The organism is Chloroherpetonaceae bacterium (assembly GCA_033763895.1).
In the GTDB taxonomy this organism is placed as follows: Bacteria; Bacteroidota; Chlorobiia; order Chlorobiales; family Thermochlorobacteraceae; genus JANRJQ01.
Map to the genome: position 1 here is coordinate 288,358 of JANRJQ010000007.1, position 115,343 is coordinate 403,700.

Below are 115,343 nucleotides of genomic sequence, written 5' to 3' on the forward strand. Positions count from 1 at the left end.
ACGATGAAACTTAAATACTATTTGAATCAACATCCGGCCATTAAGCAATGGGTTCACCGACTTCTGGTGAAACCCAATGAGGCAAGGCCGAGCCTTATTTCGCGGCTGATTGTGAATCCTCTTTTCCATCGCATTTCAAGAGAAGCAACTATTCGAAGCTCAGTGCGCCGAGATCTTTTCCCATTCAATCCATTCAGCATCGGGAGAAAATCCATCATCGAAGATTTTGCCACCGTTAATAACGGGGTTGGAGAGGTTCGTATTGGTGAAGGTTCTCGCGTGGGAATCGGGAATGTTCTCATAGGCCCAGTTGAAATAGGGAATAATTGCATCCTAGCACAGCATGTGGTGATTTCAGGCTTGAATCACGGGTATGAATCGCCTGAGATTCCCATCAAATTGCAAGCAGTAAAAACGAATAAAATCACAATCGAGGATGATTGCTGGATTGGAGCGAATGTGAGTATTGCAGCAGGGGTTACCATTGGCAAACACTCTGTTGTTGGAGCGGGAAGCACTGTTACGAAATCAATTCCACCGCTTCATGTTGCAGTTGGAAATCCCGCAAGGCTTATTAAACGCTATGATGACTCACGAAAGGAGTGGGTGAAATTATGATCACTAACACGATTCCTTCCTCACTTGAAGCGCCGAAGGTCTCGGTGATTATTGTCAATTACCGAACCCCAAAGTTGCTGCTTGAAGCCATACGAAGCGTCATGAATACCGTTCGCAATCGTTTTGAAATTATTGCTGTTGATAATGCGAGCGGCGATAATACGGCTACCCTTGTTCGGGAGCAGTTTCCATTGGTTCACATGATACAAAGCTCGGTGAATGTGGGATTCGCGGCAGGCAATAATCTTGCAATGCCTTTTGCGAGGGGAGAATACATTTTTTTCTTAAACCCTGATACCATTGTGCATGAAGGGAGTATTGACACGCTTATCGCGTATTTGGACTCTCATCTAAAAGTTGGGCTCGTTTCGCCGAAATTATTGAATGCGGATGGAAGCTTGCAGCGCTCAATCAATAGATTTTATTCTTTTTTTGGAACACTCTTCGATAACCGAATCGCTTCTCAATTCTTAAAAACCGATGCATTTGAAGATCATGATACCATAAGGGAAATCGATTGGGCAAAAGGCGCTGCGTTAATGATTCGGCATTCAATCCTTAAAGAAATTGGAAGCTTTGATGAACAATTTTGGATTTATGCCGAGGAAATCGATCTCTGCTATCGAATCAAAAAGGCCGGATGGGCAAATGTTTACCTCCCTTCAGCAGTAATCACGCACCTTGAAAAGCAAAGCTCCAAACAGCACCGTGCTGAAATGTTCATTCAAAATTATAAAAGCTTTTATCTCTTTCTCCGGAAGCATTACTCCACACTTGACTTTACACTTTATCGGCTACGCTCGATCATCGGAATTTTCTTTTGGCTTACAATTTATTGGATTCAGTCGCTGAGGGGTAATGACAGTGCTCGAAAATCGCTCGATACATACCGCACCTTGTTTCAATGGCATCTGAATCTTTCTCAAAATCTTTCTCAAAAAACACTTGCACCTCGATGAACAACGATTTCTTTATCATTCTTTTTGCTGCGCTCTTTGGGCTTGTCTTTTATACCTATCTCGGTTATGGCCTTCTACTGTATGTTGTTGTAAGAGTGAAGCGGCTTGCGAAGTACCTTTATTATCAATTCTCTCCAAGAATGAATGCGCCGACTTCTGGGAATTTGATGTCTGATAGGCTTGCTTATACGCCACGCATGACAATGATTATCGCTGCTTATAATGAAAGCTCGGTAATTGAAGAGAAGCTCAGAAATACTTTTGCACTTCGATATCCGCTTTCCAATCTTTCTGTCATTGTTGTTACAGATGGCTCTACTGATGAAACACCAAAATTGGTGAAACGATATGCGGGAGCAACGCTCTTGCATCAAGACCGTCGTGAAGGGAAAAGCGCCGCATTAAACCGTGCAATGAGCTTTGTGACAACGTCTATTGTCGTTTTCAGCGATGCGAATTCGATGCTGAATGACGATGCGTTGCTTGAGCTTGCACAAGCTTATGAAGACCCCGGAGTCGGCGCAGTTTCGGGGGAAAAGCGAATAGCCAGTAGCGAGAAATCGGGGGCAAGCAGTGCCGGTGAAGGGATTTATTGGAAGTATGAATCACTTCTTAAAAAGTGGGATGCTGAGCTCTACTCATTGGTTGGCGCTGCGGGCGAACTCTTTTCAATTCGCACAGAGCTTTTTCATCCGATTCCGAATGACACTTTGCTCGATGATTTTATGATCTCAATGCAGATTGCCAAATGTGGTTACAAAATTGCGTATGTACCGAAAGCGTATGCACTTGAAACAGCCTCAGAGAACATTCGTGAAGAATTTAAACGAAAGGTGAGAATCTCAACGGGTGGGGTTCAATCAATTCTTCGTTTGGCAGACTTTCTAAACCCATTCGAAGCCCCAAAACTATGGTGGCAGTTCATTTCTCATCGGATGCTTCGATGGAGTTTAACGCCCTTTGCACTTTTTCTTCTCTTTCCGATGAATCTTTATCTCATGTTAAGTGAAGGATTAATTTTTAAGGCGCTTTTGATTTTGCAATGTGGCTTTTATCTCTTGGGTTTGTTAGGCTATCTCTTTGAAAAGAGGAAGCTTCGGTTTAAGCCGTTTTTCATCCCATTTTACTTCCTTGTGATGAACTATGCGGTGGTGCTTGGTTGGTTTCGATATTTTCGTAAATCTCAAAGCGTTTTGTGGGAGCGCTCGGCGCGTGAAGTATTGCTCACTTAATGTGAATTTCTCTGCTAACTTTGCTTCATTGAATATTTATTCGATAAGAAAAGATAAAAGACGATCTGAAACAGGTCGTCTTTTTTGTAACTTATAAGAACGATCAATCAATCTTCTATGGCTATTCGCTGTATCGTCATTGATGACGACGACATCTTTCGCAAGGTTCTTGTTAAGGCCATTCAAAAGCTCGACGCTTTGAATTTGGTTCAGGAATTTGATAATCCGCTTGATGCCATCAATTTTCTTTCGAAAGAGAAAGTAGAATTGATTTTTAGCGATGTCGAAATGCCTGAAATGTCGGGGCTTGATTTTATTAGCAGCCTTTCATACAAACCGAAGATTATTCTCATCACCGCCCACGAAAACTATGCCGTCAAAGCCTTTGACTACGAAGTCACCGACTATCTTGTCAAACCCTTTCAATACCCACGATTTCTTAAAGCCATTGATCGAGTCAAGGCAGAATTAGAGTCTGAAAAGGAACAGGCGTCAAACCCAAGTGACTCGCAATATCTTTTTGTTAAAAAGAAAGATGCAATGATTAAAGTCGATTTTCGTGACATCTTATGGATTGAAGCGGATACCGATTATATGGTGATTCAAACAGAATCGGAAAGTTTTATGATGCTTTCAACAATGAAAGCGTTGGAATCAAAGTTGAGCGCTGAATTTATGCGGGTTCATCGCTCGTTTATTGTCAGGCTTGATAAAATCAATGCAATTCAAGATTCTACCATTATTATCAACCGCAAGGTTATCCCAATCTCTGATTCTTACTGGCCTCTTTTAAAGGCGCGTTTGAAAATGACTTAAGCCGCCGTTTGCATTTTCCCCTTATTTTTCTTCTCTTGCAAAACCCCAATTCGTTGAATACTTCTATCACTTAGCGAGGTCATCACGAAGTGCTTCTTCTTCATTCCACCGTCAATTTCTTACACCAAATCTTTTTTATCGGCTGACTTCGTCTTTAATCGATGATTCATGCCCACTTATCGAATTCCCCGAATTACATCTCACCGATGAAAATATGTTTGCGATGTCTTGTTAATCTTTAATTCGCAACTTATGATACTTCTCAAAAAACAACTGATTGCTTTACTCATCCTCTTATGGATTGTTGGGTGCTCATCTCAAACAGAACCTGAGATGACTGCTTCAAATAAAACAACGGAAGAGTTAACGATTCCGGCCACTTTCAATTTCGAAACGGTTTCAACCGTCAATCTTCACATCAGTGCCAAGAATGGTACGGGATCGCCCTTAAAGCAAGTGAAGCTTTCTTTACTGATGATTGGGGAAGAGGGCGAGCCACTTCATCTCGGCTCCGGATCAACAGATGCAAACGGTAAGTTTGATACTAAAATCACCGTACCAAATTGGGTTCAGGAAATTTATGTTCAGACCGAATATCTTGGTTTACCAAATTATTCAGCTTTTGAAATTCGTGGCGGCGTCTGTGAAGGTGATATTGCTGAAAATGCCATTGAAAATCCATTTGTGAGTGAAAAAGTTACTTTGCATTCTTCCTTTGAAGCGACGCCAACGGCAACCCTCACCGCGCTTACCTATCGATTTTTAGGGACTTGGAATGGGCAAGGCGTACCAAACTATCTTTTGGGAAGAGATAATGTTTCACAAGATCTTTTGGATGACATCAACGCATCGTTACCTGAAACTCGGCCGGTTCCGACTTTCAATCCACAATATCTTCGAGATATTGATATGAACACGCGTTTGCAAGATAGCGCGGAGGTATTTGTCACATTCGTTCATGAAGGCGCCGGCTGGGTGAATGCCCTTGGATTTTTCACTTATGAACTCAGCAATCCGCCCCAATCGTTAAATGACATCGATTCGCTTACGCTAGTATTTCCCAATGTTTCTTATATCGGTAGCGGTGGTGGGCTTCGCTCCGGAGATAAAGTAAAATTAGGCAACTTCAAAGCCGGCACCGGAATCGGTTGGTTTTTGGTACCTAACGCGTGGCAAACCAATACAAGAAGTGTTCTCAATGCAGGCAGTGTCCAAACCAAATACTCGGTAAAAGACTTTAATGCTTTTACCACCGCTCAGTTTCGCCAGCATGTTATTCTTTTGAAAGATGAATCACGCCAACTTTTACTCTTGGGCTTTGAGGATACTTCTCGACCCGGCGGCGATAATGATTTCAATGATGCCATTTTTTATGTAACTGCGAATCCATACACCGCCGTCATCACTGAGGATTTGGATTCGGTTCAAGAGGCCATTGATTCTGACGGCGATGGGGTATTTGATTATATGGATGAATATCCTACTGATGCGGCGCGCGCCTTCAATGTATATGCTCCCGCAAAAAATGCTTTTGCGTCACTTGGCTTTGAAGACTTGTATCCTGTTAAAGGTGACTACGATTTCAACGACCTTGTGGTGGATTACAATCATCACCTTGTGACCAATGCTCAAAACCGCGTCGTTGAAATGAAATCAACCATCATTACAAGAGCAATTGGCGGGATATTCAAAAACGGGTTCGGATTTCAGCTTGGTGTTTCCCCTTCAAGTATTTCAAACATCACAGGGCAAAACATAACTGAGAATTTCATTGCGAGAAACGAAAATGGAACTGAAGCGGGCCAATCAAAAGCGGTGATTATTGCTTATGATAATGCCTTTCGAAAACTTGCGCCACCCGCGGGCTTTTACACAGTTAATGCACAGGAAGGGTCACCATTCATTACACCGGATACAACAAAGCTTAGAATTTCCTTTAGCACACCACAAATTGTTTCGGAGTTGGGAAGTTCGCCTTTCAACCCATTTATTTTTGTCAATAAACAGCGCGGCTATGAAGTTCATTTGCCCAATATGCAACCGACAGACTTAATGAATACGAGCCTTTTCGGCACGGGTAACGACAACACCCTTTTGCCATCACGCAGTTACAAAACATCTCGAGGCTTGCCTTGGGCAATTCATATTCCCGTGAAGTTTGAATACCCGATAGAAAAAAGAGATATCACACGGAGTTATTTACGATTTTCAATTTGGGCTGAATCGGGAGGTTCATTGTTTCAAGATTGGTATTTATCAAAGGCTGGCTATAGGCAAGCGGCAAATCTGTATCGATAAGATTATTTCAAAAGGAGAAGAAAGGCAGTTTTAGGACTGCCTTTCTTATTTTGAATGGAGTCTATTATTTAAGAGCAAATAACAAGCGCTTAAACGGTTCTTAAACTTGATGAGATTTTGATCTAATTTTTGGGAATCTATGAAGTTTTCATTTTCACAAATTTCTTCTATTTCAGAAAGTACATTTTTTTGTTCAGGAAACCCCATCAAGTGAAAGTTTGGCTTGATTTTGTGAGCAATACTCTTTAGCATTTGATAATTTTTTTCTTCATAGCTCTTGATTAAAGCATCCACTTGAGCCGGCATTTGTGTGAGAAACAGATCAATCATTTCATTGATGAATTCAACATCACCACCTGCAAAAGTTTCAAGATTTTCAAGATTGAGTTTTTCGTGATTCTCTCCCTCTTCAATAGAGGAAGTTGTTTTTTTTGGGGCATCTCGTTTATGTGATTCAATACCCGTCAGTGAGGAAATTTTATAAAAGAGATCATCAGGATTGAAGGGTTTTGAAATGTATTCATTCATCCCAACAGCGAAACATTTTTCTCGTTCCTCGGTCAGAACACCGGCTGTCATTGCAAGAATCGGCACATTGGCTTTTCTCGGATTTTTCAACTGTCGAATGCTTCGAGTTGTGGCGTAGCCATCCATCCCCGGCATTTGTACATCCATTAAAATGAGGTCGTATTCACCGGCTTCAACTCTAATAATCGCCTCCTCGCCGTTTGAAGCAATATCGGGGTTGATTTTCCATTTCTTTAAAGTATGTGAAGCCACAACTTGATTGATGTAGTTATCTTCAACTAAAAGAATCTTCAGGCCTTCCAAACTGCCATTGGGGAAGTCGTGATTTGAAAATGGGCTTGAAAGTCCTTTGGTAATCGGGAGATTCAGGGTGACCGTAAAAACCGACCCTTCACCAATCTTACTTTCAACTTCAATTTTTCCTTCATGAAGCTCAACCAAATTCTTGACAATGGATAAACCCAGCCCTGTTCCGCCAAATCGTTTGGCTGTATCAAGATTACCTTGAGAAAAGCTTTCAAAAATTGAATCCAAATGCTGTTCATCAATGCCGATTCCGGAATCACGAATCTTAAACTGAATCGATGCCCGCTCATTTTTGCTTTGTAGTAACACCGCCTCTAATGTGACTTTCCCCTTTTCTGTAAACTTTATTGCATTGCTCAAAAGGTTGGTGAGAATTTGATAAATGCGCGTGGAATCGCCGATGAGATACTCAGGAATATTTTGATCGATATTGCAATTGAATCCCAAATTCTTTTCTATCGCCTTAGGCTTCAATAGATTTGTAATGTTATCAATAAGGCTATGCAATTGAAATGGTTGAGAGAGAATTTCCATTTTACCTGCTTCTATTTTTGATAAGTCAAGGATATCGTTGATAATCACCAAGAGATTATCCGACGATTGCTTAATGGTTTTCAGAAAGTGCCTTTGTTCATTTGATAGTGGGGTTTCAAGCAAAAGATTCGAGAGACCGACGATCGCATTCATCGGAGTGCGAATTTCATGACTCATATTTGCCAAAAACATTTCCTTCGCACGCTTGGATTGCTCTGCCACTTGAATGGCATTCTTAAGATCTTTTTCAGCCTCCTTTAGGGCAGTAATATCAAGCCCAAATCCAAGTAAATCTGTTACTTCTCCGTGTTCATTAATTACAGGGGTAATTTGACGATAGTAATGAAGTGTTCTTCCATCTTTGGTAGTGATTTCTTCTTCAAAAGAGACATTCTTTTTAGCTCGGGTTGCTTCCAATTGCAAGGCGGTTCTTTTGGTGCCAATGGCCAAGTCAAGCCCGCGATATTGGCAATACTCCTCGTTTGTTTTTCCAATAATCCATTGGCGTGTCTCTTTATTAGCCACAGCGCTTGGTGTAACAAATCTGTATCGATTATTGACATCAAATACCGCCAATTGAGCTGGCATTGTATTGAGCACCTGCTCATAAAAGTTTTTCAATTCATTCAATTCCTTTTCAAAGCGGTTGTTTCGAATCGCAGTTCCAAGAATATTGGATACTGCTTTGAGAATTGAATCTTCAGAACCAAACCATTGACGCTCATCATTACAGACATCAAACCCGATAAACCCCCAAAACTCCTTGTCAATAAATATGGGGGCAATCATAATCGATTTCACCCCCCTATGATTCAAAATCTCAGCCTCAGGTTTTGGAAAAAACTTCGCGACTCCGCCAATGGTATTCCCTTGCGAAAGCTCAGTGTACCAACGGCTAAAAGTTGGGAAATAGTCATATTCCTCCGGAATCGTTGAATCATTCGCGAGTTTTAAGTCACTATTATTCCACTCATATCGGCGGCGCATCAATTTATTTTCGCTATTTGAACCTGTTACATTTTCATAAATGTAAACACGATCGACATTGGCACCCTTACCAATCACGCTAAGCGAGAATTGGATAGCTTTATCCAAGTCTTTATCCTTTAAAATTCTTTCAGCGGCTTTTGCAACCCCATTAAGGATTGAATTTTGAAGTCTCAGCGCTTTTTCTACTTTTAGTCTTAGAGTAACATCACGGTAAATCCAAAGGTGTCCTTCATATTCACCATCAATGATAATTGGAATAAAATCACGCTCAACCACGCGTCCATCAGCGAAATCAACAATTTGATTAATAACTTGTTCTTTTTTCTCGACAATGGCTTTTACGTTATGAACAAACTGTTCCGGGTACAGAAAGAGATGTTTAGAATTTTCAGCAGCATCGGTGCAGTCTAATCCCACAATTTGCTCCGGCTTTAATGGGATTGAAAAGAGCTCGCAAAACATTTCATTGGCAAGCACAATATTGCGGGTTTTATTTTCAACCAATACTGCTGCATTAAAATTGGCGACATGCGTTTTGTAAAGCGTTTCGCTTCTTGAAAGCGCGGCTTGTGCCAATTTTCTCTCACGAACCTCAGAAACCAACTTTGCATGTGAAATCGAGGCCTCTAAAGAGACCGAAAATTTCTTTACAACACTGAGTAGCTTTTTCGGGAGCAATAATGAAATGTCATTGAACGCGTAGCGAAGTTTGAGAATCCCAATTCGATCAAGTTTGAAAACAAGCAAAGACCCTTTATCCAAGGTTCGATCTAAGAAAAGCGATTTGCGGCTTGCCTCTTCATTTGAATAAGCAAAAAAATCAGCGTCGCCTAATTCTTGAACCAAAGGATGTGTGTAAGGCAGGGTATCAATCTCGGAAAGTGGTAACGGGGCAGAATAAACTTTAATGAGTGAACTTTTTGAAATACTAAGTTTATCTCCGCCCAAATATTTTGAATCAATCCATACAGAGGCAGAAATAAATGCTTGCCGTGAGAGCAATGCAGAGATAAATGAGGAACAATTTTCTTCAAGATCAAGGGAGTTACCAATCGAAAGTGATACCTCGTAAAGGGTTGATATTTCTTGAACGATGGGTGTGGATTCGCGAGGATCATTTATCATAACGTGTTCCAATGACAATGGTTTTATTGTAAAAATCAATAAGCCCGTCTCCGTGAGAGGCAATTTCACCTAATGTTAATACACCCTCAATGTAATCGGATTTTACGGTCTGTTCTAAAACTTTCGAAATCGCAGAAATTTCTTCTTTATACTTTCCTTCCAAAAATAACGCTCTCGAAATGCAGTCAATAACCAAAGAATCCGCCGGCGTACCTTTTTGGCGAAGGCTTGCTCTTGCAGCATGCGACGCCGCCTGAACCAATGATTCTTCGTTTCCATTGAGCAATCTCAAAGCGGCATTTTGAGGCACTTCTCCAACGCAAATTAACTCATCATGTTTTCCAACCATAATCGGGTCGCGAACCAAGTCCTCACCCACTTCCCGGCAAAGCGCCAAAGGATAGTGCTTGGCGATTCCAAAGAAGTTTTCTTTTTCAACCATTATTCTCTCTACTTTCGAAACGAAGTGTTTGTAAACTTCAAATGCAGGAAGCCAATTCAACTCTTCAATCACATTTTTGTACGATTTCGTTACCAGCATAAGATCGCTTATCGGATGCCAACCGTGGCGAACACCGATTTCCATTTCTAACGACGAGAATACAATGATGGCCGCGTTTTCAAAAAGTCCTTCGTTCGTGAAAAGGCAAGGCTTTCGTTTAAGGGATAACGACCCGGCGCCGCCGCCCATCACTTTTAGGGGTAAATCCATTGCAGATTGAAAATTACGAAGAAATGATGTGATAGAATCCGCTAAGCCGTCAACAAAACAAAAAGCGCTGTGCTCAATCGATTTTGATTGAATTTTTCTCTGAATTGAATGAACATTGGCATTCGCAAGATCTTCAACTACAATCGGCTTGTGATGAGTCGCTATTCGCTTAATGATAACGCCCAGATCTTGCTTCTCTCCATCACCAATGACCGCGGGAAAAAGCCCTCCAAAAAAGGGTATCTGCCTCTGATTCAGTGTTTGAATTAAATCGTGGAGGTTTAGCTCTACGCCTTCTGCTACGCCAATAAATACCGTTTCGCTTTTCTGTAATCGAAGTGATAGAATGGCTTCAAGGATTGATTCTTTTGTTGCGCTTGTGATGTACATAGTATTGAATGAATTTTTTCAAGCTATAATTCATCATCGCAAGAATGAATCGAGAATCGACGAAACAGCCTTTTTCATCGATGAATTTCCCTTTTTTCTGGTTCAATGCAACTTCTCAATTTCTGAATACCCTTCATTCAGTTTGATTTGTTCGTACTCAATATTTCTCACCTTCTTTCTTTGAAATAAGCTCGATGCTGTAAATCTCTGATTGATTAAACGAGCATCTCAATCGATTCATCGAGAGTTATTGCCTAATCATCGAAGAGGAACTGCTATCGCTCATAATGCCGCGTACTTTGCATCGTTCTTAACAATGATTTCAAAGAATCAAAATCGTAAACACTAAATCATAAAAACAATGCAATACAATATTCTATTAATCGACGATGAACCAATGATGCTTCGTGTCTTGAAGCAATACTTTCGCAAAAGCTTCAATGTCTTCAGCTGCACCGATGGCATTGAGGCGCTTCAATACCTTCACCAAGTTGAAACTTTTATAAAAGAGGCCTCTCATTACAAAGAAGAACCAAAAAATGGAAGCAATTCTCTTCCCAACGTGATTCCTGATGTCATCGTCGCAGATTTGATGATGCCAAATCTTGATGGGTATGAATTTATTAAAGCCTTGCGCGCACATCCACGATTTAAAAACGTTCCGCTCATTATGCTCTCAAGCCGCGATACCAGCGCCGACCGAATTAAGTGCCTTAAAGCCGGTGCTGATGATTATGTGATTAAACCCTTTAATCCGGAAGAATTGCAAACCCGAATTCAAAATCTTTTGAAACGCACGAAGCATGTCGCTGCCTAATCATTTAATATTTCATTCATGTCAACTGTAAAAAATTATATGACCACAGAATCAAATATTGGTCTTCTCTTTTTGCAGAGAGGGGACGCGCTTCACCAAGAGCAACTTGAAGTTACTGAGGTAAAAACCCCTCTCTTAAAGCGTGGGTTTGATGTTTTGGTTTCAGGAACCGCCTTGCTCGTACTTTCGCCTCTTTTTTTGATTGTTGCAGCAATCATCAAATTAAGTTCTGATGGACCTGTGTTTTACTTTTCAAAGCGCGTAGGGAGAGGTTGGGAGATATTTGAGCTCATCAAATTTCGAACAATGTTTACCAATGCTGAAACTCAGCTCGCGTCACTGAAGCATCTCAACTTATACAGCGAACAAAATTCTAACAACGAACCATCGAATGCCTTCAAAGATGAATCCTTAGAAATTGACTCTCAAGGAATGATATTTATCCAACCCGATGGCACAATGATTGATGAAAAGGACTTAACCGCCGTGCGGAAGCAAGCTCAAAAGGAAGTTTTTTTCAAGTTAAAAGATGATCCGAGAATCACACCGCTTGGTCGTTTCCTTCGCAATACAAGCATTGATGAACTGCCGCAGCTCATCAATATTTTCCGAGGCGATATGTCGCTTGTTGGCAATCGGCCGCTTCCCATCTATGAAGCGGAAAAACTCACCACTGATGATACCATTCTACGGTTTTACGCGCCTGCCGGGCTTACCGGCCTTTGGCAAGTGACCAAACGCGGAAAAGGCGATATGAGCGAAGAAGAAAGAATTGCTTTAGACAATCATTATGCAAAGCACGGCAGTTTTTGGTTTGATATCAAACTCATATTCAAAACCATTCCTGCATTGTTTCAAAAGGAGAATGTGTAATGCGCTTGCAACTTCAATTTCGATTCACCCTTTGGATCATGCTCGTTCTTACTGCTTCGTTTGAATTGCAATCTCAAACGAGACCGTATCAAGAGATTGTCTCAAAATCAGATAGAATGACCGTTGATTCCTTGGTCATTGCGGCGTATAAGAATTCATACCTCTTGGAGGGGCTTCGTGAGGGAATCACTGTCGCGGAAGAAAAGACTTTTCAAGAAAGCATGCATTGGCTTTCAAATCTTCGCTTTGGCGTTCAGTTTCTCAATCTCCCCACAAACCCCGATTACAACGGAGGAAGCATCATTCCAACGCTTGGGGTCAATATTAGCCTCGATCTCGAAGGACTTGTCACCCTACCGAGCAGAATTTCTGGGGCAGAAGCCGGAAAGCGTGTCATTGAAAATGAACTCTTAAAGCAAAAGCGCATTCTTCGCACTTGGGTTGAAAGCAAGTATTTCGACTACCTGCAAAGTCTTGAACTCCTAAAATTGCAATACGCCATTTTGGAATCGCAAGAAGAGCAAATGAAATTAGTCAAAGCACGCTTTGAAGGTGGCGAATCGAAAATTGAAGATTATCTCCTAATTCAAAACGCCATTGCACAAACCAAACAAGCCATCGTTCGAGCGGAAATTGAGGCAAAGCGCATTGAGCGAGAATTGGCGATTGCCACCAATGAAAAAGAAAATTTAAACGGATTAATGGAGCGTTAAAATGACCGAATTTATTTCAATTGTTCGAACGCTTCTGAAGAAGTGGAAACTCTGGGTGGCAATTCCTATCCTTTCAGCTGCTGTTATGTATGGGCTAACCTTCAATGAAAAGAAGGTTTATCAATCCGACGCCTTGATGCAACTAAATTTGCAACAAAGTAAAAGTTTGAGCCTCACCGAAGACGCTTTGCAACAGCATGAGATCAATCTTCGATTTGAAAACTTGATTGAGCTTCTCAAAAGCCAACGAACTTTGGAAGAAGTTCGCGTGAATTCACTGCGCGATTTCTATCTCGCGAAACATCAATTTTTTAATTGGGAACTCGCGCCCTTCCCAATTTCTGATTCACTGGAAGTGATTGCCTTACTTGATTCCATTTCTTTTGAAAGCCGCGAAAGCGCTCAGCAAGGGGTGAATTCCGAGAAGTGGCAAAAGCTATCTCGCTTCTTGGATCAAGAAGGCGTTTCAGGCGAAGACCTTCAAAAAGCGACAAGCATTGGTCGAATTCGAAACAGCGCTTTCATTCGCGTTTCTTTCGAAGCCGATTCCCCGAAAAAAGCCGTGTACTTCGCGGGGTTAATGATTGATGCAATGATTTCTCAATATGCCTTTCTTTCACGCTCACGCTCTTCATTCGACCGTGAAATGTATGAACGCTTGGTTCGTGAAGCAAAAACGGTGGTTGACCAAAAAATCAAAGGGCTTGAGCGATATAAGGTTCAAAACAATGTGATCAATTTGGGTGAGCATACAAAAGCGATTGTTGGAAAACTCGTTGAACTTGAAATCGAACGAACTCATCTGAGAGAAACCGAAGCATCGAAATCACGGGCATTAGAGAAACTCCGCGAGGCCTTTCAATCGCGAGGGTCTTTGCCCATAAACATTACATCAAACGCTCGGCTTGTGAAGTTAAAAGAAGAACTCACACTCTTGAACCAACGGAGAATTCAAAACCGTGTGTCACTCGAATCCATAGTCGATACAACCATTGAAATTCAAATTGCCAACTTAAAATCAAAAATTGAATCTGAAATCAAAACCCTCATTCGCGATCAACCCTATGATATCCGCGAATCCCGCCAAGATTTACTTTACCGATACACGTCCAATGAACTTGAACTCTCTGCGGTTACTGAAAGCTTGCCAATTCTTGAAAGAGAGATTGAGCGAATGTCAAAATATGCGAATCGCTTTGCGCCTCTCGAATCAAATATTGGAACAATGGAAAAGGAGATTTATGTCGCGCAGGAAAGCTATCTCGTGTTACTTAATAAATTGAACTTAGCCAAGTCGGTTGAGCTTGGGCAATCAGGAACTGATATAACCATTATCGACCCGCCCAAATATCCTAGTAGTGCAGAGCCATCAAAACGCCTAATGCTCATTTTACTTGCCGGTGTTGCCACTTTTATTTTGGTGGTCGTCACATTGGTCCTCATCGAACTCTTGGATAAATCCGTTCAAAGTGTTGAACACTATGAGGCGCGCTCACCTTTTCAAGTCATTTGCGCCATTCCTTCTTCTGAAAGCACAGAGTCATCTTCTATCGCCCCTGTTCAAGTGGCACAAATTAAAAACGAGCAGTTGAAGCGGCTTCGCAAACACTTCATTCAAAATCAAAATGAAGAAAAAGTCACTTTGTGGTTTTCAACGCATCAAAGCGAAGGCGTTTTTGACATTGCCCGTGATACCCAATCTTTATTGACAAAAGCGGGATATCGATGTTTAATCCTTCATGCCGGTTATGAACCCTCAAATACTAACGATGTAACGATTAAAAAGTATTCAGAGATTATCAATGGCGAATCTCTTTCAAGTATCATCTCAGAAAGCATTCTCACTTTTGACCCCAGCGAAGGCTCTCCTTTTGAACAGCGCACGCCAAATATGTGGCAAGCCGATTTCAATATTCTTAAAACCCAATTTGATTTCATCTTCATTTTGCCTCCCGCACTGGTTGAATCAACTGATTGGAGCGAGTGGGCACAAGTAACCGATGCCGCACTTCACATCTTTAAAGCCAATCGGTTATTCTCCGCTGCCGATTTGCGGCTCACCGGAGAGCTCAGCCGAATGATTAAAGTTGGTGGCGCCGTTGTTTTTAGCCCATTCATCGAGAAAATGGAGTCACTCATCGGAGAGGCTCCCAAAAAGCGCAGCCGCTTGCGAATCTTTGCCAAACAGATTCTTCAACATTCATTTGGAAAAGCAGCATAAATGATTCTTCTCGATTTTCTCGGACAAATTGTTTTCACCGTATTGTCAGTAATAGGGTTCATACTAACTTTTTTTTCGATTCTACTGTTGGTGCTCTCCCTTTCAAGCCGTATTGAATTAAAACGACGCATGACCCTGCTATACCCCAACCCAAGGCTTGTAATTTTGATTGCGGCTTATAAACCAAATTCGTTTTTACTTACCGTGCTTCATCGGTTGATGGAAGCGCGGGCTTTGCTTCGTCACCCGAATCTTCAATCGGAAATCGTGGTGCTCTTTCAAGACACCGCTCCGGAACTTGTTGCGAAAGCCAAAGCGCTCCCTATAACGGTGCTTGAAGCGTCCTTCCAACATCTTTCTGGCAACCCGTATCATCATGCTTTGCGATATGCTGTTTCGCAAATCGATGAAATGGACTTTCACCCGTCGCACCTGCTTTTGCTGGATAAAGACAACCTACCGGAAATCAATTATTTTGAAAAACTATTACCACACCTTCATACTTCCGCCGATTTGATTCAGGGCAAACGGCTTCCTCTCAACGTAAGCAATGCTTCAGAGCAATTCGATTTTATTTCGGAGCATCTCAATGATAGGATGTTTCGTTTGGGTTTGCTTCGGCTTGGCGGTGAATTAGAAATCAGCGGAAGCGGAGTTACCTTTCGCTATGAACGGTTTCGCGAAGCCATTCAAACCCTTGATTCCCGCTCACCCGGAATGGATAAAAGCTTAATGATTGAGCTTTATAAAAAACGCTTTGTTTCGATTTTTGCTCCCGAGTTGGTTGTGTATGAAGAAAAGAGCGCCGAGCCTACCATACTCGAAAAGCAACGCATTCGATGGCTTGGCGCTCAATATTTTAATGCCTTCTGTCATGCCCTCGATTTAATTCTCTCATCTCTTCGCGAGAAATGGATTGCCCCGCTTTTGTATTTGATTGTTTTGCTTCGGCCGCCTCGTTCCGTTCATGCTCTCATTGCTTGGGCCGTCACAGGCGTTGAAATCATCTATTTCTTCATTTATAGCACTTTTCCGAATCACCTTATTTTGGGAGTACCTTTTGGGATTTTCAATTCACTGTGTTTAATCGTTTCTGCCTTGCTGATTTCGGAGTCGCCGTTGGTTCGAAAATCGATGTTACAAATGGCATTGCATTTGCCTGATTTCGGGCTAAGAATTTTCCGCTCAACGCTTCAAGGGTTAAAGCGAGAAAATCAAGGGAAATTCATCCACACCGTTCATCACTTTCATGACACCACATTAAGAACGGAGCATCAGTGATTCACCGCGAAACCAGCCCAGACGCAATCTCGCAAAGGCCACACGTCGCTCAGCCAACGCTCGGCGAGCGACTTTTAAACGGCGTTTATACCAAGCTCATTCTTCCCCGACTTGAATCGCCTTTAGGCATATTTATACTTGCGCTAATGGGTATTGGCATTGCCTTGCTTGGCGTTAAAATGGGAAGTGTTATTCTCATTCTTTTTATCACAGCCTCGATTGGGTTCCCGATTGTTTTCTCAACCCTCTTTTTCCAACAGGTTGGAATTTACCTCTTGCTTTTCTTTGCCTTTTTCTTGGGCACTCTTTTAATGGCACTCCCATCCATTCAGATTGGCTTGATTCAAGACGTATTGATTCTCTTTATGTTTTCGGGGCTTTTGATTCGCACTTATCGAAATGGAGAGTGGCGGACTTTCAAAACGCCCCTCAATCTTCCCATCGTTCTATGGATTGGGTATAATCTCGCTCAAATTGCCAACCCTCAAGCGGCTTCGCGGGAAGCGTGGTTTTATGTTATGCGTCCTGCGGTGGGCTATGTTCTTTTCTTTTTTATTGTTTATCACGCCTTAAGCAACAAGGCATCGGTGGTTACGCTTCTGAATGTTGTACTCGGATTCGGGGTTCTTTCTGCAATGTGGGGCATTGTTCAGTACTACGCAGGATATTTTGATTTTGAAATGACTTACATCGTCTCACACGAAGCCGTTCATCTTGTCTTTAACGACGGGCGTTGGCGAAGCTTCGGGACAATGGCATCACCCTCTCAATACGGAATCTTGATGGCGTGTTTTCTTGTCGTTTCGGGTGTGCTTGCCGTAACCGCGCAAAAGCGAATGATGCAATTCCTTTATGCCACCGCTGCCGTCTTATTCTTATTTGCGTTGCTTTACTCAGGAACACGCTCGGCCTTTGTGATTCTCCCGCTTTCCTTTATGATGATGACGATTCTCGCGCGCTCTGTTAAAATGCTTGTCACAGCGGCAATCTTTGGTCTCTTTCTTTTTGGGCTGATTCAAATGCCCACCAACAATTATCAATTGCTTCGGCTTCAATCGGCCTTTAACGGCTCAAATGATCCTTCGTATCTCGTGCGGAAAAAAAATCGGGAAATGATCATGCCTTGGATTGCATCTCATCCGATTGGCGGCGGCTTAGGCTCTACCGGCGTATGGGGACAACGATTTTCACCAAACACATTTCTTGCCAATTTCCCACCCGATTCAGGCTTGATTCGCGTGGCGGTCGAATTAGGTTGGATTGGGCTTCTATTCTATCTCTTTCTTTGGGGGAATATTTTAGTTCGCGGCGTGACTTCTTATTGGAAACTACAGGAGCAACCCTTAAAGCCAATTTCGATGGCGCTTCTTTCCATTCTCTTTTCGATTCTGGTGGTTGAATACGCTCAAGACATTGTTGGGAAAATGCCGTCATCGTTGCTCTTTTGGGTTTTTCTTGCGTTGCTTTTCAGAAGCACCAGCCTAAATGAAGCGACTTGAAACAATAAACAAGTGAACCCACACACTACACGACCACCCACCGAAAAAATCATCAAAGATGTCTTGTTTTACAAAGAACTGCGCGAAACCAAATTGCGCTACTCTTTTCCTTCAATTCTCTCTTTTAAGCGATTGGCAAGAATGGTATTCTTCTCTCGAATCATTTGATAAACGGTTTGCGCAGAGTCCTTTTGACCCAAGTTCACATAAGCAGCACCCAAACTAAAAAGCGATTCATACATTTCCGGATTCAATTCCACGGCTTTTTTATAAACAAGTTTTGCCCCTTCAAAGTCACCGGTTTTCATGAGCACATTGCCCAAGTTTTGTTGGGCTTCGGCGTTTTGAGGCTGCATTTGGGCTAATCGCGTGAGAGCAGGTAAGGCATCGGCATACCGTTCTAATCGAAACGCAGTTAGAGAGAGCAGTTGAAGTGCCGCGGTATCATCGGGGCTGATTTTGAGAAGCTCTTTCCAAGAGGAAATGGCTTTATCATAATTTTTTACGCTTGAGTAAGCAAGGCCCAATCTGAAGCGGGCTTTAACATTATTCGGTTCAAAACGAACGAGTTGCTCAAGGGCTGTGATATCTTCAGCGGCTTTGTTTTCGCCGCATCCCGCAGTTAAGAGTGCTGCAAGCCCAATGAAGAAAAGCGAGGAAATGATGTTGGTCTTCATAAAATATTTTGATTTAACTGCCTGCAATTTACAAAAGCGATTTCACACGCAGCGCAAGTTCGCGGTCGGTCATTTCTAAAAGTCGATACTCCCTTTCGAGTGCCTCTTTATTCCCCATTCGAAAATGAATAAAGGCAAGCGCCATTCTTGCCTCGGCAAAGTTGGGGTCAAGCTTTAAGGCAGATTCCGCGGCTTCAATGGCCTTGGTGCTTTCGCCCAAGTCATCGAGCGCATTGGCTAAATAAAAATAGCCATCGGGCTTTGAGGGATTCACATCCACGGCTTTTTGAAAAGCACTCGCCGCTTCTTTTAATTTTCCTGCGTTAAGCAGCGCGCCGCCTAAGCCAAAGTAAAGCTCTTCACTTTTTTCGCCGCGTTTTTCAGCTTCTTGAAATGCCGCAACCGCTTCATTAAACCGCGAAAATTCTAGCAGACGCTCCCCAAGTTGCAGATAGGCCTTTTCTTCTTCCGCCATCGAAACCAATCGACTTCTGAATTCCGGCTCAAATGCACTTGTGATGCTTGGGCTCATTTGCAAAAGATAGTCTTGAAGTGAATTCATTGTTTCAAATTAATTATCGTGATTCTAGTGATTGTCGTTTTCCCCTCCCCCGCCGCGCGATTCCCGCAATAGCGCACTAAAGAAAATGGCGTTCATCAAAATTTTATTCGTACCAAGCCAAAAGGCACGGAAACAGAGATTCTCCGGAAACACCACCACGCTTCCATTCCGCCGTGCGGTTACAATTCCCGTAGCGGCACCGCTCGCAAGCGGCATTTGTTCAGGATGCATGTAACCGCTTTGAAGCGGCTTTTGGGCATAAGTAAACGCGGGCATTGCCGTTTGCTTAGGCTTTTCTAAAAAAGTACGTGTGGTTCGAAAAAGAAATTGACGCGGCTCTTCATATCCAAACGCGAGCGGATTTGTCAGGTCAAGCCCAACTTCAAAAATGCTGCCGGCGAGAACCTTTGCGCCTTCGTAATTCGCCACATCCCGAAATGGAACATTGCCGGGCTTTACCGTATCGCTTTTTAACTTTTTTATCACTGCCGATGAAAGCCCCTTTTCAATAGCCCAATCTGCTGCCGATTCCAGCGCAATCATCGTTCCGCCGGCCTCAACCCAATCGCGAATCTTCTTCACCGACTCCGCATCAAGCTCTGAATACGTGCCTCCCGTCATCAAGAGAATATTGTAACGATTCAAATTCATCGCGCGTATACGCCGCCCCTCCGAGAGCGTCACGGCCATATTCATCCGCGAATCCAAGAGATGCCAAACATCGCCCGCATCGGTTGGTGAAACACCCGCCCCTGTAATGAGCAATATTTTTGGCATTTCAAGCGGCAAAAATTTCTCACTCCCAAGTGCCGGACCTTCAAGGTTTAAGCCGGTTGTAAGTGGCACAACCGTTATCGCATCTTGCTCTGCAATCTCAGCCAGCCGCCGTTTAATCGTTTCTTGGCTTAGGCTTTGATTTCCTAACGGAATGACAATCGTGCCTTGTGCAAAGCGCTGGCGCTCTCCGGTGGAAAAAGGCTCACGAGCGACATACGCGCGAATCCCAGATTTCATCAAGCGATACAGCGCTTTGGGTGCATAATAATGTTTCCATTCAAAGGCAAAGGCATAAATGCTTCCGGTGGCACTTGGCATTTCCCCTTTCGGAAAAGAGGTTGTGGGAACTGCTTCAACTTCCGGGGCTTGTTTCAAAGGCGCAAATTGAAATCCAAACGCCCGCGCCATCGACCACGCCGAAATGTCATAAAATAGGCTATCGGTAAAACTGGTTTGTTCTTGAAACATCGCTTGCAAAAGCTTGGTTTCGCGCTGAACAAGCGGCAGGTAAAGACTTTCTTCCTTCTTAAAGACTAACCCCGATTGCGCCAAATCTTTCTTTAGCGATTTGAATTCAATACCGTGCGCTGCAAGGATCTCTTGAAAATGAAAGAGCCTTGCACGGTCGCCGCCCGCACTGATGAGATACCCTTTGGTTGCATCGCGCAGGGCTTCTTCATACGCCGTTGCAAAAGCGTTTTGCTGATACTGAAGTAGCTCCGTTCGAAGTGCCACACCTGCGCGAAGCGTTGAAAGCGAAGTGGTTACTTGATTGCGAATTGTGAATGGAAAAGTTACCGTTCCGTTACTGCTTTCTTGGGCATGACCGCGAGCGCTCGCTTGCTCAAACAAGATGCCCACACAGCCGTGAATATCGGGGAAGGTTGAGCCTTTGCCGTAATAGAAATCATCGAATCCCTCTTTGGTGTAATAAAGAGAACCGATGCCATCAAGCGCTTTGGCGTGAAAGGCCGCAATTTTCTCAGTGAGGGTTTGATTGATTTTTGGGGTGAGCGGGTTTGTTCGCGAAGGCACACCGGGCTGAAAGAAAAATGTTGCGTTGGTGCCCATCTCGTGATGATCCGTTAAGATATTGGGCATCCACTCATGAAATTTTGCCACGCGAGCTTTGGATTCCTTTTGTTGAACGGGCATCCAATCGCGATTGAGATCAAACCAATAATGATTAAACCGTCCTGAAAGCCACGGCTCTTGGTGCTCGGCGTGATTCGCATCGGGGTTGATGACTTCCCCTTTATGAATGTTTGCCCAATGTGCAAAGCGTGCGATGCCATCCGGGTTGATATGCGGGTCAAGTAAAATGACCGTATTTTTTAGAATAGATTCAATTTCCTCTCCTTCTGCCGCCGCAAGGTAATACGCAACAAGCACCGATGCATTCGCACCACTGGGTTCATTGCCGTGAACCGAATACCCCATCCAAACCACCAAGGGCATTGCCCCAAGCGACGCCGGCTTTCCAGCCAAGGGCTCTGTAAGCTTTCGATGTGCCGCTTTTATCGATTCCAAATTCTTCATGTTTTCTGGGGAACTCACCGTTGCCAAGATGAGCGGCCGCATCTCCACCGTTTGGCCAATCGTTTCAACCTTCAACCGCGGCGATTCCTTCACCAACAGCTGAAAATAGGCGTCGATTTGATCGGGCCTTAAATGCCAATCACCCACTTGAAACCCAAAAAATTTTTCAGGCGAAGTAATTTGCGCGTTCAATCGGGTATTTGGCGGAAAGTAGTAAGAGGTAGGAATTTGCGCCCAAAGCGCGGAAGAAGTGAGGAGGAACAGCCCAAGAATGAAAGCTCTTTTCAATGGTCGTTTCGTTTTGTTGTTAGATACCGTCTGGTAATTTAAGCAAGCGTCCGTTTTGGAAAAGGAATTATTCCGCGATTTCACGCGTGTTTGAAATGGAAGTCAAGTGTGAAATAACCTTCGATAAGCAGCAATTCAATCGAAACATTGGGGAAAATCACCGAAAAAAAGCAGCTCTTTAAAATTGTTTTAAGGTTAAAAACAAAATGTTTTAAGGCTTAAAACAAAACGTTTTTAAGTTAAAAACAAATTGATTTTAAGCTATTCTTACTTTTTGAAAGCCTTAAATTTAGTTGAAAAATGCGTGTTTTAGGGTATGATTGTGCTGCAAGGGGGTTGCGCTTCTTGGAACCCCACGGCATTTCTTTTCATGTCATTCCAGCAAAAGAAGAGTGTCCAGAATTCTGCACGCCGATTATTCGCGTGGTGGATGGGCCTGTGTGGTGGTTGAGCTTCTTGAAACCACCTGCCACATGACACGGTCATTTCGACAGGCTCAATGACCTCCCTCTTTGTCATTTCGAGGCTTTATGATGCTCATTAGGCTCGCAGCGTGAAATCTCTGACCTTCAGCACACCAAAGATTTCTCCCTTCGCATCGGTCAAAATGAGACGCATTTTTCCTTCTCGCGATAAATGAGGTGTTGAGCCTTTTGAAACCACCATCCCTTCCCTGTCAAATCGTTCCTACATTAAACTCCATAGGCTCATTGCGGTACTGAAAAGTAAAAGCTAAAAAAACCGAATTGTTCCTACTTCAAAAATAATTTTAGAAATGTTGATGAATAAGTTAAATGTCATATCAAAAAATGGCCTTTTGACGGATAAAAAAAAGGAGTAACACCAGACAACCTTGTCATCTATATTTATGTGATTTTATCACACCTATAAGCGGTCTCGAGGGAAGTAAAAAAAAAGAGAAGCAAGAGTATGACTTACGAAGAAATTGCCAAAAAAATAATTGATCTTAAAAACGCGGACTTAGCTTTAAGGGACAAACTTGTTCAAAGCCATCAACTACATGACGGATATAACCAAGAAATGGCAGAGTTGCACATCAGAAACGCAAAAATCTTAAACGAAATAATTGACACAATCGGCTATCCAACATCCGATAAAATCGGAAAAGAAGCAAGTCAAGCCGCTTGGTTGATTATACAACATTCTATTGGACAACCTGACTTTATGAAAAATTGTGTGAAACTATTAGAAGTCGCTGTTAATGAAAACAACGCCGACTCTATATACTTAGCTTACTTGATAGACCGAGTAGAAGTATTTGATGGAAAACCTCAACTTTACGGAACTCAATTTGATTGGGATGAAACCGGAGAATTAAGCCCAAACGATTTTGATGACTTGAAAAAAGTAAACCAAAGGCGAAAATCTATCGGCCTGAACACACTTGAAGAACAAACAAAAATTATAAGAGAACAAGCGAAAAATGAAAACCAAACACCTCCGATAAATTTTAAAAAACGAAAAGAAGAAATTGAACAATGGAAAAAAACAGTTGGTTGGTCAAATTAAAACCGGCTGCATACAAGTCTCTTGCTTTTAGTGAGTTAACATGCAAATTTGGAGTTTTGTGCAACTAATGACTTTTAGGAAAAATGAAACTCTATTCAAAGGGACCCAAGCAACACCAAGTCTGAAAACTTTTTGCTAAGCTCAACTCGCCTTACCGAACATCGGTTTTGCTTAATGCTCCAATTCAAAACGAATCTCTAATGTGGTAAAATCTCTGCACAAAAATTTAACATTTAGAAATGCAATAACTGTTAAATTTCAAATAAGCTAGGAAATCAATACTTCTACCTTTAAGCTAACGATTGAGAAAAGTAATTAAACCAAGCTAGTTGAAGTTCTACAATCAAGGAATCATATATCACTATTGAATTCATTACCTATGAGTGCAGCACAGATTGAATTCCCCTTTTTCACCAACTTGCTCATCCTTTTGGTAGGAGCAAGAATTTTTGGAGAAATCTTTGAACGATTTAATCAACCTGCAATGATTGGCGAAATAATTGCAGGAATTATTTTAGGTCCAAGTTTATTGAATCTGATACACAGAACCGAAGAAATTAAAGTAATTTCGGAATTAGGGATATTCTTATTAGTAATTTTAGCGGGGCTTGAAATAGATATTGATGATATTCTAAAATCCTTAAAAGGAAAAAATATCATCATTTCCCTTATGGCTTTTTTTGTACCAATATTTGGAGGAATATTTATTGGATACATATTTAATCAAGATATCATGACAACAGTTTTTATAGGATTATGCGTTGCAATTACAGCACTTCCTGTAAGCATTCGAATTCTTATGGACTTAGGGAAAATAAACTCCGAAGTCGGGCAGAAATTGATTTCAATCGCGATCTTTGATGATGTTTTGGCTTTATCAATTTTAGGTGTATTATTAAATATAAAAAACTCTGACATGTCTGTAGCATCTATTGCTACTGCGGTTTCATTATCACTTTTCAAATTAATTGTCTTTATTTCACTTTTGACCTTAGCATATTTAGTAATAAAAAAATTATTAAAAAAAGGCAATTATATTCAAGAATCTCTTGATAAATTTATGTCCTTGTTAAAAGGAAAAGAATCATTATTTGCATTTTTCTTTGCATTTATTCTTTTGTTTTCAACGGTTACTGAAAATCTAGGTCTTCATTTTATTGTTGGAGCATTTTTTGCAGCAATGTTAATTAGCAACTCTCTTATTGGTAAAGATAATTTAACAGCTATTGGAACGACAACAAGCAATATGGCAATGGGATTTTTGGCTCCAATATTTTTCGCAGGTATCGGTCTTGAGTTTATTGTTTCTTCTATAAGCAATATTGGCCTTTTATTATCTGTTATTGTTGTTTCTTACGTATCAAAAATTGCAGGCGGATTTTTTGGAGGGACTCTTATAGGACTTAACAGACAGGTTTCATTGACACTAGGCGTTGGTCTTAATGCAAGAGGTATTATGGAACTGGTCATTGCGAATATTGCTTATCGAAACGGTCTTATAAGTACAGAAATTTTTTCAATTTTAGTAATAATGGGTGTTCTTACAACCTTAACAACCCCCTTTCTATTAAGGAGTGCATTTCTTCGTTTAGAATAGAAATTTCTTATTATTAATTCGATATACTTGAAACACTCAATCAAATCTTATTTATAATAAATTCTAATAAATTTCTAAAATTCCGAATTCATTTTCTGTCAATTTATAAAAAAAGTAAATTAATATATCGTTAGAAGAGATATATTTTCATTAGACGATAATCCTTGTCTTAAACAGCATATTTTTTATCTCTTTTGGCTTTAATCATAAAAAAAGCATGTAAAGATAAAAAAGAGATTTTAATTTTTATATTTGGCGCTTAATCTAAAACCAATCTTTGAATTTTTGGAAACGAGGAGGAGCCTTTGAGAAATTTATTTGGGAAGGAATAATGAAACAAACGAATAGAATCAATAAGTAGTCGGATGGGGTAGAAATTCTATTTTTAACTTCTTGGCGTACGGGAGAGAATTGATTGTGCCGCTCGTAATCGAAGCCGCAAGGCACTTTCCTCAGCCGATGTGTATCCGCTATCTGGAATGAGTGTTTCAGCTGTTCTGCGAATATTTTTCTCGGGTGTCTCTCGGTAATGGGAATTTTTTTTCGCAGCCTCAATAATGGTTTCTTCAAGCTTTGGTTCGTCTGAAGGCTTAATTAAGTACTTAAAGACATTGAGTTCATTAATCGAGCGCACGGCAAGTGTTGCGTCCTTCACTTCCGTTAGAATAACGGTAACGATTTGCGGATATTCTTTTCCAATCGCGCTTAAAAAATTGATCGGATCCTCTTCATTAAAATTAACGTTGCTCACCACAACAGAAACCGGCGTTTTCGCGAGTGTCTTAAAGGCTTCATCGACTGTTGTCGCACCTAAAGTCTCGCACGATTTGCTGTAGGTTTCCACCAAACGGTTTAATTCGGGAGGATTAAAATCCACGAAAAGGACTTGAATACTCTTTTCTTGTACTTCCAAATGCGTTTTGAATTGATTCGCACCGCTTTTGTTTCGAATGGATTCAGGGATGTAGGTTTGAACCTCTTGTACTTTATCATAAATGTTGACCGAAAGCGAAATCAATTTCGTCAAACTTTCGGTATTCCACGGTTTATTGATATAGCGGAAAACTTCGCCGGCATTTACGGAACTTAATATGGCTTCAAGGTCAGAATAGCCGGTAAGAAGCATTCGAACCGTATTGGGCTTAATGTTTCTTGCTTCACGGAGAACCTGATGACCAAGCATTCCGGGCATGCGTTGATCAGAGACAATAACTTTAATTTCTTCCCGTTTTAATATTTCAAGCCCTTCTTTGCCGGTGGCAGCAGTAAAAACACGATACTCATCATCAAAGAGATCGCGAAGGGTGCTTAAAATAAACGGTTCATCATCGATAAACAGGATGCACGATTTGTCGTCTGCCATTGCTTGTTGATTTTATTGGAGCGTGCCAATTTAAGAAGTTTTTACGAGATTCTTTTCTTTCGTTATTAAAAAAGTTCAAGACAAAAAATCACAACTTTCGTTGCGTAAGCGGAATTCTGACACGAAAGGTTGAGCCTTTTCCTACCGTGCTATCAACCTCAATATCTCCGTTATGCTGTTCGACAATCTTATAAGCGATGGAAAGACCGAGTCCTGTTCCCTGCCCAATCGGTTTTGTAGTATAAAATGGTTCAAAAATCTTCTTCAGATTGTGAGATTCAATTCCCTTTCCGTTATCGGAAATTGAAATCACGGCTTTTCCATCCTCAGTGTAAGTTTTGATTTGAATGACTCCGTTTTCCTCAATTGCTTGCGCTGCATTGGTAATCAGATTCAAAAAAACTTGGTTGAGCCGAGAGGGATAACACTCTGCGATAAGCCTTGGTTGATACTCCTTAATAATTTCAACTTTATACTTCAAAAATGGCGTTGAAATCAGAATGGTCGAGTCAAGTCCTTCATTTATATCTACCGATTTAAAGGCAGATTCATCAAGCCGCGAAAAATTTTTAAGATTAATGATGAGCTCTTGGATTCGATCAAGTCCAATCAGCGATTCATTGATACGCGTTTGAATCTTTTCAAGCGCATGTGTTCGGGTTACTTTTTGATCAATTTCTTTTACCTGATTAATCAATACTTCAAGTTTCTCCATTTCACCGGCTTCAAGCAGCCTCAGCATCTCTTGATGAGACTTGAGCGATTCAGAAATAAGGGTGTGATTTTTTTGAATGATATCGACACTGCCGCGCACAAACCCCAAGGGTGTATTGACTTCATGCGCAAGCCCCGCCACCATTTGCCCAAGCGACGCCATTTTTTCAGATTGGATTAATTGCGTTTGAGAAGATTGCAATTCATCCAACGTTTTTTTGAGCGTTTCATTGTTTTCTCGAAGTTCCTCCGTTCGCGATTCCACCTTTAATTCCAAAGTTCGATTGGCTTCCTCAAGTTCCAATTGAGATTTCTGCAAATTCTCGGTCATCAAGTTAAACGAGGCGGCGAGCTGACCGATTTCATTTCTTTCTTTGACTTCCGCCCGTTGAGAAAGATTTCCTTTCGCAATGGAATCCGTCACTGCCGTCAATTTGACAATTGGTTTTGAGATTGATTTCGCGACCGAAAGTGCCGCAAAAACAACTACCACTAAGGTTAGAATAATGATCACGATCAAAATCAACTTTAACCGTTCGATTGGCGCAAATGCATCGGCTGTATCAATTTTTATCACAAGTCCGCTGCGCAACGAAGGAATGTAACTCCACACAGCAAGCACTTCTTCCCCTCTGTAATCTTTTACCACCCCGCTTCCACTTTTGCCTTGCACAGCCTCCTCAAGTGCAAGGTCGCTGTTGCTTCCAATCAAAATTTTCTTTTTGAAGGCAGCATTTGCCGCATTGCGAACATTGGTCAGGAATACGGCCTCGCGGCTGCCAGAGATACGCGAAACAAGAACCGATTCGCCCGTTTCACCTAAGCCGGTGTAATCATTCACAACACGGGAAATGTCATCGTTATCAAACTGCGCGATAAGCACGCCCAACGCTCGACCATTCTTAAACACCGGGGAAGCAAGAAATGCCGAGGGTTCACCGGCACCGGGTAAAAAACTGAAATCAGAAATCTCTGTTTGCAAAATGGTATTTGAACGAGTGAAAACGCGTGCAATTTCAGAACTTTTATATTCCGTTGATTTAAAACTCACCCCAATCTGCTTCAAATCATTGGCGGCAAAGAGCACATCACCTGAGGTTGAAATGAGGTACAAATCTTTGAATTGGAAATTATCTCGGTAGTCAAGCATTTGCGGGCGAATCAAATCCAAAGCGCCTTGATAGGCAGGCGTTTGAATCCCATCATTTGAAATTGTATTGCTGAGCTGCTCGGTAAATGAAACAATATCAGGAATTCGTGAAAGAGAGGTTGTGTTGCGTTTTCGCTCCGCCAGAAAAGATGAAATTTGATTGGCCTGCCGTGTCGCAATGGCATTCAAGCTGTTGGTGATTTCCTCTTGAAGTGAAGACTCGGCACTTCGATAAGAAACGAAAGTTAAAAGGGCTTCTGCCGGAAATTCAACGGCAATGAAAAGCAAAAGAAGCTGCAACCACAATTTCGGTTTCTGAAACAAGTTCATTCTTGACTATGATTATCGTTTACCCGGATTCGCCCACTGACCACCCCACGATTTGTAGAGTGAATCCAAAAATTGTTGCCACGCCTCTTTGGTTCTCGTTGCTGGGTAAGGCAACGGCTGAATTGGTTTATCAGAATCCCAAACAATTTGAAACTGTCCATCTTCGCGAATTTTCCCAATACGGACAAGCTTCCACGTGTGTTGATTTTCTTTATCAACATACACCAAGCCCTCAGGAGCATCAAAGGCCAAATCGCCAAGCACCGCGCGAACCTTTGTAGGCTCCGGCGATTTTGCTTTATTAACAGCCTCAGCCCAAAGGAAAACGCCAAAGTATCCGGCTTCAATGGGGTCGTCAGTGACACGGTCTTTTCCATACTTGTTTCGAAACCGCTCAATGAAATCAAAGTTATCTTTGCTGTCAACACTTTGGAAATAATTCCACGCGGCAAAATCACCAACCATTTGTGGAATGCTGAAACTCCGAAGTTCATCCTCTGCAATACTAAATGACATTGTTGGAATTTGTTCAGGCAAAATTCCGGCAGCCCGAAGTTCATTAAAAAACGGGATGTTACTATCGCCATTAATGGTATTCAGAATAAGATCGGGTTTTGCTTTGAGAATTTTCTCAACCGCGCCTTTCACATCCTTCGACCCGAGAAGTATGTATTCCTCACCAACCACTTCGCCACCCAAAGCAAGAACTTGCTCTTTAATAATTTCATTGGCAGTTCTCGGGAAAACGTAATCGGAGCCAATGAGAAAAAAGCGACGTGCTTTTCGTTCATCGAAACACCATTTGACCGCCGGAATAATTTGCTGATTGGGTGCCGCACCGGTATAAACAATGTTTTTAGAGCTTTCAAGCCCTTCGTACTGAACTGGATAAAAAAGGAGATGATCGTATTTCTCGAAGATGGGTTTCACTGTTTTACGGCTTGCAGAGGTCCAACATCCAAAAACCACGCTCACCTTTGCGTTTTGAATTAAACTATCGGCTTTCTCGGCAAAGGTTGGCCAATCCGATTTTCCATCAACCACAATCGGAACGACGGGCCTTCCTAAAATTCCACCCTTTGCGTTGATTTCCTCAATGGCCATTAATGTGGCATCTTTTACCGCGGTTTCACTAATTGACATCGTTCCGCTAAGAGAATGCAAAACGCCCACTCGTATTGGTTCAGGCTTTGAACACGATTGAAACAACAGCATTAAGCAGAGCGGAATAAACAGGGTACGGGATGGGCTATAAAATTGAAAAGAAAAATTGAAACGGTTCATTGTTTGTGAAATGTTACTTTAACTTCGTAGAAGTTATAAATGTGTACTTTCTTTTCAAATTTCAAAATCTTGTTGAAAGTGATTCTGAGAAAAGAAATAAGTATTCTCGTTTGAGCGTATTGTTAAATAAGCAAAAAATCATACTTTTAGATTAATATTTCATTAACCCTTAATCATTCATTGATTTGCCGATATGGTCGGTAATCCAAAAGAAGTCATAGAGAAAACGTTTTTGCAATTTTACGCCGACGGCAGAGTTGGCGAATTTTTTCTGGCAGATAACCGTAATACGCTCAAAGGTTTTTCAAAACTTAAGGATGAAAATCCAAAGAAACTGAAAGACGTGGCGGTGAGTTTGGTGCGCGTCGGGTATTTAAAGGGAGAAATCAAACGCGAAAAAACTGAGACAACCGTTCATTTCCACGGGATTACGGAAGATGGGCTTGAATACCTCAAGAAACTGAAACATGTGAATTGAAAATTTACACAAAAAACAAAGGCGGGGAACTCCCGCCTTTTCATTTTGTAGCTTGACAATCTTTATTTCACCGTGTTGGATTCGTAATGCACGGTTACTGTTTCTGTGATTCCGCCTCTTGCTTTCCAATCTGCAATAACCGTAAGCTTTCGCGGTTTCAAAAGTGCAATCATGTGATCGGCAATCGTATTGGTCACATTTTCATAAAAAATTCCTGCATTGCGAAATTCAAGAAAGTAGTACTTGAGTGATTTCAATTCAACACAGACCTGATCAGGTACATACCGAATCGTGATGGTTCCAAAGTCCGGCAGCCCTGTTTTGGGGCATACCGAGGTGAATTCAGGGTTTTGAATTTCAATGGTATAGTCTCGATTGGGAAAACGATTTTCAAAAGTTTCAAGCAGTTCGGGTTTCATATCAGATTGTTTTAATTTCGAAAGTAAACACAAGTAACCAAAGTTTTGAGTTACGGGTTTCCAACGCTTTAAAATAGAGCTTTGCGTTGAATGCTCACTCCAATTTTTAACCGATTTAGCAATTGGGAAAATCGTTATTAAATCTTGACCTTCCCTTTCGGGATATTCCCTTTACGGTGATTGACTTAGAAACAACCGGCGGCGTGAAACCCGAAAACACAATTATTGAGGTATCGGCCTTTCAATTCATTGGTGGCAGAATCACCGGTGAATACACCACGCTTGTTAATCCCCTTCAACCCATTTCCTATTTCATTTCCGAATACACCGGTATCACCAATGAAATGGTCAAAGAAGCGCCAACAATGAAACAAATCATTGGGGATTTAAGGCATTTTATCGGCGAAAGTATTTTTGTTGCACACAACATTGGTTTCGATTTCGGATTTGTCAATCTTGAACTTTCGCGCTATGGGCTAAAGCAACTTGAAAACCCAACCTTATGTACCGTTCGGCTTGCGCGGCGGCTAACGCCAAAAAATCAACGGAAAAATCTTGGCGCTCTTGCAGCTTATTTTGGCGTTGAATTAAAAAATAGACATCGTGCACGTGGCGATTCCCTTGCAACGGTTTATGTGCTTGACGCGTTAATGCGCCTTGCTTCTCATAAGTTTGATGCAGAAACAGCTCAGGAGTTACTCAGCTTGCAATTTCAATCGATTCGAAAATTTCGCCGCGAAACTCGATTTATCAAAACCCTACGCGAAACTACCTTGCGACATTTGCCCGAAACACCCGGTGTGTACTTGATGTATTCGGAATCCGGCAATTTGCTCTATGTTGGAAAATCAAAAAACCTTAAAGCCCGCATAAATTCTTATTTCAATGGGCCAGATCATCATTCTGAAAAAGTAAAAGAATTGGTCAAACAAATTGCAAAAATAGAAACCCGCGAAACCGGTTCTGAACTTGAAGCATTGATTGAGGAATCTCGCTTAATCAAATCGCTCTCGCCACCCTACAATACCTTGCTCCGGTTTTACAGGCGCTACCCGTTTTTGAAATTGAGTAGCGATGACTTTTCAAGGCTGGATATGGCACTTGAACTTGAGAATGACGGCGCCGAGTACTTCGGTCCATTTACTTCCAAAGAAATCACAATGGATGTTTTTGAAAGCATCAATAAGCATTTCAAACTCCGCGAGTGCAGCGATTCCGATTTTCGCAAAGGTCGTGCTTGTATCTATAAAGACCTGAATCGATGCATCGCCCCTTGCGAATCTCCATCGGCGATGTTGCCGCTTTACCAAAAAGAAGTGGCAAAAGTGAAGGATTTTCTTTCAGGAAATGACTCGCAAATTCTTGGCATGCTCACCGAAAAAATGAAAGCACTCGGTGCAGAACAGCGCTACGAAGAAGCGGGAGAATTGCGCGATAAAATTCAAAGCCTAAGGCGCGTCTTTTATCGGCAGGCAAATGTAATTTCTTCGGTTAATGAAAATAATCTTCTCATTTTTTTACCAACTTCCAAAAAAGTGAAGAATGAAACCGGAAGCGATATTTTGGTATTGGTTGTCCGTTTTGGGCGGCTTGTGAGGTCATTCATTTATCTTCAAGAAGATTTAGAAAAGGAATGCCAATCACTTTTTGAGCTTTTCTTTAACGGTGAAAATGCCCCGGAAGAATGTAAAAACGAGGAAATTGATGAGATGCAGATTTTATCCACTTGGATTTTTCAAAATCGCGAATCACTTTCATGCCTCTATATCACCTCTGCTTTATCCGTAGAGCTTTCTCCCGCTTCGCTTTCAAAGGCAATTCAGTCGCGTATCTCGCTTTACCGGCAGGAAGGACAAGCTAAGGCTTCTCGTCAGGAGTCTATTCAAACAATACTATCACAAAATGAAAATCTCACTTAAAACCGCCGCGATATTCGCGTTGGCCTTTGTCATTGCTGGTGCAGTACTTTGGTCATTAACCCCTCAATTCTTTAAGGGGCTTTTCGGAAAAAACGAATTCAAAAAGGAAAGCTTTTACTCCTCTATTCCTCAAATCTTTCGAACACCGGGGGGCGATTTGGAGCTGGCGCGGGTTGAGGTTACGGAATCGCTAACACGCGAACTCTCAAACAAAACTTTTTTAGGAATTTCGATTCCAAAAACCGCGAGCTACTCTGAAATTAAAGTACCCGTCACCTACCGCTACCACATTACACTTAGCAACCCTTGGGAAATCAATGTTCGTGAGGGTATTTGTTACATCAAAGCACCGGCCTTAAAGCCGACTTTACCTCCGGGCATCAATACCGAAGGCATTCAAAAATTTTCAAAGCAAGGCTGGTTTCGATGGGATAAAGACAAGGAATTGGAAGAACTTCAAAAAAGCATCACCCCAAGGCTTACCGAAATTGCAGGGAGCGATAAAATGATTGACTTGGTAAAAGGAAATGCGAAAAAAACCGTTGCGGAATTTGTTCAATCGTGGTTGCTGACTCAAAAGCGGTGGTCTAAAGAAGAAATCAAAGCGATTCGCGTGGATTTCGCAAATGAACTTAACAACGATGATGATATCACACCTACGCTTTCAATCCCGTAACTTTGAAACACTCAACCTAAAATTTCAGCTTCTTTTTTTGGTGCATTCTCTTCTTTCTTCATCACCCGAAGCTCGCGGCGCCGTGAGGAAATGAGCCTTGTTGGAAGTTTTAAATGATCTGCAATTGGTTTCAAGTAACCCAGTGCTATAATGCTCGAAAGAAGCGCAACAAGAATGACAATAAAAACTGCTGCGGAAATTCCGGGTTTGTTATAAGCAATGAGAATTGCCCCTAAAGAAAAAAACAAACTTGCCCCATATATCGCAAGTACCGTTTTTCGATGCGAGAACTTGAATATCTGCATCACCCGATGATGAATGTGTTCCTTATCAGCCTTAAAAGGATGCTTTCCGCTAAGAATTCTTCGAATCGGGGCTAAGAGCGTATCGATAATAGGAATCGCCAAGATGACAATCGGTACTGCAAGTGCAATTGCTGCCGAAGATTTATGACGGTAGTAAATAGTTAAGGCGCCCAACATATAACCGATAAAGAGTGCGCCGGTATCTCCCATAAAGATTGACGCGGGTGCATAGTTGTGCTTTAAAAACCCAAAAATTGAGGCGGAAAGTAATAGAAATAGCAGCGCTAAAACATAATCTTGTGTAAGAAGTGAAATCACACATAAGGCGATGGAGGCAATTCCCGAAACCCCGGCGGCAAGCCCATCCAAGCCGTCAATTAAATTGATGGCATTACAAATCCCAACAAGCCACAACACGGTAAGCGGCATTGAAAGAAACGGCGGAATAAATACACTTTGCGTTGAAAAGGGATCGCTGATATACTCAATTCTCAAATCACCGAAGTGCATCAGCGAAACCGCCGCCAAAACTTGGATACTAAACTTTAGGGTAAAATTTACCCCGCGAATATCGTCGTAAATTCCAATCGCGATTATCGGAATTGCTGTTAATAGAATGAGAGAAAAGCCGGACTCGTAAAAATTTCGAACTGGTTCTGAAAGAAAATAAAGGGCGCCGAAGCCTAAGTAAAATGAACTGAAAATGGCTAACCCGCCCAATGAGGGCATCACCTTTTTATGAATTTTTCGGGACGAATCGGGGAAATCGCCAATTCGAAAACGAATCGCGAATCGCCTAACACCTTCAGTTAAATAAAGCGAAAAGATCAGTGTAAGCAGAACGGTAAAACTTTGTAATGTTGGGAATTCTTTCATTCGTTTGATCTATATCCTTTGCATTGGGAATGAATGGGCAGTTTGTATGTAATTTCTTCATTCGCCGTTAAGGCAGTCGTATCAATATACGAAATGATGTCTGAGGAATTTCAGGGTTTAAGGTTTTGATAATCTAAAATCAATCGTTTGCGGGAAAAAAATCGAATCACACTTTTCTTCCTTGAAAGTGGGTGTTTTTTTTAATTCGCCGCTAAAATGAGTTCCTTAGCCGAAAGGAGCGCAGCCTCGGTGACTTCCATTCCTGAAATTAATTTTGCAACTTCTTTAATATGATTTTCTTCCGAAAGCCGATCAACCATTGTCACGGTTCGAGAATCGGCGGTTTCCTTTTTGCTTACAAAGTAATGATGATTGGCCATCGCGGCGATTTGGGGAAGATGTGTAATGGCAATGATTTGATGAAATCGGGCGAGGTCGCGCACACTAAAGCCAACCGATTGCGCCACTTTTCCACTAATTCCCGTGTCAATTTCATCAAAAACTAAAATTGGCAACCGCTCCGATTTCGCGAGCACCGTTTTCATTGCCAGCATCACGCGTGAGATTTCTCCTCCCGAGGCAACTTTCGCCAGCGGTTTTAAGTCTTCGCCTAAATTGGTGGATATCAAAAATTCAACCCAATCGCCTCCATTTTCATTCGCAGCATAAAATTGACCTTGAAATTCAATATCCCCTTCAGGCATTGGTTTCATTTGAAATGCCACATCAAATTTTCCGTGTGGAATGCCAAGTTTGGCGAGCTCTTCACCGATTTGTTTCGAGAGCCGCTCGGCGAATTCATTTCTCTTTTGAGAAAGACGAAGCGCAAGATCGGTCACACTCTTTTGTGCCTCTTTGATTCTCTTTCCGATCTTCCCCAATTCCTCTTCAAAATTTGTAACGAGTTCAAGCTCTTCTCCAATTTTTTTTCGATAGGCAATGACTTCTTCGATGCTGCCGCCATACTTTTTACGAAGCTGTTGCAAGGCATTCATTCGATCTTGTACCTCCGAAAGCCGCTCAGCATTGAATTCAATGCGTGAATTATAGCTTTGCACAAATTTTGAAATCTCGCCGGCAAGCACCAAGGCCGATTGGGCATCGCTTTGAACATCACCAAAGCTTTTATCGATTCGGGCTAAGTCTTGCAGCATATTGCGCACTTCAACCAAACGGGTATAAACAGAGTCATCGCCGGCGTAAAGCAGCTCGTGAATAGCGTTTGTTTCAGAATAAAGCCGCTCTGAATTTTCAAGAATGCTTTGCTCACTCAGAAGATTATCGAGTTCGCCGGGTTCTGGAGAGAGCGCATCAATTTCCTTGATTTGATACTCATATAGATTTCGCTTTTCGCGTAAAAGCTTTTCACGCTCTTTCATCTCCAAGAGAGCGTTTTTCAAAGACTTTAGATGTTGAAACGACTCAGAATAATTTTCAAGCAACCCGCCGAGCCCCGCAAATTCATCAAGCATACGAATGTGCGTTTCTACCTTTAAAAGTGATTGATGGTCATGTTGGCCGTGGAGATCAATGCACAATTCGCCGATTTCTGAGAGAAGAGAAAGGGTCACGGGAGAGTCGTTAATAAAGCAGCGCGATTGGCCTTTCGCTGAAATTTCTCTGCGAATGATGAGTTCATCGCTGGGTTCAAATTCATTGAGTTCTAAAAATTCTTTCACCCGCCGATTTGCCGAGATTTCCAATATGGCTTCGATGGTTGCTTTTTCAGCACCTTTCCTTACAGATTCGGCATTCGCGCGTTCCCCTAAAACCAACCCTAAAGCCCCGATCAAGATTGATTTTCCTGCACCGGTTTCGCCGGTAATGATATTGAGCCCGCTGCCAAATTCAATCTGGAGCTCATCAATGATGGCAAAATTCTTGACAAATAGCGTTTTCAGCATAGACTTTCATTACAAGATGGCTTTAGGCGAATTTAATTGTCAATCGTCATTATTTCCCGAATACTTTTTGTTCAAGCATTGCTTCCAAGTCATCCGGAAGCTCGCTCAAAAAATCATAGCCGGTAAGTTTTTCTAATTCATCCACAGAGGTTAAAAAACTTGGCCATTTATCTGATTTCGATACACCCTCATTGGGCATATTTACAGCAATAATGGCGGTACTTTCACTCGCATCGCTAAGCCCTTCTCCTTCTTCTAACACCACCACAATTTTCCAAGTTGAAATCGGCACGGCGACTCCTCTCCCGATGGTATTACTTTTAGTTTCAAAAATTCCACCGGCGAGTATATAAAGTTCTTTATCTCCTTTTATACAAAGCTTCTGACAATACTCCTCTAATCTTAACCAAGGGCCTCCATTGAGTTCATGCCTTTGAGGTAAAATGTTGGTGGTATAAAAGGTTGTGAGGTTATCGGCTTCGGTTTTAGTTCGTTCTTCTGAGCGCACAAGATGCCCTCGGTCATATCCGCTGCCGGTGTAGTCGTCGTGCGTTACTTTCGGGAAAGACGAAGGCAAAAGAGGGTCAGGCATAAATTTCCCACGAAAGCGCTCGACCTTGCCAAACCAATGCTTGTTTAAATTCCAAGAAACCCAATTCGCAACCCGACGCTTTTTATTGTACGATAAAACATATTGATCTCTTTCAATCAAAAAATCATCACTTTCCGAGTCATCTTTTGGCAAGCCAAATTCAAGATGCCGCGCTCTCTTTTCCGATAGTGCTTCAGCGGGATTTCTCTTCTCTTCACTTCCGCTGCCCTTCCCATTCCCATTTGCTTTGACTTCCGGCAGTGGAATATCAACCGAGTGAAAAAATTTAGAAATGAATTCAGGCTTCAAGAGAATCAGAAGCCCGACAAACACAAAAAAAAGAAAACCAATCAGCTTTAGACTTTGGAAAGAATTTTTCCGCTTTGCCATTCAAGAACCCGGTTTAGGAATTGGGGAAATCAATGCCAACGGTTGTGATGTCAATGATTGCGCCGTCAAATTTGGTATCCTTGAACATTGATCCTGAAAAAACGGTTCCTCTTAAATCCGCTTTTGAGAAATCCGCTCCTCGAAGATAACAGTTGGTCAGATTGGCGCCCCGAAGATTTGCGCCGGTAAGGTTTGCATCGTGAAAGTAGGCACTAAAAAATTGGGCGTTCTCAAGATTAGCTCCCGAGAGATTGGTATCGGTGAGATTGGCATTGTTCAGGAAAGCGTTTTTTAATTCAGCCCCGCTAAGGTCTGCACCTTGCAAATTAAGCGGGCGATAGGAATTGCCAACAGAAGAATTTGCGATAAGCATCCATAAATCACGATCTGAAAGTACTCTCATACTAGAAGGTTGTGCTAAGTGTCATTTGATGAAGGCTACCCACTGCGCCATACGACGAAAGGCCATAGTCAAAGCGAAATTGGTTGATGATTGCCCCGAATCCCGCGGAAAGCCCAGAAAATCCAAGCGACTCCGAGACATTCAAAACCTGCCGAAGCTGATTGTTATATCCAAATCGAAGCCGGACATAATTCCCTAACAGGAATTCCCCACCAATCGTGAAATTTCGAAATCGATTCAGCAACCCATCCGATGATTCATTCAACCGTATAAACCCTGCCGTAAGAATTAGCGGCAATCCCTCTAACTGTTTGCTTAACGCGAAGCGAAGCTCAACCGGAAGAGGTTCATCAATTCCATTATAGGTGCTAACATTAAACCCGAGATTTTGAAGTGAAATCCCCATCGAAAATTTTTGCGGGGCATGCTTGTAAAACAAACCAAAGTCAGATGCAAAAGCCGAAGCGCGAAGCCCCGCAAGCGAGGAGAAAATATACTTGACCGCAGCACCACCCACAATCATACTATTATCCCAACGGTAGAGCTCACGTGAGATTCCCGCTTGAATCGCCAAATCAGCCGCTGAAAATGACCCTGTGATATTTCCCAATTCATCAGCTTCATCAAAAGTGCCGTAACTGACATACGTAATGCCAATGCCCATTGAACCGATATCTTCAAGCTCAAATCCGTAAGCCAAAAATCCGCTGTTGATATCTAAAAAATGCTTTTGAAACGACGCGCTTCCCTGACCTGAAGATTCTTTTGAAAAAAGAGCGGGATTCTGAAACGCATTGACAATATCGCCATCTAAAGAAACCGTATTCCCCGAAAGTGCGGCGATTCGCGCACTTCGGTCATACAGCATAAAATCGTAAAGGGTCGTTGTTTGTGCTTGCAAGGTGAATCGAACGAGCACAAGCATCACCGGCAAAACCAAAGGAAACGAAACCCGACAAAGCTTAAATCGAAATATAATTGCCACAAGAAACTTGATTAGTTAAAAGATCAACTTGATCATTTTAATGGCGAAGTTATAACGGCTTCTTGGGATTATCAATCCATCTCGACGAATCTTTGATTTAAGAGCATTGACTTTTGTATTTTTATCTGCCACGTGTTCTTAAGCAAATCATTCGAGCAATGAAATTTACAATTCCGAATAACGCCCTTCTCCAAACCAACCTGTCTATCATTCGCGATAAAAATACACCAAATGATATTTTTAGAATTGCCCTTGAGAGGATATCTGAAATTATGGCCATCGAAATTGCTCGTGAGTTCGAGACCGAAACATTTCTTTATGATACACCACTTGAAAAGACAACAGGTTATCGTTTCAAAGAAAATTTTCTTTTAGCTCCGGTATTAAGAGCGGGGTTAGGGCTTCAAAACGGATTCCTGAAATTTTTACCCGAAGCCACTGTCTCTCATATTGGTGTCTCGCGAGATCATCACACGCATCAACCACATTATTATTATTCAAATATTCCTTCTCAAATCAGCGAACTTCACTGCCTTGTGCTTGACCCAATGCTCGCTACAGGTGGCAGCGCTTCAATGGCCGTGAAACTGCTAAAAGAAAAGGGAGCTAAAAAGCTTACTTTAATCTCTATCGTTGCAGCACCGGAAGGCGTGCGCTTCTTTCATCACGAGCATCCGGATGTAGGGATCTATTCAGCCGCTTTAGATAGAGAATTGAATGCCAATAAATATATTCTCCCCGGTCTTGGAGATGCCGGAGATCGAATTTTCGGGACTTGACTTTTCGCCAATTCGCAGAATTTAGAAGTTCAATGATTCGCCTGCTTGCAAAAAAAAATTCTATCAACCAAGGTTTTTCGCTTCAAGCGCATTGGCGAAGTGCTTCCTTTTTTCCTTTATTCATCTGCCTATCACTGCTTTTGCTCATCTCCATTAATACTATGCCTTCGCTTGCGCAAATCCCACGAATGGCAAAAGAAAAATCAGTTTTGCATCCCCGATTAATTTCATCATTTGCAGGAGAGCAACCGGTTTATTTACGAGCTGAAGTTCTCTATTCGAATCGGGAGACAGAAGGCGCGCGCGTGATGATTTACCCTATCCTAAAGCGCAACGATACGCTTGAAGTTGAATTCAAAATCCCTCCCGGTGCCGCCAATATTACATTTGCTTTCGCAAGCATTGACTCCATTTACCCACAAGTATTTGTTACAAGGGTACTTTCTGAAACCGGTGAACTTGTCGAACAGGCCAATCTCTTTCAAGGTTTTACAAGAGACGACACAAAAGAACTTCTTTATGACGAAATCTTCAGATACCCTTCTTCACTCGAAGCCACCATTCGGCTTTGGGAATTTTTGGAAGAGGAGGCAGAAGACAATCAGTTTCGTGAAGAAATTGAACGCACGCTTAAGAAAATTGAATTAAAGCGTCAAACTTCAAAAATTCTTTTTGCCTCCTCCGTTGGTTACCTTTATTTAGGCAATATCACCAAAGCTATCGATGCTTTTAGAATTCTGACGGCTCAATTTCCCAAAAGCCATTACATCCCGTTGCTCTATGATTTCTTCTTAAAACGAGGAGAGGAATCCTCCATTCGGCGTGGTGCACTTCTAAAACCGCTTTCCACTTACATCTTTCAAAAAGGAAAAACAGAGGACATTTTTGAACTCTTAGATGTCTTCAAAGACACAAGCGTTACAGCAGAGGAATTGAAAGACCTTTATAAAAAACAAGAACAGCTCTTCCCCGATGTGCCGATCATGCATGCAGCGTTTGGAATTCTTTTCAAAACAAAAGCCGGTCTTTCGGTCGAGTCAATTGAAGCCTTTGAAAAATCTCGCTTTTATTTATTTCATCCCTCTGCGGGTTATTTCTTTGATGCCTCATTTGGTGAAATCAATCGATCACTATTTTCACTTGTTCACCGCGAAATGCTTGGCCAGTGCATTGATGCCAATCGATTAGACCGTGCTGAAGAATTGATTGATTCCCTCAAATACAAACCAAAACTGATCACCCCTGAACTTCTTGGGCTTGAAGGCCGCGTATTTTTTTTGAAAAAAAACTTTGCCCGTGCCGAACGAGCTTATATGACCGCACACAAAAAAAATTTGGAATGGGCGAAAGATGGAGTTCGCGATTGCTACTTAGCACAAAATCCCAATCGAACCGAAGCTGATTTCGATACCTACTTTCGTCGTTTAGAACGAACCTTTTCTCCTTAAATGAAATCGCCATTAACTCTTATCCTTCATCGAAGCGTTATCATAGGGGCGTTGGGCTATTTCGTTGATATTTATGATTTGTTGCTGTTTGGCATTGTTCGCATCGAAAGCCTAAAATCACTTGGTGTTGCGGAGTCAGCGTTTCTCCCGGTTGGTGCCTTTCTCATTAACATGCAAATGACCGGCCTTTTATTGGGCGGCGTACTTTGGGGAATTTTGGGAGATAAAAAAGGGCGACTTTCTGTACTTTTCGGCTCTATCCTCCTTTACTCGCTTGCCAATATTGCAAATGCCTTTGTGCAAGATGTTACCACCTACGGCGTGCTGCGTTTCATTGCCGGTATTGGGCTTGCAGGCGAATTGGGAGCGGCAATCACACTTGTCAGCGAAAGTTTGCCGAGAGAAGTGCGTGGATATGGCACCTCTATTGTTGCTGGAATTGGCGTATTAGGTGCAGTCGTTGCAGCCCTTATCGGAGATGCCTTTCCTTGGCGAACCGCATATCTTATCGGAGGAGGAATGGGCTTGTTGCTACTTGCTTTAAGAGTCAGTATGCTTGAATCAGGTCTTTATGAAAAAGCAAAAAGCAGCGCGGCAACTCGTGGCAACTTCTTTCAACTCTTTTCCAATCAATCCCTTTTCACAAAATACTTGGCGTGTATCGCCATCGGAATTCCCATTTGGTATGCCATTGGAATCTTAATTACTTTTTCCCCTGAATTTGCCAAAGCCTTAGACATAAGCGGTAAAGTGAAAGCCGGCGAAGCCATCATGTACAGCTATATCGGGCTTTCCATTGGCGACTTCGCAAGCGGTATTATTAGTCAATGGTTTCAAAGCCGACGCAAAACCGTGCTTATGTTTCTTCTACTCACCGCGGCTTCAACGGCACTCTATTTCCTTCTTCCTGTTCGAACGCCTGTCGCTTTTTATTTCATTTGCCTTCTGATTGGGATTTCAACCGGCTACTGGGCCATTTTTGTCACCACGGCTGCCGAGAGTTTTGGCACGAATCTTCGGGCGACTGTTGCAACCTCAGTTCCCAATTTTGTTCGTGGCTCGGTTGTTCCTATGACCCTTCTCTTTCAATTTTTCGCTGGAAAACTCGGCCTTGTGTGGGGCGGGGTTTTACTTGGCGTCATATCGCTTACGCTTGCACTTTGGGCACTTCGCTCGCTCAAGGAATCCTTTCATACCGATTTGAATTATCTCGAAACCCCTTAGAGTTTCTTGCGCTCTGCCCTTCTCCTTAAAACTCTCCTTCTCCGCGTTTCTTTGATGGCGGTGTAATGAATGTTGAATTGGCTGAGGTATCAACTCCCGGAAATAGCGACGAATATCGCTTTAAGCTTTGCGGGGTAAAGAATTCGACATACGTATTGCTTGCACTCATTGGTGCAAATTGAAAGGTCTCTTTTGAAATCAGCCGTGCTTCCACTTGCGGCGGACGAACAAAATAGCGAGTTTGAAAACCGAGCGCTTTATCGTCGTAGCAGTCTTTCATGAATTGTGCCCAAATAGGAAGTGCCGCTCTTCCGCCTTGCCCATATTCCATTGAGGTAAAGTGCACGCGCGAGTCATCCATTCCTGTCCAGACACCCGCCACCAACTGTGGCGTAAAGCCGACAAACCACGCATCGGCATTGTTTTGCGAAGTTCCTGTCTTGCCCCCGGCTTCGGGATAAAATTTATATCGAAACCTTGCCGAAGCCGCTGTTCCGCCATCCATCACACCCTTTAGCATCGAAACCATCACATAATTCGCCGGCTCTTCAAGGGCTTGCGAGCGATCGGGGCGAGCGGTGTAAATCACATTTCCAAATTTGTCTTCAATTCGAATAACCGAAACAGGTTCAACATGAATGCCATTATTGGCAAAGGTGCCATAGGCCGAGGTCATTTCAAGCGGGGTCACAGAGGGCGTTCCTAACGCAATAGATAAATCCATTTGTATCGGCGATTTGATGCCCATTCGCCTTGCGTACTGCGCAATCTTATCGGGCGACATAAATTTTTGCGCTAAGCGAATGGTCACTTGATTGAGCGAATTCTTGATGGCATCTCGCAGCGTGGTTTCCCCGCCGGATTCCAAATCGGAATTCTCAGGAATCCAAACCTTAAACGGTGTTTGAATCGCAAGCGGTTGATTGAGAAAAGTGTAATTCGGTGGAATGCCTTCATCAATCGCGCCGACATACACAAAAGGCTTAAAGGTTGAACCCGCCTGCCTTCTCGCCTGCCACACGCGGTCAAATTCCCGCTCTTTGTAATTATCAAAATTTCGGCCACCCGTCCACGCTTTGATATAACCTGTCGTTGGGTCAATGGCAACGAAGGCTGTTTGCACCGTGGTTTTCTTGGTTTGAAGCGCTTTCAACCATTCTTTATCTTCTTTGCAAAGTTTATAGGCTTCCGCTTCACTCCTGCCTGATTTCACCAACTCTTTATACTTAACATCTTCCTTGATAAAAATCTGAATCAAACTGTCACCTTCTTTTCCTGTCCACTTCCAGTACTTGTTCATTTGCTCTTGCAAATACACGAGTTGCCGCTTGATTGCAGAATCTGCATAGGCTTGAATTCGCGTGTCAAGGGTGGTGTAAATAATGAGCCCATCGCGGTAGAGGTCAAGCTTTTCTTTTGTTAATTCTTTTTGTACCTGCCGTCGAATGTACTCGGTGAAATATGGTGCAATTCCCGCATCCGTTACAGGCGTATGATAGACTTGTAACTTCTTTCGCTTTTCAGCTTCAGCCACTTTCTCGGTGATGAATCCGGCCTTTTCCATCAAATCGATAATCACACTCTTTCTTCCTTCAGCAATCTCCGGCTGATCAACGGGGTTGTATCGTGCGGGGTTTTTCAAGACACCAATCATCGAGGCCGCTTCGCCAATCGTGAGTTGCGAGGCCGGCTTGCCAAAGTAGGTCCAAGCGGCGGCTTCAATGCCATAGGCGCCAGAACCGAAATACACGGTATTGAGATAAAGTTCTAAGATTTCGCGTTTGGTGTAAGTACGCTCAATTTGAATCGCCGTCATCAGTTCCTTCACTTTGCGGCTCACTTTGCGTTCATCGCCCACATATAAGTTTTTGGCCAATTGCTGTGTAATCGTGCTCGCGCCTTTCCACGAGCGGCGAAGCAGCACCACATTCTCAATCATCGTTTGCGCAAAGCGGCGAAGGTTAAAACCCCAATGATCATAAAACTCAACATCCTCCGTTGCCACAAGGGCTTGCACCACATTTTGAGATATGGAATCCATCGGCACAGCGGTGCGGTTAATCTTGAAATACTTGGTGAGTAACACGCCATCGGCAGAATAAACTTCGCTCGCCAAATCGGGTTTGGGATTTTCCAATTGCTCAAGGCTTGGCAATTCCGATGACAGCATCACCATCCAGCCAACCACCAAAAGCACTACCAAGACCGCGGAACCAATCACAATGTTATAGAGCCATTGCAACTGCTTTCGCCGCTTCGCGATTTTCTTTCTTCTTTCAGGGTTGTTGAAATATTCTTCTCTTAAGCGCGAGCTGTAGCCCATTTCCTGCTGATCTCCGCTTTGAGGCTTTGGGGTTTCTCGATTTTCTTTTTGAGGATTTTCTCCTTGCCAACGACTTTCTTCAGACATTCACTCGACTTTGTTTCGGGATTTAAGCCCTAAATTTAATTCAACTCTCCTAAATTCCCTTCATAAGAAAAATCAAATGATTAAAAACTACTTTACACTCTATTATCTCGCGGCTGAAATTCAAGATGCCGTTCAAGGCGGGTTTGTTATCGATTGCTTTACTCAATCAAAAAATGAATTGCGTATTGCATTTGCAACACCTTCCAAAAAAGATTACACCATTATCTTCAATGCCGAGCGCGCGGATATCGCCCTTTACTTCACCCGCGACTCCGCCCGCCAACGCCGCAATACCACCAGTCTCTTTTCGCCTTTGCGCGAAAAAGAGCTTACGTCGCTTCGCCTTGCCGATCGCGACCGCGTCCTCTCCTTCTTTTTTTCAGAATCGCTTCAATTGCAATTTCAACTCTTCAGCGCCGATACCTCATGCGCATTGTTTCAAAAAACGGGCGAGACTTGGGAATTGATTGAAAGCTTCAAGAGGAAATCTCCGGATGTCGCCTTGCCAAAGGAGTCAAAGAATCAATCCACATTCATCTCCGAAGCCTTTGCGCCATTGCCTTTAGAAGCCTCGCCTTCTTTTTTTGCCGAGTTTGAATCACTCGTTCAATCTCCTGAGAAACTTGAGGCGCGGCTTCGTGAAAGGTTAGATCAATCGACGCAGCCATTTTCTCTTGCGAAAAATTCCCGCGAAATCTTCCCTTACTTCGATTCCTTTCTTACCAAAGCATTTATCGCCCGCTTTGGAAAGGCATCGCTTGACACGGCGTCGCTTCATACCGATATGCCGCAGCTTGCCGCAGCACTTGAATCGCTTTTTGATGATCTCTTAAGCCCTGCCCCAACAGTTTACATTGAAGGTGAAGCAAGCGATTCGCCCGTCTGTCACTTTTCACTTTTTGCCGATAGCCCAAAAGAAGGCGATACCATCTTCACTTTTGAAAGTGTGAACGATGCACTCTCGGCGTATGCCTATCACCGATACCGACTTCTTCACACTCAAAAGGAGCGGCTGAACATGAAGAAAAATTTAGAACGGCTGATCAAAAAAAATGAATCCACCCTTCAGGCCCTTTCAACCAATGAGCAATCAAGCCGCATCGCTAAGTATGAAGCCGAGGCCTCGCTGCTTGCAATGAACCGCTCGCTCTTAAAAAAGGGCATGACCTCGGTTACTGTTCAACATTTTGAGGCACCCTTTGAGCCCGTAACCCTTAAGCTTTTGCCCGATAAATGCCCGCAAGAAAATATCGACCTTGCTTTTCTCTCTGCTCGCAAAGCCAAAGAGAAGAAGGCCTTTCAAGAAAAACGGCGTGCCGAGCTTGCCCAATATCTTATTGAGCAATACGCGCTTTTAGAAAAGCTTGTGCAAATGAAAAGTTCAAAAGAGTTTCTTGAATTGAAACAGCGCGAAGCCTCGTTACTCACCCGTTTTGGACTCCTTTCTCAAAAGGAAGCGGAGGAAACCTTTCTCTTTCGAAAATTTCCGATCTCCGGCAATGCAGAGCTTTGGGTGGGGAAAAATGCAAAGAATAACGACTTGCTTACGCTTCGCTATGCCAAGCCAAGCGATGTGTGGCTTCATGCCCGTGGGGTTGCGGGGTCGCATTGTGTGTTGAAATCGCACAGGCCGCCGAGCATCGTCGAGATTGAACGAGCGGCGGAAATCGCGGCGTATTATTCCACGGCACGCACTTCCGATTTGGTGCCTGTGATTTATACCGAAAAGAAATATGTCCGCAAGCCTAAGGGGGCCGCGCTTGGCGCAGTGACGGTTGAGCGTGAGAATGTCATCCTCGTTCCGCCAAAACCCTTCGGCCCAAAATCCGACGACGACACGGATTGATCAATGAAAGCGATGGCTCTGCCTGCGCTGCACTGAGCCCTGATGTGTCGTAACCACCTTCCTTATCCTGTCATTCCCGCAAGCGAAGCGCGTCGGGAATCCCGCACGCCTCTTAAAAGTCATGTCATAACGGACTTAAACTGAACTCGTCAAGCTCGTTGCCGTATCTGACATGTCATACATTCGCGCTGTGGTTGAGCCTGCGCGGTGGTTGAGCCTATGTGGTGGTTGAGCCTGTGTGGTGGTTGAGCTTGTCGAAACCACCTTCCTTATCCTGTCATTCCCGCAAGCGAAGCGCGTCGGGAATCCCGCACGGCACATATCATCTGCGCAAATCAGCCCAAACCGCGTTCTCAGCGTTCCATCGCCTTCATTCTCAGACGGTGAAAAAATTCGCTTTAAAATTCCCCATCTCTTTTCTAAATTCTGAAATACTTGTTCTTCAATAGTCTCACAACTTAAATCACCTCGACTTATGGAAACTCACCTTACAGTCAATCAAGGTTTAACCGAACACAAAAAAATATCGACATTATTATATCACTCCCTTCAAACGGATTTCCGACATCTGAATGAAGAACGCATCACTTTCAGGGTTAAAACTGAATATTTTGGGTTCAGAGCTCGGCATTTGCACCTAAAACATTCACTGTTGGAGGTTCGAACCCCAAGTTTCGACCTAAAACATTGAAATTTGGAGCTTTTACCTCGAGAATTCGATCTTTGACCTCGACTTTTCGACCTAAAACATCGAAAATTGGTTCTTTGACCTTCAAGCTACGACCTCAAACCTCGACAGTTGAAGCTTTTAGCTCGACTTTTCGACCTTTGACCTCGGCTTTTGAGGCTTTGAGGTGGGGGGGAGTACCTCAGAGGTGGGAGGGGGTTACCTCGGAAGTGGGGTAATGACTCAAATAGGTGGAATTTGGGGGGGATTGAGGGCGGAAAGTTACTTAGAAAATCCAATGCGATAAAAACTGCGGTTTTACGCATGTTTGAATTTTATTTCAGATTAACTTAATTAATTGGGTGGTTTTACGAATGTTTTTGAGGGATTTTATAGAAGTTCGTAAAACCATTTGTTGTGTGCAACCCTAAAAGACGACCGTGCAGACAGAAACGAGAGGACAAAATGAAGAAGCCAACGCACATTCAAGCACATTTGCCTGCCAACTCAAAGGCGACCACTTCGCAGGCAAAAGAGCTTGAATTTTGCCAACACACGGGAACAATAAGACACGTATTTTGCTAACTTTGTAACCTATGACAAATAATATAAATATCGAACCTTTAAACCAAGAACTTCCAAGCAAGTTTGCGGATAGGTTAGGTATTTATTACACGCAACAAGTAACAACTAAACATAAAAAAGACAACGGACAGTTTTTTACACCGACAGAAATTGCCCAACTTATGGCTTCTTATTGCGACTTGACAAAGAATACAATCAGAATTTTAGACCCAGGTTGCGGAACAGCTATTTTGACTTGTGCTTTAATTGAACATTTAGTTGAAACACGAAATGACATAGAACTTATTGACTTAGTTGCTTATGAAACAGACCCGGACTTAATTACATTTTCACAAAAGGTATTGACATATTTAAAAAAATGGCTTTTAGAAAAGGGTATTAAATTTCAATATTTACTTCACATTCACGACTTCATTTTAGACAATGCAAAAGCATTAAAAGAAAACTATAACGGTGAACAATTTGATTTAATAATTTCAAATCCACCCTACTTTAAACTTGCAAAGGATGATGAAAAAACCATTGCAGCAAAAGAGTTAGTAAGCGGACAGCCCAATATCTATTCAATTTTTATGGGCATTGCTGCAAAACTTCTTTCTGAAAACGGAGAGTTGATTTTTATTACACCGAGAAGTTTTGCGTCAGGCAATTATTTTAAAGCATTCAGAGAACTGTTTTTTAACACTGTTCAAATTGACAAAATACATTTGTTTAATTCACGTAAAGACACCTTTAATCGTGACAGCGTTTTGCAAGAAACTGTTGTAATAAAAGCAATCAGAGAAGAAATCAATCCAAACAAAAATGTGCTTGTTTCTTCAAGCATAGGAATTAAAGACATTTTTCAACCTACGATAAAATATTTCAATTCTTCAGAACTCATTGACCTAAATTCAAAAGAGAAAATTTTGCATTTGCCGACAAGCGACAAAGAAGAAAATATTTTGAATTTGGTTTCTACTTGGCACAATGTTCTGACTGATTTTGACATAAAAATTTCAACGGGACCCGTTGTTTCATTTCGGGCTTTAGAGTTTATTCAAAACAACTATGAGAACGGAACAGTTTTTTTAGCTCCTTTATTTTGGCTACATAACGTAAACAAAATGACTTTAGAATGGCCAAAACAACTAAAAGAAAAAGGACAATTCATAAGAATAGAAAACGGTTCTAAATCATTACTGCTACCAAATAAAAACTACATTTTATTAAGACGCTTTAGCACAAAAGACGACAAGAGCAGATTGATTGCAGCACCTTATTTCTGCAACTATGTTAAATCATATTTTGTAGGAGTTGAAAACAAAGTGAATTACATATACAGAAAAGACGGACACTTAGACCGTAACGAAGTTGTTGGACTTTGTGCATTACTGAATAGTGAATTATTTGACACTTACTTTCAAATTTTCAACGGAAACGTAAATGTAAGTGCAACCGAACTTAGAGAAATGAGATTTCCACCATTAGAAAACATAAAAGAAATTGGCAATAAAATCATACTTTCCAACGACTACTCAATGAACAATGTAAACAACATTGTAAACGAGCTTTTTGAATTGGAAGTAATAATGAATTGATATGAGTAAAACAGAAGAAGCACAAGAGATACTGAAAGCATTAGGACTGCCGCCAGCACAATACAACGAAATGGCGGCATTGACATTTTTAGCAATCTGTAACATTAAGGAAAATGACAGTTGGGCAAACGCAACTCGTCAAAGTTTAGGCGTTACAAAAGGAATAATGACTTTTGTAAATGACAATTACGGTAAATCATATGCACCAAATACAAGAGAAACATTTAGAAGACAAGTGCTTCACCAATTTGTTCAGGCAAGGGTTGTTGACTACAACCCCGACAAACCTGATTTGCCAGTAAACAGCCCAAATGCTCATTACGCTTTAACAAAGGAAGTTTTGGAAGTTGTAAAAACATACAAAACCAAAAATTGGGACAAAGCTCTTAAAAACTTCATTGACACGGTTGGAAAACTTTCAGAAGTGTATTTGAAAGAAAGAGAATTAAATCAAATCCCTGTTACACTTCAAAACGGAGAAACAATAAAACTTTCCGCAGGAAAACATAATGAAGTTCAAGCTGCAATAGTTGAACAGTTTGCTCCACGTTTTGCAAATGGTGGTACACTTCTATACTTAGGCGACACAGCAAAAAAAGATTTGTTTGTGGACGAAAAAGGGCTAAAAGATTTGGGCATTCCAATTGACCAACACAGCAAACTACCTGACGTTGTAATTTATGACAGTAAAAGAAAATGGTTGTTTCTAATTGAAGCCGTAACTTCTCACGGACCTGTTTCGCCCAAACGACTTTTAGAGCTTGAAGAATTTTTAAAAGACTGCAAAGTTGGTAAGGTTTACGTGACCGCTTTTCCCGATATGTCAGAGTTTAAGAAACATTCAAACAACATTGCTTGGGAGACAGAAGTTTGGTTAATGGAAGTTCCTGACCATATGATACATTTTAACGGAGACAGATTTATGGGGCCAAGATAGCCAACGCAATTGGTGGCACATTTGCAAAACCGCACAAGCCAAAGCTAAAGCCAAGTTTTGCAAAAGAGCCACCAAGCCAACGCCAACAAAAACTGACACTAAATGACTGAAAAACAGACGACAAAAACAGAAGGGCAGCACACAACAGCGGTTTTGCGTAATGGCGGGTTCGGTGCTTCGCATGACAGTTTAGTGGTAGGTTCAAGTTCAGTTCTTCGATTGAACTTTTGTGCTAAAAATCCGCCACTACGCCAAGCCGCTCCCCATTAGCCGTCATTGTAAAGCGACACTTAGAAAAAACCTTAAATTTGAAACGAACTAAAGAATAACAAAATGCTAAAACTGGAATTCAAAAAAGACATTAACACAACAGCTCAAAAAGTTTATGAATCGATGTTGGGTTTAAAGAACAAAAGCACATATGAACATTGGACCTCTGCCTTCAACCCTACTTCTACTTACGAAGGGAATTGGGAAATTGGAAGTAAAATTTATTTTGTTGGAATGGACGAAAATGGAAAAAAAGGAGGAATGGTTTCAAGAATTGAAGATAATCAACCTTCTAAATTTGTTTCTATCCAACATTACGGATTCTTAAATGGAGATGATGAAATAACTACTGGCGAACAAGTTGAAAAATGGTCAGGCGGACACGAAAATTATACATTTCAAGAAACCAATGGCATAACAACTGTGACAGTAGAAATTGACGTAATTGAAGAATATTCAGATTATTTCAAAGACAACTATCCAAAAGCATTAGATAAATTGAAAGAAATTTGTGAATAACATTTTTGTATGCAAGAAACAGACAAACATAACGAACGAATTGCAAAAATGACTTTTGCTTCTGTTTTTCCGCATTACGTTACAAAAGTAGAAAGTAAAGGAAGAACAAAGGACGAACTGTATCAAGTTATTAAGTGGTTAACAGATTTTGACAAAGCAAAAATTCAACAACTCATTGATGAAAAAGTAACTTTTGAAACTTTCTTTGAAAGGGCAACTCTAAACCCAAATGCGGAAAAAATTACAGGAATGATTTGTGGTTACAGAATTGAAGAAATTCAAAACCCTTTAACTAAAAAAGCAAGATATTTGGACAAAATAATTGACGAATTAGCAAAAGGTAAGAAAATAGAAAAAATTTTAAGACAATAATAAAAAAACAATAAGAATGGCAAAACAAGTTTTTATCAATTTAGCAGTAAAAGACCTTCAAAAATCAATGGTTTTTTATACTGCACTTGGCTTTTCAAATAATCCACAATTTTCTGATGATACTGCAAAATGTATGGTTTGGAGTGAAAACATTTATGTTATGTTACTAACCCACGAAAAATTTTCAACTTTTACAACAAAGCAAATCGCTGATACAAAATCGAAAATTGCAGGACTTTTTTCATTGTCTTTAGAAAGTATTGAAGAAGTGAATATACTTATGACAAATGGACTTAATGCTGGTGGAATTGAACCCAATGAAATGAGAGATTATGGATTTATGCAACAACGAACTATTGAAGATTTTGACGGACACACTTGGGAAGTATTTTATATGGATATGAGTAAATTTCCAACTGAATAAAAACAACGAACGGCTAACACGGGTTTTGCGTCAGGCGGGCTGACGTGCAAACTTGGAGCATTGTGCTTCTATTGAACTTTAGTAATAAATTGAAACTTTGTGCTCCGAACTGAAAGTCAGCGAAGCTAAACCCGCCCGAACGCAAAGCCGCTCCCCCATTGTGCGCCTTTTAACTGTAAATCATCGAGACAACAATTAGCCAAAACCTAACCAAATAAAGCTTTCAAATCGATATATTTTGCTTATTTACACAAATTATCTTAACATAAGTAGTTTACAACCTTCTTATATTTACTTTTCTTGCATGAATAGATGATTTTATGAGCAGAATTGGCCTTATTCCAACAGAATAAATCAAATTGCATTGATCAGGGTGAAAAGGAAACTTGACACTTTGTGACTTGATTGAATATCACCGCTGTGAAACGAGGGCGAAGTCATAAAAAGTTAAAAGCTATTCATCTATTCTAATGATTTAATCCATATGACCATTCAACAAAAAATAACCCCTTGCCTTTGGGTTGAAAAAGATGCAAGAGAAGTCGTCAATTATTATTTATCAATTTTTAAGGAAGGCAAACTCAAAGATTATCGACAATTCACCAATCCACCGGAAATGGGGGGCGAGACTTTTGAAACGGCGGTAATGGAAATTGCAGGAATGGAATTGAGTATTTTAGCTGCAGGGCCACTATTTAAGTTTAACGAAGCCGTTTCGTTTGTCATTAATACCAAAGACCAAGCTGAAACCGATTATTATTGGGAAGCCATCACTTCAAATGGCGGCGAAGAAGGGGTATGCGGTTGGTGTAAAGATAAATATGGACTCTCGTGGCAAATTGTTCCCGTAGAATACTTCTCTCTTATTCATAATGATGACCCCAAAGTCAGAGAAAAAGCCTTAATGAATACTTTTAAGATGAAAAAGCTTATTCTATCGGAGCTAAAATGATCTTAATTTGGTAATTCTTATCCAAGATGAAACTTTAAAAAAAAGATAGAGGCATTTTAAGTAAAATAGAATTTAACTATCACTATTTATGAAAAAGAACCTCTATAAAATATTTTTTTACATCATACTTACCTTTGTTTTTAGTTGCGATGGTAGTGTAGAACCTCTTGAACCGATTCCAGAATGGCTTGATGTTTAAATTTCGGAATTCAAAGCACAAAATGTTACAAACCCTCCACGAGTTGTTTTTCGGTATAAATTCAAAGGGAATATCGTTTATTATATTCCACCGATTTGTTGCGATGAGTTCAGCATGTTGTATTCTGAAGATGGAAAATTAATATGTGCTCCTGATGGGGGTATTGGCGGATTTGGCGATGGAAAATGCTCAGACTTTTTTCAGACGGCATCTGATTGTACTAAGATATGGCGTGATAATAGATAACTAAATCAGTGACTTTACCCTTTCATCATCATCCAATCTAAAATAGAAAATTAAATTTGCGAATAGATCTCTCAGCTTTCAATCATTTTATCAAGGTTCGAAAGTATTTCCGAAATAACATAAGGTTTTTCAATGAAAGCGGTTGCACCTTCCATTTCTTTTGTAAACTCTCGAATTCCAAGGCTGCCACTTGCAATGATAATGGGAAGCTTGGGGTTAATTCGCCGAAACTGTTGGATTAAATCTCTCCCACTTAATTTGGGTAAATCAGAATCGGTTATGACAAGGTCGATTTTATCTTTGTGTAACTTAAAAAGATTGGAGGCTTCTAAGCCATCGAAGGCCTTAAAGACGGCATATCCTTCATGTTCCAAAAAGTCGGAGAGCATGTTATTGATTTCTATTTCATCTTCAACGAGCAATAAAACACCCTTTTTGATTTCTGTTTCAAGTTCTTTGGTAAAATTAGCTTTCGCAAGAAGCGGGAAATAAAGTGAAAAAACAGTTCCTTTCCCTACCTGAGATTGAACATCGATAAACCCTTTATGCGCTTTCACCACACCGTGAACAATGGAAAGGCCAAGACCTGTCCCTTTCCCTTTTTGCTTCGTGGTAAAAAAGGGTTCAAACATTCGCGCTCGAACATCTTCAGAAATTCCGGTTCCGGTATCCGTGATTCGAATCTCGATAAATCCATTTTGCGACTTTGCCTCTGGGAAGTGCTTTTGAACAATGGCTTCGTCTCTTACAAAACTTTGAATTCTCATCATTCCGCCATTAGGCATTGCGTCACGAGCGTTAACAGCAAGGTTGAGTAAGATTTGGCATAAATTGGTATGATTCCCACTGATATAAAGATCGCTTGATGCCTGCTGAAACTCCAGATCAATGTTTCGTGGCATTGAAGCGCGCAACATCACATTCACTTGTTTGAAAACTTCAGTAATTGCAATCGGTATTAGTTCTAACGATTCAGAGCGAGAGAAAAGCGAGAGCTGCTGAACCACTTCTTTTCCTCTTTCGGTAGCGGTGCGAATTATTTCCACCGAATGTAACATTGCCTCAATCGTTTTTTTCATCTTCATTCGCTCAGAAGCGAGTGTAATGATGCTGAGGATGTTGTTAAAATCGTGGGCGATACCCGAAGAAAGGGTTCCTAAGGCCTCCATTTTTTGTGATTGAAGCCGTTCAAGTTGGCGCTTTTCTTCTTCAATCTTTTTTTGTTCTGTCACTTCAAGTGAAGTTCCAATAATGCGATAGGCTTGACCATTCTCATCGAAAAGAGGTGCAAGCTGAGTCATCCAATAGGTTTGCCGACCATTCATGATCATGCTTTCTTCATAAGCGATTCGCTCGCGCTTTTCAATTGCTTTTCGATAATTTTCCTTGATTTTTACGATTGCTTCGGGTGAGAATATTTTTGCCAATTCGTCTAAAAGCTTGCCTTCCAGAAGAACTGCGTTTAGATGAGCCATTCTTTCGTAGGCGGGGTTTACTTCACGAACACGATACTGATCTATCCCTAAAACATCAATAACAAAAATGGCAATTTCGGCGCCATAGTAAATGCTTTTCAAAAACGCCTCGCGCTCTTTGAGATGCAGCTCACCTTGTCTCTGGGCTACAAGGCTTCGACCTTCAGGGATGATGAACTCAACCTTACCTTCGTCATCAAATAATGGCTTGAGTGAAAAATCGATGAGATGCGGCTTTCCTTTTGCTTGAACTTCAACCTCAAATCGAACATCGCTACCGTTTGCAGCTTGGTGTATACCTTGCTTTAACTTGTCTTGCGCGTCTTTCGAAATCTGCCACCAATAACAATCCCAAAAATACTTTCCAATAACTTCAGTTGGCGGAATTCCACCAAAGGTTAATGCTGCTTTATTGGCTTCGAGCAAAATGCCATCGGGCGAAAGCAAGCCAATCATGTGGAACATATTATCAACAATAATCTGATGCCGCTTTTCTGCAGAACGAAGTTTTTTTTCAGTGAATTTGTTAAGCGAAATATCGCGCACCATAACAAAAAATTTCTCTTGAACCTGATCATACTTAGCGGCCCATTGAAACCAACGGTAATTTCCATCGAAATCGCGATATCGGTTTTCAAATGCAGATAACGGCTTTCCCTCAATTAGATCTTCGGCAGCGGTGAGTGTTGGTGCAATGTCTTCGGGATGAAGAAACTCGGAGAAGTGCTTTCCGAGAATAGTGTTGCGTTGGTAACCCATTTGACTAACCCAAGCGTCGCTCACTTCAATAAAATGACCATCTTTTGAAAGTACTCCAAGCAGCAACTGAGAGCTGTTCGCAAGTTCAAAAAGTGTTTCGGTGGAAATAAGTGTTTGCATAGCAGTATTTTGGTGACGAGAGAATTTTAAACTAACTACTTAAAAATAAAGTAAAATTTCAATCGATTCTAATAATCGAATTTCATTTGGTGTTGGAAATCACACCATTTCAAACTCCGAATTGCCTCCTTAAAGCACCGAACAAACCTTCGAATCAATAGAGTTCAAAATGACGAAGATGAATTTTTCTTCAATTTATTTTCGGATAAGGTTCAACTTTTTTTGCGTAAGTCACTAAACTCGGTGAATAAGAATAATTACATTTACATAACCGCCATCTATCATTTATGGGTCGATTCAAGATAGAGAATTGCGGTCGATTCGACTCAAGGGGTTCGAGTCCCCGTTCGCGTCTGGTTGCAAATGCCGGAAACGGCATTCGGCTAACAAGCCACAAGAAAAGGGGAGGAATGATTCAGAAATGAATAAATTAAAGTAAAGTTTGCAAGCGCAAGGATACCGTTTGAATATTTTTCAAACTTATTTGTACTTCCCTTTCCTTCAATATCTTTCCCTTTTTTGATTTTATAAAACCTATGCCCTTTTATCATGTTTAGAAAAAAGTATCAAGTCAAACCCAATACAGTCGGTTATTTATACCGCGATAATGTTTTTGTTGCAACTTTATCTCCGGGGATTTATAAATTTTGGGATTTCAGAAATCGAACCGAGCTTTTTATACTTCCTGAGCCTTCTCGGTTATTATCGATTGTCAATCAAGAAGTATTGACAAAGGATAACATTGCACTTCGATTTTCATTTTATGTCGTTTACCGAATCGTAGATGGCGTTTTATTCCTTAAAAAATTTACTTTGGATCGGCCTATTAACGCCATAATTTCAGAAGCGGAGCAACGATTATTGCACGGTGCTCAAATTCATGTCCGAAAGAAAATCTCATAAATCGAAAGTGAAGATTTAAATGAAAAGCGTTCCGAATTTGCTGACCTTCACACACCTGATTTTGAAAAATAGATGTCTGAGATTGGAATTATGATCGAGCAAATTCAAATTCGTGATATAACCTTTCCCAAAACAATTCAAGATTTATTTGCAAAACACTTGGAGGCAAAAATCAAAGCAAAATCGGAGCTTGAAAATGCAAGAACAGCCGTAGCAGCTGCAAGAGCTTTGAAAAATGCTTCCGAATTAATGAAGGATGATGAGAACATAAGATTTTTTCAGATGATTGAAACACTCAATAAAATTGCGGAAAAAGGAAAGCACACCTTTATGATTGGGGATTTTCAACAATTCATGAAAAAATGAAGAATAGAAAAAGCGGGGTACTTCCCCGCTTTTTTCATTTATAACCAATTGTGAATTATGCAATCGTCACGTTCTTATCGAGATATACATCTTGAATCGCGTTTAAGATTCCGACGCCTTCGTTCATTGGGCGTTGGAAGGCCTTTCTGCCCGAAATCAAACCCATTCCGCCGGCACGCTTATTGATAACGGCTGTGCGAACGGCATCTTGAAGATCATTTTCACCGGAAGCGCCGCCGGAGTTAATCAAACCAGCTCGGCCCATATAGCAATTGAGCACTTGATAGCGGCAAAGGTCAATCGGGTGATCGGTCACGAGATCGGTGTACATACGGTTATCAGATTTTCCGTATGGATTTTCCTTTGAATTCAAGGCCTTGTAACCGCCATTATTTTCAGGCAGCTTTTGCTTTATGATATCGGCTTCGATGGTTACGCCCAAGTGATTGGCTTGTGAGCTTAAATCGGCTGAAACATGATAGTCGGTACCATTGATTTTGAAGCCTGAGTTTCGGAGGTAGCACCAAAGGATGGTTGCCATTCCTAGGTCATGCGCTTGCTTGAAGGCTTGCGCGACTTCAACGATTTGACGGCCCGATTCAGGTGAGCCGAAATAAATTGTAGCACCAACCGCCGCACAGCCCATATCATGTGCTTGCTTTAAGTTTCCGAACATAATTTGGTCGAACTTATTCGGATATGTGAGAAATTCATTGTGATTGATTTTGACAATGAATGGAATTTTGTGCGCATACTTGCGCGCCACACTCCCTAAAACGCCAAAGGTTGAAGCTACCGCGTTACATCCGCCTTCAATCGCAAGCTTGATAATATTTTCACCATCAAAGTACAATGGATTTTTAGCGAACGATGCACCGGCAGAGTGTTCAATGCCTTGGTCAACGGGTAGAATCGAAAGATAACCGGTGTTGGCTAAACGGCCTGTACCGAAAAGGGTTTGGAGATTTCTTAAAACATTAATTGAGCGATCGGAGTGGCTCCAAATGCGATCAACAAAATCCGGACCCGGAAGATGAAGATGAGCCTTATCGACTTTAGCTTTATGTTCAAGAAGTGCCGAAGCATCCTTCCCTAAAACTTCAGCGACATCAATGGTTAATGACGATTCTACGACTGCGGTACTCATAGTATTTTCTTACAGATGGTTGAAAAAATAAGCGATCTTAATTGATTCCTTTTGGGCATATCGCCAAAAAACGGTGAAATATGCACCTGCTAAAAGTTCCCAAAAATACGCATTTCAATCTGAAATGAATTGATTTCTTTTGATTCTTTTCTATGAACCCATCATTCCCTTTTCTTGCTTGCTGAATCATAATTCTTCAAATGAGATTCGTTCGTGCGTTTCGTGTAGGCCGCGTTTTTTTTCGTAACAGAACTCCGTTAAAACATTCGACAAGTATCACGATGTTATTCGATTTTAGTTTGTAATTTCCGCCACTTGCTAAATACTCGATGAATCAATTCAAACACACACATCTTAGACGGCAACTTGAGCGTTTCAATCTTACGCTGGAGTCGCTTTCTCCAAATTTGATTGAATTCTTAAATGAAGTTGATCAAACATACACCGACTATGATGACGAGCGGCAGCGAAGTGAACACTCGATGGCATTGAGTTCAAAAGAATTGATGCAAGCCAATGAAGAACTTCGAGCTGTTTTTCAAGTGATTCCTGATATTTTTTTGCGGATAGATTCTGAAGGCATCATACTCGATTGCCGCGGTGGCGATCGTATTGATTTTCCGAAATATGAAACCCTGCCCAATGTTGTTCAAGCGCCAAATGATGATTCCATTCGAATAAATCTTGTTGGTCGAAAGATTCAAGATGGGCCTGACGACAATGTCTCTCTTCTTTTTGAACATGCGGTAAACCAAGTCGCCAAGAAACGTGCGTTACTGACAATTGAATACTCGCTTAATACTTCCGATGGCAAGCGATTTTATGAGGCACGGTTTTTCCCCTCCGGTAAAGATGAATCAATCGTAAGTATTCGAAATATTACGGGAAGAAAATCAGCTGAGATGGAAATTCTCAAACAAAAAACTTTCTTCAGTCAAGTTATCGATCTCAATCCAAATTTCATTTATGCCAAAGATCGAGACGGACGGTTTACGCTTGCAAATCGCGCAATTGCAGATGCCTATGGCACCACACCTGAAAATATGATTGGGAAAATGGATTCTGATTTTGGCGTTTCTCGAGGTGAAAATTATCTCAATGATATTCGAGATGTTTTTGATCATCAGCAAACAAAATCAAGCCCAGAAGAGCAATTTACAGATTCCAACGGGATGCATCGATTTCTTCAATCATTTAAACGGCCACTCATTTCAAGTGATGGCAAAGTCATGCAGATGCTTGTGGTATCAAATGATATTACATTTCGCAAGATTGCTGAAGAAGAAAACGAATTGCTTTCAAAGCAATTGCTTCAGTCCCAAAAGCTTCAAGCTATTGGGACTCTCGCCGGCGGAGTGGCACATGACTTTAATAACTTGCTAAGTTCAATTACAGGCTTTAGTTCGCTCATGCGCTTTACACTCACACACGATTCCCTTACACCGGCAGCAATCGAAGAGCTTTCAAGCTATCTTGATTTGATTGATCAAGCGGCGATGCGTGGCGCAAAAATGATCAAGCAAATTCTTGGCTTCTCGCGTCAAGGAAAGATTAATGTAAAAACCACTGAAACAATTGGTCTAATTCAAGAAGTTATCAAGCTCATCCAACACACAATCGACCGACGAATAAAAATTGAAACTGATTTCACCCCGGAGTATTCAATTATTGATGCCGATGAAAGTCAGATTGTTCAAGTGCTCATGAATCTCTCTGTGAATGCTGTCGACGCAATGATGGAAAACCTTCCAGAGAAGCATGAAGGAAAACTAAAGTATCGTGTCGATGTGGTTGATAATGAAACAATTCCTCCCGCTCTGCCGAGAAAGAACAGAGCAAAGCGATATGTCCGGGTTTCAATTTCTGATACAGGAATCGGAATTCAAGAAGAATTGAAATCACGTGTTTTTGAACCCTTTTTTACAACAAAACCGCCGGATAAGGGCTCAGGCTTAGGTTTAGCAATGAGTTATGGTATTGTAAAAAATCATAACGGCTTCATTTGGCTTGAGTCAAAAGTCAATGAAGGCACAGAATTCTCATTATTTTTTCCGCAATCTGAAAATATTAACGCAGTGGATTTACAAATACACCCAAACCCTTTACCACAAATAGGGAAAGGTCGGATATTGGTTGTTGATGATGAACCGGCATTACGACTTCTTTTAACTCGAGGGCTCGGCAAATTAGGTTATCAAGTAATCTCGGCATCAAACGGTCAGGAAGGTGTCTTGATGTATAATGACCACGCTTCTGAAATCGACGCCATTATTTTGGATATGAATATGCCCATCATGAATGGAATGGATGCTTATAAAGCAATTCGCTCCATTAAATCGGATATGAAAATCCTATTTGTGACAGGGCATTTAAGTGATGCGAATGCAGAGATATTGAAGGACGAATTGAATACGGTCATTACCACCAAACCTTATGCAATCGGAGATATTTCCTCGCTTTTAGAAAAACTTTTGCAGATGTAGGCAGAGTCACAACACTTTTTGCATGTTGCAACCCACCTCTGAATTATCAAATAATCACTTATAATTGATGGCTTTCGGGTTGAAGAACCAATTCTCCCAACACGAGATTAGGCGGTGTAAGCGCAGTGATTAGCACCATTTCAGCCGCTTGATGAACGGAGAGCATTTTATCGCGTTGAACTCGCATTGTGATATTATTCCAAAACCCGGTATTCACTCCGCCGAAATGCAAGAGTGAGAGTCGAACGCCATCGCGCATTAAATCTTGCGTCATCGCTTTGGTTAAACCGGTAACCCCATACTTTGAAGCCGAGTAGCCGGAAGACATTCTCATCACCGATTTTCCTAAGATTCCGGGCAGGTTAATGATGTGACCACTTTTTTGCTTCATCATTGCTTCTGTCGCAAATTTCGAGGCATAAAAAGTCCCTTTCAAATTCACATCTATCATTTCATCAAATTCTTCAACCGAAAGTTCTTGTATTGACTTTAAATGACCAACGCCAGCAGCATTTAAGAGAATATCAATTTTGCCAAACATCCCGAGAGCATTTCCAAAAGCCTTTCTTACATCCGCAGCATTCCGAACATCAGCTACTTCAATGAGGGTTTCTGTATCATAACTGCTGTATAGTTCGTGAGCCAACGCATCGAGGTCGCTTTTTGTACGGCTCATTAATACAAGCTTTGCGCCTTCTTTTGCAAAGAGTCTTGCGGATTCCGCCCCGATTCCTCGTCCGCCTCCGGTGATAAAAATCACCTTATCAATCATTCTCATTCTTTTTACCTCTTTTAATTCTATTCTAAGAACTTCGCCACAGACGATTCAAAAAATATCGTTTTGTGTTTTCCTTAAAATTAATTCATCACTTATCAGCCTTAAGCAACGAAAGAATTCCTTGGAGCGGAATTCGTAGCCACTTCGGCCGATTATTTCGCTCGTAAGCCAATTCATACATAACCTTATCCAATAGATAGGCGTTCAAGAAAAATGAAATTTCAGATATTTCTTTGGGAAGGAGTTTTTTGCCTTTGACATGCCCCAAATAAGATTTTAGGAATGCACGAGCAAGAACAAAAAACCAAGCCTCAGCAAATGGCTCCGATTTTTCTTTAGCTTTTTCGTTAAGGGTTGGATGCTGATATATTCCGGCGTAAGCAGCATAATGCAAAGAGCGTATCATTCCGGCTAAATCTTTACAAACCGAATATCGCTCTCGGCGTTCCTCAATAGGGCGTGCAGGCTCACCTTCAAAATCAATAATAGTAAAATCTTCTCCTGTAAAAAGTACCTGCCCAAGATGATAGTCGCCGTGAACCCTTTGTTTTACAAGCTTTAGTGGCCTTTTTGAAGTAAGTTTCAATCCGTTGGATAGTTCTTTTTTTGCTTTTAGAACTTGCTCGGCAAGCGTTGCTTCATTCGGTTCCAAAGCCGGAAGTTGAGTCTTGAGACCCTTCAATTCAAGTTCTAATAAATTTTTCGTTTTGGTTAACACGGCGTGGATGTCGCTTTCCTTCATCTTTTGAGGAATCAAATCTTTTTCTTTTGCCGCAGAAAGCGCTAAGTGCATTTGAGCGGTGCGTTTCCCTAAAAGACCAACCATCGACAAGGTTTCTTTGCCAATAACTTGAAGCAGTGGCTTTTCCGGCGACCAATCTGAAAATAAATCCTTAGGCGGTATTTCCGACTGAAGCTTTTTGGAATGAACGGAGGAATAATAGTCCGATGCTTTGCTCTTAAATAAATGCCAAGCATCCGATTGATTGGGGCTAAAGCCAAGCGCAAGAGCAACAACGGTTGGCCTTTTCGACTGATTGGTCAGAAGGATTTCACCCGCGAACTTCGCAGAGTGTTTGAAACCGGCTTCGTCTGTCAAGTATTCTGAAAGCTCGGCATCAGGATTTTTCCCCTCAACTTGCTTTCGGTAAAACTTAACAAAAAGTGACTTTCGCGCCCCCTTTTTCCCAAAGTACAGAGATGTATTGCTTTGTTCTAAACCTAATACTCCCGACTGCTTGCTGAATCGATTTGATGGCGCAATCGACTTAAATTTCCTTCCTTGAATCCCTTTTAGTGTAACTGAAGCTTTTGAATTTGGTTGAATGGAATCCAATTGAACTTCTTTCGAATTTGCAATAAGCTTAAAAAGAAATCGCCGAAACCTTGGCTCTTGAAAAGCATCTTGAAGCACGAGCATTTCTAACCCATAGGCAAAGGTGGTTATGATCCCTTCGATCTCGCCGGCATCGTTCTTCTCACTTAAACTTTGTTTAGGAACCAAATTCAAAAAAAGTTGGTATCGAGCACTTGTACGATCTTTGAAACGAAACGATAAAACTGCAAGTACCGTGTTGGTCTCTTGAGCCAAAAAACAAGATTCTATTTCAAATTTTAAGAGCGATTTCGATTTCTCTCCATACCACCGCGATTTCTGTACATAAGTCAGAATCGCTCCCTTTACTTCAGGCTTTCCGATAATATCAACCCATCGCATCTTACTTCAGCTTTAAAATATGAGCTGATGCATGTTGGGGATTTAACTCAACATAATTCCATTCGCCATTCCATTGATAAACTCTATCGGTTAAGAGATCTTTTACAGTGTAAGAACTGCCTAGCCCCAATTCTGTATTTGGAACAAACACCCAACCCGATTGAGAATGATGCGGATCAAGATTCACAACACACAACAAAACATTTTTCTGCTCTTCATCATACTTGAGATAAGCAAGAAGTTCTTGATTTTCGATAGAGTAGCCCTGATTGACAGAGAGAAATCGGATGAAGTTTGTTTTTTGAAGTGACGGATTTTCTTTTCGAATTTTATTCACTTTTGAAATAAACTCTCGAATATTTCCTTCTGCATTCCACTCCCACTGTTTCAATTCATACTTTTCAGAATCGAGATACTCCTCTTTTCCTTTGATCAACGGTGTATTGATACAGAGCTCGTATGCAGGGCCGTAAATACCAATGTTTGAGGAAAGTGTTGCTGCAAGCGCATATCGCGAAACAAATGCAGCTCTTGGTGCATTGTGTAAATATTCCTCCGAGAGAATATCAGGTGTATTAGGCCAGAAGTTTGGTCTAAAATATTCCTTTACTTCTGTTGTTGTTAATTCGGTTAAATATTCCGTTAGCCCTTGCTTATTATTTCTCCAAGTGAAATAAGTGTAAGAATGTGTAAAGCCGCCTTTCGCAAGCCTGTACATCAGTTTAGGACGAGTAAAGGCCTCTGCGAGAAAAATCGTTTCAGGATGTTTTTCTTTGATGCTTCCTATACACCAATCCCAAAAGCCAAGCGTTTTCGTATGCGGGTTATCGACCCTAAAGATGGTCACGCCTCGCTCAATCCAGTAATAAAAAATACTTCGAAGTTCTTCCCAAAGTGCTTCCCAATCCTCTGTTTCAAAGTTAAAAGGCAAAACATCTTCATATTTCTTTGGCGGGTTTTCAGCGTGTTGAACTGTGCCATCAGGCCGCCACTTAAACCAACTTGGATGCTCTTTGACATAAGGGTGATCTGGCGAGCATTGAAACGCAATATCGAGCGCAATATCAATTTTATGAAGTCGCGCTTTTTGAACAAAAGTTTCAAACTCTTTGACAGTCCCCAATTCTGGATGGATCGATTTATGCCCACCTTCCTTAGAGCCAATGGCCCAAGGGCTTCCGGGCTCACCGGGCTTTGAAACCACATTGTTGTTTTTCCCTTTTCGTTTGGTTATCCCAATCGGATGAATAGGCGGAAGGTAGATGACATCAAAACCCATTCGCTCAATTTCAGGCAGTAGCTTTTCACAGTCTTTAAATGTTCCGTGCTTACCATTTTCACCATAAGAACGTGGGAAAAATTCATACCAAGTGCTGAAAGACGCCTTCATTGGGTCAACCGTGACTCTCAGAGTTTTATATCGAGAAGCATAATTTTTATCGGGGTAGCGAAGCATCGTTTGGTTCAATTCTTCGCTTAAAGCAACAGATGCCGCCTTTGAAACAGTTTGATCAGAAATTGTTAAGAGCGACTCTTGCAGGAAATTCATATCCTCTTTTCGCCCCGCTTTTTTACAGGCTTCAAACGCGGTTTCAATCAATTGCTTTCCTACTTGCAATTCAAGTTCAATATCCACGCCTGCGGCATATTTTTTTTCAAACCCTGCACGCCACGTGGCAAAATGATCGACCCACGCTTCAACGGTGTATTCATAAGTACCGATCTCACTCACCAAGAATTCTCCACACCATCGGTCATTCAGCATCGGTTCTAAAGGCACGGATTCCCACTCTCTTTGCTTATGTCGAAAAAGCAAATTCGCGAGAACTTTGTCATGCCCATCCGAAAAAATATCCACTTCAACTTTTACTTTTTCATTTGGAACCCGTTTAATGGGAAATAAACCGCCGTCAAGCTCAGGTGTCATCCGCTCAATAATCGGCCTTGCTCGACCATCATCTGGTTTAGATAAACTGAAATTACTAAACGATTCAATCCGCTTAGGAGATCCACTTACCTTTTGAGTCACCGTGGATTTCTTTGTTGGTGTGAGTTTCGAAGGTGATTTCGAGGATGATTTTACGTCTGTTTTTTTTGTGCCTTTAGTTGGCATATCGGTTGCAAGTTAGTTGGTTAAATGACGGGTACGAATATGAATGTTTTAAGAGAAAATGAAAAATCAAACGCATTATTTTTTCAATGCGCAAATACAACAGACATCGACAATATCTGAAGGTTTAGCCCCGCGGGAGAGATCGTTCATTGGCTTTGCAAGTCCTTGAATAATTGGCCCAATTGCAGTAGCGCCTCCAAGGCGTTCGGTTAATTTGTAACCAATATTTCCCGCATCAAGATTTGGGAAGATAAAAACGTTGGCTTTACCGGCTACTTTTGAGCCGGGAGCTTTTCGCTCACCAATACTTTGAATAAACGCCGCATCAAATTGCAATTCACCATCGATGAGTAAATCCGGTTTTTTTGATTTTACAATTTCAAGCGCTGCGAGCACTTTGTCAACGGCTTCATGTTTCGCACTTCCTTTCGTTGAAAATGAAAGCATTCCTACAATAGGTATTTCACCCGTAAGGGTGAGATGCGATTGAGCCGTTGTCACGGCAATATCGGCAAGTTCTTCGGGAGAAGGATACGGAACAACCCCGCAATCAGCAAAAGAAAATACTTTTCCCGGTGCCGACCAATGATTTTCGGGGAAAGCCATTAAAAAGAAACTTGATACCAATTTGGTAAGGCTTTTATCGACGCCGATAATTTGAATGCCTGCTCGAAGCACATCAGCCGTTGAGGAAACCGCACCGGCCACACATCCATCTGCTTCTCCTCGCCTGACCATCATTGCGCCATAAAACAGCGGATTTTTCATTGTTTCTTTGGCGCTCTCATAAGTCACTCCTTTAGCTTTGCGAAGTGTAAAATATTCACCGGCGAATTCTGAAAATTTCTCCGATTTCTCAAAATCGATAATCCTGATTTTGGTTGGATTAAACGGTTCATTGATACTTTGAAAGCCAGCTAAAATTTTTTCGGGATTTCCAAGCAAAATCGGCTTCACGAGTTCTTCCTTTGCGAGTTCTGCCGCCGCAAGAAGCGTGCGCTCATCGGCAGATTCAGGTAAAACAATCCCTGCTTTTTTTTCTCGTGCCTTTTTTCGAATCGAGGATAAAATTGGATGTACCATACTTGGAAAGCGTTTTGAATTTCACATGCAAATAAATATACATAATCATTCAGAAGTGGCTTTTCTTGCATCACACACAAACTCAAGAGTAAAGTGTATTAGAAGTGATAAAAGCCTAAAACAACAAAGGGCACTTGAAGTGCCCTTTAGTATCAAATATCAAAATCTATCTTTTAATCACACGCGATTGGCCGATTGCACGATTCTCATAAATTCAGAGCGTGTAGCTGAATTCTGAATAAATACACCGCCAAGCTTACTTGTTACAGTATCGGAGTTTACATCTTCTACCCCGCGCGATTTCACACAGTAGTGTTTTGCAGTAATTAATATGGCAATGTCTTCTGTTTCCAAAATGTAAGAAAGCGCATAGTAGATTTGCTCTGTTAGACGTTCTTGAATTTGAGGTCGCTTTGCAAAAAACTCCACGATTCGGTTAATCTTCGAGAGTCCCAATACTTTTTTCTTAGGTATATAAGCCACTTGGGCCAAGCCATCGATAATTACAAAATGATGCTCGCAATTGCTTTGTACATTGATATTTCGCTCAATTACCATTGAGCTATAGCCCATTTTATTTTCTACCGTTGTGCACTTCGGGAAATTTTTCCAATCAAGCCCATAAAAAATTTCATCGACATACATTTGTGCAACCCGCCGTGGTGTGTCGGTAAGGCTATCATCAGATAAATCAAGACCCAAAACCCGCATAATTTCAGTAAAGTTTTTTGCGATGATGGTCCGCTTTTCTTCATCAGTGAGGCCTGTTTCTAATTGAGGGGTCGCAACATTGCGACTTCTCAAAAAATCGGCAACTTGCTCACCGAGAACAGGATCTGATTTTTGACTTTTTCGTACAGGGGTTTCAAATTCAGGGTCTTGAGTCGAAAACCCATTGATGACCATTAATTCTTCACGCTTTGAATTTTCTTCTTGAAAACCGGTTCTAATCATTTTTGAGTTACTCTCCTCGGTAAACGACGAAATTTCGTTCTGATTCAAATACTTTGACTTCATATAAGTCGATTCCTTTCATATTAAGTTGTTTTAGCTTGCGTTCAATAACTTCCCAAAACACAACAGCAATAACCTCGGCCGTCGGCACGGTATCACGGAACATTTCCACATCAAAGTTGAGGTGTTTGTGATCGACTTTTGATAGGATTTCTTCTTCTAAAATTTTCTTTAAAATTTTTAAATCAAAAAGATAACCGGTTTCTTTATCCACAACTCCAGAAAGGGTTACTTCTAAGTCGTAGTTGTGGCCGTGCCCATAAAAATTATTGCAGATGTCATAAACATCACAATTTTGCTCATCGGTGAATGTTGGATTAAAAAGGCGGTGGGCAGCATTGAAATGAACTTTGCGGGTGACATAAACTTTACGGGGTTTTTCAAGTACCCGATTGATTACTTTTTCCGTAACGGTTTCTCTACTTGGTTCCCAAACCTTTACTTCATTGGGTTCGATCATAAAAAAGAAATTGATTTAAAAGCCTTGTTTAGTTATAATCGGTTCTCATACTTAAAAGTTCAGACGGAGTTTTTTCTGATTTTGGTTGAAACTTACGAGAGTTTTTTCTGAGCATTTTCTTAGTACAATAAAACAAACGCTTTGAAGTTACAAAGGTTACGGGAAGAGTTGAATATTTTGAGTTGGAGGCTGTGGATTATAATCCTCATCCGGTTCGTTAAAAAGATATTTCGGATTGAGTCCTTTACATGAGGTGAGATAAAGCGTGCAGTTTCGACAAGAAAGGGAAAGCCAAGTAGGATGTCCGTAATAATCTTTCCACTTCGATACCGCCACTCCATTTTGATATTCTATCCCAAAACAATGCTCAAGGCAAGAGGCTTGAAATACTCCGTTGGCGCAAGCGTGCGTTTCGCTTCGTTGGCAAACAAAATCCTTACAAATTTTTACTTCAGGATTTTCGTGTTTGATTGGCTTGGGATACCCGCGCATTTCAACTTTAATCACATGCCAAATTCGTTTAAGAAAAACGACCGAATTTCGAAAGTGCCATAATGGGTTATACCAACTTACACCGGCTATTTCCAACAACAGCAACGCCTGCGCTGCCTGCCTTGCTCGCCGATGATTAGCAGCAACTCCGACGAGCCATTGCAATAATTGAATTCGCCTCTTTTTCATTAAGCAGTATGGATTTTTTAATTTCCAGTTCCCTAAACTTTATTTTTTTAATCTTCGTTTAATAGCCGAATATTCAGACTTCAAGAGTACATTCAAAATCGAATTCAATTTTATATGCCGGAGTTAACCCTTCTTAGAATTTTTCTGTTTGTTCTTCTTGTTCTTTCAATCGTTTTTTATCTCAAACGAGGGTTTAAAAAAATTCTAACTCATTTTTTTCCTCACTCAAATAACAATGATCTTCTCTCACTTGCTATCCCAATAGTTATATTTTCGTTTCCAATTCTATCTTATCTCCTTCGTCTTATTAAACCACTTCGCGAAACCAACTTCATCTATAATCTTCTTTACTTTTCAAGTGTTTTAGGAATCTTTACAGGAATATTAGTGGCTGCCTTTGTCTTTTGGGATTTGTTAAGAATTCTAAAGCGTGTTTTCCTTTTCTTAATTCACTTGTTTAGACAATCTTCACCTGCGGCTGAAATCGCCAATCAACAATTATCGATTCAGCCCACCTTTGAAACCAATGAAACGGATGCCTTCTCCAAATCTCGTCGTGATTTTCTCTTGAAGTCGGTACCAGCAAGCGCAAGCCTATTCTTTCCTTCCGTTATTACAGGCTACAGTCTTTTCAATAACCGAACCAATTACAATATCAATCGAATGACCCTCCATTTTCCGAATCTTCCGGCGGAGCTTCGTGGGTTAAAGATTGCACAAGTCAGCGATATTCACTCGGGCGTTTATATGCCTCAGCATAAAATGGAAGAAATCACTGAAACTGTTAATTCGCTTTCGCCGGATTTGGTGACGCTCACCGGCGATTTCATTGCAGGGGAATATTCAGAAATTCAGCCGTTTGTAAATGGGTTCAAAAACTTAAAATCAACTTACGGAACATTCTCCTGCCCGGGTAATCATGATGAATGGCTCGATATCAAAGCGATTACCGCTGCAATGAATCAAAAAAATCTAAACCTTTTACAAAACGAATTTCAAACGCTTGTTATCGACGGCGCACCGCTTCATGTCATTGGTATGGATTTCGATTCCCCTCGAATCAAAAATTTTGATGAAGCCACTCAAAAACTCCCAAGTGAAGGGTTTCAACTTTTGCTTTGCCATCATCCCGATTTCTTTGAAACAGCCAAAAAACGAAACATTGATTTAATGCTTGCCGGCCATACTCACGGCGGTCAATTGGCTCTTGATTTCCCCGGTTTAGAAATCTACCCGATTGATTTGTTCTACAAATATCCTCGTGGCCTTTATGAAGAAATTCATCATAAATCGCAAAAGCTTTATGTGAATTTAGGCATTGGAATTACAGGAACTCCTCTCCGAACCGTGCAGGCCGAAGTCGCTTTGATTACACTTGCCTAATTCAGTTCGATTTTGAATGAAAGTCTTTTATTCGGATAAATACACCATCCCGCTTCCGCCAGACCATCGATTTCCAATGGTGAAGTATAAATTGGTCAAAGAAGGCTTACTTAATGAAGGTATTCTATCGATTGATGAAATTTTTGAACCCCACTTAGCCACACAAAATGAGTTACTCCTAGCACACACGGCATCGTATGTAAATGATGTTTTTTTAGGAACCCTAAACGCCAACGCAATTCGCAAAATTGGGTTTCCTTGGAGTGAAGGCCTTGTTCAACGCTCTCAAGCGACCGTTGGCGGTGCAATTGATGCCGCCTATGAAGCACTTCAAAATGGCATTTCCGGAAACTTAGCCGGTGGCACTCACCACGCTTTTGCCGATTCCGGTGAAGGCTACTGTGTTTTCAATGATTTGGCCGTCGTGTGTCAATTGCTTCTTTCAACAAACGAAGTTCAACGAATCGCAATTATCGATCTTGATGTTCATCAAGGCAATGGCAACGCGGCCATTTTGGGTCAAAACCCGCAAGTGTTTATTTTCAGTATGCACGGCGAAAAAAATTATCCCTTTCGAAAAGTCGCATCAACGCTTGATATTGGGCTTCCCGACGGCACAAGTGATGAAGGTTTTCTCTTTGAATTAAAAAAATACTTACCAAGCGTTTTTTCATTTAACCCCGAGCTTGTGCTTTATCAAGCCGGCGTTGACCCTCTATTTAGTGATGCTTTAGGCAGGCTTTCATTAAGTCATGAAGGGCTTGTAGAGCGAGATAGGCTTGTACTAGCAGAGTGCCGAAAGCGAAGTATCCCGATTTCACTTGCCTTGGGAGGTGGTTACGCAAAGCCGATTGAAGATACCGTCAAAGCGCATTTGGGAACTTACCGGGTGGCAAAAGAACTATTCTAATAAGATCACGGGCTCTTTTTCTTTTCGGCAATTTCTTGATAAATGTTAATCAACTCATTGTAAATCCCAATGGCCAAAATTGTTGGAGCCCAAAGCCCAATAAAGATGGCGATGCTTTCATGATTTTGACTCTGACCGAAAAAAAATAAATAAATCGATAGAACAATAGAAAGGCCTGCAGCAAGAAAGTAAAAGATTGGTTTCATTTTAGAGTTAAGATTCTCATGACAGGAAGGTCATGTGTGTTGTTAATACGTTGTTGATTTGCTTGAGCAAAAACCAATGCCTCTCAAATCCCAGACATTCACTCGTTGTAATCTATAATTCATTTTTCTGACTCCCGAAAAATGAAGCACTAAATTCCAAAACTCTAAATTAGGAAAGCGCGCGACTTATTTGGAATACAAATGGCTATTTTTTCGATTAATTTAGATTCATTCAAAGCTTCCTCTGAACGGCCAAATCAGCTTTTTTCAATAGGTAATTAAGCCCAATAGGTTTATATTTTTTTGATGAACTTTCTCCGATTGAACTCGGAAAACCCATCCGTAAGGAATTACGAAAGGAGCTTGATTATGACAGCCTATTCAACGCACTACCCTGAGCATACCACACCAATGTGGTTGAACTCACATGAGCACCCACCAATTACTCCGGATACTGTATGGGAAACCTTAGGCAAAACGATGCTCGCCGATGGCGGTGGAATCACCGACTTTGTGCTCGACCTTCGCCGAAGCCGAGGCTCTTATCTCTACGATTCCCTCAATCAACGAATGATGCTTGATTTCTTTACTTTTGTAGCTTCTTCGCCCATAGGAATTAATCATCCAAAGCTTTGGAGCAACCGTGCGTTTTTGGATAAGCTTTTATTCGCCGCTATTGTGAATCCATCAAATTCAGACATTTACACCGTCGAGTTTGCAGAATTCGTGGATACTTTTTCCCAAGTTGCAAAGCCCGCCTCAATGAAATACACTTTTTGGATTTCAGGCGGTGCGCTTGCCGTTGAAAACGCCTTGAAAGCTGCGTTTGATTGGAAGGTTAGAAAGAACTTTAAAAAGGGATACAAATCAGAAAAGGGACATCATGTCATTTACTTCCGTGAAGCCTTTCACGGCCGTTCGGGTTACACCCTTTCTTTAACCAACACCGACCCGGCAAAGACGTTGCACTTCCCGAAATTTTCGTGGTCGTGCATTGAAAATCCGAAACTTACTTTTCCTCTTTCGGAGCGTCATATTCAAAAAGCGTTGGACTTGGAAAAGCACGCCATTGCTTCAATTCAAAAAGTTTTTAAGGAACATCAAGATGAAGTCGCAGCCATTGTAATTGAACCGATTCAAGGAGAGGGTGGAGACAACCACTTCAGACCGGAGTTTCTTAAGCATCTTCAAACCTTGGCACACGAACATGAGGCGCTGCTTATTTTCGACGAAGTTCAAACAGGGCTTGGACTCACTGGAAAAATGTGGGCTTCCGAACACTTTATCATTCCTGATATCATCACTTTTGGTAAGAAAATGCAAGTGTGTGGGTTTATGGCATCAAACCGCTTGGATGAAGTGGATCAACATGTTTTTCAGGCAGGCAGCAGAATCAATTCCACTTGGGGTGGGAACTTGGCCGATATGGTTCGCTCGAAAAGAAATCTTGAAATTATTAAAGAAGATAACTTGGTCTTAAATGCCGCAACCGTAGGCAATCATCTCTTGAATCAATTGCTTGAACTTGGAGAGGAATTCGGCGAAAGACTAACGAACATCCGAGGCCGCGGGTTGATGATTGCATTTGATATGCCTAATCGCGATTCGCGTAATCACTTTATTAAAAATGCACAAGACTCAGGGTTGATGATTTTGGGTTGTGGCGAAAAAAGCGTTCGGCTTCGCCCTCCGCTCACCTTAAGTCTTGAGGAAGCAGACGAGGGAATTTCAATTATTCGAAAAGTTGTGCAAACAATGGCATAACCCTTTTCCCCCCAATTCCTTCACCCAAAAAACCCACCGGTTTTGAATTCCCTCAGAATAATCCTTCAAGAACCTTTGTGAGTGTGAAATATTCGATTAAATTTACCAATTGTATTACTGCTTGGTTGTCAACTTCAAGATACTCTCCCTTTTCACTGAAACTTAAATCTTGAATGGGCACTAAGCCCTTTGGAAATCAAATCATTTTGACCTTGGTCAATTTGAAAAAGAAATCGTTATGAAAAAACAACTGATTATTCACCAACATAGCACTGAAATTCAAGTTGCGATTGTTGAAGATGGCAGACTTGCAGAGCTTTTGATTGAAAGACCTGAAAACGCCCGAACCGTCGGCGATATTTATCTTGGCAGAGTTCAAAAAGTCGTTGAAGGATTGCAGGCCGCCTTTGTTGATATTGGTCAAGACTTAGATGGCTTCTTACATTTTTCGGATGTTGGAACAACGGGTGAAGATTATCGAGCGATGATGACGGAAGAGTTCGACGACGAGGATGATGATGACGATGACGACGACTATGATGATGACGAACCGAAACGACCGCAAGGCGGAAACGGACGCTCCCCTCAAAAAAGCACTTCAACGGCTTCACCTGTAGCCGGTGAGAATCAAGGTCGAGACCGCGAGGCTGAGGCGCGTCAAAAGCGGCTCTCATATACGCAAATGATTGCCGGTAAACTCAAGCCCAACGACAGCATTTTAGTCCAAGTGATTAAAGAACGCATCAGCACCAAAGGCTCTCGCTTGACTTCCGATATCACCATTGCCGGAAGATTTATGGTTCTCTTGCCATTTGGGCAAGGGAATATTGCCGTTTCAAAACGCATTTCAAACCGCCGTGAGCGCAAACGACTCAAGAATATAGTCCGCTCAATGCTTCCTAAAACATTTGGCGCAATTATCCGAACTGTTGCAGAAGAGCAAGACGAAGTACTTTTGAGAACCGATATGGAAATGCTTCTCAATAAGTGGAAGCAAATTGAAGAAAAGCTGAAAACCGCAAAACCGCCGCAGCTTATCTTTAAAGAAGATGCAATTACCCTTTCAGCTCTTCGTGACTATCTCAATGATGATGTTTCCGAAATCGTCTGCGATTCGCCTTCGCTTTACAAAGAAAGCCTTGCCTTTGTTCGTTGGGCTGCGCCCGAATTTGAAAAGCGAATGACGCTTTACAAAGGCAAGTTACCTGTATTCGAAAGCTACGGTATAGTCAAAGATGTGGAATCCATCTTTTCAAGAAAAGTGTGGCTTAAATCAGGTGGTTATTTGATTATTGAACACACCGAGGCGATGGTTGTTGTAGATGTCAATAGCGGCCGTTATGCTGCCAAAAAGGAACAAGAAGAAAATTCACTTCGTACCAATTTGGAAGCTGCCAAAGAAATTGCACGGCAATTGCGACTTCGCGACATTGGCGGCATCATTGTCATTGATTTCATCGATCTCTTGGACGACCGAAATGCCAAGAAAGTATATGAAGCGATGAAAACCGAAATGCGAAGAGACCGTGCAAAGTCGAATGTCATTCCGATGTCAGACTTCGGTATCATGCAAATCACTCGCGAGCGGGTTCGCCCAAGTTTAATGCAACGAATGGGAGAACAGTGCTCTGCATGCGGCGGCACCGGAAAAATTCAAGCGCGAAGAACAACCGTTCATCAAGTTGAACGTTGGCTTCGCAAGTTTGCTTTGCGCAACCGGCCATTCACCAAATTGGATTTAACCGTTAGCCCCACGATTCTTGAACCCTTAATGAGCGAAACGCTCAAGCCAGATTGGAAATGGTTTTTACAGCACTTGGTGATTGTTGATATCAAACCCGATGACAGCCTTCGAAGCGATGACTTCCGTTTTCAGCTCAAGAAAACCGGACAAGATATCACCACAGAATATGGAATGTTATAATTAAGCCTGAAAAGCGATTGAACGAGTGAAACAGCTGGCCAAGATTCTCGGAACAGGTTTTGGAACCGGACTTGCACCCATTGGGTCGGGGACGTTAGGAAGCCTTTTAGCGGTTGCGGTGTATTACTATTTCGCCGAATACCAACACCAATTGTTGCTTTGGCAATGGCTTTTAATTCTTGTTGGTGTTTTTTTCCCGATTGGAATTTGGTCGAGTGGTGAATTGGAAGATCTTTACGGTCACGACCCGCGCCAAGCAACCATCGACGAATTGGTTGGCCAATGGATTGCTTTTTTGTTTCTTCCTTTTTCTTGGAGCACCCTGATTTTAGGTTTTGTTTTTTTCAGACTCTATGATATCACCAAGCCTGAGCCGATAAACCGAATCCAAAAACTTCCAAAAGGGTTCGGCATCATGATGGATGATGTCTTAGCAGGTATTTATGCCAATATCTCCGTTTGGATTTGCCTCATCGGGTATGATAAAATCAAAATTATTTTGTCTTGATCTCACCTTCTTTGCGTCCAATTCATGAAGCAACTTTATCTTATTCGGCATGCAAAGTCGAGCTGGAGTCATCCTGAGCTGACTGATTTCGAGCGGCCATTGAACAAACGCGGACGAAGAGACGCACCAGTTATGGGCAGCCTGTTAAAAGAGAAAGGCATTAAGTTTTCTTCGTTCATTTCAAGCCCTGCAACCCGCGCAATCATGACCGCAAAACTCATTGCCGATGCCGTTGGTTATGCAGTCGATGACATCATCACCGATATTCAAATCTACGATGCTCCAACAAACAAACTGCTTTCAATTGTTCAATCATTTCCTGATCAATTTGAAACCATCGCACTCTTTGGGCATAACCCCGCAATGACGGAATTGCCAGAATTACTTACGGGGAAATCGCTTGAAAATGTCCCGACTTGCGGCGTGGTGGGAATTCGCTTCCCAGCCCTTACTTGGCAAACCGTTAAAGAAAAAAGTGGAGAGCTTTTTCTCTTCGAATACCCTAAAAAGTATTTGAAAAGCGACGATTAAGTCAATCATATTTTTGAGAAGCCTTTACGACTCCTGTGCAAATCTTATTCTCGCACTGAATTCTAAACCGAATTCCGACTCACTTCTTTTCAACAAACTGAACCACCGTTTCAAAGTATTCTTCAGGCTTCTCAACCATTGGCACATGCCCACACTCTTCAATAAAATGAAGGGTTGAGCCTTTGATTTCACGATGAATCAACTCGGCATATTTTGGGGGAATGAATCGATCGTTACGACCCCAGATAATTAAGACAGGCTTTTTAACTTCACCCAGCTTTGCACGAACGCCGCTTCGCTTTAAGTCGAGTTTCTTGAAACTGCGGTTTAAGGCCATCATCGCCTCATAATTTTCCTTCTTTCGTACCATTTCCCAATTCCGCTCAAAATGCGCCGGTGTGATATGTGTAGGATTATGATAAACGCTCTGCATCGTTTTTCGGACAAACTTGCGCGATGAAACCACCTTGTGTAATACATGCCGAACCCCCCAAACGCTCGCCATTCCAATGAAACCGGGCAACGATAGAAATCCGTCGGAATCGGTGAGCACCAATTTTTCAAATTGTTTAGGATAAATCGTTTCATTGGCTAAGAGATACTTTGCCCCCATTGAGTGGCCAACCGCCACGAGCGGCTCACCGGGCATTGTGGTTTTGGCAAGGAATTCAGAAAGAAGTGAAGCGTAAAGCGTCAGTGAATATTGAATAGTAGAGGGTTTATCGCTACCGCCGAAGCCAAGCCAATCAAGCGCAAGGACACGATAGTGCGAAGCAAATAAGGGAATCACGCGTTCATACGCCTCTATGGATGAAGAAAAACCGTGAAGCAAAACAAGTGTTTTTTGACCTGCACCCGCTTCGAAATAGCGATGGTTGTAGTTGCCTAACTGAATGAATTTAAATTCGCTTTCTTTGAGACTTGACATTGATACTCCTTGCTTTCCAAAAGATACAAAGAATGAGAATCAGTTGAGAATGAGATCGCTGCGATACTTCAGTGTTACAGCTTGTGCGGCGCTTAAGCCTGCGCGGTGGTTGAGCTTGTCGAAACAACCGCGCAATTTCTTTTCATGTCATTCCAGCAAGCGAAGCGCGTCGGGAATCCAGCACGCACCAAATTGAGGTGGTTGAGCTTCTAGAAACTACCGCATCGTTTGCCCTTTATCCTTTGTGTTCTCAGTGATTCCTCAGTGTACTCCGTGTTTCGGAATTACAAACACAAAGGTCACAAAGAAATACCACAATGGACACGGAGAATAAATACAATCATTTGTCATTCCCGCAAGCGGAGCGCGTCCGAAATCCTCCACGCAGCAAATTGAGGTGGTTGAGCCTCTCAAAATCATTCCTCAAGTTCCACTTGTTTTCACGACATTCCTTTCTTTGAATTGCTTAATTTTGCCTCAACAGTCACACTCTGATTCGTCTATTCTCTGATAGAAAACACCATAGAAAATGAACATTGAAAAATCCCAAATAGAATTCATTTCAGAAATAAAGTATAAAGTCCGGCAGGCGCAATACGATGCCTTAAAAGCGGTAAATATTCATCTCATCAATTTGTATTGGGAGATTGGCAAGTCCATTGCTGAAAAACAGTCCGAAAGTTGGGGGAAAGCGATTGTCCCCACTTTATCCAAAGAGCTTCAATCAGAATTCCCCGGCATTGGTGGCTTTTCTGAAGGAAATCTATGGTTGATGGCACAATTTTTTACTGAATATCACAGTGATGAAAATCTCGTACTACTGGTACGAGAAATTAGCTGGAGTAAGCATGTTACAATTCTTAAAAAATGTAAGGATAACTTAGAACGAAAATTCTATACTCTCTCAACAAAAAAATTCGGATGGACGAAAAACGTACTTGCCCATCACATTGAAAACAAAACCTATGAGAAGTACCTCTTAAATCAAACCAATTTCGAGCAAAGTTTACCTGATACCATTAAGAATCAAGCAGTATTGGCTGTAAAAGATGAATATACTTTCGATTTTTTGGGGCTATCTGAACAACACTCAGAGCGGGAATTAGAACAAGCCTTGATACAAAACATTAGTAACTTTCTGCTCGAAATGGGTCATCAGTTCACCTTTGTCGGGAATCAAGTGAAGTTAGCCGTAGCCGAGAAAGAGTATTTTATTGACTTGCTCCTTTTCCACCGGCAGTTGCAATGCCTTGTAGCAATTGAACTGAAAGTCGGAGAATTTCTACCCGAGTATAAAGGGAAAATGGAATTTTACCTTTCCGTACTCAATGATCAAATGAAACTACCCAATGAAAATGACAGCATTGGCATCATCATTTGCAAAGAAAAAAATAGAACCATTGTAGAATATTCGCTCAAAACTGCATCTCAACCGATTGGCGTGGCAACCTATACTCTAACGGAAGATTTGCCTTATCAATATCAAAATCTCCTGCCAAGCGGAAAGGAAATCAGCGATAAAATCAATAAGTATTTTGGTGAAATATAGCCGAAGCGCAGAATTAATTTTTAGCCACAAAACGGCGCCGCACTGCGCCCTGCGCGGTGGTTGAGCCTGTCGAAACCACTGTCTGAACTGTGATTTATAGGATTAAGTGATGAACATGATTATTAATGTCATTCCCGCAAGCGAAGCGCGTCGGGAATCCTGCACGCACCAAATTAAGGTGGTTGAGCCTGTCGAAACTACCGCGTGATGAAGACACGCACGCAGATGACACTGATTGAGCAGATTAACGCAGATATTCAGTGAAAATCAGTTCATACTGCGTTTCAGTAACCGGGATGAAAAAGATTTTATTATAGACTCAAAAAATCGCTTTCAAAATTCATTTCCCTTTTCTAAATTCTTAAATCTTTGTTCCTTCAAGAGAAAAAATATTTGTCTATTGATGAAAGAATGACTTAAATTTCTTAAGGTGATATTTATTTTAAATTATTAAAATGTAAATCCGTAAATTGCAAAAAAAATCGATTATTTTTTATATCCAGTAGCTTCAATAGTAAAAAATCTAAACTCAACCTATAATGGATAACTTAGATAAATTAACCAAGCTTTATTCAAATTTAATAAAGCTCATAAATAATAGAAAAGATGACTTTAATGAAGAATTTGTAAGTGTTTTTAACTATGCAAAAGGCTCAGAATACGACAATAAAGAATTCGACAATAAATTTCTAATTGTTGGTAGATCAGTAAATGGATGGACAAATTACAATAAAAATGAATTGTTATTAAAAGAAGGTGAAATTATAAACCGAATAGGAAATGATAACCTACAATGGACAATTAACAATTGGGGTATAAATTACGGTAAAACCTATAACACAAAAAGGTCTGCCTTTTGGAGAATAAATAGAAAAATAACCGATTTAGTATATCAAGTAAGTGATTATAATTTTAATAAACTTAGCTGGACAAACCTTTACAAAATATCAAATGCTGCAGGAGGAAATCCTTCTCCAAAATTACAGGCTTTACAATTTGATCTTGTGAAACAAATATTAATTGAAGAAATAAGAATTTTAGAACCAAAATACATCGTTTTTCTCACTGGTTACGACTGGGCAAAACCATTCTTAATTGAAAACGATAACATTAAAATAGAATTACTCAATCAGACTAATTATGTAAAAGCAAAAGGCTCTTTTTTTAATAGTAAATTTGCAGTTGGACTACATCCACAAGGAAAATTAGAAATGAAACATGCAGAAGAAATATTAGAATATTTGGATTTAAAAAATTAACTTTAGGAAATGATAATATTTAGTTTGGTATTTTATCATGTAGCCAAAGAGTTTATTGCTTTATATGAAATATATTAAAATTTAATCATATTACTCTAACCCTTAATTCGAAATAACAAATAATCATCATAAACTTTTCAAAGATTCATAATGCTTTTTAAGATGTTTTTCTAAAATTTTCAAACATTCCTTTTTTTCTCTAAATGATAGCGTCTCATTAACAAAATACGACATCTCCACATCATTTAAGTTTTTAGCCAAATAATCGTATTCTTGATCAGTAATTCGGAAAACTTGTTTTATTGCGTTATCAATTAAATCAGGAATTCCGCCAATAGTCTTTAATCCTAATTCATCCCAAGTTCTGTTTCGCCTTTTGCAACGGCTTATTAAAGAATCTTCTACACATGTTTTTTCGTCAAGCGTGGCTATTTGTGCACTTTGCTCATTGAGATTTAAATTTTTATTCATGACCATTTTTATTTTATAGAATTACACACCAATACCTGTACTTATTATTTACTTACAATTTTAAATTCCCATCTTCGAGGAAAAAAAATTAAGAAAAAACGATAGTCTTTTTCTTATATCTTAATGTCTCTTTGCGAAATAAATCTTCTTCGGAAATTTCCCAAAAACAAAAGTCGTGACTTGACATAACCAAAATTTATGCTCGCGTGGCTTACCATTAAATGTTCGTAGGAAATAATCCCCACCTCCAAACATCACTTCTCCCTCTTTGACTAAATCAGCGACATAGGAGCCGTCAAATCCTTCAGTTGACATTATCACTTCCACTTCTTTTTCGCCATCAGCGTACATATCAAGGAGTTCATCAGCGCCCGAAACCATCTCCAATTCTTCCTTAAGCCCAGTCCAATTTGGTAAATCGATATACCAACGGCCGTCTTCTTCCTTATAAAAGCGATAATATTTCATTTTTGATATTATTTATGTTTTTGATTACACATTGAAAGGCGGCTGTTAGTTCGCTGAAAGTGAAAAAAAACTTCTAGATTTTACAACTATTTTATCAAACAATTTTTTAATAAAACATTCCATTGTCGGCAATATTATATGTGAATTTATTTCTGATGCATTCAATTCTATTTCTCAATTATATTACTCATTTCTATTTTTTTCCCTCACCCCCTTCTTGCACCTCATCACACCCCATAATTTCTTTGCACATTCATTTGCTGGAACTTCTTAGATTGCGCTTTGTTAAAGTTCACGAGAGTTTGTGAAAGCTTGAAGATTACGGAATTGAAACGCACAAAAATCCATATCAACCAAGAGGCAGTAAAAACTGCCCTTTCGTATTTTAAACACTTTTTAATCATTGAATCGCAATGACCGGCGCAACAGAAACGCTTCTTCAAAAAATATCATTATCTTCTTTTCTCTCCCGCTGCGAAGCCTTCTTTCCAAAAGAGTTTCGCATGCCAAAAGCGTCTGAAACCCTCACCTACACTGGCCTTTACGGCTCACTCTCGTCGCTTCTCTCCGCAAAGCTGTATCAAAATCATTCAGGTGCGGTTGTGCTAGTGGTTTCAGAAGAGCGATATGAACTCTATGAAAACGATTTGCCCGTGATATTCGGCACCGCCGCAAAAGAGCAAATTTTAGATTATATCTCCGAGCCTTCCCGCGTGCTTTCGTCACTCATTTCCGGCAAGCACACGAAACCATTCATTCTCGCTACCGACCGCGACCTCTTCCGCCCCACCGTTTCTCGCAAAAGCGCCGAGCGCAGCAAATTACTCTTGGAACATGGCAAAAAAGTCGGATACGAATCCGTTATTCAATTCCTCACTGAGAATCACTTTACCCGAAAAGATTTCGTCGAAGCCGAAGGCGATTTCGCCGTGCGCGGTTCCATCATCGATGTCTATTCCTACGGCGCCGCCGAGCCCTTCCGTGCCGAGTTTTTCGGGGATGACATCGATACCCTTCGTTATTTCGATATCCAATCGCAACTTTCAACCGCCGCCACCGATGCGGCCTTAATCGTCTCGAATCTCTTGGGCGATGGCATCACCGAATCTACACTCTTAGACTTTTTACCGGAATCCACACTCTTCATTTTGGATCAAGTTCAAAGCCTTCATTTTGAAACTGATGAGATGGAAAACATTCCCTTCACCGACTTTGAATCAAAAACACAATCTTCTCCCAAGGTTTATTTTTCAATGCTCGGCGAATCGGATATCGCCTTTCCGGCAAAATCTCAAATCAAGTTTAATTCTAATTTCAAATTCTTTTCGGAGTCGCTTTCAAAAGCAGCCGAAGCCAATCAATCGTTGGTGATAGCCACAAAGTCGCAAAAGGAGATTGGAGAGCTTGTGGAGTTTATGCAAGCCACTCCTTCACATCACGACGAGGGCGAAAGCACCGATACTGCAAAGCTGCCCATTGATGAATTGACCATCGTTCCCGAAACACTCTACGAAGGCTTTACGCTTGGCTCAATCTCTCTTTACACCGAGTTCGACATCTTCGGCAAGTTGCACGCACATAAGCTTCGGCGTAAGCGCAAGATTCGCCCGATTTCCCTCCGTGAACTCCGAGCCTTGAAGGTCGGCGATTTCATCGTTCACGAAGATTACGGCATCGGTGTTTTTATGGGGCTTGAAAAAGTGAAAGTGGCGGGCTCGCAACAAGAGTGTGTGCTCGTGCATTACGAAAAGGGCGATAAGCTTTATGTGAACATCCAAAACCTTCACTTGCTTTCGAAGTATTCTTCGGGTGAAGGTCGCACGCCCTCGCTTTCGAAACTCGGCAGCGATAAATGGCAACAAAGCAAGGAGAAAATCAAAAAGCGGTTGAAAGATATCGCCCGAAACCTCATCGAACTTTATGCGAAGCGCAAAGCCTCGGTGGGATTTGCACACGTTTCCGATACCGTGTGGATGCGCGAATTCGAAGCCTCCTTCATTTTTGATGAAACGCCCGATCAGCAAACTGCGATCGACGCCATCAAAAAAGACATGCTCTCCACAGCCCCGATGGATCGGCTCATCTGCGGCGATGCCGGTTTTGGAAAAACAGAGGTTGCAATGCGTGCTGCGTTCAAAGCTGTGGAATCGGGCAAACAAGTGGCGTTGCTTGTTCCCACCACCATTTTGGCGCATCAACACTTCCGCACCTTTAAGCAGCGATTCCAAAACTTCCCCACGCAGATTGAAGTGCTTTCGCGCTTTGTTCAGGCAAAAGAAGCAAAGCGCATCACCAAAGCCACACAAGAAGGAAAGGTTGATATTCTAATTGGCACACACCGTTTGATTTCGAAAGATGTGGTGTTTAAGGATTTAGGATTGCTTATTGTTGATGAAGAGCAGCACTTTGGTGTCGCGGCGAAAGAGAAACTTCGAGAAGCCTTTCCGAATGTCGATTCGCTTACCCTTTCCGCCACACCGATTCCGCGAACGCTTCAATTTTCAATGATGGGCGCACGCGATCTCTCCATCATTTCCACTCCGCCGAAAAATCGGCAACCCATTGAAACCATCATCCACGAATTTGATGAAGATTTCATCAAGAAAGCCATTAGCCGCGAGCTTGGGCGAAACGGGCAAGTCTTCTTCCTTCACAATCGAATTGGAACCATTGAAGATATGTACTTGCTCATCAAACGCCTCTTCCCCACGGCGCGCGTGGCGTATGCCCACGGGCAAATGCCGACCAAACAGCTTGAGGAAATCATTATGGATTTTCTTGATAAAGAAATTGATGTGTTGGTGTGTACCACCATTATTGAATCAGGCGTGGATATTTCGAATGTGAATACGATTGTGATTAACCGCGCCGATATGTTCGGCCTTTCCGACTTGTATCAGCTTCGCGGACGCGTAGGGCGCAGCGAGCGCAAAGCATATTGCTACCTCATAACGCCTCCGGTTTCAACCCTCACCCAAGAGGCACTGCAACGCTTGGCCGTGATTGAAGAATTCACTGAACTTGGCTCGGGCTTTAATGTTGCACTGCGCGATTTGGATATTCGTGGCGCGGGAAATTTATTGGGGGCCGAGCAATCGGGATTTGTTTTTGATGTTGGGTTTGATGTCTATCAAAAATTGCTTGAAGAGGCTGTAACGGAATTGAAATCCACCGAGTTCAAATCCATTTTCAAAGACGCGGAGATTCGAAAGGAGAAAGTTGAGAAGCCGGCCGATATTACTTTCTTCTTTGATGCGCTCATTCCGGGTTATTATGTGGAGTCAGCGGCGGAGCGGTTTGCACTCTATGAGCGGGTTTCGAAAGCCGAGAGTATGAAGGATGTTGAGGCATTTGAAAAGGAATTGGCCGATCGATTTGGAAAAATCCCTGAAGAATGTCATCATCTGATTGCCGTAACAAGGCTTCGTTTTTTCACCTTACCGCTGAAAGTGGTGAAGATTGATATCACGCCCGACCGTGTGGTACTCACCTTCCCCGATGGTTCAGTGGATAAAGCCTATTACGAAAGCAAAACTTTTGAAAATGTGCTTAGCGCAATTCAAAGTGGGGCACTAAAAAAGTTTTCCCCACAGTTTAAGCATGAAAAGAAGTTCCGCCTTGAATTCAATTTTCCTCATCCCGTCAAAGAAAATCCCAAAAAGGCTTTAGATTTTGTGCGTGAGATTGCGGGGGTGTTGATGAATAATAATAATTAATATAAATTAAGAACTACCATTTTAAAACTAACTCACTGTTAACTTTATGTTTCTCCGATCTCCTCATTTTCGGTTTTTGATCCTCGTAATTACATTTAATTTTCTTGTTTTCAGTGGCTGCACCAACTCAAAGATAAGCACATCTAGTTTATTTACTGAAAACCATCCTTTCATTTTCATAAAGGAATATCAAAAGTATATCCCCATTTCCGTGAATAAAGGAGATACAACAATTTACCCTGATTTGGTTTTTCATAAATTGGAAAAAGGAAGTCATCAATACCTCAATTATTTCAATATATCATCAGAAGTTAATCAAGAAATTATAAATTTCGACACCTCACTATCTTCCTCGATATCATACTTTAATCACAATAAAGAGATATTCTTTTCGAATGGTAGTATTTTTTATTTATTTGAAAATTTTTCTAAAAATTTATTTATTTTTCTTGCAACCCCAATTTTTATGAGTTTAGGAGTAGCATTTGGACTACTCTTTAGCCCTTTTATTATCCAAAAGGCTATTTTTGACCCCCCTGAGGTAATCTATTTTGATGTAAGAGATGAAGTTACAAATCAATCTCTTAATTCTACACTTATTTATTGTGTACCAAATCACTTTATTTCACAAGTATTTGAAGACAGCTTGGGTTTAAGGAAACGACTGAAAGAACCAAAACTTGAGTATATAAAAATTGATTCAAATACAATCAAATTGATTCAAACGAGTTTACCGAATACTCCAACAGCTTTAACAGCCTTAGGAAATGCACTTATACCCTTTGCCCAAACTAAGTTTATTCATGATTTTGACTATCGATATTACTCTGAAAGATTAAAGCTTTCTAATCAATCAGACACGGATGTAGAGTCGATTAATTCAATAAAAAAACGATTCAAAAGTCGTGATACTTCTTTTACCTCGATTTATCCATTTGGTATTACTAAAAAAGATTTCTTAAATCTATTAAATATAAATCTTACTTTGGAAGAAAGTAGGAAGGTCAATTTCGACAGCATAGGTTTTTACTTCATATTTCACCGAGAGGGATACATTCCTCAATACCTTTACATCGATTATCAAAAATTTAAAGAGACTTTGTTTAAAATTAAATTAAAAAGAAGAGAAGTTTCTGTCTCTGACAATAATTTAAATTTCTTTAATGAATTTTTGAGAATTAACTACTTTTTGCATGAAGTATGGAACATTAAAAAAAAATTTCCCAAGAAATTTAAGTTAATCCCTTTAGATACCTATTTAACATATTCAAAATTAAGTGAAATTGATGCTTCAATTGAAATTATTGAGAAATTAATACCTCAGGAACCAGTAGTAGAAATTTATAAGTTTATAAAATATCAATTTTTAGGAGAAACAACATCCGATAAATCAAGTTCTAGGTATTTAACAGACAAAGATTTTTTTCTATTTAAATATGATTATATCTTGTTCAATGAGGAACTTTATTAAATTTCTAATTCAAATTTAGTATGTCACACAATTACTATCTACCATCAGATTTAAGCTCGTTAATTTCAGATGAAAAAATTGATTTCTTCGTTTACCCAAATAGACAAAAGCCGACTTATGAATATCTGAAAGTTATAACTTTTTTTATTATTTGGCTGATTATATGCGGGATGATTACTTTTGTTATACTATCACCTCTTATTAATGGCGAAAGTGTAACTATTTACTTTAATGATAGAGCTTATACAGGAGACTCAAACAATTTGATTCCCGTTATAGTCTCCCTTATTATTCCTATTACATTTTTTATTGGAGGAGCAGGTGTACTTATATACAATATCAATCAAATGATGCAAAAAGGGGGAATATTTGTTGGTACGATTACTCGATTAATTCATTCTCACAAAGGAAAGATTAAGGTTTATTCTTGGAGAGAATTCCTCGGGGTTTTGGAAATTGATGCTGAAGAAGGAGATGTATCGTTGAAATTAAGGACTGGAACGGTTCAAAAACAAAACGGAAGTAAGGTCTTTTTACACGATATTGTTCATATTTAGGGAATTGAAGATTCCTTATCAATTGCTACAATGTGTAAGACAAGAATTGATGAACAGTACTGATAACGAGAGATTATACCTAAAATTTTTCTGAAAAGTCTTTTCTTCAAGTTAAGAGCAGTAAATAGTATATCACCGTTAAAGTCTATTTGAAAAATGAATATGGTGAATTACTACTTTGTAAGACTATACATAAAAAGCAGTCTTTATAGAATACTACACTCAAAAACAGAGCAGAAAAAGATGAACTCGGCCAGCTCGATGCGGAATCCCGCACGCCTATCATTCACACGGTGACCACGGCATGCGCCGCCTCACTTCGTCTCTCGAAGTATCGAAACAACCTGCTACAAGACACGGTCATTTCGAGGCTTGTAATATGCTCGTCAAGCTCGCACCGAGAAATCTCAGACCTTCTGCACTTCAAATATTGAGGTGGCTCTGCTTGTCGAAACCACCGTCTCGCGGGGAACAGCTTTTGAAAGGAAACCACAAAGAACACAAAGAAGAAACACAAAAGGACACAGAGAGAAAACGAGGTCATTCCGGCAAGTCGCTTCTGCGACGCGTCCGGAATCCTGCATGCCCATCATTACCACGGTGGTTGAACCTGCGACACACGGAGCCTGTCGAAGTGCCGAAACCACGAACCACATCACACAGTCATTTCAACAAACTCTATGACCAAACTTTTCTTTTACTCCTCAAATGGATTCTTTTCAGGACTTTGACGATTGGAAAAAAAGGAGAGGATTTCAATTCGATCGTCACTCACCTGATAATACATTGTGTTGTACTTCAGTATAACAAAACGGTGAATGGGTTTGACTTTACTTTTTGGGAAAACAAGTGGGTTTCGTGAAATTAAATCAATAACACGGTCAACTTTTTGGGCGAGTCGTTGAATCTCTTTCTCAGTAAAATTCTCTTGCAGATACTTAATCGTTTTTGAAAGCTCTTCTACGGCATTATCCGTCCAAACCACGTTATAACCACTTTTCATACAGTGCTTTCACTGCAAGATGTGAGGTCACTTTGCCGAGTTTTGCATCGTCAATTCCCTTTTCAATTGATGCCTTTTCATCACGAGTCAAATCATCCCACCATTCTTGATTTTCTTCCTCCTTGATTTTAAGAAGTTTCTCAATGACTTTCGTGTCTTCCAACCCTGAAAGCCATTGAATCAATTCAATCTTCTTATCGGAAACTTGACCTTGCATATCTATTTTTTAATTCAATTGTTCCGTCTTTCTTTCTCCCTCAAAATATATCGTTTCTCACGAAGACCCAAAAACCTTGATAAATCCGTGGTTGAACCTCTTCGGCGGTTGAGCCTCTTAAAACAAATCACTGCATGTCATTCCAAGAAGCAAAGCGCGTCCGGAATCCTGCACGCCCATCATTAGCACGGTGGTTGAGCCTGCGCCGCACTGAGCCTGTCGAAGTGTCGAAACCACCTGATCCACGGTCATTTCGTCAGGCTCAATGACCTCTTTCTTTGTCATTTCGAGCGCAGCGAGAAATCCCATCGCTTTCCCCAAGCCAGAGATTTCTCCCTCCGCTTCGCTCCGTTCGAAATGACAACCGTTTTTGCAAATCATTCCGCCTTGTCCGTTATCTGAAAAGCAAAACTCACTCATGAATGAAAAAGGAATGTCATACCAGCTTGTCCGGTCTCAGACATTCAAAAAACTTCTGGGGTGGTTGAGCCTGTCGAAACCACAGAGCCTCAAGAGACTAACCTCTTCTCATAGAATACAAATTACTCAGACCTATCAGATGAACGCCATAGACCGAGTGAAACTGTCTCAACAGCATCAACAGCGTAAACATGAGAGATAAACACAACTATACTTTTCCCTTAAAAAATCGCTTTAGATTATCACTCCTCTTTTCTATCTTTTGATAATCTTGTTCACTATCGACTCTCTAACTTAAATGACCTCTGCATTTGCATCTTTAATAATGGAATTTTTAATTCAAAAAGACCAATGCGAGATAAGAAGCGGTTTTACGCCTGTTTGAATTTAATTTCACTTTAACTTAAATAATAGGGTGGTTATGCGAATGTTTCTTGAATATTTTGAGGGCGTTCGTATATCCTATTGTTCAGCTAAACTCCGCTTCGCCGAACATCGGTTTTGCGTGAGTCTTCGGGCTGCTTCGCGCCCACTGGCCCCCGCAAAGCCGCTCCCCATTAGCGGTCAGTGTAACCAGATATCAGTTCAAAAACAAGACATGATAGACTAAATGATTAAAATAACAAGTAACATATCGTTACCAAAAATTCAGAACTTATATACTCAACTTGCTTCATCCAATGATTCTGTGATTGATGTGCATTTGCCTAAAAAGATAGAAAAACTGGATTTCGGACTGTTATTCTCTTACCTACAGTTTTTATCCACTTGGGTAAGAAATAATCGTTCAGGTAAATTGTATCTACCAATTAACAACACGGAAGAAGCAATTGAATATTTGGATGCCAATGAGTTTGTTTATCCATCCATTGTATTGGCTTGGGAGAAAGAAATTGTAAATGCGAATGGGGAAAACATAAAAGGTGAATTGAAGAATCCGAGTAAGGAATATTTCAATCGTATGGATTTCTTCGACTTAAAAGGAACTTCCGTTCCTATTTATTGCTTCGACCACGACAAATCCAACAGAGGCCTTTCACGCCACTTTTACAAGAATTTTAGAGAGTTAGTAAATGAAACCACTCTAGGTTTTAATCTTTTCAATGCCTTTAAAAAAGTTGGAGACTTCAACAAAGGTGTGTTTAGAACAGGTGTAAAAGGTCATTATGATGACTTTATAGCAATAATCCACGAACTTTTTACGAATACACACGAACACGCAAAGACGAATGAACTTGGCTATAATCTATATCCAAATATTCGTGCATTACAATTGAAATTCCACAAGAAGCCGATTAACAAATTTGTTGAACAGTTTCAAGATTATGTAGGTCTTGTTCAATATTTCAATTCAGGATTTAATATAAATCCCCAAGGTGAATTATATCTGTTAGAAATTTCGATTTTGGATAGTGGTCCTGGCTTTGTGAAACGATATAAAAAGATAAGCGACTACAATTTGAACATATCCGAAGAGGTTGAAATTATCAAGCAATGTTTATACAGACACAACACTTCTGCTGATGGACTCAGAGGTGAAATTAAAGGTATTGGGCTTGACAGAGTTCTACAAACACTTGATGGAAAAGGATTTGTAAGAATAAAAACTGGACGGGCAGATATTTTTCGGGACATGAGAAACAATCGCTATCATCATCATGACAATGCAAGCGAAATTCAGTTGAATGATTTCCAGAATAACAGCACCAACAATTTTACTGTATATCCAGTAGCAGAAGGCACTTTACTTTCTATTTTTTATCCCTTAGAATTTAATCAGCTATGAGAAACTACTTTATATACCAATATGAAGACGCAGTTTCTTCAACAGGAAAACTGAGAGTTACGGTATTGTTTGTTCACCAAACAAAAATCGGTTCTCAGAATGAATTGGCTCAAGAATTAAATAACTTTTTTCAGGAACACAGTATTACCGACAAATTGGTGGTTCTTGTTCCGAAATATCTTGATGCTTCATCTTTAGAATATTTCAAATCAGGCAGAGAAACAACATTTCAAAGGGTTCCGGGCAAGTCAGTAGACTATTTTGATAAATGTTTGATGATTTATGAGTTTGATGCTGGCGGCAGTTTTACTTTGATTGAAGGAAAGAAACCAAAACATGAATCAAAGTTCATTTCACATCTATTGAGAAGCGGTTCAACTGTAATTTTCAAAAACAATGGCGGTTTGGTTGAATCAACTCCTGACCATCACTTTGTTTTCCCAAGCAATAAACACTGTTCTAAGTTTATACGAACAGGAAATGTTCTGATAAATCAATCAGAGATATTCTTTCTCGCTGTTCAACTTTTGAAACATACGAAGGATAAAAATATTATATACTGCGATACATCATCAATCAATGTTCTGCCATATTCGGTTTTTGAATTGAGAAGAAGGTTTAAGCAAGAGTTTGATTGTCCAATTGTCCATAGTTTTAAATCATACGATGTATTTGAAAAAAGCACTGATAGTTTTTCTCCTGAATCGTTAGTATTAATTTCAGCATCTACATCAGGTAATATCATTGACAGGCTATTAAAGGAAAAAAGAGCCGATAAAGAACAGATACAGATTATTTACTTCTTAGGTCGAAATGATAAATTCTTAAACCATAGTGCTAATATAATTTGCAACCTGACAAAGGATTCTGATTTTCAATTAGGAGAAGAAGAATTTGAAACCTACAACAATCCTGAAGATTGTAAACTTTGTAAGAACCATTCACGACCAATAAATATTCGTGGAGACGTATTTCTTACAGTTCAGCCGAAAGTTGAAAGGCATCTTCTAACAATAAAACCTGAATATTTCGCAAAGAGTATAGCAACCTTTGCTGAACACTATAAAAGCAGATTGCCAAACGAAGGTGTAATTAAGGTCTATTACAAAGACAATTTTCCTGATGCGAACTACGAAGTTTATTTTGATATTGTTTATCTGCTAAAGAACTTAACCAAGTTCACAAGGTTTGACGAAGCACTAAATAGACACATTGACAAATATATACCTGCGAATACAAAATATCTTTTGCATCTCCCTGACATTGGTTCAGAAGAACTCGCAAAGCATATCCTTACTAAAATTCCATCAAGTATAAAACCCGAGTTAATAAAACTAGATTCAGGCTTTACAACTAAAATCAAAGAAGAATCTGGAACTGTTGTCATTGTTGCTTCCTGCATTACCACAGGCAAAAAACTATTACAGATAAGCCGATTAATGCGAAATATGGAGAAGTTGAATTTGGTTTATTTCGTGGGTATTTACCGACCTGTAAATGACACGTTCGCAACTGACTTAATTAGTGATTTAAAGAAAGGAAAAGACAAAAGCGATGAACGACCATTTGTCGCAGTTGAAACCATTTACTGTTCAATACAGCAAACCGAAACTTCTTGGGAACTGGAAAAAGTCATTTTTGAAGACTTTATAGGTTCACTTGATGAAGACAAAGAGCCAGAAGTTTACAGCTATGTAAATGAACGACTTGAAATTCTCCGTGATAACAAAAAACTTCGTGGTTTTAGTAATGATGTTTTACTGAAAACTGTTGGCAAACAAGATTTACGATTAAGGAAGAATTTTGCGTTCTGGAATTCATTTGAATATAAAGAAAATGAAGTAGCTCAATCAGAAGTTTACTTTACCATTTCGACAATCATTTCAAACCTTGAACAAAAGCAAATCAATTCTCATCCATCACTTAAGCAGACAAACTATGTGAGAAATATGCTAAGTCCGAGAAACTTTCACCGATTTAATGACGGCATTATTCAAGCATCACTGCTAAGAAGCGGCAAGACTGAATATTTCTCCTATGACCTTGACAGCGAACTTAGTTTGCAAATGAAAGAATTCCTGTTAAGTATCATTGACAAATACAATTCAGCAGACGGTGAGGCCTTAATGGAATTTTTGCTTGCAATTGGCATCAGGCGACTAAAAATGAAAAAAGAAGACCTAAAAGAAGTATTAATCAAAGCAATTAATTGTCCAGACAAAATAGTATCAAGATTTTCAGAATACATACATAGTAAGATTCCATAATAACATGATAACTTAATCGAATAAAAACACCGAACCGCTAACAGCACCTTGTCAAAAGCGGGGCGGACAATGGTAAAATGAACATTAGATCATTAAATAAGCATTTGTGCTTGCATGACAGTTTGGTGCTCCTAAAGCCCCGCCCTCGGCAATACCCAAAACGTTCAGCTAAACTCCGCTTCGCTGCGTTTAGCTGAACGGGGAGCATAAACAACTTCACAGCATACATTAAACAAACAAAAATATTTTTGGACAGATGACAGTAAAACCCAAAATCACAGAACTACTCAAACGACTTAATGACGGAGTAATTGAAAAGGAAGAAGTAATCGCTTTATCTCTGCTTTCTTCAGTTGCAGGAGAAAGTATTTTTCTTTTGGGTGCACCGGGAGTAGCAAAATCCTTGGTTGCAAGACGACTTAAATACGCTTACAAAGACGGCAGTTCATTTGAATATCTTATGAACCGCTTTAGCACACCAGACGAAATATTTGGACCCGTTTCAATTTCCCAACTTAAAGACCACGACAAATACGAGAGAATTATAAAAAATTACTTACCGACAGCAACGGTTGTTTTCCTTGACGAAATTTGGAAAGCGGGACCTTCAATACAAAACGCTTTACTAACCGTTCTTAACGAGAAAATATACCGAAACGGAGAGCAGGAAGTTCAAGTGCCGATGAAAGCACTTATTTCAGCTTCAAACGAATTGCCAAGCAAAGGCGAAGGACTTGAAGCCCTTTGGGATAGATTTCTTGTTCGCTTAATTGTTGATGGTGTAAAGGACAAGCAGAGTTTCAATGACATGATTTCAAAGACATTGAACTCATACAGCGACACCGTTGGTGAAGCATTGAAAATTTCTGATGACGAATACAAAAAGTGGAACAAACAAATTGACGAAATAGAAATTCTCGAAAATGTATTCAATGTAATTCACGTTATCAGGAGTTTTATAGACCTACACAATCAGCGAGAAGAAAACAAACAAAATCCGATTTACATTTCAGACCGTAGGTGGAGAAAAATTGTTAGACTTCTTAGGACTTCTGCATTTCTCAATGACCGTAAAATGGTTGATTTGATGGATTGCTTTTTAATTAAGGATTGTCTTTGGAATGAGACAGAACAAATTCAAACTGTTTCTCAGTTTGTTAAGGACGCTATCCAAAAACACGGATATAATCTTTCATTAAATATGAGTTCAATTTCAGACGAGTTGAAAGACTTTTGGAAAGAAGTGCTTGAAGAAACAAGTCACATGAAAAAAGTTCAAATACCCAAAATTTATTATCAGCATTTCTATTTCATTGAAGGTTTTGACCGACCTCTCATAAAAATTTCAGACTATAATCAATTAGGTGACGACTACATTAATGTAACATTCTATCAAAATTCAAATGAGGATTGGCAAAGAAGAAATTACCCGCAGAATTTTAGAATTAAATTAAGTAATAAGCCCAACAACATTGTTCATGATGGTCAACTAAGAAAAATTGAAACAACAGACAGTGAAAAACCTGCAACTAAAAGACCACACCCTGCGGTTAAAAAAGATTGGGATAAACGAGTAAAAGTAGTTCTCACAACTACAAGTAACCTCAAATCAAGAATAGATAGTTTTAAAAGTAATGACTTAAAGCATATTAGAACAAATCTATTTGTAAATGAATCCTATGCAGAAATTGTCGAAGACAACCTAAGACAACTTCAAAATGAAATTGAAAAATTAGAAGTTGAAGTGAGTAGAATTCAACATTTTTACGAAAATGTCGAACATGATGTTTTCATTGATTCTGCATTGCTTAGTTTGACAAATGGGAAAAGCGATTTTGCCCTATCAGAATTGACAGATGAATTTGAAGAGTGGATTTTCGAACAATTGCAAAATCTTGAGATTACAAATTCAAATGAATTTCTAAGCAACGACTTGAATTTCTATTTGAATAATACTGACATAGATGAAGACCTTTATAATGAACTTATAGAAGCTATCGAAAACCGATTAGATAATGGACAATAAATTCGATAGGTTTCAAACATTCGGTTCAATTGCAGATGAAGCTACTAGAAGAAAAGTAGTTCAAAGCATTTATTTTCAGTTGCAAAAGAAATCAGAAAGCGGCATTGGCTTCGCCAATGCTGATACAGATAATTTTGCTACTGCTATTAATGACATTCTCTCTAATCCCACAATGAAAGAATTGTGTTCAAAAGACCCTGAACTTTCTGAAAAGATAACACAAGATATTCTTGACTTTATAAATAAGACCAAGAAACAATTAAATAAAACTGAAAATCCTTTTGAAAATGAAATAGAGCTAAAGCAAGAATTTGAACATAGCAAAAGGTCTGAATTCAAAAATAAATGGGAGAAAGTAAATCCAACGATTAAGAACAACTATGACACAAAGGAGCTCGATGTTACTTTTTATGAAAAGGAGTTTGCCAAAAGTTTGGATGAAAAAATTAAAAACTACAAAGACAAGCCAAGTTTTGAAAGTGTAAAAGAACACTTCAATGAAAAGTGGGACGAATTACTATACAAGAGACAAACAAAATGGGAACTTGACCAGATAGAAGAACAACGGAAAAAATTCTGTGAAGAATTATACAAACGAATTGAAGAACTAAAAAAACTTCAAGAAGCACTTGAGCCATTTACCAAAGAATTAGGACGGCTTTGGGATATGAGTAAAGGAAATTGGCAACGAGTAAATCTTGATATTTTAAAACAGTATGCTGAACTTTTGCAGAGAGATAAATCACTAAAAGAACTTGCTGAAATGCTTGGCAAAATGCGGCAAGCTGAAAAGGAGTTTGAAGAAGAACTTTTTGCAAACATTCAATTGAAACCTGAATGGAAAGTGGAGCACGCCAGCAAATCGGACTTAATCGGTATTCACGAAAGCGATGATTTAAGCAGTTTGCTTCCTTCTGAAACAGCTTTACTTGCTGACGAAACGATGCAATCCGTATTCTTCAAAAAGTTTGCGGAAAAGAAACTGCAAACATTCGAGTATCAAGCAAAAATGCTTTCATACCGAGAAGAAGAATTTCAGGACAAACGACAAAAGGAAAAAGAAGAAGCAAAAGGGCCTTTTATCATTTGTGTTGACACGAGCGGTTCAATGCACGGAACACCTGAAACTGTTGCCAAGACACTTTGTTTCGCCATTTTGAAAATCGCCATTCGTTATAACCGAAAGTGTTATCTCATTTCGTTTTCGACAGGTATTGAAACGCTTAACCTGACAGATTTGAAAAACTCTTTGGATAAAATCATTTCTTTTCTTTCAATGAGTTTTCACGGTGGCACAGACGCAACTCCTGCTATGAGAGAAGCACTTAGAATGTTAACAACTCAGGACTACAAAAAGGCAGACGTGATAATGGTTTCCGACTTTGTGATGTCTGCATTTGACAAAACAACACAAGACAAAGTAAAATCAGCGAAAGACAACAAAACAAAATTTCATAGTTTGGTAATTGGTAACAGCCAAAATCCTGCGACAATTAAGGACTTTGACAGTAATTGGTTTTACGACTTGAACAATCCAAAGAGCTTATTGACACTCATTAAAAACATTAACGAACTATGACGACAGACAGAATGCCAGCAGGTAACAGCCGTTTCGCGTAATGGCGGTTGCGGTGCTTCGTATGACAGTTCTGTGGTAGGTTCAAGTGTAGTTCTTCGATTAAACTTTTATGCTAAAAATCCGCCACTACGCCAAGCCAGCAACCTTTAGCAGTCATGTTTTTTACATTGTCTCTCATCAATAAGCGACTTAAAAACTCACTTTAATCGGCTTCACTTGCGGTGAATAATTTAGCATTTGCCGCATTTTTGCGGAGAATAGTGTTTATATTTACCGCAACAAAGTTTCAAAAAGTGGCTAAATACATTTACGAATACGAAAATTGGACAGAATTCACTTGGCGTGAAAAATCCATAAATGCACTATTTGGGGAAGTTCGCAATCTGCAAGGCAAGATTATAGGGCAGATGAATACACTTGGTTTTGCCACAAAAGAACAGGCAACACTCACTACACTGACACTTGACATTATTAAATCATCTGAAATAGAAGGAGAAAAACTCGACTATGACCAAGTTCGTTCGTCAATTGCAAGAAGACTTGGCATAAATACCGCCGGGCTTATTCCATCCAATAGAAATGTGGATGGCGTTGTAGAGATGATGCTTGATGCAACTCAGAATTATCAAAACCCACTCACAAACACGCAACTGTTTGGCTGGCATTCGGCACTTTTTCCAACTAGATATAGCGGAATGCACAAAATAGCGGTTGGTCGCTATCGAATAGGTGAAATGCAAATCGTTTCAGGTGCTATGGGAAAAGAAAAAGTTCATTACGATGCAGTTCCTGCAAGCAGTGTAAAAGAAGAAATGGATATGTTCTTAAAATGGTTTAATGACAACTCCCCAACTGACCCTGTACTAAAATCTGCAATCGCTCATTTTTGGTTTATCATCATTCACCCCTTTGACGATGGAAACGGAAGAATTGCAAGAGCGATATCAGATTTAATGCTTGCCCGTGCAGACAAAACATCTGAACGATATTATAGCATGTCAAACCAAATTTTGATTGAACGAAAGCAATATTATGAGGTTTTGCAAAAAGTTCAACACAGCAGTGGCGATATAACAGAATGGTTAGACTGGTTTTTAAATTGCCTTAAGAATTCGTTGTTGGCTACAGACACTACTCTGCAAAAAATATTGCGTAAAACTGAATTTTGGAAAATTCACGAAAAAACCGAATTTAACGAACGACAGAGATTGGTATTAAATAGGCTCTTTGATGGATTTGATGGGAAACTAAAATCATCCAAGTGGGCAAAAATTGCAAAATGCTCGCCCGACACAGCATTGCGTGACATTAAGGACTTAATTGACAAGGGAATTTTACGCCAAGAGCATCAAGGCGGACGAAGCACAAACTACGAACTTGCCAACTTCTGAATTTAATACTACCGCCAACATTGGTTTAGCGTCATCTTGCTAACGTGCGACCTTGGTGCTTTGTTCTTCTATTCAAGTTCAGTGCAAATTTGAAAGTGAAATGCTCTGAAATTGCCACCTTAGGGTACCTGCAAACCGTTCCCCTTCAAATATCAAGTTAGAAGTAAATTCTACCTAAATATTTTGAATCTTCTCATTACCTTCATTTTGATTTATTCTTCATCACGATAAAACCAATTTCTGATTTTCACTTTTCCATACTTTAATGCGCAAAAAATCACCCCTTGTATTAGGATTTCGACAACCAACGCCGGTGAAGCGTCAGGCTATTTCCTTTCGATGTTATAGTTGGGTTATAGGAAAGAACTCATTAAAAAACCAAAAGCCCCTCGCGGGGCTTTTCGGTTTCCTTTGTTGTTTGAAAATGTGCTTGTTGTTTAATCCTCGTGGTACATTTAGGCTTCAACCGCCACTTTTGAGAGCGCGTAGTCGAAGTCTTCGATAATGTCATCGATATGTTCAATTCCCACCGATACGCGCAAGAGTTCGGGCGTCACTCCGGCAGAAAGCTGCTCCTCTGCCGAAAGCTGTTGATGCGTTGTTGCCGTTGGATGAATGATGAGCGTTTTAGCGTCGCCTACATTCGCCAAATGGCTGGCAAGCTTGAGGTTGTTAATTACCGCTTGCGCCGCCTCGAAGCCGCCCTTAACGCCAAAAGAGAGCACCCCGCCAAATCCGTTCCGCAAATATTTCTTTGCGTTGGCATGATACGGGTGCGATTCAAGCCCGGGATAACTCACCCACTCAACGGCTTCGTGCTTTTCTAACCACTTTGCAAGCGCAAGAGCATTTTGCACATGCCGTTCAACTCTCAAAGAAAGCGTTTCAAGACCTTGAATAAAGAGGAATGAATTGAAAGGTGAAAGTGCCGGACCGAGATCGCGCAAACCTTCCACCCGAGCACGTATTATGAACGCAATATTCGGGAAGCCATTGGTATTACCTTTTCCAAATACTGCATTGAAATTCAGCCCGTGATATCCGGGGCTTGGCTCCGTAAAGAGAGGGAATTTGCCGTTGCCCCAATCAAAATTTCCGGAATCGACAATCACGCCGCCGATGCTTGTGCCGTGACCGCCAATCCACTTGGTTGCGGATTCAACGACTATATCAGCGCCGTGTTCAATCGGGCGGCAGAGATACCCACCTGCACCGAACGTATTATCCACAATGAGCGGAATACCGGCATCGTGAGCGACCTTTGCAATCGCAGCAAAGTCGGGCACATTGAATCGCGGGTTGCCGATGGTTTCAAGGTAAATGGCCTTGGTTTTTTCGTCAATCGCCTTGCGGAAATCTTCCGGGTTATCGCCTTCAACAAATTTCACATGTATGCCCAATCTTGGAAAGGTCACCTTAAATTGATTGTAGGTTCCACCGTAGAGATAGCTTGTGGATACAATATTATCTCCGGCTTGAGCAATGGTAGAAATGGCAATGAGCTGTGCGGCTTGTCCGCTCGAGACGGCAAGTGCCGCCACACCGCCTTCAAGCGCGGCAATACGCTTTTCGAGCACATCGGTGGTGGGGTTCATAATTCGGGTGTAGATATTTCCGAATTCCTTCAGCGCAAAAAGATTCGCCCCGTGTTCGGAGTTATTGAACACATACGAAGTGGTTTGATAAATCGGCACAGCGCGGCTATTGGTGGCGCTATCGGGTGTTTGCCCGGCATGAAGTTGAAGCGTTTCGAAGCGCAAATTGCGCGGTTTTCCGTTGGATTCTGGCATAGATTGTTCTGTTTAGAATTAAGAATGATTGAATGTTGAATAAAAAAAGTTCAGTCTCGTGCTTGCCACAGATTCCCGACGCGTCACTTAGTGACTTGCAAGAATAAAAAATCGAATTCCTATCGCTGCTTAAAAATCAATGCATCAAGGCTATACTTCCCCGCCCCTTGCAGAAACAGCACAACCGACACCACAAAGTAAACGAGCGCTAATTCGCCTTTCGAAAGAAGCTCGTGTCCGTGCGCAATAAACGCCGCCACAAACATTGTAATGGCTAAAAAGACTGTCGCTGCGCGAAAGAGAAATCCGAGCGCAATAAAAATTCCACCAAAAAGCTCGGCGTAGGTTGCAAGACGTGCGAAGAGTTCCGGCAAAGGAAAACCAATTTTTCCAAGGTATCCGGCAAAGCCCGAGAGATCGGAGGTAAATTTTCCGTAACCGTGGTAAGCCATAAATAGACCAACCAAAAGGCGAAGAATGAGCTGAGACTCCTCGTGAAAGCGAGTATCATTTGGTGAAAAAAACAATGATTTGAGTTTTGACATAAGTTTATGCATTAATTGTACTGCGAGTTTAGTCCGCAACGATAAATGATAAATTGGTTGTCATCTGAAAGGACAAGAGGCGAAGCCGGAGTTGCAATGAATGATTGAAAGATTCAATCAAACAAAAAAGCCACTTCCGACAGAGAGTTGCAGAAAGTGGCTTAAACCTTAGGTTCAAACATAACCTTCTATCATCTTTCCTGTCTAACAGGCGCGAGTTAGCACCATTTTCAATTTGCTGTTAATTGAGCAATTATGAACGGTTGCTAAGGCTTCATCGGGCGCGAACCCTCAACCTTTCTTGATGACAATCAAGTTGTTTTCAATGAACAATGAACAAAGAAACAAAAAGAAAATTAAATATCAAAATCATCTTTACAAACTATTATCAGTCTCTTTTAAGAATCTTTAAATTTTCTCATTAAAATCCGATCGACGCTGTGAGGGAGATTGTTCGATTAAATGCCGCTAAGTCGTTGCCCGAAACAAGACCTTGGGCGGTTAAAAGGTTTGAGACCACCAAAACATCCTTTAACCCGTGAGAATACCGAAGCTGCAAATAGATAAAAAAAAGCTTAGCCCCACGCCAAGAAATGCACCGTAATCAACGGTTTCAAATTCGCTTGTTACAGAGTTTTTCACCTCAGTTGTGCCACTTGCATTTCGCCGAGTTGAAGTCAGCGAGGCACTGCTAAGAATCGAGCCATAAAGGCCTCCGGTAATTTTCAAAGATCGCGTTAAAGAATAGGTTGCGCCAAATGGTAAAGAAAAGTAGGATAGTGCAAATTGATTCGAATTGAATTCGTTTCCGGATACTGACTGTAATTCAACTTCTCGCGTATCTCCTGAACGGGTATAAACAAGCTCGGCATGCAAATCCACAAAGGGTATCATTGTAATGCTTGCTTTCACTCCTGCTTGATAACCCAAGTAACCTTGCGATGTTCCCATTGAAGAAAACAAATTTCCACTCATAACGCCAAGGTTTATCCCTACATTTGGTTCAAATTTGATTTGGGCTTGAGTAGGTTGAAAGCCTAAGAAAAAGAATAGGAGACCGAAAAAAATAGAACGAGTGTGTTTCATTGTCATTCAAATGAACTATTCATAAACTAAGTTCTTTGCCTCGGGTCAAGCGCATCTCGAACGCCATCACCCACCAAATTAAAACAAACGACGGTGAGCACAATTGCAAGCCCCGGGAAGGTAGAAATCCACCAATGATTCAAAAGATTATCTCGCCCTTCACTAATAATATTTCCCCAACTCGCCGTGGGAGGCTGTACGCCTAAGCCCAAAAAAGATAGCGCCGCTTCGGTTAAAATAATTCCGCCGATACTTAGCGTTGCGGCAATAATCACGGGAGTTAAAGCGTTGGGTAACAAATGATGCAAAATGATTCGCGGTTTATTGAACCCCAACGCTTCGGCCGCTAAAATAAACTCTTGCTCTTTCAGTGAAAGTACTTGTCCACGCACCAGCCGTGAGACATTCATCCAGCCCGTCAGAGAAATGGTAAGAACAATCAAAAAGATTGAATTCCCAAAAAGGGCAATAATGATAAGGATGAGGAAGATTCTCGGAAAGGCATTTAAGACATCCACGAGCCTCATAATGACCATATCCGTAATTCCACCCAAGTAACCCGCCGTTACCCCAAGCAGTGTACCGATGGTGATTGCAATAAGAATCACCAAAAATCCGATGGAAAGTGAAATGCGAGAGCCATAGATGACGCGGCTGAAAATATCGCGCCCATACTGATCGGTACCCATCCAATAGCTTTTCGAAATAAGGCTTGTTTCAAGTGAGCCTCCAAAAAGCATTGAACGCGGAATTTCCTTTTGCCGTGAGCCTTGTTTATAGATAATTTTTTCACCCACTTCATGAAATTCGTTGACGAAAATTGTTCTGTAAACCTCACCTCGCTGATAAAGAAAAAAATTGGTTTCTATCAACAAATTCACAACCCTTCCTACAAATTGCTCTTCACTGCGTAGAGGAATCGGCTGTTCAAGCTTTTCATTAAGCCTCATCGCTTGCATTGAATTCATTGGCGCTTGAAAGGCCGTTACCACAAAATCTTGTTGTGAATTCGGGTGATAAGGAGCAAGAAAAGGAGCCAAAAAAGCAATGGAATAAAGCACCAATGTTATCGAAAGCGCGAGCATCGCAATCTTTTTCTTTTTGAATTCATGCCACGCCATTTGTGAAAGACTCATGCTATCGCTCTTGAGCAACCCGAGTTTGGAGTAACGCGTGAGCTTTCGATGACAATAGTAAATCGGGGTGATGGTAAGAAAAACAAGATAAATCGGGGCGACCCAAAATTCGAGAATTTCAGTTGTAAAGAGGGCATAAAAATCTTCCCAAGAAATGAAAACGAGCACTAAAGATAATGTGAGCGATTTAAGCCCCCTAAAAAATTCACTTTGGTGAATCAAAATCATACCGATGGCTGAGAGCGAAACCAATAGTGCAAGGGCAGCACTTTTGCGTTTCCCGATTTTCCAAAGCCCTATTGGTGAAAGAATTTTTTCACTCAGGGTGATTGAAAAAGCAAGGGGTTCATTAGCAGGTTGTGGGTTTTCATAAGCCAAGCGGAGCTCTTCTACTTTTTTTCTCTCGTCTTCAGGCAATTGATATTGAGTCATAATCGATGTCTTCATTAAAAGTCAATTTGCAAAGAAAGAAAGAATCAAAAAAATATTCTTTAAGAATTGAACGATTGAGAAGAATGGGAGGTTTTACTTTCCGACCGACGGGTCGGTCAGAAACTCAATACTCGTACTTTAGAAATGATATGAGGTTAAAAGAAGTCAAACAAAAGCTTATCGTTGAGGCTTCGGTTCAGGTGTTTTCGACAAAAGGATTTCACGAAGCCAAAATGCAGGACATTGCTGATGCCGCGGGGGTCGGAAAAGGTACACTGTATGAATATTTCTCTACCAAAGAAGAGCTTTTTTTAGCCGTTTATGATTCTTGGATTGATGAATACGAAAATGAGATGACGGAGGCAGCGACGAGTTCATCGATTGCGCTCTCACAAGCTGATGCGATGATTGATAAAACGGTTGAATTTTATGAAAAGCATGCACAGCACGCGGCAATTCTCCTTGAATTCTGGGCACACGCGCTTCGCTCTCAAAATCCTCTTTTTTTGGAACGCATTCGCTCGATGAAATCACGCCTTGCATTGCTTGGCGGTAAAGTCACTGAAAAGCTGGTTAAAGAAGGTGCTTTTGTTGAGATGGATGTGGCTTCATTCACAAAGCTTGAACTTGCAATGTCAGACGGGGTTTTTCTTCAATGGATTCTTGATGGAAAGTCCTACTCACTGAAAGATGCCTATAAATTTAGGCAATCCCTTATCGGCACAGGGTTAATGGCCACACCGCTTCGCAAACTCCTCTCTCTCAAAACCGCCTCAAAATTAAAAGCGGGCTTTTTAGGGAAAGCTGCGAATACAAAACGAACGAAGAGCTCCATTAAAGAAAAAGCAAAAAAATTTATTTCTCATTCACTTGATAAACTTAAGTCGTAATTCAAAGATGAATCATTTAATCTTACAATCAAGAAAGTTAAACCTTCTTTGCTTGATAATTTTCAGCACACTTTTTATAGGCTCGTCTCTATTCGCTCAAGATGAGAGTGCTCGCGCAACACTTGTTGGAAATGTGGTTTCAGTTGATACAGAACCGGCAGTTGGCGTGTCCATTTTCATCAAAGGAACGCGCATTGGTACAAAAGCGAATTCAGAAGGGAAATATCGCTTGGCGATGATTCCTGTTGGCGCACAAACAGTCGTTATCACAGGCGTTGGATATGCAAAAAAAGAGATTGCAATGAGCTTCGAAGCTGGTGAAACCAAGCAACTAGACATAAATCTTGAAATTGAAGCTGTTCGCGCACAAGATATTGTGGTGATTGGTGCATCGCGCCGTCCACAAAAAATTACAGATGCACCGGCTTCAGTGGCGGCTATCACACCAATTGAATTGGAACGCGCTACGGCGCACGGTCAATTAGGAAAGGTGCTTGAAAATCAAGTGGGAATTGATGTTGCGCAATCCGGAGCCAATGATTTTAATATCAATACCCGCGGGTTTAACAATTCCATCAACCGCCGCGTGCTTGTTCTCATTGATGGTCGCGATCCATCCACCCCGCTTTTGAATCTACAAGAATGGAATTCACTCACATCTGCACTTTCCGATGTCAAGCAATTGGAAGTGGTTCGAGGGCCGGGTTCTGCTCTTTTCGGTTTAAATGCTTATAACGGCGTTATTAACATCACCACCAACGCCCCTCGAGACGTTCTCGGTACGCGAGCATCACTCACTTATGGTGAATTTGAAACCTATCGCGGAGATTTTCGCCACGCCGGTGCACTTGGCGATTTCTCATATAAAATTGCGGGTGGCTTTTCAAGAATGAGAAATGTAACACTCAACTCACGTGATACCACAAGAGGCGGATTTTTAGAATATGCCCGATTGGGAATAGACCGGCAGCCTCTTCAAGATGATTGGCTCAATAACTTTTCGAATTTTGTAACGCTTCGAGGAGACTATGATTTTTCAACCGAATCTCACTTGACTTTTGAGGCTGGTTTCACCAATAGCGGCAATGAAGTCTATGTGAACACCATCGGGAGAATTCTTATTCCGGAGGTCAATAAGCCTTTCATTCGCGCTGCTTATAATTCCGAGAAGTGGAATACACAGGTGGTTTGGAACAGACGCTTTACCCCTATCCCACAAGCCGTTTTGAATACGCCCGCCGCGAATTCAGCTGAGGATTCAGATGATATAACCACCGAAGTGCAATTCAATGATTCTTTTTTTGATGATCATCTTAAAGTCATTTCAGGAATCTCTCATCAGTGGCAACGCATCAATACCATTGTTTCAGGGGCCGACCCGTTGCTTTCGCGAAACAATCTTCATCACAATTTTACGGGTATTTACACCCAGCTTGAGTACAAATTGCTCGATAATCTTGAACTCGTTGGTGCTGCAAGAATCGATCGTTCAACGCTATTCAATACATTTTTTTCGCCAAAAGGTGCACTTGTATGGTCACTGGTTGAAGGTCACACACTTCGCTTTACCGTGAATCGTTCGTTCTTACGCCCCAGCTATCCTGATTTGTATCGGCGTTCATTCTTGGGGCAAAATATTAACCTTGGGACAACCGTTTCAGCGATTAACGATAGCCTTCGGCGTTTCACCGGAAATCCACTTTTGCCTGATACGCTTACCATTGCTGGCACACGCGGCATCGCCAATGAACTTCAACGGTTTTCTTTAGGCAATCCTAATATTCAACCCGAAGAAGCGTGGAGTTTTGAGGTTGGGTATAAAGCCGTTCTTACAAAGTCTTTGTTTATTACGGCTGATGTTTATTTGAATCGAAGAAGCAATTTCATTTCATCTCCGTTAAGTGCGAATGCGCCGCTTGTTTTTACACCATTTTCACCCAACTTAGGAGGAGTTGCCTCAGCTTATAACGAGTTTGTTTCTCAGCAACTACTCACAGCATTGCAATCTCGGAATGTCAATCCCGCAGAGTTTATTCTTAATGAAGGTGTTCCAACCCTTGCACAAAGCACAATCAATGTTGGTCTAATCCAAGAAGTTGGCGCAGAGCTTTCGGCGAACTATTATTTCTCTGAGGAATTACTTTTATCAGCAAACTATGCGTATATCGATGCAAAAGTTTTGGAAAATGCAAATCCACTTCAACCTATTTTGCCAAACACCTCTCGTCATCGAGTTAATCTCTCGGCAAGTTTTACCAAGCAAGGGGAGTTTGATGTGGCTTTGGCATTTCGGTATGTCGAGGGATTTCCTTGGCTTGCAGGGGTGCAAGAAGGATTTGTGCCAACATTTGCCGTCTTAAATCTTCAAGGCAGTTATACCATTCTCCCCGGATTAAAAGCCCTTGTGAGCGTTCAAAATCTTTTAGACAGAAGGCATTATCAAATATTTGGCGGCACTTTGCAGCGGCGCTATTCAACCGTTTCACTTTCATATCAATTTTAATGACAGAGTCCGATAAACCAAGAAGCCCGCTCTTCTTACCCATTTTATGGGGGATTTACCTCACTTATATGTTGGACTATATGATGATGCCGGCGCTGACCCAATTTTTTGCCCGTTCATTTCAAGCTTCGCCACAAGAGCTTGGTACACTGATTTCTTCTTACAATTTCAGTGCTAGTATCTTTGGATTTCTTGGTGCATTTTTTCTTGATCGGTTTCATCGAAAGAAAGCGTTGGTAACGCTTTACATCGGATTTGGGGCGGCACTATTTATTTCAGGGTTTTCATCTTCGCTCTTTCAATTTATCATTGCGAGAACGGTTGCAGGTTTTTTTGGAGGCTTAATGATCGCAACTTTATTTTCAATGATAGGCGATGAAATCGATGCGGAACATCAAGGAATGGCTTTTGGTACGGTGTTAAGTTCATTTTCAATCGCATCGGTGATTGGTGTCCCTTCCGGTTTATTTCTTGCTGAAAAAGGGGGCTGGCCATTGATATTTCAAGTCAATGGAATTGTTGCTGCCATTATTGGAGCAATCGCTGTTTTTAAGCTGACGCCATCCCGAAATCAAACCCTTGCAAGTGAATCGTTTCGAAAACGCGCCATTACACTTTTAACTTCTCCTTCCAATTACGCAGCCTTTTTCGTTTCAATTTTTATTGCAATGGCAAGTGCCTCGGTCATTCCTTATATCAATCCGTTTTTGAGCCTGAACCGAGGGCTTTCAGATTCTGAAATACGCTCTTTCTATATTGTTGGAGGGTTGGTTACCTTTTTCGTCTCTTTTCCCGTAGGCTATCTTTCAGATCGCTTTGGTAAGCATCGCGTGTTTTATTCCTTTTCAATCCTTCTTTTTCCGATCAGTATTTTCTTTGCATCAATGCCCAGCACTCTTTACGCCGTGATGATGATCATTTTTGTGCTCTTTATGACGCTTTCTCGCGCACGGCGAATTCCCGCACTCGCGATTCTTACACCCAGCGTTGAGCCCGGCTTGAGAGCAGCCTTTCTTAGCATTGTCACGTCCCTTGAGCAGCTTTTTAGCGGAATCGCAGTGTCTATTTCAGGCTTGGTTATTCTCAAAACATCCGCAGGAATTGAACGCTTTGAAGCAGTCGGAATTGGTTCTGCAATCTTTTCCTTACTAGCATTGGTGTTTATCCGTTTTGTGAATCGGCGTAATGAAGAAAATCTTGCAACCAATCAATCAAATCAAAACATTAATGTCTAAAGGTTGGTTAATTGCCCTTAGGCCCCGTGCCTATCCGGCAACGATTGCTCCTGTTTTGCTCGGCTCAGCTTTAGCCTATTCGAATGGCGCATTTAATCCGCTAGTACTTTTTCTCGCTTTGATATGCGCGATGTTGATGCAAACCGGCTCAAATTTTATTAATGATATTTATGACTTTCGTAAAGGAGCAGACAACGAAAACCGTTTGGGGGCACAAAAAGTCTTAACGAGCGGCTTATTGACTGAAAAAGATTTAAAGCGCGGTGCCATTTTTGTATTGACAACGGCTTTTTTATTGGGATTGATTCTTGTTTGGATAGGCGGATGGATCATTTTCGCAATTGGGGTTTCGTCAATTTTCTTTGCTTGGGCTTACACGGGCGGCCCTTTTCCTTTGGCATACCGTGCCTTAGGTGACGTCACCGTTATTCTATTCTACGGCATTGCGGCAGTATCAGGAACTTTCTACTTGCATCACTCAAAATTTTCACTTGAAGCATTAATTATTGGCCTTGCCGCCGGGTTTTTAGCATCGAATATCTTAGGTGTCAATAATACTCGCGATATCCCCACCGATAAGGCTGTTGGTAAAATTACCTTGTCACTTCTTTTGGGAGAAAACGGTGCACCTTGGTTATATACCGGACAATTGATTTTGGCATTTATTGTGCCAATTTATCTCTATAAAAACGGGTATTCCATTTGGGTTTTATTGCCATACTTATCTTTTCCTTTAGCGTTGAAATGTATTTCTGAAATTCACACGAAGAAAGGGAAAGAATTGAACCCGACTTTAGCGAAAACCGCCGTATTACTCATGCTTTACGGCTTATTGCAATCGATCGGTTTAATTTTTACTTAACAAAAAGTTTGATTCGGTGAATTGAATTACCTGAAAGGTAATATTCATTGGCGTTACTGACGAAAACCCGATAATAAAGAAGGGTATCGGCATCCGTTCTTGAAGGAAGATTCAGCAGGAACTCTCTGCTAAGCGCAAGTGTATCGCTAAAGGTATCGTAAAAAAGGAGCGCGCCGTTTGAGAAGTCATCATCACGATCGAGTAATACTGTATAACGAAGTTGGCCAGTAATATCAATGGGAACATTCCATTTTAAGCCCAAAACCGGCGTTGAGTCAGGAATAACGATGACAGCGCTATCTCTCGGTGAAACAATCGAAAAGTTTGACGATGTTCTTGGCGGTGGCGTAATAATTGGTTGATTGGTCAGAGATTCATCACAACCCCAAAGATAAATAACGAGAAATAATGATATAAGTAAAGAGCGATTTCGCATAAAAAAAGTCTAATGAATGATCAAGACTGCAAATTTAAGGTTTTCCAATTCCCGAACAACCCTTTCTTTTGCCTTTTCAAAAAATCTCACAGGAATGCAGCGCGTGTTTACTTTAGCAAATCCCTCTTTTGATTATATTGCTTTATTAGAATAACCTGATTCATGTTACAATTTCATCTTTCATTTATATACAATCAATCAACAAAACCAAAATTAACAATGAAGGGATATCGTTTCTTAAGTTTCTTTTTGCTTCTCCTACTTGCTTCTCAACCGATTTTTCTCGGATGTTCAAAAACACCGGAAAAGAAAGTACCGGTGATTGGTTTCATGCAAGCGCTTGATGATGAAACCATCGCTCAAGCACAAAAGGGATTTATTTCTGCTTTAGCGGCCAAAGGTTATTCTGATAGCGCGGGTACCGTAAAAATTATGGTTCAAAATGCTCAGAATGATCAAATTATTCTTAGCCAAATTGCCGATCAATTCATTGCACAAAAAGTGACTTTGATTGCCGCGAATACCACACTGGCAATGATGATGTCGGTTAATAAGACAAAGGAAATTCCGATTTTTGTAATGGTTGCACCTGAACCCAAGCTCGCCGAGGTAATGGTGAAAGATGCTTCTGGGAAATTAGTACCTCCTTCGAATTTAAAGGGTGTTTATGAAACTCTCTTTTACATTGATTCGACAATGCATATTGTCAAGCAAGTGTTTCCAAAGGTTAAGAAAATCGGTACAATTTTTAATACTGGTGAAATCAACTCTGAAAATTCTGTCAGACAACTTCGTTTGGTTTGCCAACAAATGGGCATAACCCTTGTTGAACAAGCCATTACCACTTCTAACGAATCTCAGCAGGCTGCTCAAGCGCTTCTCAAAGAAAAAATCGAGCTCTTTTTTGCATTGCCTGATAATCTTGTCTTTGCAAGCTTCGAATCAATTTTAAAAGAAGCTACTGAAAAAAATGTTCCGGTAGTCACATCTGAAGAAGGACTTGTGAAACGCGGCGCATATTTGGCTTACGGAGCTGATTTTTATCAATGGGGTTATCAAACGGGCGAAGAAGCCGCGTTATTTTTAGATTCCGGTATGCTTGAAGCCTCTAAACTTACTACGGTGAAAGTTCGGCGACTATCGGTCAATAAAGAAACTGCACAAAAATTGAATCTTCCGGTTCCTGCCGAGGCAACAATAGTTCCTTAATTGTAAAAGAATAAAAAAAGGGCGGCAAATTGCCGCCCTTTTAATTTAAGAAAAAATTTACGCGTGTGTTTCAGCAACCTCTTTCATCGGAAAGAAGAACGCACCCTCAATTTTTGCATTTTCAACGGAATCAGAACCGTGAATGGCATTTTCACCAACGCTAGAAGCAAACATTTTGCGGATTGTTCCTTCGGCTGCTTTTGCTGGATCAGTTGCCCCAATCAAAGTGCGGAAATCGGCCACCGCATTTTCTTTTTGAAGAATCATCGGCACACACGGTCCGGAGGCCATAAATTCAACGAGTTCATTGTAAAAACCTCGCTCTTTGTGTACTTCATAAAATTTTCCGGCTGAAACTGTCGTTAACCGAGTTAACTTCATCGCAACAATTTTGAAACCGGCTTTTTCAATTTTTTCGATGATTCCGCCGATGTTGTTCTTTCGAACGCTATCGGGCTTGATAATAGCAAGTGTTTGTTCCACTGTATTTGTGAGTTTATGTGAATTTGAACCTAATAATATTGACGCGCGAATTTATGAAATCAACCCAATTTGAGAAAACCTTTGATAGGAATTCTTTCTTTGTTTCGCACCGATTCGTATTTTTCTTTTTAGCACCTTATTTCATCATTATGGTGAATGATTGCTTTAACAGAACTTTCGCTCCTGAATCAAAAATTATGGTAACTCTCTCGCAATCCCTTTCTGATACTGGTTTTGTGGATTTACAAAGTGTTATTTCCGAAGCAATTTTTGATATTCGTTACGCCTCGGAGAATAACTTTATGAAAAAAAAGGTTTACCCTGAGGCTCGGTGTGTTTTAAGAAAAAAAGTTGCTGAAAGACTCAAACGGGTAAGCGATAAACTTATTCTTAAAGGGTATCGATTAAAAATCTTTGATGCTTACCGTCCACTTTCTGTGCAATGGAAATTGTGGGAAGTTGTACCTGACCCACGCTTTGTTGCCGATCCTCGAAAAGGTTCAAAACATAATCGTGGTGCCGCGGTTGACCTTACCCTAACAGATTTAGACGGGAATGAATTACAAATGCCAACCGCGTATGATGAGTTTATCGATGCCGCACGAAGTGACTATCGAAATCTTCCCGAAAAGGTTCTTGCCAATCGCACGATTTTGCATGATGCAATGAAAAGTGAAGGATTTATTCCAAACCCCTCTGAATGGTGGCATTTTGATTCGCCCGATTGGAAGACTTATTCAATCTCAGATGTTCCGTTTTCTAAAATAAAGTAACTAAGAAACTTTTCTTTGTCACACGGTTTGTGAAATTAACCTACGATTTACCCGATCACTATTTATCTGAACTCTCTGACTTCCCTTTTGAATCAAATCTCGAAGATTGGGAAGCTTTTGGGGTTCAAACACTTTCGATTCGAAAAGGGAATTCACGGCATCCGGTTATTTTTGTTAAGGCTCCTCATTCCGAAAAAACTCAAGCCTATGCGATTAAGGAAACAACGCCGGCATTAGCTTACAAGGAGTGGAAAAATTACATCAAACTCAAAGAACTTGAAATTGAAACCCTCACTCCAGTTGGCGTTGTGGTTCGTGAGGATGAAGAGATTGCGGTTGAGACACCGGTCGGGGTGATGTATGAAAAGAACGAAGTCGCTTATTTGATCACGCTTTTGGAAGAAACGGTATTGCCGGAGTCATATCTTTTCAGTTACCGTTTGGCAAGAGGCGCCAGAATTGAAATCTTTAATGCTATTTCTGAACTTTTTGCAAATTGTCACGCCAAAGGAGTTCATTGGGGAGATGCCTCACTCGAAAATGTTTTGGTCAAATTTAAGCGTGAAGAATACACCTTAGGAAAAAAGCGGCGACTCACAGCCATTTTAAGTGATACTGAAACCACCGAAATCCATCCTTCCCTCTCGCTTCGATCTCGAGAAAGTGACATTGAATTTTTTTTCGAATCAATGCTTTGGCTTGATGAAGAGTTTACCAAACGAGGGATTCCAAGAGACCGAAGCATAACTTCCGAGGACATTGAATACTTGAAAAACCGTTACAATTTTCTCTATTCAATTTTTGAAGCACATAAAGCATTTGATAAACTCACGTCATTTCGCTCGGAGCGGCATTTTGGAAAATTTCGAAGCCTTTCCCACCCTAAAGTATTGCTCAAACATCTTGAGGAACATAAATGGTATCTCTCGGAACGCGCCAAAAAGGAAGTCACCTTGCGAGAGGCGACGATTGATTGGTATGTCAAATTGTTTTTGCCGCTCAGAGAAACTCTTTCACAAAGTCGCTTTGCAACTTTTTTCCCGGATAAAACAGAACTTGAACTTTACATTGAGATTATGGAAAACAAGTATTATCTGAGTGAAAAAAAGGGCAAGGATATAGGCTTAAGCGCCGCAATGCAAGATTATTGCAACCGCTTTGGCGTCGAAAAGGACTTTATTTCGGTCATGAAGCGAATGTTTAAAGATTTGATTTCAATCACAAAAGATTATTCAAGTTTACCTATGACATCGCTTCAAGATAAAGGTGCCTGAAATTTTTGTATCTTTAAAGCTATTATTTTGCAATCCGGCAAATCGCTACAATCTTCAAAACAAAATGAAATTCGCTTTTTCACTTTTTCTTCTTTTTTTCTTTTTTCTTCAAGTTGACGCGCAAACGCCAATTACAAAGCCCGAAGCAAAAACGATTTGTTTTTACTTGAAACCAATCTCGGAGGATTCGCTTTTAATACGAATCGTTCAAAGTGGAATGGTTGAAAATGAAAAGATGTCGCGTAATTTGTTGATTACAATGCCTTCACGCTCTGAATTGTATATCGATTATTACAATCTACCTCCCCGAGACAAACCCAAAAATGATGCCATCCGCCTTGAAGATGTTTATCAACATATTGGGGCACACTTTTCAACCTTTTCTAAAGATAAACTGAATACGATTGTAGGATATAGAAACTTGATTGAAGTAATCCGAAGCCAAAGCACAACTTTATTTAAGTCTATCAAACTCACATCATTCGGAATTCCTGACCTAGTTTATGTTTTTAATTTTGAACTTGCCCTTGAAAACGACGCGCTTCTGCGTGACCCGAACACGCCCGAATCCGTGGCTCTTTATAATTTCATGACAAAGCAATGGATTGCAGAAACTGCTCAACCTGACTATACAAGGAAGTTACGATCAGCAAAATTTGAAGGTTTTATTCAGCAATCATTCATTTCAGGGTTAACAAAAGTTTCGGACAATGCAAAGCTTTCTTCAAGCGATCAAAAGTTAATTGAAACGGCTAATCTTAGGGCTCTTTATGCACTTGGAGGAGTTGGGCTCTTGCTTATTTTCTGTCTGTTTTTGCTCTTTAACGCGGGAATCAACATTCGAAAACTGAAAAAAACATTGGAACGTGTTGAGGGGAAACTTCGCGTAATGGACAATAAACTTGAAAAGCCATTTTATCAATCCACAGAAGTTGAATCTAAGCGAGACTTCAAGATTAACAAATCGATTGATGATTTATTAATTCGAATCAGAAAATTAGAATTGGGTTCAAATTATCAGCCTTTTGACAGTCAATCGATTAATTTCATTAATCCACTTGCTGCTAAAATTGCTGAATTAAACACTCGCTATAAATTAGAGTGGTCAAAGCCGAGTGCTTTCGAAAGTGCTGATATTTCAATGAAGCTTGCGTTTTATCTTGATGAATTCACTTCTCTTTTAAGCGAATTAGAAGCGGGTGTTTCTCCCAAAAGTTTTGTTCCTCAAGTTGTCTTTCAGCACATTGATCGAATTGATGCCCTTTTTCAGACAGACATTGATTCTACATTGAACACCCCAGAACAGGTTCTTCGGTATATCAAAGAGTTATGCGAAATTTTGGCTATTCGGCAAATTGAAATTATTCCGAGAAATACCGCTTTCAATAATGAAATTCATGAGAAAGCGGGGGCGATGTTAAAAACTGCTTTTGCTCCGAATACGATTATTAAAGTGTTACAACGCGGGTTAGTTCATGAAAACTATATTCGTAAATCGAAAGTCGTTAAGGCAGAATAAAGAAAAATTCTTTTCCGTTTCTGTTGCTTTTGATCAAAAATTAAGTTTATTGAAAAAGTACCATATCCGTTAGGATAGAGGTACTTTTTCACTTTCAATCTTCATCGCTCGCCAAATCAGTACAGTTAGAAGTAAAGAAATCAGTGCAGACCCAATTGCAAGTGGAGATTCTATATCAGGCGTCAGGGAGTTTATTTGACTCGCCATTTCATCTGAAAGTCCAAACGATTCCGGATTTTTGGACAGCGCGAGCATCGTTACCGAAAACCAATTATTCGCGAAATGCGCTAACGCGGCGGGATAAACTGAACCAGAATATTGACGAACAAGTGCCAAATAAATCCCTAATCCGATTAGAGGAAAAAGTTCGAGTGGATTAAGATGGTAGATACCAAAAATAATTCCGGTTAAAATGGCTGCAGTTTGTGGATGCAGAACTCTTAAAAAATTTCGTTGAACAAATCCCCTAAAAAGTAGTTCCTCTGCAATTGCCGGTGTAATTGAAATCACGGCTACCACAACCAGATATTCGGCGAATGAATAAGAAGTAGCAATATTTTCAATCTGGGTTCGAAAAACGGAACGCAACGATTGAATGTCTTCTTGATCAATGATACCAAACCCATCTAAAGCAACAAACTGCAAGTCGTTGAAATAACTCAGGATGGGGTTCAAAGCTAAAATTCCAAAAAATGCATAGAAATACATTTTTCCTGAAACAGGAGGCGTTAAGCCTAAAAAGGCTTTATGTTCCTGACTAAGTAAGCCTTTTGTATTTGAATGTAATTTCGTGAAATAAAATACCGGAAGCAGAATAAAAAGAAATTGACTTCCACTTTGAATTAATCGAATTAACTCAACATTGCTTGTAATTAACTCATTGAAACTGTGAATTAATACCTGAGGGTCTTCACCTTCTGCCACTTTTGGAACCAATATGGCCATCACCATAATCAATCCGCCTAAAAATTGATAAGTCACAAAAATAAAAACCAAAACAATAAAATTAGCTACCAAAGGTGAAAAGCCGTGTTGTTCAAACCAACCGTTTAAACGTGTTTCGTTGAAAACATAAAGTTCGGGCGTATTTTCTTTAGGGGAAGCAACAAAATTATTTTCAGGCGAATCTGATTCAGGGGTAGAATTTGATGAATTTTGCACTGAGTTCATTTCTTTTAATTTACCGCGAATGAATAATGTTTATTTGAAATAATTCCCTTTTCTGATTTTACCACAGTTGCGGCTTCTTTTATCGGCTCATGCTCAAAAAAGAGCACCCATCCTTCATCAGCAGCTTGCTCTAATAGCTTTTTTTTCTCTTCCATAATTTCAAGCGGGTAAAGATCGTATCCCATCACCCAAGGCAGTGGAATATGAGCGTGTGTAGGAATAACATCCCCGCAATATAAAAGTGAGTTTTTCTCATCGGTAACTTTTACGAGCTGTTGAGCCCTAGTATGTGCTTCAGAACGAATCAAATGAACGCCCTCGAAAAGTTCAAACTCTCCGGAAGTAAATTTTAGTATACCTATTTCCATCAATGGGAGAAAATTTTCCTTCAAATAACTTGCTTTCTCTCTTGCGTTCGGGTTTAATGCCCATTTGTAGTTGTCTTCTTGAACATAATAGGTGGCGTTTGGAAAAGTGGGTACAAGTGAACCTTGTTCATTCCTTTTTACGGCTCCGCCTGCATGATCAAAATGCAAATGGGTTAAAATCACGTCGGTAATATCAGCGGGTGAAATCCCGTGAGATTTAAGATTCAATTCAAGAAAAGATTCAGAAACCTTAAACATCTCTCTGAATTTAGGCTCCCATTTTTGTCCCATCCCGGTATCGACGAGAATGTTTTTCCCGTTTCCCGAAATGAGCAAGGCACGAGCAGCCATATCAATTCGATTTTTTTCATCAGGAGGAATTGCCTTTTCCCATAGTACTTTTGGGACAGTACCGAACATCGCCCCACCATCAAGTGCAAAATTTTCGCAAAGAATAGGCGAGAGCGTATAGCCTTTAATTTTCATAGAACAATCGATTGGTTGAAATGATAACTTTGCTAAACTCTGGCATAATAAAAAAAGGCGTTGAGTTTTCAATTCAACGCCTTTGAGAGCAAAATTAATTTCCCTCAGAGGAGAGATTTTGAAGAATTTGTTTCTTTCGTTCTTCTGAATCAAAGAGTGGGTAGTTCTTTTTTGGTCTAAACGCCGGTGTTTTAGGCGAAGAATCCGAGGAAGCGGGTTTTTCAAAAGATCGCGTTTTTTTCTTTGCAGCAAACCCGCTCTTGAATCCGTCGGATTTGAATCGATCTTGATCAGATTGGTTTTTCCACGTTTGCTTAAACTCACCATCGCCCGTTTTTCCGTAAGGTTTCTTAAAACCCTTTTTAAAATCGGATCTTGGTGTAAACTTTTTGTCTTTTGAACCAAACGATCTTCCCTTTTTGAAATCTGACTTAGGCTTTGCAAAATCAGGTGCGAAAGGATCAACAATTTTAATCTTTTCTGGTTTTCCGTTCGAATTCAATTCGTCTGCTGGGGTTGGCTTAAACGAATTGGTTCGCTTTCGACCAAAATCTCTAGAATCTCTGCCACCGCCACGCTCTTTAC

At 40.7% G+C, this 115,343-nt stretch carries 96 protein-coding genes and 1 riboswitch (1 of these 97 running past the window's edge); of the genes, 53 read left to right on the top strand and 43 right to left on the bottom strand.

All coding sequences use genetic code 11. From position 1 onward, the window contains the following. The first annotated feature begins 3 nt into the window (after positions 1–3). From SFU91_06340 to SFU91_06360, 5 genes are all read left to right on the top strand, one after another. Positions 4–618: an acyltransferase gene (locus tag SFU91_06340; protein ID MDX2128638.1), complete on the top strand. Its 615-nt coding sequence runs from the start codon at positions 4–6 to the stop codon at positions 616–618. Continuing rightward, positions 615–1,577: a glycosyltransferase family 2 protein gene (locus tag SFU91_06345; protein MDX2128639.1), complete on the top strand. Its 963-nt coding sequence runs from the start codon at positions 615–617 to the stop codon at positions 1,575–1,577. The genes SFU91_06340 and SFU91_06345 overlap by 4 nt, the downstream gene beginning before the upstream one ends. Continuing rightward, a complete protein-coding gene (locus tag SFU91_06350; protein MDX2128640.1) occupies positions 1,574–2,809 on the top strand; it encodes a glycosyltransferase family 2 protein in 1,236 nt (411 codons plus the stop codon). Before SFU91_06345 ends, SFU91_06350 begins: the two co-directional genes overlap by 4 nt. A gap of 117 nt (positions 2,810–2,926) precedes the next feature. Further along, positions 2,927–3,625, top strand: a complete 699-nt coding sequence (locus SFU91_06355) for a LytTR family DNA-binding domain-containing protein (protein ID MDX2128641.1) — start codon at positions 2,927–2,929, stop codon at positions 3,623–3,625. A 252-nt stretch (positions 3,626–3,877) separates the two neighbouring features. Further along, positions 3,878–5,923: an LruC domain-containing protein gene (locus SFU91_06360; protein ID MDX2128642.1), complete on the top strand. Its 2,046-nt coding sequence runs from the start codon at positions 3,878–3,880 to the stop codon at positions 5,921–5,923. A gap of 45 nt (positions 5,924–5,968) precedes the next feature. On the opposite strand, the gene SFU91_06365 is transcribed toward SFU91_06360, so the two are convergent. Together SFU91_06365 and SFU91_06370 are read right to left on the bottom strand one after the other, a co-directional pair. Further along, entirely contained in the window at positions 5,969–9,406 is a 3,438-nt protein-coding gene (locus tag SFU91_06365) for an ATP-binding protein (protein ID MDX2128643.1), read from the bottom strand. After that, the gene (locus tag SFU91_06370; GenBank protein ID MDX2128644.1) at positions 9,396–10,508 is read right to left on the bottom strand and encodes an FIST N-terminal domain-containing protein; all 1,113 of its coding nucleotides are present in this window, start codon (positions 10,506–10,508) and stop codon (positions 9,396–9,398) included. Before SFU91_06370 ends, SFU91_06365 begins: the two co-directional genes overlap by 11 nt. A gap of 361 nt (positions 10,509–10,869) precedes the next feature. Here SFU91_06370 and SFU91_06375 point away from each other — a divergent pair, with 361 nt between their 5' ends. From SFU91_06375 to SFU91_06400, 6 genes are read left to right on the top strand one after another with little or no spacing between them, the layout of a single operon-like run. Further along, entirely contained in the window at positions 10,870–11,325 is a 456-nt protein-coding gene (locus SFU91_06375) for a response regulator transcription factor (protein MDX2128645.1), read from the top strand. 18 nt (positions 11,326–11,343) lie between these two features. Further along, complete coding sequence (locus tag SFU91_06380; protein MDX2128646.1) at positions 11,344–12,198, top strand: sugar transferase; 855 nt, start codon at positions 11,344–11,346, stop codon at positions 12,196–12,198. Then, positions 12,198–12,911, top strand: coding sequence for a TolC family protein (locus SFU91_06385; GenBank protein MDX2128647.1), 714 nt, complete (start codon positions 12,198–12,200; stop codon positions 12,909–12,911). The genes SFU91_06380 and SFU91_06385 overlap by 1 nt, the downstream gene beginning before the upstream one ends. A 1-nt stretch (position 12,912) precedes the next feature. Further along, positions 12,913–15,132, top strand: a complete 2,220-nt coding sequence (locus tag SFU91_06390) for a Wzz/FepE/Etk N-terminal domain-containing protein (GenBank protein MDX2128648.1) — start codon at positions 12,913–12,915, stop codon at positions 15,130–15,132. Beyond that, positions 15,133–16,413 (top strand): glycosyltransferase family 2 protein, encoded by a 1,281-nt coding sequence (locus SFU91_06395; GenBank protein MDX2128649.1) that lies wholly within the window; start codon positions 15,133–15,135, stop codon positions 16,411–16,413. Beyond that, positions 16,410–17,912, top strand: coding sequence for an O-antigen ligase family protein (locus SFU91_06400; protein ID MDX2128650.1), 1,503 nt, complete (start codon positions 16,410–16,412; stop codon positions 17,910–17,912). Before SFU91_06395 ends, SFU91_06400 begins: the two co-directional genes overlap by 4 nt. A 98-nt stretch (positions 17,913–18,010) precedes the next feature. On the opposite strand, the gene SFU91_06405 is transcribed toward SFU91_06400, so the two are convergent. Genes SFU91_06405 through SFU91_06415 form a run of 3 tightly spaced genes read right to left on the bottom strand, consistent with a single transcriptional unit; the run spans position 18,011 to position 21,755 of the window. Beyond that, the gene (locus SFU91_06405; protein MDX2128651.1) at positions 18,011–18,589 is read right to left on the bottom strand and encodes a tetratricopeptide repeat protein; all 579 of its coding nucleotides are present in this window, start codon (positions 18,587–18,589) and stop codon (positions 18,011–18,013) included. Positions 18,590–18,617: 28 nt separating this feature from the next. Beyond that, positions 18,618–19,151 (bottom strand): tetratricopeptide repeat protein, encoded by a 534-nt coding sequence (locus SFU91_06410; protein MDX2128652.1) that lies wholly within the window; start codon positions 19,149–19,151, stop codon positions 18,618–18,620. A 24-nt stretch (positions 19,152–19,175) separates the two neighbouring features. Continuing rightward, positions 19,176–21,755 (bottom strand): M14 family metallopeptidase, encoded by a 2,580-nt coding sequence (locus tag SFU91_06415; protein ID MDX2128653.1) that lies wholly within the window; start codon positions 21,753–21,755, stop codon positions 19,176–19,178. Positions 21,756–22,685: 930 nt separating this feature from the next. On the opposite strand from SFU91_06415, the gene SFU91_06420 reads away from it, so the two are divergent. Beyond that, positions 22,686–23,285 carry a DUF6624 domain-containing protein gene (locus SFU91_06420; GenBank protein MDX2128654.1) on the top strand — a complete coding sequence of 200 codons (600 nt, stop codon included), beginning with the start codon at positions 22,686–22,688 and terminating at the stop codon, positions 23,283–23,285. Positions 23,286–23,664: 379 nt separating this feature from the next. Continuing rightward, entirely contained in the window at positions 23,665–24,882 is a 1,218-nt protein-coding gene (locus SFU91_06425; GenBank protein ID MDX2128655.1) for a cation:proton antiporter, read from the top strand. 385 nt (positions 24,883–25,267) lie between these two features. Here SFU91_06425 and SFU91_06430 read toward each other — a convergent pair whose 3' ends face one another. From SFU91_06430 to urtA, 3 genes are all read right to left on the bottom strand, one after another. Further along, positions 25,268–26,245 (bottom strand): response regulator, encoded by a 978-nt coding sequence (locus SFU91_06430; protein ID MDX2128656.1) that lies wholly within the window; start codon positions 26,243–26,245, stop codon positions 25,268–25,270. Between the two features lie 88 nt (positions 26,246–26,333). Beyond that, entirely contained in the window at positions 26,334–28,439 is a 2,106-nt protein-coding gene (locus SFU91_06435) for an ATP-binding protein (protein MDX2128657.1), read from the bottom strand. Positions 28,440–28,451: 12 nt separating this feature from the next. Continuing rightward, positions 28,452–29,723: an urea ABC transporter substrate-binding protein gene (gene urtA / locus SFU91_06440; protein ID MDX2128658.1), complete on the bottom strand. Its 1,272-nt coding sequence runs from the start codon at positions 29,721–29,723 to the stop codon at positions 28,452–28,454. A gap of 193 nt (positions 29,724–29,916) precedes the next feature. Here urtA and SFU91_06445 point away from each other — a divergent pair, with 193 nt between their 5' ends. After that, complete coding sequence (locus SFU91_06445) at positions 29,917–30,201, top strand: hypothetical protein (protein MDX2128659.1); 285 nt, start codon at positions 29,917–29,919, stop codon at positions 30,199–30,201. A gap of 62 nt (positions 30,202–30,263) precedes the next feature. On the opposite strand, the gene queF is transcribed toward SFU91_06445, so the two are convergent. Then, the gene (gene queF / locus SFU91_06450; GenBank protein ID MDX2128660.1) at positions 30,264–30,620 is read right to left on the bottom strand and encodes a preQ(1) synthase; all 357 of its coding nucleotides are present in this window, start codon (positions 30,618–30,620) and stop codon (positions 30,264–30,266) included. A 122-nt stretch (positions 30,621–30,742) separates the two neighbouring features. On the opposite strand from queF, the gene SFU91_06455 reads away from it, so the two are divergent. Together SFU91_06455 and SFU91_06460 are read left to right on the top strand one after the other, a co-directional pair. Then, complete coding sequence (locus SFU91_06455; GenBank protein ID MDX2128661.1) at positions 30,743–32,539, top strand: DEDD exonuclease domain-containing protein; 1,797 nt, start codon at positions 30,743–30,745, stop codon at positions 32,537–32,539. Then, positions 32,523–33,215, top strand: a complete 693-nt coding sequence (locus SFU91_06460; GenBank protein MDX2128662.1) for a hypothetical protein — start codon at positions 32,523–32,525, stop codon at positions 33,213–33,215. Before SFU91_06455 ends, SFU91_06460 begins: the two co-directional genes overlap by 17 nt. A gap of 11 nt (positions 33,216–33,226) precedes the next feature. On the opposite strand, the gene SFU91_06465 is transcribed toward SFU91_06460, so the two are convergent. The 5 genes from SFU91_06465 to SFU91_06485 form a co-directional block, all read right to left on the bottom strand. Then, on the bottom strand, positions 33,227–34,396 hold the full coding sequence (locus SFU91_06465; protein ID MDX2128663.1) for an MraY family glycosyltransferase: 1,170 nt from the start codon (positions 34,394–34,396) through the stop codon (positions 33,227–33,229). Positions 34,397–34,596: 200 nt separating this feature from the next. Continuing rightward, a complete protein-coding gene (recN, locus tag SFU91_06470; protein ID MDX2128664.1) occupies positions 34,597–36,300 on the bottom strand; it encodes a DNA repair protein RecN in 1,704 nt (567 codons plus the stop codon). A gap of 49 nt (positions 36,301–36,349) precedes the next feature. Further along, complete coding sequence (locus tag SFU91_06475; GenBank protein ID MDX2128665.1) at positions 36,350–37,282, bottom strand: DNA/RNA non-specific endonuclease; 933 nt, start codon at positions 37,280–37,282, stop codon at positions 36,350–36,352. Positions 37,283–37,295: 13 nt separating this feature from the next. Then, positions 37,296–37,685: a pentapeptide repeat-containing protein gene (locus tag SFU91_06480; protein MDX2128666.1), complete on the bottom strand. Its 390-nt coding sequence runs from the start codon at positions 37,683–37,685 to the stop codon at positions 37,296–37,298. A 1-nt stretch (position 37,686) separates the two neighbouring features. Next, positions 37,687–38,670 carry a PorV/PorQ family protein gene (locus tag SFU91_06485; GenBank protein ID MDX2128667.1) on the bottom strand — a complete coding sequence of 328 codons (984 nt, stop codon included), beginning with the start codon at positions 38,668–38,670 and terminating at the stop codon, positions 37,687–37,689. Positions 38,671–38,828: 158 nt separating this feature from the next. Between SFU91_06485 and upp the strand changes: the two genes are divergently transcribed. From upp to SFU91_06500, 3 genes are read left to right on the top strand one after another with little or no spacing between them, the layout of a single operon-like run. Then, complete coding sequence (upp, locus tag SFU91_06490) at positions 38,829–39,449, top strand: uracil phosphoribosyltransferase (protein ID MDX2128668.1); 621 nt, start codon at positions 38,829–38,831, stop codon at positions 39,447–39,449. A gap of 32 nt (positions 39,450–39,481) precedes the next feature. Next, on the top strand, positions 39,482–40,897 hold the full coding sequence (locus tag SFU91_06495; protein MDX2128669.1) for a hypothetical protein: 1,416 nt from the start codon (positions 39,482–39,484) through the stop codon (positions 40,895–40,897). Further along, a complete protein-coding gene (locus tag SFU91_06500; GenBank protein MDX2128670.1) occupies positions 40,898–42,121 on the top strand; it encodes an MFS transporter in 1,224 nt (407 codons plus the stop codon). Positions 42,122–42,146: 25 nt separating this feature from the next. Here SFU91_06500 and SFU91_06505 read toward each other — a convergent pair whose 3' ends face one another. Beyond that, on the bottom strand, positions 42,147–44,531 hold the full coding sequence (locus SFU91_06505; GenBank protein MDX2128671.1) for a PBP1A family penicillin-binding protein: 2,385 nt from the start codon (positions 44,529–44,531) through the stop codon (positions 42,147–42,149). A 76-nt stretch (positions 44,532–44,607) separates the two neighbouring features. Here SFU91_06505 and SFU91_06510 point away from each other — a divergent pair, with 76 nt between their 5' ends. After that, a complete protein-coding gene (locus SFU91_06510) occupies positions 44,608–46,377 on the top strand; it encodes an NFACT RNA binding domain-containing protein (GenBank protein ID MDX2128672.1) in 1,770 nt (589 codons plus the stop codon). A 135-nt stretch (positions 46,378–46,512) separates the two neighbouring features. Here the strand turns inward: SFU91_06510 and SFU91_06515 are convergent, their stop codons facing one another. Further along, entirely contained in the window at positions 46,513–46,698 is a 186-nt protein-coding gene (locus SFU91_06515) for a hypothetical protein (protein ID MDX2128673.1), read from the bottom strand. A 296-nt stretch (positions 46,699–46,994) separates the two neighbouring features. Further along, a complete protein-coding gene (locus SFU91_06520) occupies positions 46,995–47,153 on the bottom strand; it encodes a hypothetical protein (protein ID MDX2128674.1) in 159 nt (52 codons plus the stop codon). A 487-nt stretch (positions 47,154–47,640) separates the two neighbouring features. On the opposite strand from SFU91_06520, the gene SFU91_06525 reads away from it, so the two are divergent. The 6 genes from SFU91_06525 (at position 47,641) to SFU91_06550 (ending at position 52,683) form a co-directional block, all read left to right on the top strand. Continuing rightward, positions 47,641–49,209: an Eco57I restriction-modification methylase domain-containing protein gene (locus SFU91_06525; GenBank protein ID MDX2128675.1), complete on the top strand. Its 1,569-nt coding sequence runs from the start codon at positions 47,641–47,643 to the stop codon at positions 49,207–49,209. 1 nt (position 49,210) lies between these two features. Beyond that, positions 49,211–50,146: a BsuBI/PstI family type II restriction endonuclease gene (locus SFU91_06530; GenBank protein ID MDX2128676.1), complete on the top strand. Its 936-nt coding sequence runs from the start codon at positions 49,211–49,213 to the stop codon at positions 50,144–50,146. A gap of 333 nt (positions 50,147–50,479) precedes the next feature. Beyond that, positions 50,480–50,935 carry a hypothetical protein gene (locus tag SFU91_06535; GenBank protein ID MDX2128677.1) on the top strand — a complete coding sequence of 152 codons (456 nt, stop codon included), beginning with the start codon at positions 50,480–50,482 and terminating at the stop codon, positions 50,933–50,935. A gap of 9 nt (positions 50,936–50,944) precedes the next feature. Next, positions 50,945–51,307 (top strand): DUF2200 domain-containing protein, encoded by a 363-nt coding sequence (locus SFU91_06540; GenBank protein MDX2128678.1) that lies wholly within the window; start codon positions 50,945–50,947, stop codon positions 51,305–51,307. Between the two features lie 16 nt (positions 51,308–51,323). Beyond that, a complete protein-coding gene (locus SFU91_06545) occupies positions 51,324–51,731 on the top strand; it encodes a hypothetical protein (GenBank protein MDX2128679.1) in 408 nt (135 codons plus the stop codon). Between the two features lie 484 nt (positions 51,732–52,215). Further along, positions 52,216–52,683, top strand: coding sequence for a VOC family protein (locus SFU91_06550; protein MDX2128680.1), 468 nt, complete (start codon positions 52,216–52,218; stop codon positions 52,681–52,683). Positions 52,684–53,199: 516 nt separating this feature from the next. Here SFU91_06550 and SFU91_06555 read toward each other — a convergent pair. Continuing rightward, the gene (locus SFU91_06555) at positions 53,200–55,482 is read right to left on the bottom strand and encodes a PAS domain-containing protein (protein ID MDX2128681.1); all 2,283 of its coding nucleotides are present in this window, start codon (positions 55,480–55,482) and stop codon (positions 53,200–53,202) included. 549 nt (positions 55,483–56,031) lie between these two features. Between SFU91_06555 and SFU91_06560 the strand changes: the two genes are divergently transcribed. Further along, positions 56,032–56,385 carry a hypothetical protein gene (locus tag SFU91_06560; protein ID MDX2128682.1) on the top strand — a complete coding sequence of 118 codons (354 nt, stop codon included), beginning with the start codon at positions 56,032–56,034 and terminating at the stop codon, positions 56,383–56,385. Between the two features lie 72 nt (positions 56,386–56,457). Beyond that, complete coding sequence (locus SFU91_06565; protein ID MDX2128683.1) at positions 56,458–56,751, top strand: SPFH domain-containing protein; 294 nt, start codon at positions 56,458–56,460, stop codon at positions 56,749–56,751. Positions 56,752–56,806: 55 nt separating this feature from the next. Here the strand turns inward: SFU91_06565 and SFU91_06570 are convergent, their stop codons facing one another. Then, on the bottom strand, positions 56,807–57,898 hold the full coding sequence (locus SFU91_06570; GenBank protein MDX2128684.1) for a class I fructose-bisphosphate aldolase: 1,092 nt from the start codon (positions 57,896–57,898) through the stop codon (positions 56,807–56,809). A gap of 329 nt (positions 57,899–58,227) precedes the next feature. On the opposite strand from SFU91_06570, the gene SFU91_06575 reads away from it, so the two are divergent. Then, a complete protein-coding gene (locus SFU91_06575) occupies positions 58,228–60,381 on the top strand; it encodes an ATP-binding protein (GenBank protein MDX2128685.1) in 2,154 nt (717 codons plus the stop codon). Positions 60,382–60,439: 58 nt separating this feature from the next. Here SFU91_06575 and SFU91_06580 read toward each other — a convergent pair whose 3' ends face one another. From SFU91_06580 to SFU91_06610, 7 genes are all read right to left on the bottom strand, one after another. Further along, positions 60,440–61,159 (bottom strand): SDR family NAD(P)-dependent oxidoreductase, encoded by a 720-nt coding sequence (locus SFU91_06580; GenBank protein MDX2128686.1) that lies wholly within the window; start codon positions 61,157–61,159, stop codon positions 60,440–60,442. Between the two features lie 88 nt (positions 61,160–61,247). Then, positions 61,248–62,876 carry a hypothetical protein gene (locus SFU91_06585; GenBank protein MDX2128687.1) on the bottom strand — a complete coding sequence of 543 codons (1,629 nt, stop codon included), beginning with the start codon at positions 62,874–62,876 and terminating at the stop codon, positions 61,248–61,250. 1 nt (position 62,877) lies between these two features. Further along, a complete protein-coding gene (locus SFU91_06590; protein ID MDX2128688.1) occupies positions 62,878–64,989 on the bottom strand; it encodes an alpha-1,4-glucan--maltose-1-phosphate maltosyltransferase in 2,112 nt (703 codons plus the stop codon). 75 nt (positions 64,990–65,064) lie between these two features. After that, positions 65,065–66,072: a phosphate acetyltransferase gene (pta, locus tag SFU91_06595; protein ID MDX2128689.1), complete on the bottom strand. Its 1,008-nt coding sequence runs from the start codon at positions 66,070–66,072 to the stop codon at positions 65,065–65,067. A gap of 177 nt (positions 66,073–66,249) precedes the next feature. Beyond that, entirely contained in the window at positions 66,250–67,026 is a 777-nt protein-coding gene (folE, locus tag SFU91_06600; GenBank protein MDX2128690.1) for a GTP cyclohydrolase I FolE, read from the bottom strand. Positions 67,027–67,033: 7 nt separating this feature from the next. Further along, a complete protein-coding gene (locus SFU91_06605) occupies positions 67,034–67,483 on the bottom strand; it encodes a 6-carboxytetrahydropterin synthase (protein ID MDX2128691.1) in 450 nt (149 codons plus the stop codon). A gap of 219 nt (positions 67,484–67,702) precedes the next feature. Beyond that, positions 67,703–68,227 carry a hypothetical protein gene (locus tag SFU91_06610; GenBank protein ID MDX2128692.1) on the bottom strand — a complete coding sequence of 175 codons (525 nt, stop codon included), beginning with the start codon at positions 68,225–68,227 and terminating at the stop codon, positions 67,703–67,705. 114 nt (positions 68,228–68,341) lie between these two features. Between SFU91_06610 and SFU91_06615 the strand changes: the two genes are divergently transcribed. Together SFU91_06615 and SFU91_06620 are read left to right on the top strand one after the other, a co-directional pair. Then, a complete protein-coding gene (locus tag SFU91_06615; GenBank protein MDX2128693.1) occupies positions 68,342–69,610 on the top strand; it encodes a metallophosphoesterase in 1,269 nt (422 codons plus the stop codon). Positions 69,611–69,626: 16 nt separating this feature from the next. Then, positions 69,627–70,520 carry a histone deacetylase gene (locus SFU91_06620; protein MDX2128694.1) on the top strand — a complete coding sequence of 298 codons (894 nt, stop codon included), beginning with the start codon at positions 69,627–69,629 and terminating at the stop codon, positions 70,518–70,520. A gap of 5 nt (positions 70,521–70,525) precedes the next feature. On the opposite strand, the gene SFU91_06625 is transcribed toward SFU91_06620, so the two are convergent. Continuing rightward, the gene (locus tag SFU91_06625) at positions 70,526–70,726 is read right to left on the bottom strand and encodes a hypothetical protein (GenBank protein ID MDX2128695.1); all 201 of its coding nucleotides are present in this window, start codon (positions 70,724–70,726) and stop codon (positions 70,526–70,528) included. A 369-nt stretch (positions 70,727–71,095) separates the two neighbouring features. On the opposite strand from SFU91_06625, the gene lat reads away from it, so the two are divergent. The 4 genes from lat (at position 71,096) to SFU91_06645 (ending at position 75,453) form a co-directional block, all read left to right on the top strand. Further along, a complete protein-coding gene (gene lat, locus SFU91_06630; GenBank protein MDX2128696.1) occupies positions 71,096–72,490 on the top strand; it encodes an L-lysine 6-transaminase in 1,395 nt (464 codons plus the stop codon). Positions 72,491–72,728: 238 nt separating this feature from the next. Continuing rightward, complete coding sequence (locus SFU91_06635; GenBank protein ID MDX2128697.1) at positions 72,729–74,414, top strand: Rne/Rng family ribonuclease; 1,686 nt, start codon at positions 72,729–72,731, stop codon at positions 74,412–74,414. Positions 74,415–74,439: 25 nt separating this feature from the next. Further along, the gene (locus tag SFU91_06640; GenBank protein ID MDX2128698.1) at positions 74,440–74,922 is read left to right on the top strand and encodes a phosphatidylglycerophosphatase A; all 483 of its coding nucleotides are present in this window, start codon (positions 74,440–74,442) and stop codon (positions 74,920–74,922) included. A gap of 24 nt (positions 74,923–74,946) precedes the next feature. Continuing rightward, positions 74,947–75,453 (top strand): histidine phosphatase family protein, encoded by a 507-nt coding sequence (locus SFU91_06645; protein MDX2128699.1) that lies wholly within the window; start codon positions 74,947–74,949, stop codon positions 75,451–75,453. Between the two features lie 79 nt (positions 75,454–75,532). Here SFU91_06645 and SFU91_06650 read toward each other — a convergent pair whose 3' ends face one another. Next, complete coding sequence (locus SFU91_06650) at positions 75,533–76,381, bottom strand: alpha/beta hydrolase (protein ID MDX2128700.1); 849 nt, start codon at positions 76,379–76,381, stop codon at positions 75,533–75,535. A gap of 529 nt (positions 76,382–76,910) precedes the next feature. On the opposite strand from SFU91_06650, the gene SFU91_06655 reads away from it, so the two are divergent. Both SFU91_06655 and SFU91_06660 read left to right on the top strand, forming a co-directional pair. After that, positions 76,911–77,930 carry a PDDEXK nuclease domain-containing protein gene (locus SFU91_06655; protein ID MDX2128701.1) on the top strand — a complete coding sequence of 340 codons (1,020 nt, stop codon included), beginning with the start codon at positions 76,911–76,913 and terminating at the stop codon, positions 77,928–77,930. Positions 77,931–78,469: 539 nt separating this feature from the next. Then, the gene (locus SFU91_06660) at positions 78,470–79,189 is read left to right on the top strand and encodes a hypothetical protein (GenBank protein MDX2128702.1); all 720 of its coding nucleotides are present in this window, start codon (positions 78,470–78,472) and stop codon (positions 79,187–79,189) included. A 126-nt stretch (positions 79,190–79,315) separates the two neighbouring features. On the opposite strand, the gene SFU91_06665 is transcribed toward SFU91_06660, so the two are convergent. Both SFU91_06665 and SFU91_06670 read right to left on the bottom strand, forming a co-directional pair. Further along, positions 79,316–79,666, bottom strand: coding sequence for a hypothetical protein (locus SFU91_06665; GenBank protein ID MDX2128703.1), 351 nt, complete (start codon positions 79,664–79,666; stop codon positions 79,316–79,318). A gap of 114 nt (positions 79,667–79,780) precedes the next feature. Continuing rightward, entirely contained in the window at positions 79,781–80,128 is a 348-nt protein-coding gene (locus SFU91_06670; protein ID MDX2128704.1) for a DUF6717 family protein, read from the bottom strand. A gap of 413 nt (positions 80,129–80,541) precedes the next feature. Here SFU91_06670 and mfd point away from each other — a divergent pair, with 413 nt between their 5' ends. The 3 genes from mfd (at position 80,542) to SFU91_06685 (ending at position 85,872) form a co-directional block, all read left to right on the top strand. After that, entirely contained in the window at positions 80,542–83,844 is a 3,303-nt protein-coding gene (gene mfd / locus SFU91_06675; GenBank protein ID MDX2128705.1) for a transcription-repair coupling factor, read from the top strand. A 211-nt stretch (positions 83,845–84,055) separates the two neighbouring features. Next, positions 84,056–85,315, top strand: coding sequence for a hypothetical protein (locus SFU91_06680; protein MDX2128706.1), 1,260 nt, complete (start codon positions 84,056–84,058; stop codon positions 85,313–85,315). Positions 85,316–85,335: 20 nt separating this feature from the next. Further along, complete coding sequence (locus SFU91_06685) at positions 85,336–85,872, top strand: hypothetical protein (protein MDX2128707.1); 537 nt, start codon at positions 85,336–85,338, stop codon at positions 85,870–85,872. Positions 85,873–86,279: 407 nt separating this feature from the next. On the opposite strand, the gene SFU91_06690 is transcribed toward SFU91_06685, so the two are convergent. The 4 genes from SFU91_06690 to SFU91_06705 form a co-directional block, all read right to left on the bottom strand. Next, positions 86,280–86,531, bottom strand: a complete 252-nt coding sequence (locus SFU91_06690; GenBank protein MDX2128708.1) for a hypothetical protein — start codon at positions 86,529–86,531, stop codon at positions 86,280–86,282. A gap of 38 nt (positions 86,532–86,569) precedes the next feature. Continuing rightward, entirely contained in the window at positions 86,570–86,875 is a 306-nt protein-coding gene (locus tag SFU91_06695) for a type II toxin-antitoxin system RelE/ParE family toxin (GenBank protein ID MDX2128709.1), read from the bottom strand. Then, complete coding sequence (locus SFU91_06700; GenBank protein MDX2128710.1) at positions 86,859–87,092, bottom strand: hypothetical protein; 234 nt, start codon at positions 87,090–87,092, stop codon at positions 86,859–86,861. The genes SFU91_06695 and SFU91_06700 overlap by 17 nt, the downstream gene beginning before the upstream one ends. A 117-nt stretch (positions 87,093–87,209) precedes the next feature. Then, positions 87,210–87,512, bottom strand: coding sequence for a hypothetical protein (locus tag SFU91_06705; protein MDX2128711.1), 303 nt, complete (start codon positions 87,510–87,512; stop codon positions 87,210–87,212). 610 nt (positions 87,513–88,122) lie between these two features. Between SFU91_06705 and SFU91_06710 the strand changes: the two genes are divergently transcribed. From SFU91_06710 to SFU91_06730, 5 genes are all read left to right on the top strand, one after another. Then, positions 88,123–89,298: a hypothetical protein gene (locus SFU91_06710; protein ID MDX2128712.1), complete on the top strand. Its 1,176-nt coding sequence runs from the start codon at positions 88,123–88,125 to the stop codon at positions 89,296–89,298. Continuing rightward, positions 89,295–91,565, top strand: coding sequence for a hypothetical protein (locus SFU91_06715; protein ID MDX2128713.1), 2,271 nt, complete (start codon positions 89,295–89,297; stop codon positions 91,563–91,565). Before SFU91_06710 ends, SFU91_06715 begins: the two co-directional genes overlap by 4 nt. Before the next feature lie 256 nt (positions 91,566–91,821). Continuing rightward, positions 91,822–93,591, top strand: coding sequence for an AAA family ATPase (locus tag SFU91_06720; protein ID MDX2128714.1), 1,770 nt, complete (start codon positions 91,822–91,824; stop codon positions 93,589–93,591). Beyond that, the gene (locus tag SFU91_06725; GenBank protein MDX2128715.1) at positions 93,581–95,170 is read left to right on the top strand and encodes a VWA domain-containing protein; all 1,590 of its coding nucleotides are present in this window, start codon (positions 93,581–93,583) and stop codon (positions 95,168–95,170) included. Before SFU91_06720 ends, SFU91_06725 begins: the two co-directional genes overlap by 11 nt. A 293-nt stretch (positions 95,171–95,463) precedes the next feature. Continuing rightward, positions 95,464–96,561, top strand: a complete 1,098-nt coding sequence (locus tag SFU91_06730) for a Fic family protein (GenBank protein ID MDX2128716.1) — start codon at positions 95,464–95,466, stop codon at positions 96,559–96,561. Positions 96,562–97,016: 455 nt separating this feature from the next. Here SFU91_06730 and SFU91_06735 read toward each other — a convergent pair whose 3' ends face one another. The 4 genes from SFU91_06735 to SFU91_06750 form a co-directional block, all read right to left on the bottom strand. Then, positions 97,017–98,351 (bottom strand): O-acetylhomoserine aminocarboxypropyltransferase/cysteine synthase, encoded by a 1,335-nt coding sequence (locus tag SFU91_06735; protein ID MDX2128717.1) that lies wholly within the window; start codon positions 98,349–98,351, stop codon positions 97,017–97,019. A gap of 119 nt (positions 98,352–98,470) precedes the next feature. Then, positions 98,471–98,896 (bottom strand): DoxX family protein, encoded by a 426-nt coding sequence (locus SFU91_06740; GenBank protein ID MDX2128718.1) that lies wholly within the window; start codon positions 98,894–98,896, stop codon positions 98,471–98,473. A gap of 188 nt (positions 98,897–99,084) precedes the next feature. Continuing rightward, a riboswitch (SAM riboswitch) is annotated at positions 99,085–99,207 on the bottom strand. Between the two features lie 220 nt (positions 99,208–99,427). Then, the gene (locus SFU91_06745) at positions 99,428–99,982 is read right to left on the bottom strand and encodes a porin family protein (GenBank protein MDX2128719.1); all 555 of its coding nucleotides are present in this window, start codon (positions 99,980–99,982) and stop codon (positions 99,428–99,430) included. 26 nt (positions 99,983–100,008) lie between these two features. Then, the gene (locus SFU91_06750) at positions 100,009–101,565 is read right to left on the bottom strand and encodes an ABC transporter permease (GenBank protein ID MDX2128720.1); all 1,557 of its coding nucleotides are present in this window, start codon (positions 101,563–101,565) and stop codon (positions 100,009–100,011) included. Between SFU91_06750 and SFU91_06755 the strand changes: the two genes are divergently transcribed. The 4 genes from SFU91_06755 to SFU91_06770 are packed head-to-tail and all read left to right on the top strand — an operon-like array spanning position 101,556 to position 107,040. Beyond that, positions 101,556–102,440: a TetR/AcrR family transcriptional regulator gene (locus SFU91_06755; GenBank protein ID MDX2128721.1), complete on the top strand. Its 885-nt coding sequence runs from the start codon at positions 101,556–101,558 to the stop codon at positions 102,438–102,440. The genes SFU91_06750 and SFU91_06755 overlap by 10 nt on opposite strands. 7 nt (positions 102,441–102,447) lie before the next feature. Then, entirely contained in the window at positions 102,448–104,943 is a 2,496-nt protein-coding gene (locus tag SFU91_06760; protein ID MDX2128722.1) for a TonB-dependent receptor, read from the top strand. Then, the gene (locus SFU91_06765) at positions 104,943–106,178 is read left to right on the top strand and encodes an MFS transporter (protein MDX2128723.1); all 1,236 of its coding nucleotides are present in this window, start codon (positions 104,943–104,945) and stop codon (positions 106,176–106,178) included. The genes SFU91_06760 and SFU91_06765 overlap by 1 nt, the downstream gene beginning before the upstream one ends. Next, on the top strand, positions 106,171–107,040 hold the full coding sequence (locus SFU91_06770; GenBank protein MDX2128724.1) for a 1,4-dihydroxy-2-naphthoate polyprenyltransferase: 870 nt from the start codon (positions 106,171–106,173) through the stop codon (positions 107,038–107,040). The genes SFU91_06765 and SFU91_06770 overlap by 8 nt, the downstream gene beginning before the upstream one ends. Here SFU91_06770 and SFU91_06775 read toward each other — a convergent pair. Then, positions 107,033–107,476 carry a hypothetical protein gene (locus tag SFU91_06775; GenBank protein MDX2128725.1) on the bottom strand — a complete coding sequence of 148 codons (444 nt, stop codon included), beginning with the start codon at positions 107,474–107,476 and terminating at the stop codon, positions 107,033–107,035. The genes SFU91_06770 and SFU91_06775 overlap by 8 nt on opposite strands. Positions 107,477–107,695: 219 nt before the next feature. Between SFU91_06775 and SFU91_06780 the strand changes: the two genes are divergently transcribed. Continuing rightward, positions 107,696–108,685, top strand: coding sequence for an ABC transporter substrate-binding protein (locus SFU91_06780; GenBank protein MDX2128726.1), 990 nt, complete (start codon positions 107,696–107,698; stop codon positions 108,683–108,685). Positions 108,686–108,742: 57 nt separating this feature from the next. Here the strand turns inward: SFU91_06780 and ndk are convergent, their stop codons facing one another. Then, the gene (gene ndk, locus SFU91_06785) at positions 108,743–109,168 is read right to left on the bottom strand and encodes a nucleoside-diphosphate kinase (protein MDX2128727.1); all 426 of its coding nucleotides are present in this window, start codon (positions 109,166–109,168) and stop codon (positions 108,743–108,745) included. A gap of 197 nt (positions 109,169–109,365) precedes the next feature. Between ndk and SFU91_06790 the strand changes: the two genes are divergently transcribed. The 3 genes from SFU91_06790 to SFU91_06800 all read left to right on the top strand — a co-directional run bounded on the left by SFU91_06790 (position 109,366) and on the right by SFU91_06800 (position 112,734). Next, positions 109,366–109,941: a M15 family metallopeptidase gene (locus tag SFU91_06790; GenBank protein MDX2128728.1), complete on the top strand. Its 576-nt coding sequence runs from the start codon at positions 109,366–109,368 to the stop codon at positions 109,939–109,941. A gap of 29 nt (positions 109,942–109,970) precedes the next feature. Continuing rightward, entirely contained in the window at positions 109,971–111,215 is a 1,245-nt protein-coding gene (locus tag SFU91_06795; protein ID MDX2128729.1) for a DUF4032 domain-containing protein, read from the top strand. Between the two features lie 64 nt (positions 111,216–111,279). Further along, positions 111,280–112,734 carry a hypothetical protein gene (locus tag SFU91_06800; protein MDX2128730.1) on the top strand — a complete coding sequence of 485 codons (1,455 nt, stop codon included), beginning with the start codon at positions 111,280–111,282 and terminating at the stop codon, positions 112,732–112,734. Positions 112,735–112,803: 69 nt separating this feature from the next. Here the strand turns inward: SFU91_06800 and SFU91_06805 are convergent, their stop codons facing one another. From SFU91_06805 to SFU91_06815, 3 genes are all read right to left on the bottom strand, one after another. Continuing rightward, entirely contained in the window at positions 112,804–113,895 is a 1,092-nt protein-coding gene (locus SFU91_06805; GenBank protein ID MDX2128731.1) for a CPBP family intramembrane glutamic endopeptidase, read from the bottom strand. 14 nt (positions 113,896–113,909) lie between these two features. Further along, the gene (locus tag SFU91_06810) at positions 113,910–114,758 is read right to left on the bottom strand and encodes an MBL fold metallo-hydrolase (protein ID MDX2128732.1); all 849 of its coding nucleotides are present in this window, start codon (positions 114,756–114,758) and stop codon (positions 113,910–113,912) included. Positions 114,759–114,852: 94 nt separating this feature from the next. Then, positions 114,853–115,343, bottom strand: the end of a protein-coding gene (locus tag SFU91_06815) for a DEAD/DEAH box helicase (protein MDX2128733.1). 1,375 nt of this gene lie beyond the right edge of the window; 491 of the gene's 1,866 nt are visible here — the last part of the coding sequence; its start codon lies off the right edge, out of view; it ends in the stop codon at positions 114,853–114,855.

Coding starts and splice junctions, on each gene's coding strand:
- SFU91_06340 (MDX2128638.1), top strand. CDS start 4: ATGAAACTTAAATACTATTTGAATCAACATCCGGCCATTAAGCAATGG.
- SFU91_06345 (MDX2128639.1), top strand. CDS start 615: ATGATCACTAACACGATTCCTTCCTCACTTGAAGCGCCGAAGGTCTCG.
- SFU91_06350 (MDX2128640.1), top strand. CDS start 1,574: ATGAACAACGATTTCTTTATCATTCTTTTTGCTGCGCTCTTTGGGCTT.
- SFU91_06355 (MDX2128641.1), top strand. CDS start 2,927: ATGGCTATTCGCTGTATCGTCATTGATGACGACGACATCTTTCGCAAG.
- SFU91_06360 (MDX2128642.1), top strand. CDS start 3,878: ATGATACTTCTCAAAAAACAACTGATTGCTTTACTCATCCTCTTATGG.
- SFU91_06365 (MDX2128643.1), bottom strand. CDS start 9,406: ATGATAAATGATCCTCGCGAATCCACACCCATCGTTCAAGAAATATCA.
- SFU91_06370 (MDX2128644.1), bottom strand. CDS start 10,508: ATGTACATCACAAGCGCAACAAAAGAATCAATCCTTGAAGCCATTCTA.
- SFU91_06375 (MDX2128645.1), top strand. CDS start 10,870: ATGCAATACAATATTCTATTAATCGACGATGAACCAATGATGCTTCGT.
- SFU91_06380 (MDX2128646.1), top strand. CDS start 11,344: ATGTCAACTGTAAAAAATTATATGACCACAGAATCAAATATTGGTCTT.
- SFU91_06385 (MDX2128647.1), top strand. CDS start 12,198: ATGCGCTTGCAACTTCAATTTCGATTCACCCTTTGGATCATGCTCGTT.
- SFU91_06390 (MDX2128648.1), top strand. CDS start 12,913: ATGACCGAATTTATTTCAATTGTTCGAACGCTTCTGAAGAAGTGGAAA.
- SFU91_06395 (MDX2128649.1), top strand. CDS start 15,133: ATGATTCTTCTCGATTTTCTCGGACAAATTGTTTTCACCGTATTGTCA.
- SFU91_06405 (MDX2128651.1), bottom strand. CDS start 18,589: ATGAAGACCAACATCATTTCCTCGCTTTTCTTCATTGGGCTTGCAGCA.
- SFU91_06410 (MDX2128652.1), bottom strand. CDS start 19,151: ATGAATTCACTTCAAGACTATCTTTTGCAAATGAGCCCAAGCATCACA.
- SFU91_06420 (MDX2128654.1), top strand. CDS start 22,686: ATGACTTACGAAGAAATTGCCAAAAAAATAATTGATCTTAAAAACGCG.
- SFU91_06425 (MDX2128655.1), top strand. CDS start 23,665: ATGAGTGCAGCACAGATTGAATTCCCCTTTTTCACCAACTTGCTCATC.
- SFU91_06430 (MDX2128656.1), bottom strand. CDS start 26,245: ATGGCAGACGACAAATCGTGCATCCTGTTTATCGATGATGAACCGTTT.
- SFU91_06435 (MDX2128657.1), bottom strand. CDS start 28,439: ATGAACTTGTTTCAGAAACCGAAATTGTGGTTGCAGCTTCTTTTGCTT.
- urtA (MDX2128658.1), bottom strand. CDS start 29,723: ATGAACCGTTTCAATTTTTCTTTTCAATTTTATAGCCCATCCCGTACC.
- SFU91_06445 (MDX2128659.1), top strand. CDS start 29,917: ATGGTCGGTAATCCAAAAGAAGTCATAGAGAAAACGTTTTTGCAATTT.
- queF (MDX2128660.1), bottom strand. CDS start 30,620: ATGAAACCCGAACTGCTTGAAACTTTTGAAAATCGTTTTCCCAATCGA.
- SFU91_06460 (MDX2128662.1), top strand. CDS start 32,523: ATGAAAATCTCACTTAAAACCGCCGCGATATTCGCGTTGGCCTTTGTC.
- SFU91_06465 (MDX2128663.1), bottom strand. CDS start 34,396: ATGAAAGAATTCCCAACATTACAAAGTTTTACCGTTCTGCTTACACTG.
- recN (MDX2128664.1), bottom strand. CDS start 36,300: ATGCTGAAAACGCTATTTGTCAAGAATTTTGCCATCATTGATGAGCTC.
- SFU91_06475 (MDX2128665.1), bottom strand. CDS start 37,282: ATGGCAAAGCGGAAAAATTCTTTCCAAAGTCTAAAGCTGATTGGTTTT.
- SFU91_06480 (MDX2128666.1), bottom strand. CDS start 37,685: ATGAGAGTACTTTCAGATCGTGATTTATGGATGCTTATCGCAAATTCT.
- upp (MDX2128668.1), top strand. CDS start 38,829: ATGAAATTTACAATTCCGAATAACGCCCTTCTCCAAACCAACCTGTCT.
- SFU91_06495 (MDX2128669.1), top strand. CDS start 39,482: ATGATTCGCCTGCTTGCAAAAAAAAATTCTATCAACCAAGGTTTTTCG.
- SFU91_06500 (MDX2128670.1), top strand. CDS start 40,898: ATGAAATCGCCATTAACTCTTATCCTTCATCGAAGCGTTATCATAGGG.
- SFU91_06505 (MDX2128671.1), bottom strand. CDS start 44,531: ATGTCTGAAGAAAGTCGTTGGCAAGGAGAAAATCCTCAAAAAGAAAAT.
- SFU91_06510 (MDX2128672.1), top strand. CDS start 44,608: ATGATTAAAAACTACTTTACACTCTATTATCTCGCGGCTGAAATTCAA.
- SFU91_06515 (MDX2128673.1), bottom strand. CDS start 46,698: ATGTGCCGTGCGGGATTCCCGACGCGCTTCGCTTGCGGGAATGACAGG.
- SFU91_06525 (MDX2128675.1), top strand. CDS start 47,641: ATGACAAATAATATAAATATCGAACCTTTAAACCAAGAACTTCCAAGC.
- SFU91_06530 (MDX2128676.1), top strand. CDS start 49,211: ATGAGTAAAACAGAAGAAGCACAAGAGATACTGAAAGCATTAGGACTG.
- SFU91_06535 (MDX2128677.1), top strand. CDS start 50,480: ATGCTAAAACTGGAATTCAAAAAAGACATTAACACAACAGCTCAAAAA.
- SFU91_06540 (MDX2128678.1), top strand. CDS start 50,945: ATGCAAGAAACAGACAAACATAACGAACGAATTGCAAAAATGACTTTT.
- SFU91_06545 (MDX2128679.1), top strand. CDS start 51,324: ATGGCAAAACAAGTTTTTATCAATTTAGCAGTAAAAGACCTTCAAAAA.
- SFU91_06550 (MDX2128680.1), top strand. CDS start 52,216: ATGACCATTCAACAAAAAATAACCCCTTGCCTTTGGGTTGAAAAAGAT.
- SFU91_06555 (MDX2128681.1), bottom strand. CDS start 55,482: ATGCAAACACTTATTTCCACCGAAACACTTTTTGAACTTGCGAACAGC.
- SFU91_06560 (MDX2128682.1), top strand. CDS start 56,032: ATGTTTAGAAAAAAGTATCAAGTCAAACCCAATACAGTCGGTTATTTA.
- SFU91_06565 (MDX2128683.1), top strand. CDS start 56,458: ATGTCTGAGATTGGAATTATGATCGAGCAAATTCAAATTCGTGATATA.
- SFU91_06570 (MDX2128684.1), bottom strand. CDS start 57,898: ATGAGTACCGCAGTCGTAGAATCGTCATTAACCATTGATGTCGCTGAA.
- SFU91_06575 (MDX2128685.1), top strand. CDS start 58,228: ATGAATCAATTCAAACACACACATCTTAGACGGCAACTTGAGCGTTTC.
- SFU91_06580 (MDX2128686.1), bottom strand. CDS start 61,159: ATGAGAATGATTGATAAGGTGATTTTTATCACCGGAGGCGGACGAGGA.
- SFU91_06585 (MDX2128687.1), bottom strand. CDS start 62,876: ATGCGATGGGTTGATATTATCGGAAAGCCTGAAGTAAAGGGAGCGATT.
- SFU91_06590 (MDX2128688.1), bottom strand. CDS start 64,989: ATGCCAACTAAAGGCACAAAAAAAACAGACGTAAAATCATCCTCGAAA.
- pta (MDX2128689.1), bottom strand. CDS start 66,072: ATGGTACATCCAATTTTATCCTCGATTCGAAAAAAGGCACGAGAAAAA.
- folE (MDX2128690.1), bottom strand. CDS start 67,026: ATGATTAGAACCGGTTTTCAAGAAGAAAATTCAAAGCGTGAAGAATTA.
- SFU91_06610 (MDX2128692.1), bottom strand. CDS start 68,227: ATGAAAAAGAGGCGAATTCAATTATTGCAATGGCTCGTCGGAGTTGCT.
- SFU91_06615 (MDX2128693.1), top strand. CDS start 68,342: ATGCCGGAGTTAACCCTTCTTAGAATTTTTCTGTTTGTTCTTCTTGTT.
- SFU91_06620 (MDX2128694.1), top strand. CDS start 69,627: ATGAAAGTCTTTTATTCGGATAAATACACCATCCCGCTTCCGCCAGAC.
- SFU91_06625 (MDX2128695.1), bottom strand. CDS start 70,726: ATGAAACCAATCTTTTACTTTCTTGCTGCAGGCCTTTCTATTGTTCTA.
- lat (MDX2128696.1), top strand. CDS start 71,096: ATGACAGCCTATTCAACGCACTACCCTGAGCATACCACACCAATGTGG.
- SFU91_06635 (MDX2128697.1), top strand. CDS start 72,729: ATGAAAAAACAACTGATTATTCACCAACATAGCACTGAAATTCAAGTT.
- SFU91_06645 (MDX2128699.1), top strand. CDS start 74,947: ATGAAGCAACTTTATCTTATTCGGCATGCAAAGTCGAGCTGGAGTCAT.
- SFU91_06650 (MDX2128700.1), bottom strand. CDS start 76,381: ATGTCAAGTCTCAAAGAAAGCGAATTTAAATTCATTCAGTTAGGCAAC.
- SFU91_06655 (MDX2128701.1), top strand. CDS start 76,911: ATGAACATTGAAAAATCCCAAATAGAATTCATTTCAGAAATAAAGTAT.
- SFU91_06660 (MDX2128702.1), top strand. CDS start 78,470: ATGGATAACTTAGATAAATTAACCAAGCTTTATTCAAATTTAATAAAG.
- SFU91_06665 (MDX2128703.1), bottom strand. CDS start 79,666: ATGGTCATGAATAAAAATTTAAATCTCAATGAGCAAAGTGCACAAATA.
- SFU91_06670 (MDX2128704.1), bottom strand. CDS start 80,128: ATGAAATATTATCGCTTTTATAAGGAAGAAGACGGCCGTTGGTATATC.
- mfd (MDX2128705.1), top strand. CDS start 80,542: ATGACCGGCGCAACAGAAACGCTTCTTCAAAAAATATCATTATCTTCT.
- SFU91_06685 (MDX2128707.1), top strand. CDS start 85,336: ATGTCACACAATTACTATCTACCATCAGATTTAAGCTCGTTAATTTCA.
- SFU91_06695 (MDX2128709.1), bottom strand. CDS start 86,875: ATGAAAAGTGGTTATAACGTGGTTTGGACGGATAATGCCGTAGAAGAG.
- SFU91_06700 (MDX2128710.1), bottom strand. CDS start 87,092: ATGCAAGGTCAAGTTTCCGATAAGAAGATTGAATTGATTCAATGGCTT.
- SFU91_06705 (MDX2128711.1), bottom strand. CDS start 87,512: ATGAGTGAGTTTTGCTTTTCAGATAACGGACAAGGCGGAATGATTTGC.
- SFU91_06710 (MDX2128712.1), top strand. CDS start 88,123: ATGATTAAAATAACAAGTAACATATCGTTACCAAAAATTCAGAACTTA.
- SFU91_06715 (MDX2128713.1), top strand. CDS start 89,295: ATGAGAAACTACTTTATATACCAATATGAAGACGCAGTTTCTTCAACA.
- SFU91_06720 (MDX2128714.1), top strand. CDS start 91,822: ATGACAGTAAAACCCAAAATCACAGAACTACTCAAACGACTTAATGAC.
- SFU91_06725 (MDX2128715.1), top strand. CDS start 93,581: ATGGACAATAAATTCGATAGGTTTCAAACATTCGGTTCAATTGCAGAT.
- SFU91_06735 (MDX2128717.1), bottom strand. CDS start 98,351: ATGCCAGAATCCAACGGAAAACCGCGCAATTTGCGCTTCGAAACGCTT.
- SFU91_06740 (MDX2128718.1), bottom strand. CDS start 98,896: ATGTCAAAACTCAAATCATTGTTTTTTTCACCAAATGATACTCGCTTT.
- SFU91_06745 (MDX2128719.1), bottom strand. CDS start 99,982: ATGAAACACACTCGTTCTATTTTTTTCGGTCTCCTATTCTTTTTCTTA.
- SFU91_06755 (MDX2128721.1), top strand. CDS start 101,556: ATGTCTTCATTAAAAGTCAATTTGCAAAGAAAGAAAGAATCAAAAAAA.
- SFU91_06750 (MDX2128720.1), bottom strand. CDS start 101,565: ATGAAGACATCGATTATGACTCAATATCAATTGCCTGAAGACGAGAGA.
- SFU91_06760 (MDX2128722.1), top strand. CDS start 102,448: ATGAATCATTTAATCTTACAATCAAGAAAGTTAAACCTTCTTTGCTTG.
- SFU91_06765 (MDX2128723.1), top strand. CDS start 104,943: ATGACAGAGTCCGATAAACCAAGAAGCCCGCTCTTCTTACCCATTTTA.
- SFU91_06770 (MDX2128724.1), top strand. CDS start 106,171: ATGTCTAAAGGTTGGTTAATTGCCCTTAGGCCCCGTGCCTATCCGGCA.
- SFU91_06775 (MDX2128725.1), bottom strand. CDS start 107,476: ATGCGAAATCGCTCTTTACTTATATCATTATTTCTCGTTATTTATCTT.
- SFU91_06780 (MDX2128726.1), top strand. CDS start 107,696: ATGAAGGGATATCGTTTCTTAAGTTTCTTTTTGCTTCTCCTACTTGCT.
- SFU91_06790 (MDX2128728.1), top strand. CDS start 109,366: ATGGTAACTCTCTCGCAATCCCTTTCTGATACTGGTTTTGTGGATTTA.
- SFU91_06800 (MDX2128730.1), top strand. CDS start 111,280: ATGAAATTCGCTTTTTCACTTTTTCTTCTTTTTTTCTTTTTTCTTCAA.
- SFU91_06810 (MDX2128732.1), bottom strand. CDS start 114,758: ATGAAAATTAAAGGCTATACGCTCTCGCCTATTCTTTGCGAAAATTTT.